Raw genomic sequence first — 114,024 nt, forward strand, 5'->3', positions numbered from 1 at the left:
CCACGTATGAGGCAGCGTATTGATCACGCACCACCGCCCACACTGACGCACACATGCCTCTTCACGGCCACCTGACGGCAGTACCGTGTCCCCCATGCGCCCCGACATGCCTGCCGACCTTGTCGACCACATCGCCGAAGCCGAGCGCATGGAGCGCACGGCCGGGCTCTACCCCGAGGACGCGGAGCACCTGCTGCTGCAGGCCGCGGCCCACCTCGAGCTGGCCGAGGACCGAGAACGAGCCACGACGCTCTACGACCGCCTGCTCTCGTCGTCCTCCCCCACCGCCCTGGAGAACCCCCAGTTGGTGAAGGCCCTGAAGGCCGCGAACCTCTGGGAGTACGGCCATGAGGCGGAGGCCAGGGCGATCATCGACGGCGTACGGGCCGCGGCCCCGAAGGACGCCGCGCCGTGGGTGATCGTGGCCGAGGCGCTCGAGGCGCACGACGAGCTCGAGGCGGCCCAGGAAACGTTCACTCAGGCGGTCGCCCTGCTGCTGGCCGACAAGCCGGACCCACCACAGGCCGCCCACCCGGTCCTGTTCGGCCGCCACCGGGTCCGCCGTATGCTCGGCGCCCCGCACGACGAGTGGGACACGCTGGCCGACAGCCTGCACACCTCGTCTTCCGGGGGGCAGTCCCCGGTGTCCCTGGACGAACTCCACGACCCCAAGCGCGTATGGTCCCTGGGCTCGGAGGACCCCGCGGAGCTGCGCGCGGAGATCTCGCGGCTGCGCGCGGAACTGGGCTCGTACCGCGAGGCTCTCTCGCGCCCCTTCCCGGTCGCGGTCCTCCACTGGCCGGCCCCCGAACTCACCGAACTCCTGACGGCCTACCCGGACCTGACCGCGGAGTACCCCTCCCACGAGGAACACCTCGCCACAGTCGAGTCCTCCCTCCGCGAACTCGCCGCCTCCGGCACCCCGAACCTCGGCATCGTCACAGCCACGGTCCCGTCGTACGAGGCCTTCGCCGCCTCGGAGGCGTCGTCCCCGTCGGACGCGTCGCTGCTCCCGCAGTACGCGACGACGCTGGCGGCCAGGGGGCGGGCGGTGGCTTGGCCGCCGCGGCGGGATGAGGGGTGTTGGTGTGGGTCGGGGCGGGTTTATGGGGAGTGCCACGGGATGGACGGGTAACCGGGGTTTTCCGATCCGCGGCGGATGGTCGACGCGCGTACGCACAATCCGTTCAGCGTGGGCGAGCTTCGCGGGTGGAACGGCCATCGGCCTGTTCGGAGTTCAGCTCGCGGCGTTGTCGTTGTTGTGCACCCGTCTCACTGTGCCGCGCTCAGTAGAACTCGCCTGGAATGACAGTGCCCCCTGATAGAACGTTGCCTCCACCAAGCGTTCACGGGAAGCGGGCCCATGCCTCAGATCGCCAGCGACACACCGACGCCGTCGGCCGGGCTGTACGAGGAGCTCATCACCGTTCGCCTTGAGCAGCAGCTGAAGGAGCTGGCCGGAAACGGATGGCGCCCGGTGAGTGGCTCAGTCGGGGACGAATCGGTTCCTCACGTCCTGGCACGGCATGTGGCCGGCACGGTACGGCGCGTGCTGCACGGCATTCCTGCCGAGGAGCGGGTATATGCCGCGAACCACATTCTGGATTCCATCAGCACTCTGGAGGGAGCCAGAGAATGGGTGGACCTGGTGGCCGACGGACCGCGTCAGCTCCTCGCGCTGACCCGCCAAGAGGCCCCTGGTGTCTACGCTGTTCGACCGGCGACGCCGCTCTCCGACACCGCTCTCATCACCAACTCCCCGGAAGATCCGAGCCTCGGCTTCGAGTTGCGGGCCGAGCTCGCCACAGCCGACCGCGTGGACCTGCTCTGTGCCTTTGTGAAGTGGCATGGCCTGCGCATCATCGAGCAGTCCCTCAAGGCGGCGCATGAGCGAGGGGTACCGATTCGAGTCATCACGACGACGTACATCGGGGCGACCGAGCGGCGCGCGCTCGACCGGCTCGTGAACGAGTTCAACGCCGAAGTGAAAGTGAACTACGAGACGCGGTCGACTCGACTCCACGCCAAAGCGTGGCTGTTCCGGCGAGACAGCGAATACGACACGGCATACGTCGGTAGCTCCAATCTCTCCAAGGCCGCTCTGCTGGACGGCCTGGAATGGAACGTGCGGCTGTCGTCCGTGGCAACGCCCGACGTTCTACGGAAGTTCGAAGCGACCTTCGACGCCTATTGGAACGATCCCGCCTTCGAGACATACGACCCCGATGCTGACGGGGAGCGTCTGCAAGAGGCTCTGGCCATCGCGGGCGGTACGTCCTCGGGGTCGCCCGGGGACCGCAGGATCTCGCTGTCCGGGCTGGAGGTACGGCCCTATCCCCATCAGCGCGACATGCTGGAGCGGCTTGAGGTCGAGCGGGACGTCCATGACCAGCACCGGAATCTGCTCGTAGCGGCGACCGGGACCGGAAAGACGGTAATGGCCGCGCTCGATTACAAGCAACTACGCAAGAAGCATGGTCGCGACCTGCGGTTGCTGTTCGTCGCACACCGCAGGGAGATTCTGCAGCAGTCGATGCGGACGTATCAGGACGTGTTGGTGGACGCGAACTTCGGCGAGCCACTGCATAGCGGGGAGATCCCGGAGCGCTGGACACATGTGTTCGCCAGCGTGCAGTCACTCAACGCACGAGCCCTCGACCGCCTTCACCCGGACCACTTCGACGTGATCGTGATCGACGAGTTCCACCACGGGACTTCACCGACGTATCGGAAGATCCTCGATCACTTCCATCCCACAGAACTGCTCGGGCTCACTGCGACACCCGAGCGTATGGACGGCAGGAACATCCAGGACGAATTCTTCGATGGCCGGATCGCCGCCGAGATGCGGCTGTGGGAGGCCTTGGAGAACGATCTCCTCAGCCCCTTCCACTACTTCGGCATCAGTGACAACACCGACCTGAGCGCGGTGGAGTGGAAGCGTGGGGCATACGACGCGACTGCTCTGAGCAATGTGCTGACCGGCAACGATGCACGGGCCCGGCTGGTAGTGAAGGCCGTGGAAGAGAAGATCGCCGAACCGGGCACGATGCGAGCACTGGGCTTCTGTGTTTCGGTCGCGCACGCCCACTTCATGGCCGAGTATTTCCGCGCCGCCGGACTGAACGCCGTGGCCCTGTCCGGGGAAACCCCGGCTGAACAGCGCAAGCAGGCCCTGCTCGATCTCAACAACGGCGGGCTGCAAGTGATCTTCTCTGTGGACCTCTTCAATGAGGGACTCGATATCCCAGACGTTGACACACTGCTCCTGCTACGCCCGACATCCAGCGCAACAGTATTTCTGCAACAGCTCGGCCGAGGCCTGCGCCGTAGCGAGAACAAGGCGGTTCTCACGGTGCTGGACTTCATCGGGCAACACCGCAAGGAGTTCCGTTTCGAGAACCAGTTCCGAGCTCTGACGAACCTCACGCGCAATCGGCTACTCGACAACATCAAGCATGATTTTCCGCAGCTTCCCTCGGGTTGCCAGATCATCCTCGAGGAGAAGGCCAAGAGCACGGTAATCGCCAACATCAAGGATCAGCTCGGCGTCAACGTCACCGCCCTGGCACGCGAAGTCGCGGCCTATGCCGAGCCGAAGCTCAGCAGATATCTTCACGAGAGCAGTCGGGAACTGAAAGAACTCTACCGGGGAAGCGGAAACTCGTGGACCGGACTGCTACGGCGCTCCGGCCTCTTGAAGGGCGAGGCGCCGGAGGGCGAAGCCGCGCTGCTCAAGCGCGTCCCCGCCTTCCTCCACGTGGACGACCCGCTGCGGGTTGCGGCGTACACCCGCATGCTGGAGGACGACGCTCCCGCATACGGCGAACTGGACGAACAGGGGCAGGCATACGCCCGGATGCTCTTCTTCCAGCTCTGGCCGCTCGGGGGCTCCGTCCGTAAAGGCTTCGGGGACTACGACGCCGGGTTTGCGACCTTGCGCAATCAACACGCTGTGCGGAGCGAACTGCGTCAGGTCCTGGAGTACAACCTCGCCCACACAGAACACGTCCCGATTCCTCTGCTCGGACTCGGAGGCGAGGCCGGCCTCCCGCTGACCGTGCATGCTTCCTACAGCCGCGAGGAGATTCTCCCGGCACTCGGCCAGTCGTACATCGGCGGCTTTATGCCGGGCGACTTCCGCGAGGGCGTGAAGTGGTGCGAGTCGATCCGGACCGACGCCCTGCTTATCACCCTGGACAAAGACGAGAAGGACTTCTCGCCACAGACCCGCTATCGCGACTACGCGTTGAGCGAGACGCTTTTCCACTGGGAGTCCCAGAACCAGACCTCGGACACCTCACCCACCGGACTGCGCTACCAGCGTCATGTCGCTCAGGACAGCCATGTCCTGCTCTTCGTACGACGCTACAAGAGCACCGATATCGGCGGAGCCCAGCCATGGATGCTGCTCGGCCCAGCCGAGTACGTCGAGCACAAGGGCAGCAAGCCGATGGCGATCACATGGAAGCTCAAGCACCAGATTCCGGCCGACGTGTGGACGTACTCGGCCATTGCCGCCGGCTAGTTCGATCGGCCACCGCACTCCGCCTCGAAGTGAATCTGCGCCCGATCCAATGCCTCGTCCGGATCACAGCCGTGCGCCCGTAGCCAGTGGAGTAGATCGGCGATTGCGTCGACCGCCGTCGCCTCTGCTACGACCACACTCAGCGGGCTCCGGTTGGGGCTCGCCGGGCGAGGCAGCTTTGCCGCTTCATAGAGGCTGAGCATCGCCTCGACCCGTGTCACGCGGGCGCCGCCGCTGTGGCCGTCGGGCGAGCACAGCCCGGTCGCCAGTTCGCACCAGGTCACCTTCCGGTCAGCGCGGAGTTGGACACCCCAGCGGTCGGCCACCGCGTCGACGAGCGCCATGCCTCGGCCTGACTCGGAGTCCAGGGTCGTATTGAGGAGCGTCGGCAGGGCTCGGGTGTCGGGGTCATGCACCTCGATCCGTACGTAGGTGCCGCTCATGGAGACGGCGAGGATCGCCGGGGTGCCGAGGCCGACGTGCGTGATGACGTTGGAGACTAGTTCGCTTACGCAGAGCTGGGCGGCGTCCACTGCCTCGTGGAGACCCCAGAGACCCAGGTGCGTGCGCATGATGCGGCGCAGGGCCGACACGGCCTCGGGTGCGGCCGTGAAGGCCAGTTCCCACGGCTTCCTCGACATGCACGCAGTGACGCGGTCCACGAGCCCTCCATCTACGCGACCTGTACGCCGGATTGCACTGTGCGACCGGCTCCATACTTAGAGTTGCATTGGAACTCTCGAAATGGAACTCTCATCGAGGGTCGACGGGTGCATGGTCAGGGCCCACGCGCCCCAGGCGTGCACCACCTTGCCGCGCCACCCCGGCACCCCTCACGATCTGATAGATCGCCACGAAGGGTCTTCGACATGACTGTTGGACCAACGACGCGCAGGCGCCAACTGGGCGCCGACCTGCGCCGCCTCCGGGAACGCAAAGGACTGACCCTGGAGGAGGCCGGCGCGCGCGTCGGCATCTCCAAAGCGACGCTGAGCCGCTACGAGACCAAGGAGGGATCCGTCAAGTGGCCCTCCGTCGACGCCCTTTGTCGTGAGTACGGCGCCTCGGACGAGGAGCGTGCCGCCCTCGTCGAGCTCGCGAAGGGCGCAAAGATCCAAGGGTGGTGGCGGTCACTGGCCGACCCCATCCCCGACTCCATGAACCTCATGCTCACGCTTGAGGACGAAGCCGTCCGAGAAGACCACTACGCCTCCATGTATGTCCCGGGCCTTCTTCAGACCCGTGCCTACGCGGAGGCGGTCCATCGCGCCTCCGAGATGCGCTGCCCGGAATCGGAGGTGCAGCACATGGTCGACATCCGCATGAAGCGCCAGGAACTCCTCCAGCGCGAAGGGCCTCCACACATCTGGGCTGTGATCGACGAAGCTGCACTGCGGCGGCTCGTTGGCGGGCGCGAGGTCATGCATGAGCAGCTGAGGCATCTGCTTGCTGTCGCCGAGCTGCCGCACGTCACTGTCCAGGTCCTCCCGTTCGCCACGGGTGCTCACGCGGCGGCCGTCGGAAGCTTCGTCATCCTTGGCGGCCCGGCCGCCGAACTGGACGTGGTGTACGTCGACGTTCTGGGCGGAGGCCTCTTCATGGAGAAGCCGAAGGAATTGGAGTGCTATAGGCTCGCGTTCCAGTACCTTCGCGCACAGGCCCTTGATCTTGAATCTTCCGCGGAGCTCATCCGCCGCATAGCCAAGGAGTTCTGATGCCCACGCAGCAGGAACGCGACTGGTTCAAGTCGTCATACAGCGGTGGCAGTGGTAACGAATGCGTCGAGTGCGCGCACACCGTGGACCGCACCCTCATACGCGACTCCAAGCAGGCGGCCGGCCCGGTCGTCGCCGTCCGGGCCCCGGCCTGGCGGGCCTTCCTTCAAGGCTTGGGCCAGGGCGCGCCCGGTCGCTGACCGTGCGGCGGCATGAGCCGCTGATTACCAGGGCTCCCCCGTGGAGGGGTCCAGGTCCGCATCCAACCACCGTTTTTGTTGGCGCCAGTTGATGAAGCGGTGTTCTTGCGGAAGGACGACGCTGATCGTCTCCTCCTGGAATTCCTCATCGGTGAGCAGTCTGCGCAGGAACTCCGCCATGCCGAAAGGGTGGATCTGGAAGGTCGGATCCGTGTGCCGCCCGTAGACCAGCACGGGCCATCGGTCGGGATCCTCGTCCGTGGTCAGCCAGCCGTAGATGTCGGCGCCGCTGGTGACGCCCCAGGCCAGGATGGAGTCGGGGTCCACGTCGAGGGCCGTGCCCGCTCTGCCGCCGAGCATCTTCCAGGAGCCGCGGGCGTTCAGGGTCTCGTTCCGTAGGCCGGTCCCGTCGGAATAGGCATCGGGGCGCGGAACCGGCAGCAGTATGACGATTTCCTCGCTGAGCTGCCCTGCCCCGTACGTCTCCATGAAGGCGACGTAGTCGGCCGGAAACCGGGTCCCCCAGATCTCCTTGAGCTCACTCCAATCGATCTGCTCGTCCACTCCTTGTGCCGTCGGCACGACCTGCGCCAGCGCCGCTGTCTCCACGTTTCCGCCCACTGCCACTCCTTCATGCACCGTCTGTTGCCGCTACGCCTTCAACACCGGCCAGGAATGCCGTAGCCGTCGCGTGCAGCCGCGCCGGCTGGTCCAGATGTACGTCGTGGCCCGCGTCCGGGATGACCGCGAGCTGCGTCGTTCCCGGGCGGCGCGCTCGCATTTCGGTCGTCTCCCCCTCCGGCATCGTGCCGTTCGCGCCCCGTACGACGAGGGTCGGGCAGCGGACCCGCGCCCACTGGTCCCAGTACGCGTGCGTGGCGAGCTCGGCGACCGCCGAGACCATGACGTCGCGGTCCACGCGCGCGTGCCAGCCGTCGGGGCGCTCGTCCAGGCCCCTGGCCCAGGCCTCGCTGCCGAAGAAGTTCTCAGCCCCGGCGAGGGACTTGAACGGGGTCGGCCAGCTGTCCAGCCAGCCGCCTATCTGCGCCGGGAGGTCCGGGTTCGGGCCGTCCGGGCCCGCCTCCACCAGGATCAGGGCGCGGACCAGCTCCGGGCGCGCGGCCGCGGTGAGCATGGCCGTATGGCCGCCCAGGGACTGGCCCAACAGGGTGACCGGGGCGAGGTCGAGTGCGCGGATCACGGCCACCGCGTCCCGTACGCATGCCGCGCGCGTAATGTCCGATGGGCGACGCGTGCTCGCTCCGTGGCCTCGGGCGTCGTACGCGACCACCCGGTGGCCGTCGGCGAGGAGCAGCTCCGTGAGCGCGTCCCACTCCCCCATGTGCCCGGCCAGGCCGTGCAGGAGGAGGACCGGCGGCGGGCTGCCGGTGCCGCCCCCGCTGCCCGGGCCGCTCAGGCATCCCTGGCCGCCGCGACCGTCACGGTCCCGGTACGCGAGCCGGACCCCCTCGTCTGTGACGTGCTCCATCGTCCGCGCCCCCCTTCCGAACAGCCCCCTCACCCCGCGTTAGCCTGCAGAAGCAGACCGACGAGCAGGGAGACAGGTCATGGCGAAGGTACAGAAGGTACCGTCCGCGGTCGTGGCGGCGAGTGGGCTCATCGGCGGCTACGGCGTCGCCCGGTGGACCAAGAAGCGTCAGCTCGGCGGGGCCGTGCTCGCCGTGGCCGGGGCTGCGGCCGCGCAGCAGTGGCGGCGGGAGGCCGGGGGCAAGGCCGCCGGGGCGCTCACCGCCACGTACGTCGCCGCCTTCGCCGGGTCGCATCCGCTTGCCAAGAAGATGGGCGCCTGGCCCGCCGTGTTCTCCGTCGCGGGTGGCGTGGCCCTCGCGTCGTGGGCGATCGCCGACCGGCGCGCCTCGTAGGCCGAAACACCCCGACGCACCTCGAACCTCGTACCTCGGCGCCCGCGGCGAGCACGGGAGGATCAAGACGCCCAAGCCCGCCCGCCTCATCGGTACCGGGGCTGCGCCCCAACGCCTACGCCCCGAACACCCGCGAAACCGTATAGATCAACAACCCCGCCAGCGAACCCACCACCGTGCCGTTGATCCGGATGAACTGCAGGTCACGGCCGATGTGGGCCTCGATCTTCTTCGTGGTCTGCTCGGCGTCCCAGCCGGCGACCGTGTCGGTGATGAGGGACGTGATCTCGTCGCGGTAGGTCGTGACCACGTACACCGCGGCGCCCTCGATCCAGCCGTCGACCTTGTTCTGCAGGCGGCCGTCGACCGCCAGCCGGGCGCCGAGCGAGAGCAGGGATGCCCGCACCCGCAGGCGCAGCTCGCTGCGCTCGTCCTCGGCCGCGGCCACGATCATGGAGCGGACGGCGGACCAGGCGGACGCGATGAGGTCCTGGACCTCGCCGCGACCGAGGACCTCCCGCTTGAGGTACTCCACGCGGGCCCGCGTGTCCGTGTCGGACTGCAGGTCGCCGGCGAAGTCGGCGAGGAAGCGGTCGACGGCGGCGCGCGCCGGGTGCTCGGGCATGTCGCGCATCTCGGCGACGAAGCGCACCAGCTCCTTGTAGACCCGCTCGCCGACCTTCTTGTCGACGAACCGCGGGGTCCAGCCGGGAGCCCCGCCCTGCACCGCGTCCATCACGGAGTCGGCGTGCTCCACGAGCCAGTCGTGGGCGCGTACGGTCACCAGGTCGACGACCCGTTTGTGGCCGCCGTCGGCGACGATCTTCTCCAGCATCTTGCCCAGGCCGGGCGCGATCTCCTGGACGTCGGCCCGCCGGTTGATCGCCTCGCCGACCACGGCCTGGACGTCGGAGTCGCGCAGAACGGTCAGGGCGCCGCGCAGCGCCGCGGCCATCTCCGCGGTGACGCGGTCCGCGTGCTCGGGCTCGGCGAGCCAGCTGCCGAGGCGGCTGCCGATGCCGACGGCGCGCAGCCGTTTTCGTACGACGTCCTTGGACAGGAAGTTGTCGCCGACGAACTCGCCGAGCGTGACGCCCAGCTGGTCCTTCTTGGTGGGGATGATCGCGGTGTGCGGGATGGGGATGCCCAGGGGGTGGCGGAAGAGTGCGGTGACCGCGAACCAGTCGGCCAGGGCACCGACCATGCCGGCCTCCGCGGCCGCGGCGACATAGCCGGTCCACGGGCCGGCGCCGGAGCTCTGCGCCCACTTGGCGAGGACGTAGATGACCGCGACGAGCAGCAGAAGGCCGCTCGCGGTGGCCTTCATACGGCGCACGCCGCGCTGCTTCTCCTCGTCGGCGGCACTGTAGGTGAACCCTTCGGGGGACACCTCGTGTGACGGTCCGCCGTCACGGGCATGCTGCCCCATGTCCACGCCTACGCCCGCTTCATCCGTTTTCGTATGTTCCATCCGATCCACCGGCCCGTTCGACCTCTCGCCGTCGTCGCCGTCCCCCGTACGCATTGTCCCTTCCTGCTCCCTCCTGCGCCCTTCTCCCCCTCGTGCCGGCCGTCCCCGCCCTGTCCTGCACGCCGTCGAGGCGCGAAAGACGCGCCCCTGTGACGCACGCCCCTTCACCTCACGCCTACTACTGACCGACTCCCGGAACGCTCCATGAGTTCCCGGCGTCTGAGAGGCCGGGGGGTGCCGTCTGCTTCCCTCAACCCCATGCCGCATCATGGGGACACCAAGATCGGAGCCTCGGGCTCCCTTTGCCCGAGGAGAAACGCACCGCATGACCAAGCGTCATGGTTATGCCTTGCTCGCCGCGATCGTCGCGGTGGTTGTGGTGGTCTCGGCCGCCATATATCTCGGCGTCTCGCGCGCCGGCACCGGCTCCCAGGACACCCTGGCGGGCCCCCGTAATCCCCAGAACTCCGCGGCTCCGGCCTCCGCCGGCACCTGGGTCGGCTCCTGGGCCACCTCGCCCGCGGCCGCCGAGCCCGGCACGGAGCAGGAGGGGCTCGCGGGCCACTCCGTCCGCAACGTCGTCCACACCAGCGTCGGCGGGACCAGTGCCCGCATCACGCTGTCGAACCTGTTCGGGCAGCAGCCCCTCACCATCACGCACGCCTCCATCGCCGTGGCGGCCGCGCCCAGCAACGCGACGGCCGCGGCCGGCACGCTGCGGCGGCTGACGTTCTCCGGCAGCACCTCGGTGGTGATCGCGGCGGGACAGCAGGTGGTCAGCGACGCGGTACGCATGGAGGTGCCGCACGACGCGGACATGCTCATCACGACGTACTCGCCGACGCCGTCAGGCCCGGTCACGTACCACCCGCAGGCCCGCCAGATCTCGTACGTCGCGAAGGGCGACCGTACCGAGGACGTGAGCGGCGCCGCGTACACCGAGCAGAGCCCGTACTGGCGGTACCTGACCGCGCTGGACGTGCTCAGCAACGAGTCGACGGGCACCGTCGTCGTGATCGGCGACTCGCTCACCGACGGGGTCACGTCCACGGTCGGGGCCAACCGCCGGTGGACCGACGTCCTCGCGGACCGGCTCCGTGACGAGTCGGGCGCGCCGCGCTACAGCGTCGTCAACGAGGGCATCAGCGGCAACCGCATCCTCACCGACGGACTGGGGCGGCCCAAGGGCACGCGGCCCGCCATCAACCCGAGCGGGCTGGCGCGGTTCGACCGCGACGTGCTCAGCCGCACGGGCGTCAAGGCCGTCGTCATCGCGCTCGGCGTCAACGACATCCTGCGCACCCCGCACCAGACCGACCCCGACAAGATCACGGACGGGCTGCGTGAGCTGACCCGGCAGGCGCACAGCCGGGGGCTGCGCGTCATCGGCGCGACGCTGATGCCGTTCCAGGGCCATCGCGGGTACCTGCCCGGCCTGGAGAACGTCCGCCAGGCCGTCAACGCGCAGATCCGCTCGGGCAATGTGTTCGATGAGGTCGTGGACTTCGACAAGGCACTGCGCGACCCGTACAACCCGCGCATGCTGCGGCCCGACTACGACTCGGGGGACCACCTCCACCCGAGCGACGCGGGGTACCGCCGGATGGCGGAGACGTTCAACCTGTCCCATCTGAAGGGCTCGGCCCCGGCAGAGCTTTAGAGCTCGCGCAGATTGGCGGCGGGCATGGTGGGCGTGCGGGGTGTTCGCCCCAGGGGTGCATGGTCCAGGCGCGTGGGGGCATCAAACGCGCCTACGTCTTCCACGGCACCGTCACTGTCGCCGCGATCGGCTTATGGCTCCGCCCATGATCCGCAGGACAGGCCTAGTGTGGAACACGGAGGCAACCGCATGAGCGCGTCGGAGCTCGCCGGTCTGAGGAGCCGCCCCGCGCCTGACGCTCCCGCGCGAAACCGTCCGCAAGGAGAACCAGCCGTGAAGACCAGACGCCTTGGATTTTCCTGTCTGGGCGTCGTCACCGCCCTCGCCGTCACCGCGCTCAGCGCCTGCGGCGGCTCCGGTGCCGACCCGATGACCGACGCGGACGGTGCCTTGGTGGTGGGCGTGGACTACCCCCGTTCCGACACCGACTTCTGGCAGTCGTACATCAAGTACACCCCGCAGTTCGCCAAGGAGCTCGGCCTGGAGCTCAAGACCACCAACTCGCAGAACGACGCCGCCAAACTCGCCGCCAACGCCCAGACGTTCATCAGCCACGGAGTGAAGGGCGTCGCGATGGCCCCGCAGGACACCGCCGCGATCGCGCCCACCCTCCAGCAGATGGCCGCGCTGAAGATCCCCGTGGTCACCGTGGACACCCGTCCCGACACCGGCAAGGTCTACATGGTCGTACGCGCCGACAACCGCGCCTTCGGCGAGAAGTCCTGCCGGTTCCTCGGTACGAAGCTCGGCGGTGAGGGCAAGGTCGTCATGCTCGAGGGCGACCTTGCCTCGATCAACGGCCGGGACCGCACCGAGGGGTTCAACGACTGCATGAAGAAGAACTATCCCAAGATCAAGGTCTTCGGCGAGGCGACCAACTGGGACAGGACGGTCGCGCGGCAGAAGCTGCAGGCGGCTCTCACCGCCCACCCGGACATCAAGGGCGTCTACATGCAGGCCAGCTTCGCCCTCTCCGGCACCCTGCAGGTGCTCAACCAGCAGGGTCTGCTGTTCGGCCCGGAGGACAAGAGGCATGTGTTCGTGGTCTCCAACGACGGCATCCCCCAAGAGCTCAAGGACATCGGCGAGGGCAAGATCGACGCCACGGTCTCCCAGCCCGTCGAGCTCTACGCCGAGTACGCCCTCTATTACCTGAAGGCGGCGATCGAAGGCAAGACGTTCAAGCCCGGCAAGACCGACCACGACAGCACGATCACCAAGGTCCGCGACGGTCTGCTGGAGGACCAGCTCTCCGCCCCGCTGGTGACCGCGGACGGCGGCACCTACGGCGGGGTCCCCAGCCTCAAGAGCGACGACGCGTCCCTTTGGGGCAACAACCTCACTGACGGGAAGGCGATGCATCCGAACCGGCGCACTGACGCCGCCCGGCACCGCTGAGCACCGCTTAGACCGACCGGCAAATGGGGGGTGGGAGAAGGAGCGGGGCTGGGTGCGTGCAGCTGCAAGGCGGAGGAGGGAGGCAACGCGGAGCGTTGTTGACTGACGACAACGCCGCAGATGTGCGTGCCCAGCCCCGCGACGCCGCCCCCCATTTGCCGGTCGGTCTTAGTCCCCCAACTCCTCCCGCCGCGCCGCCTTCCGCTCCAGCTTCTCGCGGCGGCGTTCCTCCTTGAGGCGCTGTTTCTCGGCGCGGGTGATCTTTCGTTCGACACCGACGCCGCCCCAGAAGGCGAGGCCCGTCACGATGACGCGCGGTGCGCCGGGCTCGCCCCGCACGCCCTCCTCGCGGTGGTCGAAGCCGCCCATGATGCCAATGCCGCGTACGACGACCTCGACCCCCGGCGGCACGATGACGTTCATACCGCCCATGATCGCGATGCAGTTGATCACGACCTCGCGCTCCGCGAACCGCGCCTCGCGCAGATCGATCTCGCCGCCGCCCCAGAACGCGAACGACGTGAAGCGCCGCGGCACGGTCCAGTGCCCCTTGCGCTGGAACCCCGCCATGATCGCCACGGCCCACGAGGACGTGCCCTCGCCGCCGATCCTCGAGGCCCAGTCACCCGTCTCCGCAGGCGTCTTGGTGAGGGGCACCGCCACCGCGCCCGTCGGAAGGTCGCGCGTGAGGGGCACCAACTCCCCGTACGTACGGGCGTTGTAGGTGGCCTCCAGCCGCTCCTCGAACTCCGCCATGTCGAGCCGGCCCTCGGCCAGCGCGTCCCTGAGGTGTTCGGCGACCCGCTCACGGTCGGCGTCAGAGGCTCGCAGGTCAGGGTCCTGAGGTCCTGGGGTAGCCCCCGGAGAAGGCACAGCGTCCGTCATATGGAGCAGCCTACGAGTTCCCTGCCTGCGGTTGCACGAGGTCGCCCCCAGTTGCGTACATCTTTGCGATGACCGTCTCGATGTCGGGCTCGCGCACGGACAGGTCCACCAGTGGATAATCCGCCGCGATCCGCGCCACCAGCGGAGCCGCCGACTCGGATGCGGGGAACGCCAGCCACTGCCGCGGGCCCTCGATCCTCACCACGCGCGCGGACGGGCCGATGTCGATCGGCGGCAGCTCGCGCTCCAGATCGACGACCAGCGTCCGCTCGCTCTCCCCCACCTCGTGCAGCCCGGTCAGCGCACCGTCGTACATCAGCCGCCCGTGGTCGATGACCATCACGCGCCGGCACAGCTGCTCGATGTCGGTCAGATCATGGGTGGTGAGGAGCACGGTCGTGCCCCGCTCGGCGTTCAACTCGCGTAGGAACTCCCGTACTTTCGCCTTGCTGACCACGTCCAGACCGATGGTCGGCTCGTCGAGGTAGAGCACGTCCGGGTCGTGGAGCAGGGCGGCCGCGATGTCGCCGCGCATGCGCTGCCCGAGTGACAGCTGCCGTACGGGGACCTCCAACAGCTCGCCCATCTCGAGGAGTTCGACGCAGCGGTCGAGGTTGGCGCGGTAGCGGGCATCGGGGATGCGGTACATGCGGTGCATCAGCCGGTACGAGTCGATGAGCGGCAGGTCCCACCACAACGTGGTGCGCTGCCCGAACACGACGCCGATCCGCTGCGCCAGCCTCGTGCGCTCCCGCGAGGGGTCGATGCCCGCGACGCGCAGGCGGCCGCCGCTGGGCGTGAGGATCCCGGTCAGCATCTTGATCGTCGTCGACTTTCCGGCGCCGTTCGGCCCGATGTAGCCGACCATCTCGCCGCGCGCCACCGTGAAGGAGATCGAGTCGACGGCGCGGACCTGGTGTTTCTCGCGGCGCAGGAAGCCGGTTCTGCGGCGCACGTCGAACACCTTCTCGACACCGTCGAGGCGGATGAACTCCTCGTCTCTCACGTCACTGCTGTCGTTCACGGCTCAACTCCCCGTGCTCCGGTACGAACGAAGTCCCACGCGCCATGCCGCCCCGGCCAGCGCGCAGCACGCGGCGGCCACCAGCGGCGACGCGAACGCCAGCCACTGCGGCAGATCCAGCGGATAGGGCCGCCCCAGCACATACAGCGCGGGCAGCCAGTTGACGAAGGCCAGCGGCATGACGAAGGTGACGCCGCGCAGCAGTTCCTTGGAGAAGACGGTCGGCGGGTACCGCAGGAGCGTGTTTCCGCCGTACGTGAAGGAGTTCTGCACCTGGGAGGCGTCCTGCGCGACGAACTGGAAGGCCGCACCCGCCACGAACACGGCCGCGAAGATGGCGGCCCCGCTCAGCACCATCAGCGGAATCAGCAGCACCTTCAGCGGCGTCCAGGCGATGTCGAGGACGACCAGCGCGTACCCGAGGACCAGCAGCCCCTGCGTGAGCCGGCCGAGGCGACGCAGCGCGAAGCGGTCCGCGGCGATCTGCGCGAGCACCGGCGCCGGACGCACCAGCAGCGTGTCCAGCGTGCCGTCCCGCACCCGCTCTCCCAGCTGCTCGATCGACCCCAGTGCCAGGTCGGCAAGGCCGAGGGCGATGCCCGCCGTGCCGTAGAGGAGGGCGACCTCGGGCAGCGTGTAGCCGCCGAGCACGTCGACCTGCGAGAACATCATCAGGATCGCGGCGAAGTCCAGCGCGGTCACCGCGAAGTCCGTGACCACCGTCATGGCGAACGACGCGCGGTACGCCATCGTGGAGCGGATCCACATCGCGGCGATCATCCGGTAGGCGCGCAGCCCGTCCATGAGCCGCGAACCGGCCTGGCCGCGGATTCCGCCCGTCACCGGACCCACGCCGTTCGTACGCAGCTCGTCCGCCCCGGCAGCAACCTCACCCACCCTGCACCACCACCCGCCTCGTCGCCGCCGACTGCACCAGACGCCCGGCAGCGAGCAGCGCCACCGCCCATGCCCCCTGGAACGCGTACGTCTCCAGCAGGCCGACGCCCGTGCGCTCGCCCAGGAAGACATCGGCGGGCATCTGCAGCAGCGCCGACCACGGAAGCGCACGCGCGATCTCGCCGAGCGCGCCCGGAAAGACGTTCAGCGGCAGCAGCAGCCCCGAGAAGAAGACCCCGGCCAGCGCCGACATCTGTGCCGCTCCCGCGCCGTCCATCAGCCAGAACGCGGACAGCGCCACCAGATAGCGGATCGCGAAACTGACGACCACTCCGAGCGCCACGGCGACCAGGAAGGCCAGCCACGTCAGCGGATCCGACGGAACCGCCAGTTCGAACAGGAGCGCACCGAACGCCATCGGCACGAAGCCCCGGCCGAGCAGATGGAACACGGCCCGCCCCACATCGCCCGCCAGCCACCACGTCTGCAGATCGGCCGGCCGGTACAGATCGACGGCGATGTCGCCCGTACGGATCCGCCCGATCAGCTCCACCTCCATGCCACGGCCCATCGCGGCCACCGTCGCATGCAGCCCCTGACACAGCCACACATAAGTGAGGGCCTGCGCCTGGTCGTACCCGCCGAGTCCCGGCCGCTCGTCCCAGAGCGCGATGTAGGTGTACGCCAGGATGAAACCGAAGACGGTATTGGTGAACACCCCTGCAGCCGTGGCCACTCGGTACGTCGCGTGCCGCCGGAAACCGCTCACCGCGACAGCCGCGTACAACCGCCCCTGCCCCACGAAGAACCTCCCCCGAGCGCCGTGCCCGTCCGGCGGTAGACCGGTCTCCGACCAGCCCGTTCCGGGTGTTCCGGGCCAAAGCGCAAGAGCCTAAGGGCAATACGCGCGTGTCTGCCACTTGATTACGGCGCGCGGTACGCGCCACACCTCGGCGTGGAACTCATGATGCGAAAGTGTGCAAAGGAGTATGCAAGGGGGCGTACGACGTGAAACGGGAGTACGGCAGAAAATGAGCGACGAGCCGCAGCAGAGCAAGGGAGGCTGGGCGCCGCGCGACGCCGGGCCGGCAACGCCCAAGGCCCCCGCCGCGGGCCCGGCCGCCGCGGGCAGCGGCGCGGCCCTGGTTCTGGGCGGCGCCACGGCCCGGATCGGACCCGCAACGGGCCACCCCGGCAAGCATCGCGAAGGCCCCCCGAAGCCCCACGGCCCCAAGCGGCCGCCGCGCACCGGCTGGCGCCGGGCCGTCCCCACCTGGCGCACGGTCCTCGGTGGCTTCCTCGGCCTGGCACTGCTCTGCATCGGCGGCTTCCTCGCCGGCTACCTGCTCGTCCACATCCCGCCCGCCAACGCCGCCGCGGTCGCGCAGAGCAACGTCTATCTGTACTCCGACGGCTCCCAGCTCGCCCGAGACGGCGAGGTCAACCGCGAGAACGTGACGCTCGCGAGCATCCCCAAGACCGTGCAGCACGCCGTTCTCGCCGCCGAGGACCGGGACTTCTACTCCGAGCCCGCGGTCGATCCCGCGGCGATGATCCGCGGTGCCTGGAACACCCTCATCGGCAAGGGCAAGCAGTCCGGCTCGACCATCACCCAGCAGTACGTCAAGAACTACTACCTGGGCCAGGAACAGACGGTCACCCGGAAGTTCAAGGAGTTCTTCATCTCGATCAAACTCGACAACGAGGCGAGCAAGGACCAGATCCTCGAGGGCTATCTGAACACCAGTTACTTCGGCCGCAACGCCTACGGCATCCAGGCCGCCGCCCAGGCCTACTACGGCGTCGACGTGGAGCACCTCGACACCGCGCAGGGCGCCTACCTCGCGACCCTCCTCAACGCGCCGAGCGCCTACGACGTCGTGGCCCACCCCCAGAACATGACCAGGGCCGTCGCCCGCTGGAACTACGTCCTGGACGGCATGGTCAAGGAGAACTGGCTCACCCCCGCCGAGCGCGCCGCCATGCGCTTCCCCGTCCCCCGCGAGGCCAAGCCCGCCGCCGGGATGTCCGGGCAGCGCGGCTACATCGTGCAGGCGGTCAAGGAGTACCTCATCAGCCACAAGGTCCTCGACGAGGAGGCCCTGGAGTCCGTCGGCGGCTTCCGGATCACCACCACGATCGAGAAGAAGGAGCAGCAGGCCTTCGTCAACGCCGTGGACGACCAGGTGATGTCCCAGGTGAAGAAGGACGCCCGGCCCGCGGACCGCAACGTCCGCGTGGGCGGCGCGTCCGTCGACCCCGACACCGGCAAGGTCATCGCGATGTACGGCGGCATCGACTACACCCAGCAGTACGTCAACAACGCGACGCGCCGCGACTACCAGGTCGGTTCGACGTTCAAGCCCTTCGTGTTCACGGCGGCCGTCGAGAACCAGTCCATGACGCAGGACGGCCGCACCATCACACCGAACACGATCTACGACGGCGACAGCGGGCGCCGTGTGGAGGGCTGGCCGGGCACCCCCTACGCGCCCCAGAACGAGGACAAGGAGGACTACGGCCCCATCACCGTGCGCGACGCCACCGACGACTCCGTCAACGCCGTCTACGCCCAGATGGCCGCCGACGTCGGTCCCGACCACGTGAAGTCGACCGCCATCCGCCTCGGCATCCCCGAGAACACCCCCGACCTGAGCGCCTCGCCGTCCATCGCGCTGGGCACTGCCACCGCCAGCGTCCTCGACATGGCACAGGCGTACGCGACCCTCGCCAACCACGGCAGATACGGCGGGGCCACACTGGTCGAGAAGGTCACCAGGCAGGGCGAGTCCATCAGCCTGCCCCGGCAGCAGACACGGCAGGCCGTCAGCCGCGCATCCGCCGACACGACGACGTGGATGCTGCAGAGCGTCGTCGAGGACGGCACCGGCTCCGCCGCCCAGGCCGCCGGACGCCCCGCCGCCGGCAAGACGGGCACCGCGGAGCACGACACCGCGGCATGGTTCGCGGGCTACACACCGGATCTCGCCACGGTCGTCGTCGTCATGGGCCAGAACCCGGTCACGGGCGAACACACGTCCCTGCACGGTGCGCTCGGCCTGCCGCGCGTCAGCGGCGGCGGCTATCCGGCGCGGGTCTGGGCCCAGTACACGGAGGCGGCGCTGGTCGGGAAGGACGTCCAGGACTTCGAGCTGGAACTGGCCGAGGGCGCCGACGAACCCGACCCGTTCGAGGAGTGGGCCGAGGAGGAGTGGTACCGGCGCCACGAGGGGCTCCCTGGCGCGCCGGGCCAGAAGCCGGGCGCCAAGCCGAGCAAGAAGCCGGGAGACAAACAGGGAGACAAGAAGGGCCAGAAGAAGGGCACCACCCCGCCGAAACCGGGCCAGACCGCGGGCCGCACCCAGGCACCGACCCAGGGCGCGCCGCAGGGTGCCCCGCAGGAACAGACCCCGGGGCTGACCGGAGGAGCCCGGCCCCAGAGCCCCCGCCAGCCCCAGGGCGGCACCGGAGAAATCCGGCCCCAGGCACCGACCGCAGGTGGCACACAGGGCGGACCGGGCGGTACGACGGACGGCGCCGACACTGGTGGCCCGCAGGTCCAGGCCACACCTCCGGGGCAGGACTGAGAGCTGACGAGCCGCCGACCGTGACACGGTCGGCGGCTCGCTACGTCGGAGTCAGAGCCAGGTCAGAGACAGAACCCGTGCTCCAGAGAGGGCACCCGGCCGAGTCCTGGAGACGGCGCCCGGCCGAGCCCTCGGAGACGGAACCCGGCCGAGCCCCCGGAGATGGAGCCCAGGCGAGCCCTCAGAGATAGCGCCCCGCCGAGTCCTCAGTGATGCCGAGCCCCAGAGATAGAGCCCCGGCAAGCCTCAGAGATGCCGAGCCCCAGAGATAGAGCCCCGGCAAGCCTCAGAGATAGAGCCCGGTCGAGTCCTCGGAGCCCTCGAAGCGGTCCGCGGCCACGGCGTGCAGATCGCGCTCGCGCATCAGGACGTACGCCACGCCCCGCACCTCGACCTCGGCCCGGTCCTCAGGGTCGTACAGCACCCGGTCGCCCGGCTCCACGGTCCGCACGTTCTGCCCGACCGCGACCACCTCGGCCCAGGCCAGCCGCCGCCCGACGGCCGCGGTCGCGGGGATCAGGATGCCGCCGCCGGAACGCCGCTCGCCCTCACTGGTGTCCTGCCGCACCAGCACGCGGTCGTGCAGCATCCGAATGGGCAACTTGTCGTGGTGGGTCTTCTCGCTCACGCTCCGAACCTACCTGTCTCCACCCCGCCCGCACCCCGGAGGGGTCAGCGCTTCCGCCTGCGCGAGCTCATGGCCAGCAGCCCCACGACCCCGACGACGACGAGCGCCACCGGCACGATCCGCTCCAGCCGCGGCGCCCCCTCCTCCGACACCAGCCGCGCCCGCACATCGCTCACGGCCCGGTTGACGCCGACATACGCCCGCCCAAGGGTGTGGTCGACACTGGAGACGACCTTCGCCTTGGCGTCCCCGACGATCGTCTTCGGGTGCACCCGCATCCCGATCTCGTCGAGCGTCTCGGCCAGCCGCTCACGTCGGCGCCTGATGTCCGCCTCGATCTGCGCAGGGGTCCTGGCATCCGACACCGCGCTGCCTCCGTGGTCGTATCCGATGGGTCTTCCGCTGGTCTTCCGCCGGCGTTCCGGTGTTATCCGGCCGGGTCGGGTCGACCTGCGTCTGTGGGCGACAGTCTGTCAGCTTCCGGCCCGCCTCACCCCACGGCACCCCTATTACCCTCGTTCCGTAACCGGCCACGGGGATCCGCCCCCTTGCCGCCCCACTGCCAGGAGACCGAAGAAGATGAGCGAGCGACTCCAGCCCGGCGACACCGCCCCCGCCTTCACCCTGCCCGACGCCGACGGCACCGAGGTCTCCCTCGCCGACCACAAGGGCCGCAAGGTCATCGTCTACTTCTACCCGGCCGCCCTCACCCCTGGCTGCACCAAGCAGGCCTGCGACTTCACGGACAACCTCGAGGTGCTCGCGGGCGCCGGCTACGACGTCATCGGCATCTCCCCCGACAAGCCGGAGAAGCTCGCGAAGTTCCGCGACAAGGAGGACCTGAAGGTCACCCTCCTGGCCGACCCCGACAAGTCGGTCCTCGAGTCCTACGGCGCCTTCGGCGAGAAGAAGCTCTACGGCAAGACGGTCGTCGGAGTCATCCGCTCCACGGTGATCGTCGACGAGGAGGGCAAGGTCGAGCGCGCCCTGTACAACGTGAAGGCCACGGGCCACGTCGCCAAGATCATCAAGGATCTGGGGATCTGAGGTCCGGCCCGGGCCGTCCGGCCAGTAGCATGACCGGACGGCAGGCGGCCGTGGTGGAACTGGCAGTCACGCTGGGTTTAGGTCCCAGTGGGGTAACACCCGTGAGGGTTCGAGTCCCTCCGGCCGCACGTACGCGAAGACCCCGTCCGGCACGACCGGCGGGGTCTTCGTGTTCAGCGGGCCATCTGTGCCACTGCTTGTTCAGCGGGCCATCTGTGCCACTGCTCAGGCCAGCAGTTCCCGCACCACCGGCACCAGCGCCCTGAACGCCTTCCCCCGGTGGCTGATCGCGTTCTTCTCCTCGGGGCTGAGCTCCGCGCACGTGCGCGTCTCGCCGTCCGGCTGGAGGATCGGGTCGTAGCCGAAGCCGTTCGTGCCGGCGGGGGTGTGGCGGAGGGTGCCCGTGAGGCGGCCCTCCACGACGCGCTCCGTGCCGTCCGGCAGGGCGAGGGCGGCGGCGCAGGCGAAGTGGGCGGCGCGGTGTTCGTCGGAGATGTCGGAGAGCTGGGCCAGGAGGAGCTCCAGGTTGGCCTGGTCGTCGCCGTGGCGTCCCGCCCAGCGGGCGGAGAAGATGCCGGGGGCGCCGCCGAGTACGTCGACGCAGAGGCCCGAGTCGTCGGCGACGGCGGGCAGGCCGGTGGCCTGTGCCAGCGCGTGGGCCTTGAGCAGGGCGTTCTCGGCGAAGGTGACGCCGGTCTCCTTGACGTCGGGGATCTCCGGGTAGGCGTCCGCGCCGACGAGGTCATGGGTGAGGCCTGCGTCGGCGAGGATCGCCTTGAGTTCGGTGATCTTTCCGGCGTTGCGGGTGGCGAGGATCAGGCGGGTCATGCCACCAGTATCGCGGGGGCGGAGGGGTGCGGAGTCCGACCCGCACCCGGCTCCCGTCCGTACCGGCGGCGGGGTGCGGGACTCCGACCCGCACCGGCCCCCGTCCGTACCGGCGGAGGCGGTGCCCTACGGCGTGCACACCTTCGTCAGTTCGCCCGCCGCGTCCGTGACCGGGGTGATGTCCGGCGTCTCGTCGCCGTTCTCGATGGCCTGGCGGACGTTGGCGACGGCCTGGCCGAGCTCGTCGACGGCCTTGCTGACGTCGGCGTTGTCGGTCTTGTCGCCGATCTCGTCCAGGTTCTTCTCGATGGAGTCCAGCGACTCCTGGGCCTGGGTGGGGTCGTTGGCGGCGTTGTCGACGGCCTGCTGGAGGTCGGTGACGCTGTCGGCTATGGAGTCGGCGGTCTGCACGCAGTCCAGTGCCGTGTCGACGGCGCTGCAGCCGACGGCGAGCGGCGCGGCGAGCGCCAGGCTCGCCAGGGCGACGGCGGTGCGATTACGTCGGCGGCGCGATGCCATGTGGGCGGTTCCTCCCGGAGGTTGCGGACGGGCGCACGGTGTGGCCCGTACGCCCGTATCTGTATGAACGCCGGAAGGTGCCTTCTTGGTTGCCTCTTTACCGATGCCACCGTCACCGATGCCACCGTCGCCCTTCCGGGGTGCGAGCTCTTACCGCTGCTGTTCGAGCGCGGCGCGCTGGATGGCCGTGAGTTCCGTGCAGCCGGAAACGGCCAGGTCGAGAAGGGAGTTGAGCTCCTCGCGGGCGAAGGGCTCGGCTTCGGCGGTGCCCTGGACCTCGACGAACCGGCCGTCGCCGGTGCAGACGACGTTCATGTCGGTCTCGGCACGGACGTCCTCCTCGTAGCAGAGGTCGAGGAGCGGTACGCCGCCGACGATGCCGACGGAGACGGCGGAGACGGTGCCGGTGAGCGGGTTGCGGCCGGCCTTGACGAGCTTCTTCTTCTGCGCCCAGGCGACGGCGTCGGCGAGGGCGACGTAGGCGCCGGTGATGGCGGCGGTGCGGGTGCCGCCGTCGGCCTGGAGGACGTCGCAGTCGAGGACGATGGTGTTCTCGCCGAGTGCCTTGTAGTCGATGACGGCGCGCAGGGAGCGGCCGATGAGCCGGCTGATCTCGTGGGTGCGGCCGCCGATCCTGCCCTTGACGGACTCGCGGTCGCCGCGGGTGTTGGTGGAGCGGGGCAGCATCGAGTACTCGGCAGTGACCCAGCCCTCGCCGCTGCCCTTGCGCCAGCGCGGGACGCCTTCGGTGACCGAGGCGGTGCAGAAGACCTTGGTGTCGCCGAAGGAGATGAGGACCGAGCCCTCGGCGTGCTTGCTCCAGCCGCGTTCGATGGTGACGGGACGGAGCTGTTCGGGCGTACGGCCGTCGATGCGAGACATGCTGATGAGCCTAGCCCGAATGGTGAAGACCCCGTTCCGGTCGGGTCGGAACGGGGCTTTCGGCCAGCGCCCTCGGACGGTCGCGTGCGGCGGGGCTCAGGGGCGGGCGGCTGCCCTCACCGGCTCAGCGGGTGCCCTCACCGGCTCAGATGGTGTTTTCGCTCACATCATGTCTTCGATGTCGGCCGCGATCGGGTCGGCGTCGGTGCCGATGACGACCTGGATCGCCGTGCCCATCTTGACCACGCCGTGCGCTCCGGCGGCTTTCAGGGCGGCCTCGTCGACCTTGCTGGGGTCGACGACCTCGGTCCGCAGGCGGGTGATGCAGCCCTCGACCTCTTCGATGTTGTCGATGCCGCCGAGCCCGGCAACGATCTTCTCAGCCTTGGTGGCCATTTCTTACTCCCTCTGTGATTCCTGCCGGGTCGGGGGCCCGTGGCGGCTGCCGCCGGTGGAGTGGCCCCGCGGAGTACGGCGAAGGACGCGGCCTCGACTCACCGCTGGTCCACTCGGCCCACCATGACCGCCTTGTCACGGTAACCCACAGTTGGCCCAACTTCGCGAGCGGTCACCTCACCCGTACCGAAGGATGACGAACACGGTGCAGCGCCTGCGCGACGCGCCACCGGCCGCCATCCACCACTGGTCTACACCAGTATTCAACCACCGCCAACCCCGGCCCCGTTCCGGTCCGGAGTTCCGGGTCCGGAGCTCCGGACCGATCCCGCCATGTCCCCCGGAGGACGCCGAATGAGTGCCGAGAGCGCGGCAGCCCCGGCGCGCAGCCGATGGAACAGCCTGTTCCAGGGATTGCAGAAGATGGGCCGTAGCCTTCAGCTGCCCATCGCCGTGCTCCCGGCCGCGGGCATCCTCAACCGGCTCGGCCAGCCGGACGTCTTCGGGGACGAGGGGCTGGGCTGGACGGACGTCGCCAAGGTCATCGCGGCCGCGGGCGGTGCGCTGCTCGACTCCGAGCTGGGGCTGCCGCTGCTGTTCTGTGTGGGCGTCGCGATCGGCATGGCGAAGAAGGCGGACGGGTCGACGGCGCTCGCCGCGGTCGCGGGGTTCCTCGTCTACTACGCGGTGCTGCAGGCGTTCCCGGTGGACTGCCCGGACGGCACCCAGGCGGTCGGCGGCGGCTGCGTGGACTACGAGAACCAGGGCTTCACGGCGGCCACGTACCAGAACCCGGGCGTCTTCGGCGGCATCGTCATGGGGCTGATCTCCGCGTATGTCTGGCAGCGGTACCACCGCACGAGGCTGGTCGACTGGCTCGGCTTCTTCAACGGCCGCCGGCTCGTCCCGATCATCATGGCCTTCATCGGGCTCCTCTTCGGCAGCCTGTGCGTCTGGGTGTGGCCGCCCATCGGCGCCGGGCTGACCGGTTTCGGCGAGTGGCTCTCGGACCTGAGCTCCTGGGGCGCGGGCGTCTTCGGCGTGGCCAACCGTGCGCTGCTGGTCTTCGGGCTGCACCAGTTCCTGAACACCTTCGTGTGGTTCCAGTTCGGCCAGTACACGAAGCCGGACGGCACGGTGGTGCACGGCGACATCAACCGGTTCCTGGCGGGCGATCCGACAGCCGGCCAGTTCCAGACCGGGTTCTTCCCGATCATGATGTTCGCCCTGCCCGCGGCGGCGCTGGCCATCTACCACTGCGCGAAGCCCCATCGCCGCAAGGACGTCGGCGGGATGATGCTGTCCGTCGCGCTGACCTCGTTCGTCACCGGCATCACCGAGCCGATCGAGTACTCGTTCCTGTTCATCGCGCCGGTGCTGTATGTGATCCACGCATTTCTGACCGGCGTTTCGATGGCGGTGTCCTGGGGGCTGGGCGCGAAGGACGGGTTCAGTTTCTCGGCCGGTCTGATCGACTACGTCATCAACTGGAGCCTGGCCACCAAGCCCTGGCTGCTGCTCATCATCGGCGCGGGCTTCGCCGTCCTCTATTACGCGATCTTCCGGTTCGCCATCACGCGGTTCGATCTGAAGACCCCGGGCCGCGAGCCCGAGGAAGAGGTCGAGGACATCACCAAGGCCTAGAGGACATCACCATGGCGTAGCCGCGCCGTTACGGAGACATCTCACCCTTATCCGGCCTTCACCATCGAGCCCCCACCGTGCTACAAACAGGTCTACACCACTGACTGGTGTAGACCACGTGGATGCTGCCCACCCCATCTTCCCATGTCCCCGGCAGCACCCTGGCACATGGAGGAAGCATGAGTACGGCCACCGCTACGGCCGCCCCCGCCAAGAAGTGGGGCTCGGGCCTGTTCCAGGGCCTGCAGAAGATCGGCCGCAGCCTGCAGCTGCCGATCGCCGTGCTGCCCGCCGCGGGCATCCTGCTGCGCCTCGGCCAGCCGGACGTCTTCGGCGCCGACGGGCTCGGCTGGGACAAGGTCGCTTCCGTCTTCGCCACCGCCGGCGGCGCTGTCTTCGACAATCTGCCGATGCTCTTCTGCATCGGTGTCGCCATCGGCTTCGCCAAGAAGTCCGACGGCTCCACCGCGCTCGCCGCGCTGGTCGGCTTCCTCGTCTACAGCAACGTGCTGAAGGCCTTCCCGGTCACCGAGGCGAAGGTCCAGGACGGCGCCGACATAGCCGCGACCTACAACAACCCGGGCGTCCTCGGCGGCATCGTCATGGGTCTGCTGGCCGCCGTGCTGTGGCAGAAGTTCCACCGCACCAAGCTGGTCGACTGGCTCGGCTTCTTCAACGGGCGCCGGCTCGTCCCGATCATCATGGCCTTCGTCGGCACCCTGGTCGGCGTCGTCTTCGGTCTGGTCTGGGAGCCCATCGGTGAGGGCATCAGCAGCTTCGGCGAGTGGATGACGGGTCTCGGTGCCGCTGGTGCCGGCCTCTTCGGCGCCATCAACCGTGCGCTGATCCCGGTGGGTATGCACCAGTTCGTGAACACCGTCGCCTGGTTCCAGCTCGGTGACTTCACCAACGCCGCAGGCGAGGTCGTGCACGGCGACCTGAACCGCTTCTTCGCGGGCGACCCGGACGCCGGTATGTTCATGTCCGGCTTCTTCCCGATCATGATGTTCGGTCTCCCGGCCGCCGCCCTCGCCATCGCACACTCCGCGCGCCCGGAGCGCCGCAAGGCCGTCCTGGGCATGATGATCTCCCTCGCCCTGACCTCCTTCGTCACGGGTGTCACCGAGCCGATCGAGTTCTCGTTCATGTTCATCGCGCCGGTGCTGTACGCGATCCACGCGGTGCTCACCGCGATCTCGCTGGCCGTGACATGGGCGCTCGGCGTCCACGCCGGATTCACCTTCTCCGCGGGCGCCATCGACTACCTGCTGAACTGGAACCTGGCCACCAAGCCGTGGCTGATCATCCCGATCGGCCTTGTCTTCGCCGCCGTCTACTACACGGTGTTCCGCTTCGCCATCACCAAGTTCAACCTGCCGACCCCGGGCCGCGAGCCCGAGGAGGAGGTCGAGGACCTCACCAAGGCGTGAGCCGGTCGGTGCCCGTCTGAAGTCCCTCGTACAAGCGGCCGAAGGCCCTCGGAACCCGGAGGTTCCGAGGGCCTTCGGCCGTATCAGTCGTGGGACGCGCCTCAGATCTCGTACGTCGCCGCCGGCACCGCCAGTTCCGCCGGACCGTCGAACACCGCGCGGGCGTCCGCCAGATTGACCTCGGGGTCCGTCCACGGCGGGATATGGGTCAGGACGAGACGCCGGACCCCGGCGCGCTGGGCGGTCTGACCCGCCTCGCGGCCGTTGAGATGGAGATGGGGGATGTTCTCCTTGCCGTGGGTGAAGGCGGCCTCGCACAGGAAGAGATCGGTGTCCACGGCGAGTTCGACCAGGGAGTCGCACACACCGGTGTCCCCGGAGTACGTCAGCGAGGAACCGCCGTGCTCGAGGCGGATGCCGTACGCCTCGACGGGGTGGCGCACTCTCTCCGTGTGCACGGAGAAGGGGCCGATCTCGAAGGTGCCCGGCTTGACGGTGTGGAAGTCGAAGACCTCGCTCATCGACGACGCGGAGGGCGTGTCGCCGTACGCGGTGGTCAGTCGCTGCTCCGTGCCCTCGGGTCCGTAGACGGGGATCGGAGCGGCGCGGCCGCCGTCGTGCCGGTAGTAGCGCGCCACGAAGTAGGCGCACATGTCGATGCAGTGGTCGGCGTGCAGATGGCTGAGGAAGATCGCGTCGAGGTCGTAGAGACCGCAGTGGCGCTGCAGCTCGCCCAGGGCGCCGTTGCCCATGTCGAGGAGCAGCCGGAAGCCGTCGGCCTCGACGAGGTAGCTCGAGCAGGCCGATTCCGCGGACGGGAACGACCCCGAGCAGCCGACGACGGTGAGCTTCATGGAGCAGAAACCTCCGCTGGCAGGATGAGAAAACGGGGGTCGTGCGGTGCGTCGAGCGTAAGGCGCAAAAGGCTCCGTCGCTTCTCCGTCACGGTCTGTTGTGGGCGAACTCACCTGCTGTGTCACCGGATCGGACGGCTGTGCGGTTACGCGCGCGGGAGGCGGGGCGCGCAGCGAACGGGGCCCGCCGGTACCGTCGGTACATGGACACGTCCTGGTGGCTCGCCCTGGCCGCCGTGGTGCTGCTCGCCCTGGTCGCAACGCTGGTCGACAGCTGGGGGCCGTACCGCGTGCGGCGCCGGCGCCGCAGGACCAGGCCGCCGGGACGGCCCGGTGAGCGGCCGGAGCAGCCGCGGCGACGCGTGGCCCCCAGGCCGAAGCCGGCGGAGATCTGGTGGGCGAACGTGCCGTACGAGCGAGCCGGGGGCGCCTCGGTCAGGCCGGACGGGGCGACGCGGGGTACCGGGCGGGCCAAGGACCGGCCGTGTCTGGTGCTGTCGGTGCACGGCGACACCGCGCTGGTGGCCAAGATCACCAGCAAGTACCGCGACGAGCGCCCGGGCGTGATCCCGCTGCCACCGGGATCCGTGGGCGATGCGCAGGGCCGCCCGAGCTTCCTGGAGACGGACGAGCTGCGGAACGTGGCCGTATGGGAATTCCGGCGACGGGCCGGCGTGGCGGACCCGGTCCTGTGGGACCAGGTCCGCCATCTCGCGCGTTAGCCGCCGCCCTGTGGGCCGTTCCGCAGGCGCGATGCACCGCCTGTGGACAAGGCGAAGCCGGCTCAGGCCCAGAGCTGCCCGTGCAGCGTCTCGATGGCCTCTTCCGTCGTGGCCGCGGTGTAGACGCCGGTCGACAGGTACTTCCAGCCGCCGTCGGCGACGATGAAGACGATGTCCGCGGACTCGCCCGCCTTGACCGCCTTCTTCCCCACGCCGATCGCGGCGTGCAGCGCGGCGCCCGTGGAGACGCCCGCGAAGATCCCCTCCTGCTGGAGGAGTTCCCGGGTGCGGGTCACGGCGTCGGCGGAGCCGACCGAGAAGCGGGTGGTCAGCACGGACGCGTCGTACAGTTCGGGTACGAAGCCCTCGTCGAGGTTCCGCAGCCCGTAGACGAGGTCGTCGTACCGCGGCTCGGCGGCGACGATCTTGACGTCCGGCTTGTGCTCGCGCAGGTAGCGGCCGACGCCCATGAGCGTCCCCGTCGTGCCGAGGCCCGCCACGAAGTGCGTGACGGACGGCAGGTCGGCGAGGATCTCCGGGCCGGTCGTCGCGTAGTGCGCGCCCGCGTTGTCCGGGTTGCCGTACTGGTAGAGCATCACCCAGTCCGGGTGCTGCCCGGCGAGCTCCTTGGCGATGCGTACGGCGGTGTTGGAGCCGCCCGCGGCGGGGCTGGGGATGATCTCCGCGCCCCACATGCCGAGCAGGTCGCGGCGCTCCTGCGAGGTGTTCTCCGGCATGACGCACACCATGCGGTAGCCCTTGAGCCGGGCGGCCATGGCGAGCGAGATGCCGGTGTTGCCGGAGGTGGGCTCGAGGATGGTGCAGCCGGGGGTGAGCCGGCCGTCCTTCTCGGCCTGCTCGATCATGAACAGCGCGGGGCGGTCCTTGACCGAGCCGGTCGGGTTGCGGTCCTCGAGCTTCGCCCAGATCCGGACGTCCTCGGACGGCGAGAGCCGGGGCAGCCGGACGAGCGGCGTGTTGCCGACGGCTGCGAGGGGGGAGTCGTACCGCATGCCGATCAGGCCATACCGCCGGCCACGGCCGGCAGGATCGTCACGCTGTCGCCGTCGGCCACCTTGGTGTTGATGCCGTCGAGGAAGCGGACGTCCTCGTCGTTCAGGTAGACGTTGACGAAGCGGCGCAGCTCGCCGCCGTCCACGATCCGGGCCTGGATTCCGGCGTGCCGGGTCTCGAGGTCGGCGAAGAGCGCGGCGAGGGTGTCCCCGCTGCCCTCGACGGCCTTCGCACCGTCGGTGTACTGGCGGAGGATGGTCGGGATGCGGACCTCGATGGCCATGGAGTGGGCTCCTGTCGGAAGAATTCTGGTCGGTGGGCGCGCGGCTGCGCTGCGTACGTGCGGTGCTACGTGAGGGCGCCGCGGCTCACTGCCGTACGGCGGGACGGCTCAGCGCGGACAGATGGCGCTGGCCAGCCTGCACAGGTCGACGTGCAGCCGCGCCACGAGCAGCATGCCCGGCGTCTTGTCGCTCACGTCGTCGATAACCATGGGGTCATCGTATCGATTCCCGGTCCGGTCTCCGGAATGGGATCTCACGTGCTGGACGATTCCGGTTCGCCAGCCGGACGGGCTCCGCCAAGGGCCGCGCCCTTTCGCCGGTTTCCGGTCAGCAGCCGCTCAGCCGTAGGCCTCGACGATCTTCACTTCCTCCTCCGTGATCTCGCCGTCGACGATGCGGAAGGAGCGGAACTGGAAGGGCCCGGCGTCGTCGGTGTCCGCCGTGGACACCAGCACGTAGTGGGCGCCCGGCTCGTTGGCGTACGAGATGTCGGTGCGCGAGGGATAGGCCTCGGTGGCCGTGTGCGAGTGGTAGATGACCACGGGCTCCTCGTCGCGGTCGTCCATCTCGCGGTAGAGCTTGAGCAGATCGCCGGAGTCGAACTCGTAGAACGTCGGCGAGCGGGCGGCGTTCAGCATCGGGATGAACCGCTCGGGGCGGCCGGAGCCCACGGGGCCCGCGACGACGCCGCACGCCTCGTCGGGGTGGTCCTGGCGCGCGTGCGCGACGATCTGGTCGTGAAGGGCCTGGGTGATGGTGAGCATGCCGCTCAGGATATGCGGGCGGGCCGCCCGTACCGAAGGGTGGTACGGGCGGCCCGCATGCTGGACGCTGCCGCATGCTGCACACGGCTCGCGTCCTGGACGCTGCGCGTCGGGCCGGAGCTCAGCCGACTTTCTCGAGCGAGCGCTCGTGGCGCTCCGCGACCTGCGGGTTCCGGGCCTTCAGCACGTACCAGCCGATGGCCAGCGCGGCGGCCCAGCCGGCCATGACGTACAGGCAGATCCGGGAGTCGGCGTCGTACGCGATCAGGCCGGTGACGAACAGCAGGAACAGGACCGCGATCCAGCTGCACACCGCGCCGCCCGGTGCGGGGAAGGAGGACGCGGGCAGGCGCCCGGCGTCGACCGCGCGGCGGTACAGGATGTGGCTGACGAGGATCATCAGCCAGGTCCAGATGCCGGCCGCGGTCGCCACCGAGGTGACGTAGCCGAAGGCCTTCTCCGGGACGATGTAGTTGAGGACCACGCCGATGCCCATGAAGAGCACGGAGACCGTGATGCCGAACGCGGGCGTCTTGGAAGCGGACAGCTTGTTGAAGACCTTGGGCGCCTCGCCGTTGTCGGCCAGGGTGCGCAGCATGCGGCCGGTGGAGTACATGCCGGAGTTGCACGACGACAGGGCCGCGGTGAGCACCACGAAGTTCACGATGGCGGCGCCGGCCGGAATGCCGATCTTGGCGAAGGCGGCGACGAACGGGCTCACGCCGGGCGCGAACTCGGTCCACTTCACGACGCAGAGGATGACCGTGAGGGCACCGACGTAGAAGAGCGCGATACGCCAGGGCAGGGTGTTGATCGCCTTGGGGAGCGTCTTCTCGGGGTTCTCGGACTCACCGGCCGTGACGCCGACGAGCTCGACGGCGAGGTAGGCGAACATGACGCCCTGCAGGGTCATCAGCGAGGAGCCGACGCCCTTCGGGAAGAAGCCGTCGAAGGCCCAGAGGTTGGAGACGGCGGCAGTGTCGCCCGCGGAGCTGAATCCGAAGGTGAGGACGCCGAGGCCGATCACGATCATGCCGATGAGCGCGGTGACCTTGACCATCGAGAACCAGAACTCGATCTCGCCGAAGAGCCTCACCGAGATCAGGTTGGCCGCGAAGAGGACCACCAGGAAGACCAGGGCCGTGACCCACCGCGGGATCGACGGGAACCAGTAGTTGACGTAGATCGCGGCGGCGGTGAGCTCCGCCATGCCGGTGACGACCCACATCAGCCAGTACGTCCAGCCGGTGAAGTAGCCGAAGAACGGGCCGAGGAACTCGCGGGAGTACTCCGCGAAGGAGCCCGAGACCGGGCGGTAGAGCAGGAGCTCGCCGAGCGCCCGCATGATGAAGAAGATGATCACGCCCGCGAGGGCGTACATCAGGATGAGGCTGGGGCCCGCCTTGGCGATGTTGGCACCCGCGCCGAGGAAGAGTCCGACGCCGATGGCGCCGCCGATGGCGATCATCTGGACCTGACGGCTGCCGAGCCCGCGCTCGTACCCCTCTTCGGGGGCGTCGCCGCCCACGGCCTCATTGCCGTCGCGATGCTTATCGACCTGCGCTGAGGTCATGCTGGTGTGCGCCTTTCTCCATGCCGATCCGAGCCGTCCCGGCTTCGGATCGGGTCTCGATCCCCCTGGATGTGATGGAGCTGTGCCGACCGGCGGTCTGCCGGCGTGGGCGCCCCCGGCCGGGGCATGGGTGGCCCCGTCGGGTGGTCGTGAAGATCTATCACGGCCGCAGGGGTGATCGGTTGAGGCGGATATGGCACACACCACAGGAAGAAGCGGACAAAAGAGCCCTCAACCCGCCATAAGCCATCGCTTTGGTGACAGGATCGTTATCCGGATTTGAGTGTTCGCTGAGCGAACACCCTCCAGGGCCCCCTGACTTGGCAAGTCCCCCATATCGGGAGACGGGAGGCAGATCCGGCGGTACGTCAGGGCATCAAGGTGTCGACCAGCGTCTCCTGCAGTCCGCCGAGCCACAGATACGCCATCACCATCGGCTTGCGCGGATCCTCGTCCGGCAGCCGGTAGAGCACATCGGTGTCCTCCTCGTCCGCGATGTCGAGGCGGGAGCCGATGGCCAGGCGCAGGTCGTTGAGCGCGCCGAGCCACTGCCGTGACTCATCGGGCGTCAGCTCGAGAACGGCGCCGCCATGGCCCGCGACCGTCAATGCGTCCAGGGAACGGATCACCGCGAGGGCGTCGTCGCGCTTCCTCGCCCGCAGGTCGTTCTCGGTGAAGCGGCGGAACTCTGCGGAGTGCGCCCGCAGCTCGTCGTCGTCGCCGGGCGTGGCCTCCTCGCCGCCGGGCCCGCTGTACGCGTCCGGGAAGAGCCGCTGCAGCACGGGGTCGGAGGGCGGCTCGCTCGGGCCCTCCGCGAAGAGTTCGGCAAGGGGGTCGTCGGAGGCGTCCCCGCCCGGCCCCGGTCCGACGAGCTCCAGAAGCTGGACCGCCAGCGACCGGATGATGGAGATCTCGACCTCGTCGAGCGCGACGGCCGCGCCGCCCCCGGAGATCGGTTCGAAGTGTCCTGGCATAAGGGAGAGTCGCTGCTTCCGGTCCTGAGGGAGAGTCGCTGCTTCGGGTCCTGAGGGTGAGCCGCTACTTCCGGTCCTGCTGAAGGGTGGCCCACAGGCCGTAGCCGTGCATGGCCTGTACGTCGCGTTCCATCTCTTCGCGCGTCCCGCTGGACACCACCGCCCTGCCCTTGTGGTGGACGTCGAGCATCAGTTTGGTGGCCTTGTCCTTGGAGTACCCGAAGTAGGCCTGGAAGACGTACGTCACGTAGCTCATCAGATTGACCGGGTCGTTGTGGACGATCGTGACCCAGGGGACGTCGGGCTCGGGTACGGCGAAGGACTCCTCCGCGGACTCTGGGCGTTCGACTTCTAGGGGTGCTGGGGCCGTCACACGGCCCATGCTGCCACTTGGGGTGGGCGACCGCACAAACGCCCCGGCGGTGTCCGGCGCAAATCAGCCCATGGAAATCGTCAGAGTGACGAGATTTGGGGGTAGCATCGCTCGTATGCCGCAACTCCGGGGCGAGAAGCCCCGGGCCCCGGACGCGACCGGGGTGCCCACGAGTCATCTCGAGGAGATCCACAGTGAATGCCCCGGATCTGCGCCTGCCGGTGGATGTTCCCTCCACGGCGCTCTTCACGGACCACTACGAGCTGACGATGCTGCAGGCCGCCCTGCGCGCGGGCACGGCCGGCCGGCGGTCGGTCTTCGAGGTCTTCACGCGCAGACTGCCCGAGGGCCGCCGCTACGGCGTCGTGGCTGGCACCGGCCGGGTGCTTGACGCCGTGGAGAACTTCCGGTTCGACGAGGGCGTCCTCGGCTTCCTGCGCGAGCGCGGCGTCGTGGACGAGCCCACGCTCGCATGGCTCTCCGAGTACCGCTTCACCGGCGACATCTGGGGCTATCCCGAGGGCGAGGTCTACTTCCCCGGCTCCCCGATCCTGCGGGTCGAGGGCTCCTTCGCGGAGTGCGTGCTCCTTGAGACCGTGATCCTTTCGATCCTCAACCACGACTCGGCGATCGCCGCCGCCGCGTCGCGCATGTCGTCGGCGGCCGGGGACCGCCCGCTGATCGAGATGGGCGCCCGCCGCACCCACGAGCTGGCGGCCGTCGCCGCCTCGCGGGCCGCCTACGTCGGCGGCTTCACGAGCACCTCCGACCTGGCCGCCGGCTTCCGCTACGGCATCCCGACGGTCGGCACGTCCGCACACGCCTTCACGCTGCTGCACGACACCGAACGCGACGCGTTCGAGGCCCAGGTGGCCTGCCTCGGCACCGGTACGACGCTGCTGGTCGACACGTACGACGTGGCCGAGGCCGTGCGCACCGCCGTCGAGGTCGCGGGCCCCGAGCTCGGCGCCGTGCGCATCGACTCCGGCGATCTGCTGCTGGTCGCGCACCGGGTGCGCCAGCAGCTGGACGAGCTGGGCGCCAAGAAGACGAGGATCGTCGTGACGTCGGACCTGGACGAGTACGCGATCGCATCGCTGCGGGCCGCGCCCGTGGACGCGTACGGGGTCGGCACTCAGCTGGTCACTGGCTCCGGGCACCCCACGTGCTCGATGGTCTACAAGCTGGTGGCGCGCGCCGAGAGCACCGACCCGGCGGCTCCGCTCATCCCCGTCGCGAAGAAGGCGACGGGCGGCAAGACGTCGATCGGCGGCCGCAAGTGGGCCGCGCGGCGGCTCGACGAGGAGGGAGTGGCCGAGGCGGAGGTGATCGGTACCGGCCCGGTCCCGGCCGCACTCCAGGACCGGCAGCTGCTGGTCGAGCTGGTCAAGGGCGGCTCGGTTGTCGCCCGCGAGCCGCTCGACGTGGTCCGCGACAGGCACTTCGAGGCCCGCGACCGGCTGCCGCTGTCGGCGATCCAGCTGTCCCGGGGCGAGCCGGTGATCCCGACCGAGTACGTCTGACACCGCCGGCACCACCCGGACCGGACGGCGCCTGTGATCCCTCTGGTGCTGCCGGTGCGGAACGGCGCGCGTGGGATCGTCCGCGCATGAACGCCGGGTGAGCGGGAATGCAACGACAGCGCACATTCGAATCCACAGGCGGGCAAGGACCCCCTCCCGCAACGCATTTGAAGTCTCTAGGCTCGGTTCCACAGGCCGAGCCGCAGCCCATCCGAGACCCCCGCAGCGGGGGCCCGGGGAGCCCTCCTCGGGACGTCACAGCCAGCCGAAGGACAGCCACCATGCGCCGCGCCTTGATCGTCGTAGACGTGCAGAACGACTTCTGCGAGGGCGGCAGCCTCGCGGTCGCAGGGGGTGCCGATGTCGCTGCCGCCATCACCGAGCTGATCGGCCAGGCCCCCGCCGGCTATCGCCATGTCGTCGCCACCCGCGACCACCACATCGCCCCCGGTGACCACTTCTCGGACCGGCCGGACTTCCGCCACTCGTGGCCCGCGCACTGCGTGGCGGGCACGGAGGGCGTCGGCTTCCACCCCAACTTCGCCCCGGCGGTCGCCTCCGGAGCGATCGACGCGGTCTTCGACAAGGGCGCGTACGCGGCGGCGTACAGCGGCTTCGAGGGCGTCGACGAGAACGGGACGCCGCTGGTCGAGTGGCTGCGGGCCCGCCAGATCACCGAGGTCGACGTGGTGGGCATAGCCACGGACCACTGTGTGCGCGCGACCGCGCTGGACGCGGCCCGCGAGGGGTTCCGCACCCAGGTCCTGCTGGACCTCACCGCCGGGGTCTCGGAGGAGACGACGGAGCACGCGCTCGAGGAGATGCGCGAGGCGGGAGTGGAGCTGACGGGCAAACCCGTCGTGTAGCCGGTCGGCACCTCGCGCGAGTCCGCCCGCGCCTCGCTCACGACCTCTGGGCCACCGGGCCGCGGAAGAGCGCCTTTATCGGGTGGTAGAGCTCCCTGACGTCGTCCGGCGCCGTGCGCCACACCAGGTTCTCGGGGTGGTGCAGGACCGCCGTTATCTCATCCGGCGTGGGCGGCGCGAGGTTCCCGCGGAGGTAGACCGCGCGCAGGCCGAGGTTGCGCAGCCGCGTCAGGGCGCGGGCCCGGTTGCCCGCCTGCACGACCACCCGGACGTATCGCCCGTCCGCGCACGCGGCGGGGTTCGGCAGCGTCAGTGCGACGACCACGCTTCCGTCCGGCAGCTTGCAAAAGCCTCCTGCGGCCATACCGCACATACCCCCGTAAGAAGTCGTGTCAATAACGGACCCACAGGAGGCACCTAAACACGATCGGCCGCCACCCGCCAGAGGGCAACGGCCGATCATGCTCTGACCTGCTCAAACGCGTCCTACTTCGTGGCCTCCGAGACCTTGAGCGTGATCGTCGAGCCGCTCGAGGACTCCTTCACGATCGCGATCTTGGTGTTGGTGTCAGTGATCTTGACGCCACCGAAGGGGTTGCTCTCGTCGTAGTACGTGTTCACGTGGTCGTTGAAGATCCGGTTGCCCGGCAGCGACGGGACCACCGTGGGGACGTCTGCCCTGTGCAGCGTGAACCCGTCCGTCCGGTACTCGGTGAACGGCGCGTCGTACGTCTGGATGCGGTTGCGCATCAGCGTGCCGTCGGACCACCGCAGCGCCTTCGGGTGGGCGTCGACCGGCAGCAGCAGGCCGGTGCCCGGGTGCTCGCTCGTGTTGTTGTCCATCTGGGAGGTGTCCCACTTCCAGATGAGCAGGCCGTTCTGGTACGGGAAGTGCTCCACCCAGGAGGGACGCGTGGCCGCGAAGCCGAAGTTGTACGGGCCGGCCTTCAGCGTCTTGTCGTACGACACGTACTGGCGGTTCTCCGCGATGTAGTACTGCGCGTAGTCCTTGGTGAAGGAAGCCCCGATGCGGGAGAAGCCAGTCGCCGTCCAGGCGGCGTCCGCGCTCTCCGCGTCGTCGGAGAAGACCGCCGAGCCGTCCGCGGTGACCGTGATCGAGTCGGCCGCGAAGCCCTTCTTGGCGAGGCCGCCGTCGGTCGCGTAGCGGAAGCGGAGATCGATTTTCTTGCCCGCATACGCGTCGAGCGGGTAGACGAGCTTCTGGTACGCGTCGGCCGTGCCGTCCAGCGCGGGCTTGTCGCTGCCGTCGCGGCTGATCGGATTGCCGCCCGCCGTGCCGTCGATCGCCGTCCAGTTGGCGCCGCCGTCGGTGGACACCTCGGTGTAGAGGTAGTCGTAGCCCGCCTCGATGTCCCACCAGCCGTCGAGGGTGAGGGCGGCGGAGGACTTGCCGGTGAGGTCCACGGACCGGCTGAGGGTGTTCTTCAGGTCGTTGCCGCTGCCGCTCCACCACTGCGTGGCGCCCTGCGCCGGGGTCACGATCTCGGTGGTCACCGCCTTCTGGGGCAGTTCCACCACCAGGGCCTGGGCGTCTTCGGTGTTGTACTCGGCCACGCCCAGCCTGTGCGTGGAGCGCGTCGCCGCCTTGGCCGTCTCGTAGTCCAGCCAGCCGAGCTGCAACTTGTCCCAGGCGGTCATGTCGCCGGGCAGATCGCCGATGGTCCCCTCACCGGTGCCGAGCCAGGAACCGGAGGACATCAGGGTCCAGAAGCCGGTGGAGTTCTCGCCGCCGCCGGAGGTGTCGTAGTGGTCCGGCAGGCCGAGATCGTGACCGTACTCGTGGGCGAAGACGCCGAGTCCGCCGTTCTCCGGCTGGATGGTGTAGTCGCCGACCCAGATGCCGGTGTCGCCGATCTGGGCACCGCCCAGCTTGTTGCCGTCCGGGCCCGTGGCGCCGGCGTCGGTGCCGAACGCGTACCAGCGGTGCGCCCAGATGGCATCTTCGCCCTGGGCGCCGCCGCCCGCGGACTCGTCCTCGCCGGCGTGCACGATCTGGAAGTGGTCGATGTAGCCGTCGGCCTCGTTGAAGTCGCCGTCGGCGTCGTGGTCGTAGCGGTCCCACAGGTCGTACTTCGCCAGGTCGGCCTTGATGTCCGCGTCGGACTCGCCCGCCGCCTTCTGCTGGTCGACCCAGGCCTTCACGCCGTCGGCCACCGCGTACCAGGCGCAGTTGCCGCATTTGTTGGAGCCGTAACGGGCCTCGTTGTAGGGCACCTTGACCCAGTCCGTGACCTCGCCGTCGACCGAGTAGCGGCCCGAGGACTGCTTCTCGTAGTACTTCTTCATCGACTCGACACCATCCCCGGTGCCGAAGTAGAGCTCCTGGAAGTGCTCCCGGTTGTAATCCGCCTGCCAGGCCGTGCTGTTGTCCTGGGTGCGGTCCGGCTCGGCTATCTCGTTGTGGGCCGGGCCCGCCGTGCCGCCGTATCTGCTGTCGATCTCGTCGCCGAACTCGACGAGGATCGTGAAGATCTGGTCGGTCTTCTCACGGCCGAGCTCGACGTACTTGTCGTCGTCGAGCTTCACGACCTTCGAGCCCTCGCGGTCCTTCACCTCGGCGTCGCCGGATATGACCTGCTGCAGGGCCTCTTCCCGCTGCTCCTCCTGGCGCTCCGTCAGCGGACCCTTGAGGTCGTGGTCCACATGAGCCTTGGCGGGCGCCGGATCGCGGCGTTCGATGGCCGCCGCTCCCGGGGCCTGGCCCTCCTCGGCCTGCGCTGTGGCGCCGGCCGAGAACGCCGCGGTGGCCGTGGCCAACGCCACGGCCACCGCAGTGGCTCTGAACGTACGTCTTCTGCTGGTCACTTGACCGTCCGTCCTTCCCCCGCGTCGGTCCCGCTGCCCACTGGGCGCGGCAACGTCACGCTCCCGGTCATGGAGGGCCGCGCGGCACGGATATACGCGCGTCAACAGTGCCGTTATTGGACCGGAGTCACGGGAGAAAAGACAGATCTTGACTTGCGCACGCCAACTGCACTATGCAGCAGGCGGAGTTCGGTAACCGGACGGTCGGCGAGGAATGGCGCACCCTTCAATGGGCGCGTCGGTCCGTCCACTTGGTGGACTCGATGACTCCGTGCGCCCCCTGTGCACCGGCACCGTGGGTAAGGTCACGCTTACCGGCGTTCCACTCGGGCATGCAGCCGATTAGAGTCATTTGACGGCGCGTTACAGACAAGTCGACATAGTTACGCACCCTCGTTGATTTCCGCATCCTCCCCCATGGCACGAGGGCATGGGGGAACCCCATCCCGAGGACGGATACGTCATGCCTCGTCCGACCGCCGCACAGCTCGCCTACGGTTCCGCAACCGTTGTCCTCTGCACCCTGGCCATGCTGCTGTTGTCACAGACGAGTTCGGGCGTGGGAGTGACGGTCATCGCCCTTGCCGCGCTCGGCCTCGGCCTTCTGGTCGCCATGACCGTGTCCCAGCCGAAGACGGTGCGTTCCGCCGTGAACGCGAAGTCGGGCGGGGCTCCGGCCCGCACGCCCGCTTCGACCTCTGCTTCCTCCCCTGCCACCGCTCCCGCCCGATCCGCGCCCGTGGAGCGGGTGCCCGTGCGGCACGCCGCCGCGCACGCGAGCGCCGAGCGCGTACACCAGCGCTGACTGCCGCTCCGGCCGGCCGGGTGCCGGCGAATCTCAAGGGGTGGTGCTGACCACCACCGTCTTGGCCGCCTTGTCGTGCAGACCCTGCTTGTACGGCTTGTCGAAGTAGCTCCAGCCGCCGCAGATCACCGTCCAGATGCAGTAGCAGCAGAAGGCGAACGGCAGCCACAGCACGGCCGCCCGGACGAGCGACGTCTGCACACTGGGCGTCGAGCCGTCGCTGAGATTCGCCACCCGCATCTTCATCCACTGCTTGCCGAGGGTCTGACCCGACCTGGCGATCATGAACGTGTCGTACGCGATGTAGAGCACGGCTGCCAGCACCGCCCGGCCGTACAGAGGGCCGGCGTCGACCTCGTTCTCGGTCACGTAGACCTCGTTCAGCCCGAACCCCCACGAGATCAGCCCCACCACGATGCCGACGATGATCATGTCGATGATGCGGGCCAGCGTGCGCCGGGCGCTGTCGGCCAGCGGGGGCATGCCCGCCAGCGGATCCTCGCCGCCGTAGGGGCCACCGCCTCCATAGGGCGGCGGGGGCTGCTGCCCACCGCCGTACGGGGAGCCGCCACCGGGCGGCGGCGGAGCGCCGTAGGGGCCGCCACCCCCCTGCGGGGTGTCATACGGAGAGCCACCCTGCGGAGTGTCGTACGGGGAACCGCCTTGCGGGGTTTCGTCCCCCGAAGGCGGCTGCTTCTTCCTGAACGGGTCGTCTTCCGGCGGCTGGCCGGAACCGGAGGGCGGCGGTTCGGTGCTCATGGCCCGAGTCGACCGCGAACCCATCGGGTCCGCAATGGGCGGGCCGCCGTCCGGAGTATCCGGACGGCGGCCCGCCCTGTCAGCGGACTTCTCAGCGGTGCCGGGGGCGTGCCTGAACTTCCCCTGGGCCGCTTAGCCGGCCACGAACGTACGCGCCGCCTTGTCGTGCCAGCACTGGCGCCACGGCCGGTCGAACAGGCCCCACAGGACGCCCACGACACCGATCACCAGCACGCCCGGGACGCAGTACACCAGCCAGCGGCGCAGCGCGGCGCCGAACGAGGGCGGCTCGTGCGCCTCGATGTCCCGCACCTCCAGTCCGCACAGCTTCTTGCCGAGCGTGCGGCCCCACTTGGCGGTCGGCAGCGCCTCGTAGGCGACGCCGAAGAGGAGGAGGAGGCCCAGGACGATGCCGAGGTAGCCCGCGGTGGTGCCGTCGATCAGCCAGACCGTGACCGTCTCACCGGAGAGCTTCGCGGCGTCGATCTTGGCGTCGATGTGGTCGATCGCCTTGCCGACGAGCGGCACGGCGACCGCGGCGGTCACGGCTCCCGTCACGACGGTGTCGATCAGCCGTGCCGCGAACCGCTTGCCGAGGCCCGCGGGACGCGCCGAAGCCTGGGCCTGCGCCGCGGCCAGGAACGGATCCTCGACCGGCGGCTTCCACGGCGCGACCGGCTGCTCGCCCCCGGCCGCGGACGCCGCCGGACCGGACTCGGGCTGCGCAAGCCGGTGCACCTGCTGGGCCCAGGACGGCTGTCCGCCGCCGGGCCCGGAGGTCACCGGGGAGGGCCCGGGCGGGCCCGGCTGCGGCTGCACGGCGGGGGTACCGGTCGCAGCGCCCTGCCGCGGAACGGAGTGCTGGCTGGCCGGGGCGGACGCCTGCTGGGAGGCGGACGGCTGGGGAGTGGCCGGCCGAGGAGCGGACGGCTGGGGAGCGGATGGCTGCGGAGAGGCGGGGGCAGGGGAGGAGGCCGCCTGGGCCGCGCCCCGTTCTCCGGCCGGACCGGTGAGCGCCCGGATGGCCATGGTGCCGTCGGTGCCCGGTGCGGCGGCCCCCGTGTTCTGGCCGGATCCCGCACCGGACGCGCCGTCCGCGGGCTTGGCGGCACTCCCTGCTCCGGCGCCGACGGGCCGTCCCGGAACGGCGGGGCGGCGGAACTTCACGGTGCCGTCCGTCGGCGGCTCGGGTGTGCCGCCCGGGCCCGCGTCACCGCCTGCGGCCGGGGCGGAGCCCGCCGCCGGGCCGGGCTTCAGGGCGCGCATCCGCATGGTGCCGGGGGTGCCTCCCGTGCCCTCCGCGCTCTGCTGCTCCTGAGAGGGGCGCGGCGTGTGGGGGCCTGCCGGCTGCTGGGAGCCCCAGGAGATGCGGCGGTCCTGGTCACCGCCGAAGCCGGTCTGCTGGGACGTGTCGGCGCCCCATGCCGAGGCCGGCTCCGGCCTGGTGCCGTGCTGTGCGTCTCCCGGCGTCGCCCTCGGGGCGCCCGGCTCCTCGTCGAGGAAGAACGGACCGGTCTCCTCCGCGCTCGGCAGCGCCGGGGAGGAGGCGGGCGCCGGGATCTGAGCAGGCGCCGGGGCCCGGGTCACCCCCGGGGGCGGGGGCAGCGGCTCGCCGTCGCTGGGCGCCGGACGGCTCGTACCGGGCACCCAGGCAGCGCCGTTCCAGTACCGGACATAGCCGGGGATGGACGGGTCCGGGTAGTAGCCTTCGCGGGGCCTGTCGTCGCCGGGGGCCGGAGTTGGGGCGCTCATGCCGTCGTCCCGTATCTGCTCGAGGGCTGGAGTTGGGGTCCACATCTATCAGACCGGCGCACGCTCCTGGGCGGGTCCCGCGGGAAGCACCCCTTTTCGGGCACACCGCGGGACGCCGGCAGGGGCCTCAGAAGAGCTTGCCCGGGTTGAGGATGCCGAGCGGATCGAAGGTCTGCTTGATCGCGCGCTGCATCTCCACCCCCACGGGGCCGATCTCGCGCGCCAGCCACTCCTTCTTGAGGATCCCGACGCCGTGCTCACCGGTGATGGTGCCGCCCAGTTCCAGGCCGAGCGCCATGATCTCGTCGAAGGACTCGCGGGCGCGCCGGGACTCGTCGGCGTCGGCGGAGTCGAAACAGACCGTGGGATGGGTGTTGCCGTCCCCTGCGTGGGCGCAGACACCGATGGTCAGGCCGTACTTCTCCGCGATGCGCTCGACGCCTTCGAGCATCTCGCCGAGGCGGGAGCGCGGCACGCAGACGTCGTCGATCATCGTGGTGCCCTTGACGGCCTCCAGGGCGGTGAGCGACAAACGGCGGGCCTGGAGCAGGAGTTCGGACTCGGCGTGGTCCTCGGCCGGTACGACCTGGGTGGCGCCGGCGGCCTCGCACAGCAAGCCGAGCGCGGCCAGGTCGGCGGCCGGGTCGGGGGTGTCGAACGCGGCGAGCAACAGGGCCTCGGTGGTGTCGGGCAGGCCCATGTTCGCGAAGGCGTTGACGGCCTGGATGGTCGTACGGTCCATCAGCTCGAGCAGGGACGGGACATGGCCGCCCTCCATGATCTTGCACACCGCGTCGCAGGCGGCGGCCGCGGAGGCGAACTCGGCGGCCAGCACGAGCTGCTGGGGCGGCTTCGGCCTGAGGCCCAGGACGGCTCGTACGACGATGCCGAGGCTGCCCTCGGAGCCGACGAACAGCCGGGTCAGGTCGTATCCGGCGACGCCCTTGGCGGTGCGGCGGCCGGTGTGCATGAGCCGGCCGTCGGCGAGGACGACGTCGAGCCCGAGGACGTACTCGGCGGTCACCCCGTACTTCACGCAGCACAGGCCGCCCGACGCGGTGCCGATGTTGCCGCCGATGGTGCACATCTCCCAGCTGGAGGGGTCCGGCGGGTAGTACAGCCCGTGTTCGCCGACGGCGCGGGAGAGGGCTGCGTTGACGACGCCCGGCTCGACGACCGCGATCCGGTCGACCGGGCTGATCTCCAGGATGCGGTCCATTTTGACCAGGGACAGCACGATGCAGCCGTCGGTGGCGTTGGCGCCGCCGGACAGGCCGGTGCGGGCGCCCTGGGGCACGACGGGGACGCGCAGCTCGGTGGCGGTGCGCATGACGTGCTGCACTTCCTCGACGGTGCGCGGCAGCACCACGACGGCGGGCTCGCCCGCCTCGCAGAAGCTGGCCATGTCGTGGGCGTAGGAGGCCGTGATGTCGGGATCGGTGAGGATCGCCTCGGCCGGCAGACCTGCGCTGAGGTGTTCGACGAGAGTACGGCTCATGATCACAGCGTGACACTCGCAGCCATCGGTGTGAACCCGTCGGCGAGGCCGTTCGTGTGGCGGGGATGTGATCTTCATATTGGCGCACAGTTGCGCCATGGAGATCGAAAACGGACAGCAGGTTCCGCCGTCCGGGGCCGGGCGGCAGCAGGTTCCGGCGGCGGCTGAGACCGCACCGGGGTCAGCGCCCGGGATCATGCCTGAGGGCCCGGCGAAGCCGTCGCGGCGCCGGCGCCTCTCCCGCATCGTGAAACGCGCGCTGGCCGTCGCGGTCGTCGGCGGCGTGGTGACCGGCGGTGTGGTGATGCTGGTCCCGTGGCTCCCGGGGCAGCGGGACGAGGCTCCGCTGCCCGCGCCGGGACCCGGCCCCGTCACGCGGGCGGCGACCGCCCTGGGCGCGGGGGTGCCCGCCTCCACGGCCGATCTGACCGCCCTCATCGACGACCGCGTGACGCATCTGCGCACGAACCCGAAGGACGAGGAGTCCTGGGCGGTGCTCGGCGCCGCGTACGTCGAGCAAGGGCGGCAGACCGCCGACGCGGCGTACTTCCCGAAGGCCGAGAAAGCGCTGTACACGTCGCTGAAGACGAAGCCGGAGAAGAACGTCCAGGCACTGGCCGGGCTGGCGACCCTCGCCTACGCCCGCCATGACTTCCGTGCGGCGAAGGAGTGGGGCGAGCAGGCGGTCGAGCTGGCTCCCAAGCGGTGGACGACGTATCCCGTGCTGATCGACGCGTACAGGCGGCTCGGCGACATCGAGGCCGCGGGCAAGGCGCTGGAGACCATGAGCGGACTGAGCACCTCAGGGTCGTCCGGGGCGGCGGTGAAGATCGCTGCCGGGCAGGTGTACCGGGACCGGGGGTGGCGCGAGGACGCGGCTGCGGCGCTGGCGGACGCGACGGTGCTCGCCAGGACGCCGGCCCAGGAGGCCGTGAGCATGCACCGGTCCGGGGAGCTCGCGTGGGAGCGCGGATATCCGGCCCAGGCGCTGCGCTACTACGAAGCCGCGCTGCGCGCCGACCCCGGGCACCATGCGTCCCTCGCCGGGAAGGGCCGCGCGCTGGCGGCACTGGGCCGGACATCGGCGGCACTGAGCGCGTACAGGAGCGCGATCGCGAAGCAGCCCGCGCCCGAATACGCCCTGGAGCTGGGCGAGTTGTACGAGTCGCTGAACGACGAAGAGTCCGCCGGGGCGCAGTACGAGGCGCTGGACGCCCGTGTGCGGCACGACGGCGAGGGCGGCGTCAACGACGAGCTGACCCTCGGCCTCTTCGAGGCCGACCACGGGGACCCGGCGGAGGCGGTCCGGCGGCTGCAGGCGGAGTGGGAACGGCACGGGAGCGCGCAGGCCGAGGATGCGCTGGGGTGGGCGCTGCACCGGGCCGGTGACGACGAGGAGGCCCTGAAACACGCGGTCAAGGCGATGGACCAGGGGCAGATCAGTGCGTTGTTCGCCTATCACCGCGGGGAGATCGAGCGGGCTCTGGGGCGGTACGGGGCGGCGCGGCGGCATCTGCAGCAGGCGTTGCGGATCAATCCGTACTTCTCGCCGCTGCTGGTGCCTCGGGCCGAGGCGGCGTTGGCGGAGTTGGGGGAGCCGGCGTTGACGGCTCCCCCGAAGTGAGACCCGGGCTACAGGTTGCCCCTCCGTGCCTGTTCCCTCTCGATCGCTTCGAACAGCGCCTTGAAGTTGCCCTTGCCGAAGCCCATCGAGCCGTGGCGTTCGATGAGTTCGAAGAAGACCGTCGGGCGGTCCTGGACCGGCTTGGTGAAGATCTGCAGCAGGTAGCCGTCCTCGTCGCGGTCGGCGAGGATCTTCAGTTCCCGCAGGGTCTCGACGGGCACGCGGGTGTCGCCGACCCACTCGCCGAGCGTGTCGTAGTACGAGTCGGGGGTGTCCAGGAACTGGACGCCCGCGGCCCGCATCGTGCGTACCGTCTCGACGATGTCGTTCGTGGCGAGCGCGATGTGCTGGACGCCGGGGCCGCCGTAGAACTCCAGGTACTCGTCGATCTGCGACTTCTTCTTGCCGACGGCCGGTTCGTTGATCGGGAACTTGACCTTCAGCGTGCCGTCGGCGACGACCTTCGACATCAGCGCCGAGTACTCGGTGGCGATGTCGTCGCCCACGAACTCCTTCATGTTCGTGAAGCCCATGACCTTGTTATAGAAGGCCACCCACTCGTTCATCCGGCCGAGTTCGACGTTGCCGACGCAGTGGTCGATGGCCTGGAAGGTGCGGCGGGCCGGGGGCTCGACCAGGGGTTCGGCGGCGACGAAGCCCGGCAGGTACGGGCCGTCGTAGCCGGAGCGGTCCACGAGGGTGTGGCGGGTGTTGCCGTAGGTGGCGATGGCGGCGAGTACGACCGTGCCGTACTCGTCCTTGACGTCGTGCGGCTCGACGATGCCGCGGGCGCCGTGCTCGATCGCGTACGCGTAGGCGGCGCGCGCGTCCGGCACCTCGAGGGCGAGGTCGATCACGCCGTCGCCGTGCTCGGCGACATGCCCGGCGAGGAAGCGGCCCCAGTCGGTCGTGGCCTTGATGACCGAGGTGAGGACGAACCGGGCGGAGCCGTTCTCCAGGACGTAGCTCGCCGTTTCGCGGCTGCCGTTCTCCGGTCCTGAGTACGCCACGAGCCTCATGCCGAAGGCCGTGGAGTAGTAGTGGGCCGCCTGCTTGGCGTTGCCGACGGCGAAGACGACTGCGTCCATGCCCTTCACCGGGAACGGGTCGGCGTCGCGCGCGGTGGTCGGGGTGGAGTGGAGAGGTGCAGAAGTGGCTGCCATGGCAGCAGGCTCCACCCGCTCCACAAGGTGCGCAATAGTTCGCAGTTCTGCTGGTCAATGTGCCCACCGTGACGCCAAGATGGCCGGGCGTTCTGTACAGGATGACCATCCTCGGAGGCCGGCATGGCGATCGATCATCTGGACGGCAGGCTCATCGTGCTCCTCGCCCGGGAACCCCGGATCGGAGTTCTGGAGGCCTCGCGACGGCTCGGGGTGGCGCGCGGCACCGTACAGGCCCGTTTGGACCGCCTTCAGGCGAATGGCGTCATCCGCGGATTCGGCCCCCAGGTGGACCCGGCGGCGCTCGGCTATCCGGTGACGGCGTTCGCGACGCTGCAGATCCGGCAGGGGCAGGGCCCCGAGGTCAGGGCGCATCTGGCGACCGTCCCGGAGGTGCTGGAGCTGCACACGACGACGGGCAGCGGGGACATGCTGTGCCGGCTGGTCGCCCGGTCGAACGCGGACCTCCAACGTGTGATCGACCGGGTTGTGGGTTTTGATGGCATTGGCCGGGCTTCCACGGCGATCGTCATGGAAAACCCCGTTCCATTGCGGATCATCCCGCTTGTGGAGCAGGCGTCGGGAGACTCCTGACGCGGGCACCCTCCGGTGCCAGGGCAAGGTGAGACTGGGTGAACTTCTGGGAATTCCTGAGCAGCACCCATCAGCAGCTGCTCACGGACGCTTACCAGCACGCTTCCGCGGTCTTCCAGTGCATGGTCGTCGCGACCGTCCTGGGAGTGCTGATCGGCGTCGCCACGTACCGCAGCGAGTGGGCGGGCAATCTGGCCACGCTCACGACCTCCACGATTCTGACCATCCCGTCTCTCGCCATGATCGGTCTGCTGATCCCGGTCGTGGGCCTGGGCGTTCCGCCGACGGTGATCGCGCTGACGCTGTACGGGCTGCTGCCGGTCGTACGCAACTCCATCGTCGGGCTGCGCGGCGTCGATCCGACGCTGGTCGACGCGGCGAAGGGCATCGGGATGTCGCGGGCGGCGAGGCTGCTGCGGATCGAGCTGCCGCTGGCGTGGCCGCCGATCCTGACGGGCATCCGGGTCTCCACGCAGATGCTGATGGGCATCGCCGCCATCGCCGCGTACGCCTCCGGGCCGGGTCTCGGCAACGAGATCTTCCGCGGCATCGCGTCCCTGGGCAGCGCGAACGCGCTCAACCAGGTGCTCGCGGGCACGCTCGGGATCATCGTCCTCGCGTTGCTGTTCGACGCCGCATACGTCCTCATCGGACGGCTGACCATCCCGAGGGGGATCCGTGCCTGAGACTCCCGACATCTCTGGAACTCCGAGAACCGCGCAGGGATCCGAGGCGGCGGCCGGCGGACCGGGCCGGTCCGGTGCCGCGACGGACAGCGGAGGGGCCGACGCCTCCTCCGCCCACGGCAAGACGGGCGCCACCATCGAGCTGGAGAACCTGACCAAGCAGTACCCCGGCAGCGCCGCCCCGGCCGTGGACAGCGTCAACATGGAGATCAAGGCGGGCGAGATCGTCATCTTCGTCGGCCCGTCGGGCTGCGGGAAGTCCACGACGCTCAAGATGATCAACCGGCTGATCGAGCCGACCGGCGGGCGCATCAGGATCGCCGGCGAGGACGTCACCGACATGGACCCGGTGAAGCTGCGCCGCAAGATCGGCTATGCCATCCAGGCCTCCGGGCTCTTCCCGCACATGACGGTCGCCCAGAACATCGCGCTCGTACCGAAGATGACCGGCTGGTCGAAATCGAAGATCGACGCCCGGGTCGAGGAGATGCTGGACCTCGTCGGTCTCGATCCCGGCGAGTTCCACGGCCGCTATCCGCGCCAGCTCTCCGGCGGCCAGCAGCAGCGCGTGGGCGTGGCCCGGGCGCTGGCCGCCGACCCGCCCGTGCTGCTGATGGACGAGCCGTTCGGCGCGGTCGACCCGATCACCCGCGACCACCTCCAGGACGAGCTGATCCGGCTCCAGCGCGAGCTGCACAAGACGATCGTCTTCGTCACCCACGACTTCGACGAGGCCATCAAGCTCGGCGACCGGATCGCGGTGCTGCGCGAGCGCTCGCGGATCGCGCAGTTCGACACCCCTGAGGCGATCCTGACCAATCCGGCGGACGACTTCGTGTCCGGTTTCGTGGGCGCCGGTGCGGCGTTGAAGCGGCTCAACCTGACGCGCGTACGGGATGTGGAGATCACCGAGTATCCGACGGTGAAGATCGACGACCCGCTGCAGGACGTCTTCGACAAGCTCCGTTCGGGGAGTACGAACGAGATCCTGCTCCTCGACAGGCGCGGCCGCCCGTACAAGTGGCTGCGCCGCGGCGACCTGATGCGGGCCAAGGGGTCGCTGGCCCGGGCGGGGACGCTCGTGGCCGACACGGTGACGCGGGACGCGACGCTGCGGGACGCGCTGGAGGCCGTCCTCACGGACAACACCGGGCGGGTCGCCGTCACCGGGCGGCGCGGCGAGTACACCGGCGTCGTCGACATGGAGACGCTGATGAACTCCGTCCACGAACTCCTCGAGGCCGACCGGCTCGACGCCATCGAGCACCAGCACCACCTGGAGGAGGTACGCGCCCACCAGACGCATGCGGACCAGGAGGGCGACGGCGGAGGGGCGAGGGCGTGAGGCGCGTTCCCGGCGACCGTGACACGAGGCCCCCCAAGGAGCGCGGGACGCGGCTTCCGAAGGACCGCGACACGAAGCTGCCCCAGGACGAGCTGCCCGGCACCGGGCTTCCCGACGGCGAGCGGGACTATGAGGAACTCCTGGCGCGGGAGGAGCGCGCGGCTGAGCAGCAGACGCTGGGCGCGGCGGCGGTACGCGCCCGCGAACCGGCCCGGGTGACCTGGCAGAAGCTCACCTACCTGCCCGCGGTGGTCGCGGCCGTGCTGCTCGCCACCTGGATCTGGTTCGCCACCGCCGACCTGGACCCGATCTCCAGGAACGCGCTGGCGGAGGGCGTGGTGTGGCTGCGCCTGCGCCAGCACGTGGCGCTGACGGTGATCTCCACCTTCTTCGTACTGATCATCGCGATCCCGCTGGGCATCCTGCTGACCCGCGGAAGGATGCGCAAAGCGGCGCCCTTCGCCGTCGCGCTGGCCAACATCGGCCAGGCGACCCCGGCGATCGGCCTGCTGGCGCTGCTGGTGATCTGGCTGGGAATCGGCCAGAAGGCGGCGCTGATCGGCATCATCATCTACGCCGTGCTGCCGGTGCTGTCCAACACCATCGCGGGCCTGAAGGCCAACGACCCCACGCTCATCGAGGCGGCACGCGGCATCGGCATGTCGCCGCTCGGCGTGCTGGGGAAGGTCGAACTGCCGCTGGCGGTCCCGCTGATCCTCGCGGGTGTACGCACAGCGCTGGTGCTGAACGTGGGCACGGCGACGCTCGCCACGTTCGGCGGGGGCGGGGGGCTCGGCGACCTGATCAGCACCGGCATCACCAGCCAGCGGATGCCGGTGCTGATGCTCGGCTCGGTCCTGACGGTCGCGCTGGCGCTGCTCGTCGACTGGCTGGCGTCGCTGGCCGAACTGGGACTGCGGCCGCGAGGTCTGGAGGTGCGGCGGTGAGGCGGCGACGGATGCGTGTGGGGATGCGTGGGCGGATGCGCGGGGTGGCAGCCGTCCTGGTGACCGGTGCGCTGCTGGCGGGGTGCGGCCTGGCGAGCGGCTCCCCCATGACCGACGACGTGGAGCCCGGCTCGATCGGGCAGGGCAAGCCGCTCCAGGGCGCGGATCTGACCGTGACCTCCAAGGAGTTCACGGAGCAGCTGATCCTCGGCGCCATCACGGGCATCGCCTTCCAGGCGGCCGGCGCGAACGTCCTGGACCGTACCGGCATCCAGGGCTCGATCGGCGCCCGCGAGGCCGTCAGGAACGGCGACGCGGACGCGATGTACGAGTACACGGGAACGGCCTGGATCACGCACCAGGGCAATGCAGAGCCGATCCCTGATCCCCAGGAGCAGTGGCAGGCCGTACGGGACGCCGACCTGAAGAACGGCCTGACCTGGCTGCCGCCTGCCGAGCTCAACAACACCTATGCGCTGGCGACCAACCCGGCCAACCTCAAGAAGTACGGCACGCGGACGCTCTCGGACGTGGCGGAGCTGTCGAAGAAGGACCCGGACGCGGTCACGTTGTGCGTGGAGGGCGAGTTCGCCTCCCGCGAGGACGGCCTGCCGGGCATGCAGAAGGCGTACGGGATGGACATCCCCTCGTCCAACATCACCAAGATGGACACCGGGATCATCTACACCCAGATCGCCAAGGGAACGTGCACCTTCGGCGAGGTCTTCACCACCGACGGCCGCATCAAGGCGATGAACCTGACGGTGATGGAGGACGACAAGCACTTCTTCCCCAACTACAACGCGGCACCGTCGATCAACACGAGGACGCTGGAGAAGTACCCGGCGATCGCCGGGATCCTCGACCCGATCACCAAGAAGCTCAACAACACGGTGGCGCAGGAGCTCAACGCGAAGGTGGACGTGGAGGGGCAGGACCCGCATCTCGTCGCGTTGGAGTGGATGGTGCAGGAGGGGTTCGTGAAGGAGCGGTGAGGCGGGGCGGGCGGCCCTGACCAGCGCGGGCCAGCTCCCCTGACCCAGCGCGGGCCGGACCCGGCAGCTCGGGACCGGGGTCAGCTCGGGACCGGGGTCAGCAGCTCGGGACCGAGCCGCCCTTCTCCAGGGCGCGCAGCGACTCGACGGTGCTCTCCAGGGTCGTCACCGGGATCAGCCGCAAGCCCTTCGGCAGTTCGGCCCGCGCGTCCGCGCACTCGGCCTTCGGCACCAGGAAGACCGTGGCGCCGTCGCGCTTGGCCGCCTGGGTCTTGAGGGCGACGCCGCCGACCGGGCCGACCGCGCCCTGGGCGTTGATCGTGCCGGTACCCGCGATGGTGCGGCCACCCGTCAGGTCGCCTCCGCTGCCGTCGCCGTCCAGCTTGTCGATGATGCCCAGCGAGAAGAGCAGCCCCGCGCTGGGGCCGCCGACGTCGGCGAGCTCCAGCTTCACCCGCACCTTGTCCGAATCCTCGTCGAGATACGACAGGGCGGCGTCGGTCGCCGCGTCCTGGGACTTCCGCATCTGCTCCGCGTTGTACTGCTCGATCTCCTCGGTGCTCTCCCCGCTCGGATAGACCGCGTCGACCGGCATCACGGCCTGGTCCGTGCGGAACCAGCCGTCGAGCACGTTGCCCAGCCTCACGTCCGCGTCCGGGCCGGTCGCCGCGATGGTCGTCATACGCAGCTGCCCGGTGGTGTCGCGCGTGGGCGCGCCCGTGATGGTGATCACCGGCCGGCCCTTGTTCTCGCCGAGTACGTCGGCCGTCATCCCGGGCTGCGCCACGGCGAACGGCAGCGGCGCGAGGACCGCGGTCGCGAGCAGGGCCACGACGGGGGCGGCACAGACGGCGACAGCCTTGGGGCGTGAGAGGCGAGAGAGCACAGAGCCAATCTAACGCGGGGGTCGTGGCCGCACCGCTGTGGGCAGTCGTTCCTCCCCCAGCTAACGCTGGGAGGTGCCCCCAGGGCGATGGGGGTCCCCCCATGCCCTTAAGGCAATGGGGGCGGCGGGCACCGTCAAAACATGGGCTCAGCGCCCGGCCACGTACAGCTCACGCCGCGCCGTCGTGAAGCGGCGCAGGGCGTCCGGGAGCGGGTCGATGCCGATGCCGGGCGTACGCGGCACCGGCAGATGGCCGTCCTCCAGTACGAACGGCTCGGTGATGTCCTCGGCGAAATACCGGCTGGAGGCGGACGTATCGCCCGGCAGAGTGAAGCCGGGCAGTGCGGCGAGGGCCAGATTGGGGGCCCGCCCGATGCCGGTCTCCAGCATGCCGCCGCACCACACGGGAACACCGTGCGCCGCCGCGACGTCGTGGATGCGCCGCGCCTCGAGATAGCCGCCGACCCTCGCGGGCTTGACGTTCACGACGCGGCACGCGTCCATGGCGATCGCCGACGCGGTGTCGCGGGCCGAGTGCAGCGACTCGTCGAGGCAGACGGGCGTGGCGATCCGCCGCTGCAGCTGGGCGTGCCCGTGGAGGTTGTTCTCCTCCAGCGGCTCCTCGATGAGCAGCAGTCCGTACTCGTCGAGCCTGCGCAGATGCTCGGCGTCGGCCAGGGTGTACGCCGTGTTGGCGTCGACCTGCAGCGGCAGCCCGTCGCCGAAGCGGTCGCGCACGGCCCGCACCGGCTCCAGGTCCCAGCCTGGTTCGATCTTGAGCTTGATCCGTACGTAGCCCTCGGCGAGGTAGCGCTCCACGTCATCGAGCAGCTCCGGCAGCGAGTTCTTGATGCCGACCGAGACACCGGCGGGCACCCGGTCGTGGACGGCGCCGAGGAAGGTCGCCAGCGGCATGCCGTGGGCCCGCAGCTCGGCGTCCAGCACGGCGGTCTCCACGGCCGCCTTCGCCAGCTCATGCCCCTTGATCTTGGCCATGGCGGGAGTGAGGGCGGCGGCGGTGAGCTCGGCGAGCGCGGCGACGCGCGGCAGCAGGAAGTCGCGGATCACGATCTCGGCGCCCGCCACGAATTCCGAGCAGTACAGCGGCTCGGGGTCGGCCGCGAACTCGGACCAGCCCTCGGCCTCGTCCGTGACGACATGCAGCAGGAACGTGTCCTTGCTGGTCATGGTCCCGAAGGAGGTACGGAAGGGGGTGACGAGCGGGATCGCCACATGGAGCAGTTCGACGCGTTCGAGCTTCATGCCTGACCGGCCTCCCAGGTGGCATCCGGGGTGGCCTCCGGGTTGGCGCGGTGAGGGCCCTCGGGGCCCTCGGCGTCGGGACGGGTGAGCGTGTACCAGCCGTCGCGGGACATCCCCGTCGCCGTGAAGCCCTCGGCGAAGGCCTCCGTGAAGACCTCGCGCACGGCGTGGCGCCAGCGCAGCGCCAGTGCGGGGTCGGCGGCGCGCAGGGCCACGATGTCGTGCGGCACCCGGCAGCGGATCTGTCGACCGTCCGCGGCGCGGGTGGCAAGCGGGCCGCCGTCCGGGGCGCTGTGGGTGACCTCGGCCTGGAGTTCGTCTGTGTCCTGACCGGTCGGGGCATGGCCGGGCGAGACCAGGTCCCACGTCACGGTGAGCCGGTCGCTCTCGTCGCCGTCGTTCACGCCGTCGGCCATGGGCCCGTAGAAGTCGACGAGGTACTCGGTGCCGGTGGCGCCCAGTTTGATCAGGTTGAAGCGGGCGTTGCGGGCCACCAGCGGGTCGAACGTCCAGCGCATCGTGCGGGCACCGCGCTCCAGCCCCCACACCCGCTGCGCCTGCTTCACCGCGTAGCCGACCCCGCGGTCGGAGGCGGCGGCAGCGGCCACGAACGAGTACACGTCCTGCGCGTCGGGCGGCCCGAAGACGGCGACCGACGCCCCGGCCGGCCGCTCCCCGTCGTACGCGGCGTGCACCGCGCCCCCGGCGTGGACCAGGCTGTGCAGCACCTCGGCGGGGTAGGGCGGGGTGCTGCGCGGCGTCTTCCATACGTCGCAGAAGAAGTCGGCCACGGCGGCGATGCCGGTCACGTCGTCGACGGTGCGCACGGTGACTCCGGCCGTGCGTGCGGCGGTGGCCGCCAGGTCGCGTACCGCGGGCATGACCGCCTCGGGGGAGGCGAAGGTCGTCACTCCTGTCATGCCTCCGAGTCTGGAAGGCTCCAGGGGCGGCCGCGTTGTACGCCTGCACAAGATGTACGTAAGGTCCTGTTGCAATCAGCCAAAGCATCGACGTAGGGGTCAACCGCCGTGGACGTCTGCACGCTCGGGGATCTGCTGGACACGCTCGGCGGGTCCACCGTGCGGCTGCTGACCGCGCCCGCGGGCGGGCTGACCGTTCCGGTCACCGAGGTCCTGCTGTACGACGCCCACACGCCGCTGCCCCGCCGCGCGCCGGGTGCGTTGCTGTTGGCCGTCGGGGTGCGCGCTCCCGAGGCCGGACCGCTGGCGGGTGCGGCCGCCGACGCGGGCATGACGGGAGTCGTCGTACGCGGCGACGACGGCCCGGTCGCGGAAGCGGAGACCCATGGCGTCGCGCTGTTGTCCGTGGCCGATGACATGGCCTGGCACCAGGCCCACCTGCTGCTCGCCGCCGCCGTCGGCGCCCGGCCGTCGCCCGCCGGCAGCGGCGCCCCGGCCGGTGATCTCTTCTCGCTCGCCGACGCGGTGGCCGCGGCCGTGGGCGGCGCCACCGCCATCGAGGACCCGCGTCAGCGCATCCTCGCCTACTCGACGGTGGTCGGGCAGACCGTCGACGAGGACCGCCGCCAGGGCATCCTGGGCCTGCAGGTGCCGGGCAGCCCGGAGAACACCGAGCAGTACCGCACCCTCTTCGCCGCCGACGGGCCCGTACGCCTGCCCGCGCTCAACGCCGACAGCCTGCCCCGGCTCGCCGTCGCCGTGCGCGCGGGCGGCGAGACGCTCGGCTCGCTGTGGGTCGTCGACGACGGCACGCTCGCGCCCGACGCCGAGGAGGCCCTCGTCCGGGGCGCGTCCACGGCGGCCCTGCTCCTGCTCCGCGCACGGGTCGCGCAGGAACTCGCCCGCCACCAGCACGGCGAGCTGCTGCGCCGCCTGCTCGACGGCACCGCCGACCCCGCCACCGCGGCGCACCGGCTGGGTTTCGGCCCGGACCCGGACAGCCCGGTGCGCGTGGCCGCGTTCGTCCTCGAGGGTGCCGCCACCGTGCCCGACAGCGAGCAGACGGCGCTGCGGCTGCTGGATCTCGTACGCCTCCAGTACGAGGCGCGCTACGGGCGGCGCGCGTGCGTGCTCGTCGACGGTGTCGTGTACGCGCTGCTGCCGGCGGGCGGGGAGCGGGGAGCGAAGCCGGGCGGAACGGGTGGGGTCCGGGCCGGAGAGCGCGGAGAAGGCCAAGGCGGAGGCCAGGCCGGAGGACGGCACAAGCGGCTCGTCGAGGACATCGTGCGGCAGGCCGGGCAGGCGCTGCGGGTGCCGGTGCGGGCCGGGCTCGGCGAGGTGGTGCCGGGCCTCGCGGAGGTCGCGGCGTCACGGGACGACGCGGACCTGGTGCTACGGGTCCTCGGCCCCGGCCTCCCCGTCGCCACCGTCGACGAGGTGCGGCCCCGCGTCACCCTGCTGCGGCTGGCCGACGTCATGGGCGAGCGGCGGGAGCTGGCCGCGGGCGCGTGGCGCCGCGTGACCGCGTACGACGCCGCGCACGGCACCGACTACGCGCGCACCCTGATCTGCTGGCTCGACGCCGGGTGCGACACGGCGGGCGCGGCCCGGCTCCTCGCCGTGCACCCCAACACCTGCCGCTACCGGCTCAGGCAGGCCCAGCAACACCTGGGGATCGACCTGGACGACCCGGACGAACGGCTGGTGCTGTGGCTGCAGTTGCGGACGCTGGGCGGGCTCAGGGCGTCGGAGCAGTAGGCCGCGTCGGAGCAGTAGGTGGCGTCGGAGCAGTTGGTGGCGCCGGAGCCGGAAGCGAGGCCACGGCGTCCTGCTCTAGGCCCGGCAGGGCGCCGGTGGGCGCGTCCCCGCACCATGGGGGCGCGATGTACGGCCCCCGGGCAGCGAAGCCAGACCCCGCTCCAGGGGCGCGGGCGTCACCGAAGGGCGTCCGCGACCTCCCGGGCCGCGTCGAGGACACGCGGCCCGACCCGCTCCGGCACACAGTCGGACAGCATGACCACCCCCACGCTGCCCTCGATCCCGGTGACCCCGGTAAGCGGCGCAGCCGCTCCGCTCGCCCCGGCCTCCAGCTCGCCATGGGCAAGCGTGTACCCGGGCCCGATCAAAGACCCCTGACGCGCGGCGAGGATCGCCCGGCCCGCCGCGCCCCGGTCCAGCGGGTGCCGGATCCCTGCGCGGTACGCCACGTGGTAGTCGGTCCACGTCGGCTCGACGACCGCGACGGCGAGCGCCTCGGCTCCGTCCACCAGCGTCAGATGCGCGGTCGCGCCTATGTCCTCGGCGAGCGAGCGCAACGCGGGCAGCGCCGCCTCGCGCACCAGCGGGTGGACCTGGCGCCCCAGGCCCAGCACGCCGAGGCCGACGCGGGCCCGTCCGCCCAGGTCACGGCGTACGAGCGCATGCTGTTCGAGCGTGGCGAGCAGCCGGTACACGACCGTGCGGTTCACGCCGAGCTTGGTGGAGAGCTCGGTGACGGTAAGGCCGTGATCGGTGTCGGCGAGCAGTTTGAGGACACGTAGTCCCCGGTCGAGCGTCTGAGAGGTTTCCGCGGTCACGACGCCCACTCCTTAGTGGTGAGGGTCGACGGCCCCTGCGCGGCGGATACATCACCGGTCCCTCGGCAATGCAGTCAGAGGCCGCCGGTCTGCAGCGCCACGGGAGCTCCCCCCGGGCTGGGCACCGGCTGCGCTGCGCGGCGGCGCTGCCACGAAGCGTGTGCGTTGCCGGGAATGTAGCGACCCAGTCCGGTCAGCGGAAGACACCGTCCAGAATCCGGTCAGTAACTGCACATCAGGGCCAGATTTGCCCGAAATGCCCGACTGTCCGCCGCAGTGTTGTGGGCAGTCGTTCCGCTGGGGCGGAACGGGTGGGCACAACACCACGACGGCAGGCACCCTCGAAACGTCGGAGTGCCCCAACTACTGCCGAGCCAGCGGCAGCGTCACCGCATACGCGTAGCCCACTCCTGAACCTTCGCGATCCGCTGCCGCAGCTGCCCCGCCGTGGCCTCCGCACTGGGCGGCCCCCCGCACACCCGGCGCAGCTCCGTGTGGATCACCCCGTGCGGCTTGCCGCTCTGATGGACATACGCCCCGACCATCGTGTTGAGCTGCTTGCGCAGCTCCAGCAGTTCCTTGTGCGTGACCACGGGCCGTCGCTCGGCGGGCAGTTCGATGAGGTCGGCCTCTTCGGCGGGCTTCTTGCGGCTGTGCGCGATCTGCCGCGACTGCCGCTTCTGGAGCAGCAGCTGGACCTGGTCGGGCTCGAGGAGCCCCGGAATCCCGAGGTAGTCCTGCTCCTCCTCACTCCCGGGGTGGGCCTGCATACCGAACTCGGCACCGTCGTACAGCACGCGGTCGAACACGGCGTCGGACTCCAGCGCCTCGAACGGGAGCATGTCCTGCTCCCCCGTGTCCTCGTCCTGCTGCTTGTTCGCCTCGTCCATCTCCTTCTCGGACTCGGCGTACGGGTCCTCCTCGCCCTCCTTCTTCGGCTTGTCCAGGACGTGGTCGCGCTCGACCTCCATCTCGTTGGCGAAGCCGAGGAGGTCCGGGATGGTGGGCAGGAAGACGGACGCGGTCTCGCCGCGGCGGCGGGAACGCACGAAGCGTCCGACGGCCTGGGCGAAGAACAGCGGCGTCGAGATGGTCGTCGCATACACGCCGACGGCCAGCCGCGGCACGTCGACGCCCTCCGACACCATGCGGACGGCGACCATCCAGCGGTCCTGGTTGTTGCTGAACTCGTCGATCCGGTCCGAGGCGCCCGCGTCGTCGGAGAGGACCAGCGTGGCCTTGGTGCCGGTGATCTCGCGGATCAGCTTGGCGTACGCGCGGGCCGAGTCCTGGTCGGAGGCGATGACGAGCCCGCCCGCGTCCGGTATGCCCTTGCGGACCTCGGTGAGGCGCTGGTCGGCGGCGCGCAGCACGCTGGGCATCCACTCACCGCGGGGGTCGAGGGCCGTCCGCCAGGCCTGGGAGACCGCGTCCTTGGTCATCGGCTCGCCGAGCCGCGCGGCGATCTCGTCACCGGCCTTGGTGCGCCAGCGCATGTTGCCGCTGTAGGAGAGGAAGATGACGGGCCGGACGACGCCGTCGCCGAGGGCACTCCCGTATCCGTACGTGTAGTCGGCGGCCGACCGCCGGATGCCGTCGTTCCCCTCCTCGTACGCCACGAAGGGGATCGGGTTGGTGTCGGACCGGAACGGCGTACCGGTGAGCGCGAGGCGCCGGGTCGCCGGCTCGAAGGCCTCGAGGCATGCTTCGCCCCAGGACTTGGAGTCGCCGGCGTGGTGGATCTCGTCGAGGATGACGAGGGTTTTGCGCTGCTCGACGCGGTTGCGGTGCAGCATGGGGCGCACGCCGACGCCCGCGTAGGTGACGGCGACGCCGTGGTACTCACGGCCGAGCGGGCCCGCGCTGTACTCCGGGTCGAGCTTGATGCCGATCCGCGCGGCCGCCTCCGCCCACTGCTTCTTCAGATGCTCGGTCGGCGCGACCACCGTGACCTGCTGCACGACATGGTGGTGCAGCAGCCATGACGCCAGGGTCAGCGCGAACGTCGTCTTGCCGGCGCCGGGCGTGGCGACGGCGAGGAAGTCGCGCGGCTGCTCCTGGATGTACTTCTCCATCGCCCCCTGCTGCCAGGCACGCAGCTTGTTGGCCGTGCCCCAGGGAGCACGGCCGGGGAAGGCGGGAGAGAGGTGGTGGGAGGAGGAGCTGGTGGCGGCGGTGGTAGTCACGGTCTCCGGTTGGGGGTTGGGCGGCTCGGCTACGTATGACGGCCGGGCCACCCTACCGGTGGGCTCACCGGCCCCACGGGTCAAGTGGGCCGCTTTTGGCTCTATTGCGACAGGGGTCACAGCGCTCTCAGCCGGGCCGCGATCAGCCCGGGGTCCCGGACCGCGCCGGACGCCACGTCGACGACCAAGTCGTATGCGGCGTCCTGATCGGCGGACGCCAGGTCGATGCCGTTGACTCCGAGGAACGTGGCGGCCGACAGCCATGCGGTGCGCTTGTTGCCGTCGACCAGCGGATGGTTTGTGGCGATGGCGTGGAGCAGCGCGGCCGCCTGCTCGTACCGGTCCTGAAAGGCGGACCGGCCGTACATGCGCGCACGTGGCCGGTGCACCGCGGACTCCAGCAGTCCTGGCGCGCGTACCTCAGGGGAACGACCGCCGAAGGCGAGGCGGGCGATCTCTGACACCTCGGCGACGGTCAGATGACGGGTCCCGCTCACTCGCCGAGCCTTCGCAGCAGCTCGCGATGGCTGTCGGCGATGCGCTCCGCGATGTGCCGCACCAGATCGCCTTCCCGGTGGAGGTGCTGGATCAGGGCCTCGCGCGCGGCTTCCTCCGGGGTGCGCGCCGATGCGTCGGCGTAGTCCTGGAGCGCCGCCCACTCGGGGCCGGTCAGGGCGAGGGTCAGCTCGTGCATGGCGCGAACCTAGCGAGCGGTCGGCGCTGACTCACGCCTTTTTCTGGCGGTTCACTCCTGCGGGAGCTTTACCGACGCAGGCGCGCCCAGCCGCGTAGCCACCCACGCCCCCGCCAGCGCCACCACCGCCATCGGCAGGAACACCGCCGCGAACGCCGCCGGGTGCGAACCCTGTGCCGCGTCGGCCGCCCCGTGCCCGAGCGTCGCCGCCGCGCCCACCGCCCCGCCGCCCAGCGCGGCGAAGGCCGCGCCACCCGCCGCGAGCAGCAGGACATTGGACAGGCCGTCCGAGATCTGCAGCGCGGCCGAGTTCGCGCCCGCCTCCTCCGGCGGCGAGAGCTTCAGCAGGAGCACGCTGGTGGAGGAGATCACCAGCCCCATGCCGAAGCAGCCGAAGGTCCAGGCGACGGCGACGGTCCAGGCCGGCACCGCGGGTATCAGCACGCTCGGGGCCATCGCGATCCCCGCCGCGACCAGCACCATGCCGAACACCGTCAGCCGCTCCCGGTAGGGCTCCACGCGCGGCCGGGCCTGGACCCAGCTGCCCAGCGCCCACGTACCACCGCCCGCCGCGAGCGACATCCCGGCCATCGTCGGCGACAGGCCGCGCTGGGTCACCAGCATCAGCGGTACGAAGGACTCCGCCGCGATGAAGGACCCGGCCGCTACGCCGCGCAGCAGCACCACGGACGGCAGGCCGCGCGCCGCCCGGCAGGTGCCACGCGGCAGGAGGCCGAGAACAGCCGGGACCAGCAGTGCCGTGCCTGCCACGGCAGGGGCGAGCGAGAGCCACCTCAGGTCCTGGGCCGCGTACTGGAGCAGTCCGGCGCCGAGCGAGATACCGAGCGCCAGCCGTATGCGCCGTCCGTCGAAAGGCGCCGGGACCGCCCCTTCCGGGGGCCCGGACGCCCTGAGCCGTATCTGCGGCAGGGCGAGGGCCAGCGGCAACACGACGAGTACCGGGATGCCGATGAACACCCACCGCCAGCCGAGGTGTTCGGTCACCGCGCCCGCGGCCAGCGGGCCGACCACGGACGGAATCACCCAGCTCGCCGCGACCGCCGCCATGATCGCCGGCCGCAGCCGCTCCGGGTAGGCGCGGCTCACGACCACATACAGCGCGACGATCACCAGCCCGCCACCGAGCCCCTGAACCGCCCTGCCCAGGATGAACAGCCACATCGCACCCGCCGTGCCGGACAGCAGCAACCCGGCGGCGAAACCCGCTATACCGGCCGTCAGCGGCGCCAGCGGCCCGCGCCGGTCCGCCCACTGGCCGGCCAGCACCATCCCGAACAGGCTCGTCGTGAAGTACCCCGAGAACGCGAACGCGTAGAGCGAGACGCCGTCCAGGTCACCCGCGGCCACGGGCATCGCGGTGCCGACCGCGGTCGCCTCGAAGGCGATCAGCAGGACGACCGAGACGATGCCGATACTGAGGGCGCGGTAGGGGCGGCCGAGGACACCCTCACGCTCGCCCGCACCACCGCGGCCGCCGCTGCGGGCTCCGCGGCCCCCGCCCTCGCCGTCTCCCTCTTTCCGGCCACCCCCGCTGTCACCAACGGCAGGGTCGGCCTCGGCAGCGGCTGTGGCAGCGTCGGCGACATCGGTGTCGCGCGGTTCCCGGGCGGTCATGCTCGCAACAGTAAGGGCCATGGCTCCCCATGGCCCCTGTCGGGAGGCCGTGACCGGCTGGTCCGTTGGTCCTACGACCTCGCGCCCGACCTCCCGCCCGGCCTCGTCCACCGATGTCCTCCCTTCGCCAATGTGTCCTTCCATGAACGGCGTATGGCAGCTCCATTGCAGCCCGCGCGCATCTCTTGAGCCCCTCGGAACCCGCCGCCTACCGTCGAGACATCGAGTTCGAGACGTCGGACCCGAGACCTGAAGTTCCAGGTTCTGGAAGTTCGGCAAGGCCGTGTGCCCGAGTGGATTAGGGGCTCGCCTGCAAAGCGAGTTACGTCGGTTCGATTCCGATCACGGCTTCTACCGCCTTGAACACGCAGAACGAAGGGGCGGCACCCTCGCAGGGTGCCGCCCCTTCGTTCGTCCGTCTCAGTTCCCGTCTCAGTTGGCCGGTACGAGCGTCCCGGCGGCTCCCGTCGCCATCCGGCGTGTACGAGGTTCAGCTGATGCGGTGCACCCGCTGGGTGGTCAGCTCATAGCGGGCGCCGACGATGGCCAGCGCACCCGAGTCCACCTTGGCGGCGAGGTCGGGCTCCGCCGAGAGCTGCGACCGGATGAGCCGTATGTTGGCGTCGATCGTCGCGTCGATGCGCGCGTCGCCCTCCTTGCCGCGGTCGATGGCCGGGCTGATCCGGTCGGCCAGGTACTGGATGTGGGCGGGCAGTTCCTCGCCCGACTCGTCCGCCTGGACCGTGGCCTTCACGGCCCCGCACGACTGGTGTCCGAGCACCATGAGCAGCGGGATCCCCAGTTCGAGCACGCCGTACGCGAGGCTGCCGAGCACGGCCTCGTCGAGGACCTGGCCCGCGCTGCGTACGGTCATCAGGTCGCCGAGGCCCTGGTCGAAGACCAGCTCCGGAGGCACCCGGGAGTCGATGCAGCCGAGCACGAGGGCGAAGGGATGCTGACCGGTCGTCAGCGACTGCCGGACGGCGGGCGTCTCGTCGGGATGCTGCTCGCGGAAGGTGCGCCAGCGGCGGTTGCCCGCCGCCAGCTCCCGCAGGGCCTCCTCGGCAGTGGCGGGCCGCTTGCGCGGAGCGGCGGTGAGGGGCGCGGCGGCCGCGGGCGAGGCGCCGGCGGCGAGGCCGGCTCCGAGGACCGCGGTCCCGGTGAGCGCGGCGCGGAGGAGGGAGCGCCGGGCGCGGGGCGTCGCACCGGAGAGCGGGGCGACGGATGCCGTCCGCTCCGGGCGGACGGCTCTGTGAGGTACTGGGTCAGAGTTCACGAAGGGGAACGTACGTCCGACTCCGCGCCCGTTTGTTCAGGTTGCTGAATCATGGACGAGTGTTGGTGAATCATGGTCAAGTGTTGAACCGGCCTTGGCGGCTTCGAGGGAAGTCCTTGGCCGGAGTTCGGGTGCTGTGATGAGCTGGTCGCCTTACGCCCGGGGGGCCGCCGGCATCGGGCGGATCCCAGAGCCTTCGGCCTCCTCAGGGAACCCGCTAGGCAGGAGCACGCTGGGCAGGAGCCACGTCGGCGGCCCTCTCGCGGTGTATCAGCCACAGGGCGAAGACGAGCGTGGATATGTCGGCGTCGACCGGGCGAAGAGTGGCCTCCGGGACGCTCCATATGAGGATCTCGCCGGTCGCTCCGTCCACGACGAGGTCCGCGTCGTCGATGAGGCTCCCGAGACGGATCAGCTCCGACGCCCGCTCCGGCAGGGCGTCCTCCGCGGGACCAGGGGGTACAGGGGCGCCGAGCCCGTCGTCCGCGTAGTACTCGGCGAGCGTCGGCAGCGGTACGTCCGTGTCCAGCTGGAGCACGAACCCGTCCTCGGGCAGTCCGACGTCCCTCAGGAAGCGGCGGGTCGGCTCATGCGTGAGGGCCCGCGGAAAGTCGACGTCCTCGAAGCGCATCACCGCGCCATGCCCGAACTCCTCGTCCAGCAGCCGCGCCGGCAAGTCCAGCGCGAGGTCCGCGCCCGGACCCCCGATCCTGACCGGCGGGCGGACGAGCGGCCCGATCTTCCACAGCAGTGGAATCCCGTCGCCCTCGCCGACCCCGAAGGCGCCGCAGAGCTGACGCAGCTCTCCCCCGGCCCCTCTACTCGCTCTGCTCACGTCGGTCGTAACGGTCTTGCTCATGACTCCCCCATGCCCCCGTGCAAACGAATCCCGGGCCTCGGCCACGGCGCCACCGCACGGCCGATCCCCACTGCTCAAGACCCTACGGGCCGCCACTGACAACGGCCCTGCGACCTCACGCGACCCGGGCCTCGTCCAGTCCCGACAGGATCGCGTCCACCGTCTCGGACACCGTCAGGTCGGAGGTGTCCAGCCACAGCCCGATGGGCGGGGTCTCGGCCCGCAGGACCCGGTCGAGGTCGGCCACGGTCCACGCGCCGTAGCCGGTCTTCGGCCGGGCGGCCTCCCGCGCGGCCACGGCCTCAGGGCGCGGGGCGAGCACCACGACGTGCAGCGGGAGGGTGCGGACGGACGCGACGTACGACCTCAGGTCCTCCCCCAGGACCACGTCCTGGACGACCGCCGTGAATCCTGCCTTCGCGTACTCGTCGGCCGTCAGCGCCGACAGCCGGTAGCGGAGCCGGAGCTGGGCCTCGGACTCTGTTCCCGCGCCGGGCTCGTACTCTGCGCGGCCTGACACGATCATGCGGCGGAACACGTCCCCGCGTACATGCACGGCCCGCGGCAGCCTCTCCGCCAGCGCCTGCGCGACCGTCGACTTGCCGGCCGCCATGATGCCCGTGATGAGGACGACCCCCGGCGTGACGCCTTCCGGCATCAAGAAGTCACCACAGCCGCCTGCGGCCGGATCGGAAGCCGGTTCACCGGGCGGCCCGTCGCCGCGCGGACCGCGGAGGCGATGGCAGCCGGGGACGCCACCACCGGTACCGCGCTGACCGACTTGGCGCCGAAGGGCGCCACCACGTCGCGCTCCTCGACCAGCTTCACGATGCGGATGTCCGGCGCGTCGAGCGCCGTCGGCAGCGCATAGCCCGTGAGGTCCGGGTGGCGGACCAGGCCGCGCGGGGTGCGCAGGTTCTCCGTGAGCGCCGCGCCCACGCCTTGGGTGACGCCCGCCTCGATCCGGGTCCTCAGCTGGGCCGGGTTGAGGACGCGTCCCACGTCCTGAGCGACGGCGAGTTCGACGACACGTACCGAGCCCAGTTCGATGTCCACGTCCACCACCGCGCGGATCGCGCAGAACGCGAGGCCGACGAACGCGTCGCCCTGGCCCGTGTCGTCGAGCGGCTCGGTCGGATGCGGGCGGCACTGGGCGGTCGCCCACAGCTCCTTGCCGTCCATGGCCTCGGTGACGGTCGTGGAGAGCACCCCGTCGTACGAGGTGATCTTGCCGTCGGTGATCTGGAGGAGCTCCGCCGACATCCCGAACTGGTGCGCGAGGGGCTGCAGAAGCTGCGTACGGACCATCTTGGCGGCGCGTTCCACCGCACCACCCGACACCCAGGTGTGGCGGCCGCGGCAGCCGGGCCCGGCCGGCGGCTGGTCGGTGTCGACGGACGCCACGTGCACCTCGTCGATGCCGAGCGTCTCCTGGACGATCTGCCGGGCGAGCGTCGAGAAGCCCTGGCCGGTCTCGACGGCGGCGCACAGGACCGTCGCAACCCCGTCCTGGACCCGCACGGTGGCCGTGGAGACCTCGTCGGCGCCCTCGGCTCCCAGCATGTGCACCATGCCCACGCCGTAGCCCACCCCGCGGCGTACCGCGCCCGGTTCGCCCGCGCCCTCCGGGCCGCCCGGCAGGACCCACTCGTCCTCGGGGCTGTCCTTGGGGAGCGGCGGCAGCGGAAAGTCCCGTACGGCGGAGAGGAGTTCGGCCACGGGCGCAGGGCAGGTGACCGTCTGGCCGGTGGGCAGGACGTCGCCGGTCCCCATGACGTTGCGCAGCCGCAGCTCCGCAGGGTCGATGCCGAGCTTCTTCGCGAGCTTGTCCATCTGCGCCTCGTAGGCGGCGCACACCTGCATGGCGCCCTCACCGCGCACATGGCCGGACGGCGGGTTGTTCGTACGGACGGCCCAGCCCTCGATGAACGCGTTGGGGACGACGTACGGCCCGCAGGCGAAGGAGACCGCGGCGGCGAGCGCCTGCGACGAGGTGTCCGCGTACGCGCCCGCGTCCAGCAGGATCTGCGCCTCGACCTTGACGAGGCGGCCCTCGGCGTCCGCGTGGTGGCGGTAGCGCAGCAGGGTGGGGTGGCGGTGGGCGTGGCCGAGGAAGGACTCCTCGCGCGTGGCGGTGAGCTTCACCGGGCAGCCGGTCTTCAGGGCCAGCAGGCCGAGCGGCAGTTGGAAGCCGGGGTCCTCGCGGTCGGCGGTCGCGCCGGGCACGCCGGTGACGACGACCTTCACGCGCTCGGGCTCCAGGCCGTATACGGCGGCCGCCGTGTCGCGGTCGGCGTGCGGGTCGGTGGACGCCACGTACAGCTCGACGCCGCCGTCCGGGCGGGGCACGGCGAGTCCGGCCTCCGCGCCGATGGGCGCCGGGTCCTGGCGGCCGATGCGGTACAGGCCGTCGACGACGATCTCGCCCGTCGCCTCCGGGTCGCCGTGGCGCAGCGGGATGTGCCGGATCAGGTTGCCGTCGGGGTGCAGGGGTTCGGCCTCGAAGGCCTTCTCCGGGTCGGTCACCGGGTCGAGTACTTCGTACTCGACGATGACGGCGGCCGCAGCCATCCGGGCCGTGTCCGGGTGGTCGGCGGCGACTGCGGCGATGGGCTCGCCGTGGTGCCGTACGACCTCGGAGGCGAAGACGGGACGGTCCGCGCTGCCGCGGCCGTGCACCGCGGCGCCCGGCACGTCCTCATGCGTGACGACGGCGCGGACACCGGCCATCTCGCGCGCGTGAGTGGTGTCGATCGAGACGATACGGGCGTGGGGGTGCGGCGACCGCAGGATGCCGGCCCAGAGCAGGCCCTCGGCCCACAGGTCCGCCGCGTACGGGAAGGTGCCCTCCGTCTTGGCGGGGGCGTGCGTGGAGGCGAGCGAGGCACCGAGGCCGTGCGGCGACGCCTCGGGGCCGGCGGCGGGCTTCGCGGTCGTGGACGTGGGGGTGGTCGCGGTGGCGGCTGCGGCGTCGTTGGTCATGCCGTGCCTCCGTCCTGGTCGTCGGGCGCCCCTTGCGCCTGGTCGTCGTACCGGCCATGCGCCTGGTCGCCGTACGGCCCCTGCGCCTCGTGAGCCGCCGGGTTGACGCCGCCGGCGCCGGGGCCCGCCTGATGCGGGATACGCACCTCCGCGGAGCCGGCCGCGGCTTCCGCGTCTGCTGCCGCGTCCGCTTCCGCCTTGGCCTCCGCCTCCGTTTCCGCGGCCTTGGCGGACGCCTCGCGCTCGGCGACGACCTCGCGCACGGCGTCCAGGACACCCCGGTAGCCGGAGCAGCGGCACAGGTTGCCGCAGAGCGCCTGCCGGGTCTCGCGCTCGGACGGTGCGTGGTTGCCTTCGAGCAGGTCGTGGATGGTCATCGCCATGCCCGGTACGCAGAACCCGCACTGCACGGCGCCGCAGCGGGCCAGCGCCCGCTGGACGTCGGAGGGCCGCCCGTCGGCGGCCAGACCCTCCACGGTGCGCACCTCGCTTCCGGCGGCGGTGGCCGCGGGCACCAGGCAGGAGGCGACGAGCCGGCCGTCCACCTTGACGTTGCAGGCACCGCACTCGCCCTGTGCGCAGCCGTCCTTTGCACCGGCGAGACCGAGGCGCTCGCGCAGCACGTAGAGCAACGACTCACCGATCCAGGCGTCGGCGACCGGGCGGTCCATCCCGTTCACACGCAGGACGTAGGAGGCGAGGGGGTGCTCGTCGTGGAAGGCGGGGGCGTCGGCGGCCTCGTCGTGGGGGGCGGGGCCGGACTGCCCGGCGTCCTCGGCGGTGTCCGTCTCCGAGGGTTCGGCGGCAGGCTCGTGCTCCGGCGAGGCGTCCGCGGACTCCGGCGAGTCGCCGGGAGCCACGGAGTCGCCGGGAGCCACGGAGTCGCCGCGCGGCCGGCCGTCGGCGTGCCCGTCGAACGTGGTGCGCTCGGCAGAGGCGGCGGGCCGGGCGGAGGCCCCGTCCTCGGCCAAGAGAGCGTGCTCGGCCGACATCGCGTTCTCGGCCGAAGCCCTGTGCTCAGCCGAAGCCCTGTGCTCAACCGAGGACGTGTGCTCGGCCGCAGGAGCATGCTGCGAAAGAGCTGCCTCTGAGGCGAAGGGTTCCCGGGACGAGGAGTCTGCCGATGCTGATGCCTGAGGGGTCTCCTCCTGGGAGGCGACCGGTGACTCACCGCCGGTGGGCTCCGCCGCCGCGGCGGGCATCCCTGGCTCCGGGTGACCCGCACCGGGGTCCCCGAAGTCGCCGCCTCGGAACCCCTGTTCGGGCTCGGCGGAGTGCCCCTCGGTGGAGTGCCCCATGTGCAGGCCCGCCTGGGTGTGCTGCCCGGCCCCCGGCCCAAACCCGTGCCCGTGTCCGTGCCCCTGCTCGGGCCGGGCCTCGGCCTCCGGCCGGTCACTCCACGACTGCCCCGCGCCGGCCCCCGTCGCCCATGGCGCGGACGCACCGCCCGGCAGGGTCGAAGGGGGCGTGGCGCCCCACTGGGAAGCGAGCGCAGAGGTGGTGAACTCGCCCGATTCGTCCGGAAGATCGCCTTCGGCGACAGGAATCGACCACTGTCCGGTCACATCGGACGAGCCCCTGTGCGTCTCCTCCGGACCGGCGAAGGACCACTGCCCGGTCATGCCCTGGTCGTACGAGAACGGCTCCTGTACGGGGTTCAGTTCCTGTCCGCCGTACGGGTCGTGCGCCGTCTGCGGCGCGTGGTCCGCAGCCGCGGCGGCACCCGTGCCCACACCGGCCCCGGCGTCCGGGTCCGGCCACTGCACCGTCTGCACATGCCCGGTACCGACGCCCGTCTGCGCGTGTCCGGCACCGCCGTGCAGCGCGCCCGGCATGACCCATGTGCCCGTGGCCGCCGGATCGGTCGCTCCGCCCGCGGCCGGAGCGACCGTTATCGGCGGCGGCACATAGCCGTGTCCGGGCGCCGCGAGAGGGGTGCCGGTGTAACCGTCGATGCCCCCTTCGGGGAGCGTCACGAACGCCGTGGCGTCCGAGTCGTACTCGCCCTGGGGAAGCGGCTCCCAGGCACCCGGCGTGCCTGCAGGGCCGCCGTTTCCGTGGTCGTCGTGGTGGTCGGTCACGACAGCGCCCTCCCCAGTGCTCGTCGGGCCAGCACGGCAACGGTACGCCGCAGGTGCAGTACGGCGGGCGGCAGCTGCTGCGGGGAGCCGTCCTCGGCCGGTCCCGGGTCGGGGATGCACGCCGCGGCGACGTACTCGCCGAACGCGGTCACCGCCTCGGGCACGATCGCCCGCTCCCCGTCCCAGTCGATGAGCGAAGCGACCCACTGCTCGGCCTCGAGCGGCCGCAGCGGCATCGGCGCGACGGCGCCCACGGCGCACCGTACGCCGCGCCTGGCCGGGTCGAGGACCAGGGCAACGGACGCGGTCGCGCGCCCGGGTCCGGTCCGTCCGGTCGCCTTCAGGAAGACCTGCGGGGCGTGCAGCAGCGGCACGCGCACGTACCCGATGAGTTCGCCCGCGCGGAGCATCTCCATACCGGCGAGCAGGTGCGAGACGGGCAGCTCGCGGCGGGCGCCGTCCGGGCCCGCGATGATCAGTGTGGCTTCCAGGGCGGCGAGCACGGGCAGCGCGTCGCCGGTCGGGGCTGCGGTCGCGATGTTGCCGCCGAGCGTGCCGGCGTTGCGGATCTGGGGCGGGCCCGCGGCGCGCGCGGCGGCGGCGAGGGCGGGGATGAGGGCCGCGAAGTCGGGGCGGCCCATGCGCGCGTGGGTGAGGCCCGCGCCGAGCAGCGCGTGCCCGTCCTGGTACTGCCAGCCGCGGATCTCGCTGATCCGGCCGAGTCCGACGAGCGCGGCGGGCCGCAGAAGACCGGAGTTGACGGAGGCCATGAGGTCGGTGCCGCCCGCCACGGGCACCGCGGCGGGCATGGCGGTCAGGGCCGCCACGGCCTCGTCCAGCGAGCCCGGCAGCGTCACGGACTGCGCCGCCTGCGGTGCGTGCGTGGTCAAACCGGCTGCCCCTTCCCGCTGTCCACCTGGTCCACCTGTGTTGCCGTACGGTACGTGCTCACAGGCCGGACGTGGCAACTCTGGCACATCTTTCCGCAGGCCCGACGCGGGGGTCCGCTAGGAGTCATTCCTCCACGCCCAGGGCGATGGTCCCGGTTTCGTACGACCTCGCCGGTCAGCTCGAATTGCCACTTTTCGACGCTTCTTGTGCGGCTTTCTCACCGAGGACCCACGCTCCCAGCCGCGGCCGCCTGACGTCACGCCGCCCAGGCCACCTCACACGTTCGGGGGCGCCCCCTCGATCGGGCGTCCGAGACCGCCCGGGGCCATTCCCTCGGGGACCGGGCGCCGCTGCCACGGGAGTGGACCGGTGGGCGGGCGGTAGCCGACGCCGAGGGCGTCAAGTCGCCGGTAGTGGCCGGTCATCCGCCGCTCGAAGTCCGCGAAGTCACGCTCGGCCGGGGCAGGCAGGCGGGACCACACGGCCTCGGCGAAGGCGGCCAGGCGCGGGAAGGTCTGGTAGTCCACGCGCGCGTGGTTCTCCATCACCTCGGTCCAGACGTTGGCCTGGGCGCCGAGGACGTGCCGTGCCTCGTCGGGTCCGAGCTGCGGCGGTACGGGTTCGAAGCGGTAGACGTCCTCCAGGGTGCGTACGTATCCGATGGGCATCGGTTCGTCGTCGCCGCCGTGCTGGCGGTGGTCCAGGTAGACCTGCTGCTCGGGGCACATGACGACGTCGTGGCCCGCGCGCGCGGCCGTGATGCCGCCCTGGTAGCCGCGCCACGACGACACGGCGGCCCCGGGCGCCAGGCCCAATTTCGTCGTCTCGCCTCCGGGCGCTCGTGACCCCTGTCGACTCCCCCAGCCTCCGGCCGGGGGTGCCCCCACCTCGTCGAGCGGTCGCTTCGCTCCCTCCTCCTCGTCGCTTTCGACAGGGGCGCGCCCTTCGGCTCGACTCCCACCCTCGAGGATCTCGTCCCAGCCGATGAGGCGTCTCCCGCGCGCGGCGAGCCAGCTGTCGAAGTGCCGGATGAACCACGACTGCAGGTCCTCCTCGTCGGCGAGCCCCAGCTCCTTGATGCGGGCCTGCGCGACCGGCGACCGCTTCCACTGGTCCTTGAGGCACTCGTCGCCGCCGACGTGGACGAACGTCGACGGGAAGAGATCCAGGACCTCCTCGAAGACCCCCTCGTAGAAGCGGAGGGTGGTGTCAGTGGGGGCCAGTACGTTGGCGGAGATGCCCCAGGTGTCCCAGACGGAGAGGGAGGCGGTGTCGATGACGTCGGAGTTGCCGAGTTCTGGATACGCGGCGATGGCGGCCTGCGAGTGGCCCGGGATGTCGATTTCGGGGACGACGGTGATATGCCGCTCGGCGGCGTACGCGACGATCTCCCGGATGTCGTCCTGCGTGTAGTAGCCGCCGTGCGGCTTCTCCTCCCACAGCGGTGAGGCGCGGTGACCGATCTTCGTGCGCGCGCGCCACGATCCGATCTCGGTCAGCCTCGGGTGGCGCTTGATCTCGATGCGCCAGCCCTGGTCGTCGGTGAGGTGGAAGTGGAAGACGTTCAGCTTGTGTGCGGCGAGCAGGTCGAGATAGCGCAGGACGCCGTCCTTGGGCATGAAGTGCCGCGCGACATCGAGCATGAGTCCGCGCCAGGCGAAGCGCGGGCTGTCCTCGATGCGGGTCACCGGCAGCCGCCACTCGCGTCCGGGAAGCGGGGCACGGCGGTACGCGTCGGGCCCGAGCAGCTGCCTGAGCGTCTGGGCACCCCAGAAGAGCCCGGCGGGACCGCCGCCCACCAGGTCCACGGTTTCGGGCAGGATCGTCAGGCGGTAGCCCTCCTCGCCGAGTTCCTCGGTGACCGCCGGGTCGACGGACAGCCAGATGCCGTTGTCGACCGAGCCCTGGGCCAGCGGGAATCCGGTGGCGGCCCCGAGCGTGGAGCGCAGCCACCGCTCGGTGAGTTCCGTCCCCTCGCCCGCGGCCAGCCGGGTTTCGGGGCCGAGCACGAAGAAGTCCTCGCCGTGGCCGGACACATGGCTGGGCGCGGGAATCAGATCCATTGCGGATGCTCCTGAATCCATGCGGATGCTCCTGTGGGATGTCATCAGTCCTTCACCGCTCCGCCGAGGCCCGACACGAGCCGCCGCTGCACGAGTACGAAGAAGACGAGTACCGGAATGGTCATCACCGTGGACGCCGCCATGATCCCGCCCCAGTCGTTCTCGTCGGGCTTGAAGAAGACGAGCAGGGCCATGGGCAGCGTCGACTGCGAAGTGTCGCTGATGATGAAGGACTTGGCGAAGAGGAAGTCGTTCCAGGTCGAGATGAACGAGAAGACGCTGGTCGCGACGAGCCCGGGGAAGACAAGCGGGAAAAGGATCTGCCAGAGGAATCGGGTGCGGCTCGCTCCGTCGATGTACGCCGCTTCCTCGAGCGCTTCCGGAACGGCCTTCACAAAACCGCGCAGCATCCAGATCGCGAACGGCAGCGAGAAGGCGATGTGCGGCAGGATCAGCGAGCCCAGCGTGTTGAGCTGCCCGAAGTCCCGCATGAGGAAGAACAGAGGGATCGTCAGCGCCTCGACGGGCACCATCTGGGCGATCAGAAACATGATCAGCAGTGTGGTGCGGAAACGGAAGCGGAATCGCGTGACCGCCGTCGCCGCGAGAAAGGCGATCAGCGCGGAGACGATGACCACGGTCACCGCGACGACCACGCTGTTGAGGAAGTACCGGCCGAATTCCTGCTGTCCGAAGACGCGCCGGAAGGAATCCAGCGACGGGTCCAGCGTCCACGGCCGGGGCCGGGTCGACTCGATCTCACCAGCCGGTTTGAAGGCGCTGAGCACCATCCAGTACAGCGGAAAGGCCACGACCACGGCGATGAGCAGCGCCGACGCCTCGGCCGCAAGCCTCCAGGGCCGCCGCACCGCGCCCCGTACGAAACCCGTCATGCTCACAGCTCCTCCCCCTGCCGCCGCAGCAGCCGCAGATAGACCAGCGTGATCGCGAGCAGGATCAGCAGCATCACGACGCCGATCGCCGAGCCGAGGCTGTACTGCGAGGACGCGAACGCCTTCTGGTACGCGTACACGTTCAGGACCAGGTTCTGGCCGGCGATTCCGCCGCCGTTCGTCATCACGTAGATCTGCGTGAAGACCTTGAAGTCCCAGATGACCGACTGGATGGTGACGACCGTGAGTATCGGCCGCAGCATGGGCGCGAGGACCGAGCGCCAGATGCGCCACTGCGATGCGCCGTCCAGCGCGGCAGCCTCGAGGACCTCCTCCGGTACGGCCTTGATGCCGGCGTAGACGGTCACCATCACGAACGGGAAGGAGCACCACACCACTTCGAGCAGGACGAGGGCGAAGGCGCTGTAGCGGCCGTACGTCCACGAGAAGTCGCCGAGCCCGAACACCTTGTTGACGGGGCCGAAGTCCGGGTCGAAGAGGAACATCCACACCGTCGAACCGGTGATCGCGGGGGTCGCCCAGGCGCCCAGCGCGGCCAGCATCAGGGCGAGCCGCGGCACGGCCCGTACCCGCGTGAGCAGCACGGCGAGGGCGCAGCCGACGGCCAGCGTCGAGACGAGGCAGGCGGCGGCGAACAGCACCGTGGCGAGCAGCACCTGCCAGAACTGGTCGTCCGCGAACAGCGTCGCGTAGTTGCCGAAGCCCTGGAAGGTCGTCGGCTCACCGCCGCTGACCTGGGCCTGCGTGTACTCCAGGAAGGAGATCAGGCCTAGCTGGTAGACCGGGTAGACCAGCAGCCCGGCGAGGACGACGAGGGCAGGGGCGAGATAGAGCCAGGGAGTCCAGCGGCCGCCACGGCGGGCGGACTTGCGGGGTGCGGCCGGGGCGGCCGCCGTGGTCACGGGGACCACGGCGGCCGGCTCGGCAGTAGCGTTCTGCGTCATCGGCTCAGCCCACGGACGCGAACGCGTCGTCCATCTTCTTCGCCGCGTCGCCCGAGGCCGTCGCGACGTCCTTACGGCCGGTGATGACCTCCTGGAACAGGTTCGGCAGCACCAGGGACGCGTCGATCTGCGCCCAGGCGGGCGAGGCGGGGACGAACTTGGTCCCTGCGTCGAGTGTCTTGATGAAGGGTGCGACGAAAGGTTCCTTCTGGGCAACGGCGTCGCGCACGTCGGTGTAGGTCGGCAGGAAACCCATGGCGTCGAAGAGCTTCTCCTGCGTCTCCTTGCCCGCCAGCTGCTCCATCAGATCGACCGCGAGCGTGCGGTGCGACGTGCTCTTCATGACACCGAGGTTGTTGCCGCCCGCGAAGGCCGGCGCGGTCTCGCCCGCCTTGACGCCCGGCAGCGGCACGACCGCGTACTTGCCCTTGACCTTGCCGGCCTCGACGGCCTGGTAGTTGAAGTCACCGCCGATGGCCATCGCCGCCTTCCCGGACGCGAAAGCGGTCACGACGTCGTTTCCGGTCATGGCCGCGCACTTGGCGGCCGGACAGTTGTCATCGCCGAAGAGCGAGGCGTAGGCCTTGATGCCCTTCTGGGATGCGGCGCTGTCGATGGCGGACTCGTAGGTGCCGCCCTTCTCCACGGCCAACTCGCCGCCGTTCGCCCAGACGAAGGGCATCGCGGCGTACGTGGACGTGCCGCCCACCGCCATCCCGTACAGGTCGGGCTTCGCCTTGTGGATCTTCTTGGCGGTCGCCGCCAACTCGTCCTGGGTCTTCGGGACGTCGAGCCCCATCTCCTTGAAGATGTCGGTCCGGTAGTAGAGGGCCCGGACGCCGACGAAGAACGGCGCTCCATAGACCTTGCCGTCGACCGTCACGGACTCCTTGGCGGTCGGGTCGGTGTCCTTCGCCTCCGCCCAGGCGCCGAACTCCTTGGTGATATCGGCGAGTCCGCCGTCGTGGACGTAGCCGGCGGTGTCCGTGTTGCCGTACTCGACGACATCGGGGGCGCTCTTCGGGTCGTTGAAGGCGGCCTTCATCTTCTGCGCGCGGGTCTCGACGGGGATGTACTCGACGGTGACCTCAGTGCCCTCGTGGGCCTTTTCGAAGGCGTCGACGGCGGCGTCGACGACCTTCTGCTTGGGCGCGTTGTTGACCTCCTGGAAGAGCCAGACGCGCAGCGTGCCGCTCTTCTCGTCCTTGGTCGAGCTGCTGGCGGAGGTCCCCGGGGCGCAGGCGGTGGCGGTGAGCCCGGCGAGGACAAGTGCCGCCACGGAGGCGGTCATTCGGGCAGAGGCAGGGAGCTTCATCGGACATCCTCCGAAGGCGTTGCAGCATATGCAATAGCGGTTTCGCTATGCACAACACAATGGAGGCTAGAAGTTCAATGAACATGACCACAAGTGGTCTCAACCACTCTGTGACCACCGGAAGCACTCCGTGCAACGCCCGGGCAGCACAAAGGCCCCGGAGGCGCAGAGAGCACGCATCCGGGGCCTGCCTGCGGCCGGACCGGCGCAGCGGTGGGGGTCGGGCGTCGGCTACACCCCCACGTACGACAAAGCCGTGGCGCCCCGCACCGGGGAGCCACGGCCATGCTCGGTCGACGCGCCGCACCGCAGTGGAGACGGCTCGCGCGTCACGCGGACCACAGGGACGTTACTTGTCGCCGCCCTTGCCCTTGTCCTTGTCCCCGCCGCCGGCGCCCATGGATTCGTAGATCTCCTTGCACATGGGGCACACGGGGTACTTCTTCGGGTCACGCCCTGGCACCCACACCTTGCCGCAGAGCGCGACGACGGGCGTGCCGTCGAGGGCGCTCGCCATGATCTTGTCCTTCTGGACGTAATGGGCGAAGCGCTCGTGGTCACCGTCCCCGTGCGACGTCTGTGGCGTCGGCTCTACGAGGGTCCCCGTACCTGTTCCGCGCTCGCGCTCGGGCTCAAGAGTGCTCATAAACGCCAAGGGTACTGAAGCCCGCCCGGATCAGTTGAGCGACGGGTCGTCCGGATAGGTGGCCACCATGGCGAGCTCGTTGCGCTGGCGCCGCAGCACCTCGCGCCAGAGCCGCTCCGGCGCCGGGGACGACACGTCGCCGGGCTCCGACTCGACCACGTACCACGCGCCCTCCGTCAGCTCGGCCTCCAGCTGACCGGGGCCCCATCCGGCGTAGCCCGCGAAGATACGGAGCGAGCCGAGCACGGACGCGAGCAGCTCCGGCGGTGCCTCCAGGTCCACCAGTCCGATCGCGCCGTGCACCCTCCGCCAGCCCAGCGGCGCCCGATCCCCCGTCGCGCCGCCGGGGATCACCGCGATGCCGAGCGCCGAGTCGAGCGAGACCGGGCCGCCCTGGAACACGACGCCCGGCTCCCCCGCGAGATCGCCCCAGCCCTCGAGGATGTCGCCGACGTCCACCGGGGTCGGCCGGTTGAGGACGACGCCGAGCGAGCCCTCCTCGTCGTGGTCGAGGAGGAGCACCACCGCGCGGTCGAAGTTCGGGTCCGCCAGGGCGGGGGTGGCCACGAGCAGCCGCCCTGTGAGCGAGGACACCTCGGTCATGGCAGACATGATCCCGCATCTTCCCCGCATGGGGACACCCAATGCCCTTACCCGAGTGAATACGGCAACGAAGGGAAGGTGTGGCCTGGTGGGGCCCCATCGAGGGCGGCGGCGGGAGACGGACGGGCAGACCGAAGGAGCGTGAGGGCACACGTGTGAGGCGGTGACCGGGTGTCCACGATCGGGCACGTTTCGTGTTGTGGCGAACTCATGACCTCTCTGTGGCCCCCTTGGGCTTACGGAAGGGGGGTAGGCGGCCATTACGCTTGCTCCTCGGCCCTGCCCCCTTCACTCGGAACGCGAGATTCATGACGGTCACTGACGATGTCCTGCTTGTTCACGGCGGCACCCCGCTGGAGGGCGAGATCCGTGTCCGCGGCGCGAAGAACCTCGTGCCGAAGGCCATGGTCGCCGCACTGCTCGGCAGCGCTCCGAGCCGACTGCGCAACGTCCCCGACATCCGCGACGTCCGCGTCGTACGCGGTCTGCTGCAGCTGCACGGTGTGACCGTCCGCCCTGGCGAGGAGCCGGGCGAACTGGTGATGGACCCGTCGCACGTCGAGAGCGCGAACGTCGCGGACATCGACGCGCACGCGGGCTCCTCGCGCATCCCGATCCTGTTCTGCGGTCCGCTGCTGCACCGGCTCGGGCACGCGTTCATCCCGGGCCTGGGCGGCTGCGACATCGGCGGCCGGCCGATCGACTTCCACTTCGAGGTGCTGCGGCAGTTCGGCGCGCGGATCGAGAAGCGTGCGGACGGGCAGTACCTGGAGGCGCCGCAGCGGCTGCGCGGCACCAAGATCCGGCTGCCGTACCCGTCCGTGGGCGCGACCGAGCAGGTGCTGCTGACCGCCGTCCTCGCCGAGGGCGTCACCGAGCTGTCCAACGCCGCGGTGGAGCCGGAGATCGAGGACCTGATCTGCGTCCTGCAGAAAATGGGCGCGATCATCGCGATGGACACCGACCGGACGATCCGTATCACCGGCGTCGACAAGCTCGGCGGCTACACGCACCGCGCGCTCCCCGACCGCCTGGAGGCCGCCTCCTGGGCGTCCGCCGCGCTCGCGACCGAGGGCAACATCTACGTCCACGGCGCCCAGCAGCGCTCGATGATGACGTTCCTGAACACCTACCGGAAGGTGGGCGGCGCCTTCGAGATCGACGACGAGGGCATCCGCTTCTGGCACCCGGGCGGCACGCTGAACGCCATCGCGCTGGAGACGGACGTGCACCCCGGCTTCCAGACCGACTGGCAGCAGCCGCTGGTCGTCGCGCTCACGCAGGCCACCGGCCTGTCGATCATCCATGAGACGGTGTACGAGTCCCGTCTCGGCTTCACGTCCGCGCTGAACCAGATGGGCGCGCACATCCAGCTCTACCGCGAGTGCCTGGGCGGCTCCGACTGCCGTTTCGGCCAGCGCAACTTCCTGCACTCCGCGGTCGTTTCGGGCCCCACGAAGCTGCAGGGCGCCGACCTGGTCATCCCGGACCTGCGCGGCGGCTTCTCGTACCTGATCGCCGCCCTGGCGGCCCAGGGCACGTCCCGCGTCCACGGCATCGGCCTGATCAACCGCGGCTACGAGAACTTCATGGAGAAGCTGGTGGAGCTGGGCGCGAAGGTGGAGCTCCCGGGCAGCACGCTCTAGAAGCCGGCGCCGCGTCGCTGTGGGCGATCGCGACCCGCGCCGCTGTGGGCGGCACGGGTCGGCGCCCCGCGCCGCTGTGGGCGATCGCGACCCGCGCCGCTGTGGGCGGCACGGGTCGGCGCCCCGCGCCGCTGTGGGCAGTCGTGCCTCCCCAGTGCCTCAAGGGCCTGGGAGGTACCCCCAGGGCGATGGGGGTACCCCCTGCTCTGGGGGCACCTCCCAGCGTTAGCTGGGGGAGAAGCCGAGAGCTTGGGGGAGGGTGGGCACAGCGGCGCCCCCACGCGGCGGGCCACCCGGCTTGTGCGGCGCGCGGCGGCCGCAGCCGCCCGCACCGCAGGAGCGCAAGCGAGAGGGCGGCCACCCCGAGGGGGTGGCCGCCCTTTCGCATGGGCTCACTGGCCCTTGGCGGCTTCCTTGAGCTTGGAGCCCGCGGACACCTTCACGCTGTAGCCGGCCGGGATGTTGATCGGCTCGCCGGTCTGCGGGTTGCGCGCGGTGCGAGCGGCACGGTGCGTGCGCTCGAAGGTGAGGAAGCCGGGGATGGTGACCTTCTCGTCGCCCTTGGCAACAACCTCGCCGACCGTCTCGGCGAACGCGGCCAGCACCGCGTCGGCGTCCTTGCGAGTCACCTCGGCGCGGTCGGCCAGCGCGGCCACCAGCTCACTGCGGTTCATTTTTGTACTCCCGTGTTCTTCTTGCCGTTGAGGCGTGCCACGCGGCGGAGCCGCATGTTGATGCGACGAAGCCGATGCTGCCAGGGTCCTCGGTCGGTCCCCGGACCCGGGTCCGTAGCCAGACCCTCGCGCCCAGAGACGCATCCTGCCCCCACCTGCGGCGGGAAAGCCAATCCGGCACCCCTGGGAGTCACACGAAAAGCGCCACTGCCTCGAATTGATGACGCTCCGTCCACTCCCGACAGCGGACCGCAGGGCTCAGGCTGGCTGCCCGCCACCCTAGAGGGAGGCCTCAAGCCCCGCGTTCCACGACGCGCCGACTCTAATACCCCGGACTGACAACGCCCGGCCACCGGCCCGTCAGGCGGTGGTGTTACCCGTCACAGCAACCCCGGCGGCCTTCGCGGCGTCCCGCACCGCTCCGGCGACCGCGCCCGCGACCTTGTCGTTGAAGACGCTCGGGATGATGTAGTTCGGGTTGAGCTCGTCCTCGGTGACGACGTTCGCGAGTGCGGTGGCGGCGGCCAGCATCATCTCCGTGTTGACCGTACGCGACTGCGCGTCGAGCAGACCGCGGAAGACACCCGGGAACACCAGCACGTTGTTGATCTGGTTCGGGAAGTCCGAGCGCCCGGTGGCCACAACTGCCGCCGTCTGACGGGCGATTGCGGGCTCGACCTCCGGGTCCGGGTTCGCGAGCGCGAACACGATGGCGTCGTCGGCCATGGCGGCCACGTCGTCGCCGTCGAGCACGTTCGGCGCCGAGACACCGATGAACACGTCGGCTTCGCGCACCGCTTCCTTCAGCGTGCCGGTGACGCCCTCGGGGTTGGTGTTGTCCGCGATCCAGCGCAGCGGCGAGTCCGCGGCCGCGTCGACGAGGTCCGGGCGCCCGGCGTGCACCACGCCGTGGATGTCGGCCACGACGGCGTGCTTGACGCCCGCGGCGATCAACAGCTTGAGGATGGCCGTGCCGGCCGCGCCGGCGCCTGACATGACCACGCGCACGTCCTCGATCGCCTTGCCGACCACGCGAAGTGCGTTGGTCAGCGCGGCGAGTACGACGATCGCGGTGCCGTGCTGGTCGTCATGGAAGACGGGGATGTCGAGGGCCTCGCGCAGGCGCGCCTCGATCTCGAAGCAGCGGGGTGCGGAGATGTCCTCGAGGTTGATGCCGGCGAAGCCGGGGGCGATGGCCTTGACGATCTCGACGATGGCGTCGGTGTCCTGGGTGTCGAGGCAGAGCGGCCAGGCGTCGATGCCGGCGAAGCGCTTGAAGAGGGCCGCCTTGCCCTCCATCACGGGCAGCGCTGCCTTGGGTCCGATGTTGCCGAGGCCCAGCACGGCGGAGCCGTCCGTCACGACCGCAACGGAGTTTCGTTTGATGGTGAGGCGGCGGGCGTCCTCGGGGTTCTCGGCGATCGCCATGCACACACGGGCCACGCCGGGCGTGTAGACCATGGAGAGGTCGTCACGGTTACGGATGGGGTGCTTGGACGCCATCTCGATCTTGCCGCCGAGGTGCATCAGGAACGTACGGTCGGAGACCTTGCCCAGGACGACGCCCTCGATGGTGCGCAGCTTGCCGACGATCTCGTCGGCGTGCGCGGTGGAGGTCGCGGCGATGGTGACGTCGATACGGAGCTTCTCGTGCCCGGAAGCGGTGACGTCGAGGCCGGTGACCGAGCCTCCGGAGGACTCCACGGCCGTGGTGAGCTGGGACACCGCGGTTCCGCTCGCGGGCACCTCCAGCCGGACCGTCATCGAGTAGGAGACGCTGGGCGCCGTTGCCATGGCCGACTTCCTCTGCTTTCCCTTTGTGTCGCGTGTGTCGCGTGCGCCCGCCGCGAGTCCACGGCCAGCGTCATCCGATGGTGTCACCTACCGCCGAGTACGCGGTAGCCGCCCCGGATTGCGAACGTTTTGTTCTCGCACCGCTCGTTCCGACGGCGCAATGAAAAAGGGCAAAGCCAGACAAAGAGGTCCGCGCCCTCTGATGGCGCGGACCTCTCCGACGTTCAGTGACACCGACCCGCCATGCTCGCCTCGCGGCAAGTGGTCGCTCGAAGCGACGAAGGTTGGGCCCGGGGGCTTGGATCGAGCCGGTGCCACGTCAACGGTAACAAACGATCCCCCTAAGGCAATTCCCGTACCCCTATCAGTCCCGACAACATGTCCGGATCAGTCCCCGAGCAGGTGCCGATCAGTCCCTGAGCAGTTCCCGATCAGTCCCTGAGCAGGTCCGGCATCCCGGCCGCGTCCGGCTCGTCCCGTTCCACCGAGACGATGGTGAGCTGCTGCGTCGCGCGGGTCAGAGCGACGTAGAGCACGCGCAGTCCGGCGGGCGACTCGTCGGCGATCTCCGCGGGTGAGACGACCACCGTCGCGTCGTATTCCAGGCCCTTCGCCTCCAGGCTGCCGAGCGCCACCACGCGCTCGCCGAGCCCGGCGAGCCAGCGGGCGGCCTCCTCGCGGCGGTTCATCGCGACGACGACGCCGACGGTGCCGTCGACCTGTTCCAGCAGGCGGCGGGCCTCCTCCCGCACCGTCTCCGCCATCCCCTCGCCGTGTACGACGGCGAAGCGGGGCTGTACGCCCGTCGAGCGGACCGCGGACGGTGACGGGGAACCCGGCATGGCGAGAGCCAGGACGCGGGCCGCCAGCTCGGCGATCTCGGACGGGTTGCGGTAGTTCACGGTGAGCGTGAAGCGGCGGCGGGGCCGCGTGCCGAGGGCCTCGTCGCGGGCCTCGGCGGCCTCGTCCGGGTCGGACCAGGAGGACTGGGCCGGGTCGCCGACGATCGTCCAGGTGGCGTGCCGTCCGCGGCGGCCGATCATGCGCCACTGCATGGGGGTGAGGTCCTGGGCCTCGTCGACGATGACGTGGGCGTACTCGGTGCGTTCCTGGGCCAGCCGCTCCGCGCGCTCGCGCGAGGACTCCTCGCGGACCGGCATGAGCTCCTCCAGGCCCGTGAGCTGCTCGAGCGGGTCGAGCTCGCGCTTCTTGCGGGGCCTGAAGGGGGTGCCGAGGATCGCCTGGAGCTCGTCGAGCATGGCCACGTCGTGGACGGAGAGCGCGTCGCGCCGCAGTGAGCGGGCGACCCTGCGCACCTCGCCCGGGTTCAGCTCGCGGCGCGCCCACCGGCCGAGGAGCTTCTCGTCGCCCATCGCAGAGAGGACACCGCGCGGGGTGAGCTCGGGCCACCAGGCGTCCAGGAACGCGATGAAGTCGTCCTCGGAGGTGATGTCCTCGTCGAAGGAGGAGCGCAGCTCGGCGGCGAGCTCCGGGTCGGTGTGCCGGGATCCGGCCCCCGACTGCTGCCACAGGGCGTCGAGCAGCAGCTTGCGGGCGCGGGGGCGGAGCAGGTTGACGGGCGCCGTGCCGCCGAGAGCCGTCCGGCGGATCCGCTGGAGCGCCTCGCCCTCCAGCTCGAGCCTGCGTCCGAAGGCGACGACCCGCAGCCGGTTGGGCGGACCGACGGGCGCCGCGGGACGACCCCGGGTCTGGGCCGGGGCGTGGCCGGCCGGACCGAGCTCCAGTGCGCCCCGCGCCGCCTTCCGCAGCACCCGCAGCATGCGCGAGGAGCCCTTCACACGGGCCACCGACGGGGAGTCGTAGACCGTGGCCTCGGCGCCGTCGACCAGCGAGCCGACCGCGCGGATCGCCACCTGGCCCTCCTCGCCGAGGGACGGCAGGACGCCTTCCGTGTACGCCACGAGCAGCGGCGTCGGCGAGACGATCAGGATGCCGCCCGCGTACCGGCGCCGGTCCTGGTAGAGCAGATAGGCGGCGCGGTGCAGGGCCACCGCAGTCTTGCCGGTGCCCGGGCCGCCCTCGACGTACGTCACGGAGGCGGCGGGCGCCCGGATCACCAGGTCCTGCTCGGCCTGGATGGAGGCCACGATGTCCCGCATCGTGTGGGTGCGGGCCTGGCCGAGCGCGGCCATCAGCGCGCCGTCGCCGACCACCGGCAGTTGCCGGCCGTCCAGGTAGGCCGTGAGCTCGGGGCGCATGAGGTCGTCCTCGACGCCGAGGACCTTGCGGCCCTTGGAGCGGATGACACGACGGCGGACGACCCGGCCGGGGTCGACGGGCGTGGAGCGGTAGAAGGGCGCGGCGGCCGGGGCGCGCCAGTCGATGACCAGCGGCGAGTAGTCGGCGTCGAGCACACCGATACGGCCGATGTGCAGCGTCTCGGCGATGTCTGCCGTGTTGTCGGTCCGCACGGCGCCCTCGGCCGGCTCGACAGCTGTGTACGCGCCGTCGGCACCCTTCTTGCCGTCCTTGCCGGTCAGCAGATCGATACGGCCGAAGAGGAAGTCCTCGAACTCGTTGTTGAGCCGGTTGAGGTGGACTCCGGCACGGAAGACCTGCGCGTCCCGCTCGGCGAGCGCGCCCGGCGTGCCGACGTGACCGCGCTTGGCGGCGTCGTGCATCAGGAACTCGGCCTCGTGGATCTTCTCTTCGAGACGCTGGTACACGCGATCCAGATGGTCCTGTTCGACGCTGATCTCGCGGTCGCGTACGGAATCGACAGCGGTATCTGCAGCCGAATCGACGGCTTCCTGCGCGGCCACCGGAGGCCCCCTTCTGACGTGCTGGGCAGCCGTCCACCGTACGCGAAAGGGGGCCTCCATGTGCACCTGCGTGCGCACATTCCTGCACAAACGCCCTGCGTAGACCGCCGGTGCGGCCGTCCGGCGCATCCGGTCCTGTGCGCTGCGTGACGGGTCGGATGCGCTGCGCGCACGCGTGACGCGGACGCGACACGCACGCGTCACGCGGACGCGGCGCGCACCCCTCCTACACGTCCACCTCCACCAGACGCTTGCCGTCGAACGTCTCGACCTCGAAGTGGTCGATGTCGTTGCGATCGAGGGCGGCGCCCCCGTGCACATACAGGGGGTGTTTGGCGGTCTCGTGCGTGCTGCCCGGAATGCCGTATCCCCACGTGGGGACCGACCAGGTGGTCACCGTCTCGCGCTCGCCGTTCTTGCCGACCGCGATGAGGGAGCACTTCTCGGGGCCCTTGACGTTCTGCAGCTCCAGGACGGTGTGCGTGCCCCAGGCCTTCTTCTCCATGCCGATGGTGGCGGTAACCTTGGTCGACGCGTCCGTGGCCTGCACCTTCTCCGGCATGTCGTTGAAGAACGCGTGCTCCGCCGGGCTGGTCGGATGCGGATCGGCCAGCGTTTTCGTGTCGTCGCCGTCCACCGCCATGACCGTCAGCGGGCCGCCGATGATCAGCGCGGCCGCGGCCGCCACCAGATACAGACCGCGCCTGCGCTTGGCCGCGCGCCGGGCCGCGACCTCGTCGACGAGCCGCTCCGTGAGCCTCGGGCTCGGCTTGACCACGAGCTGTGCGCCGAACTGCTCCCTGACGGGATCGCCCTGGGTGCCGGGAAGATCGGCGAGCGCCGCGAGCATCGGCTCCATGCCGGCGAGCTCTTCGAGCTGCTGCGCGCACCAGTCGCAGCCCGCCAGATGGGCTTCGAACGCGGTCGCCTCGGCATCGTCCAGGATGCCGAGGGCGTAGGCGCCGACCGTCTCGTGCACGTCATCGGGACCCTGAGGCCCCTGCTGCCCGGACGTAGGAGACCCAGGGAATCCGTACCCGGATCCGTACGCGTCGTACGTGCTCATGCCGTCACCCCCCGCTCCTCCAGTGCCAGCTTCATCGAGCGCAGCGCGTAGAACACCCGCGAGCGCACCGTGCCGCTGGGTATGCCGAGCGTCGCGGCAGCCTCATTGACCGTACGCCCTTTGAAATACGTCTCGACGAGCACCTCTCGGTGCGCGGGGGTCAGGTCCTCGAGCGCGTCCGAGAGTGTCATCAGCCACAGCGCCTTGTCGATCTCGTCCTCCGCGGGGATGACCTCCAGCGGCGACGGGTCGACCTCCTGCGGCCGGGCCTGCCGGCTGCGATGACCGTCGATGACGATGCGGCGGGCAACCGTCACCAGCCAGGGGCGTACCGAACCGGTCGCACGATTGAGCTGACCGGCGTTCTTCCAGGCACGGATGAGCGTTTCCTGCACGACGTCCTCGGCGCGCTGCCGGTCCCCCGCGACCAGCCGGAGCACGTACGCGAGCAGCGGACCGGCGTGCTCTCGGTAGAGGGCGCGCATCAGCTCCTCGTCGGGTTCCGCGGGCTGGGACATGCGATGTCGTGCCCTGGGCGTACGTTCATCGGCCACGGCGGAATCCTTGCGCACGCCTACCTCCGGTGTCCCCGATTCGACTGGGGCTGCCCAGCCGGTGCTTCCCAGCCGGTCGCTCACCATCGGGGTACGTAGTCGGACGGCGCTGTGTTCAAGGCTCCGTCAAAGCATTTTCAAAGGCAGGGATTTGACCGACATACGCCACTTCACCGCCGTTCAAGGGGACTTTGCTCGCCTTTTCCTCCTCGGCTCGCGTGCTGCTCAAGTCCGCGCAAGTGCCGCGCGGCGGCGGTGCCGGGCCACCCGTTCCCGGTTGCCGCACACCTCGCTCGAACACCAGCGCCGACGCCTCCCGCGTGAGGTGTCCAGATAGATGAGGGGGCAGTTGTCGCCCTCGCACTGGCGCAGCCGGGCGCGGGCGACCGGATCGGTCAGCAGCTCGACGGCGTCGCACGCGACTGCGGCGAGCAGCGCGACACAGTCGGGGTCGGCATGCAGGGCCCGGACGAGAGTGCCGTCGGCGGTGCGTACGGCCCTGAGGGCGGGCGGGGCCTGGCGGGCAAGTGAGTTGACGCGCTCCAGGGCACTGTCGGCTGGCCGTCGCGCGAGTTCCCCGCGTACCAACTGGCGTAGGTGGTAGCGGAGTTCGTGGAACGCCGCGAGCCAGGAGGGCTCCGCCTCGGCCAGGGGCGTCCCGATGGGGACGAGCCCCGCGCCCGTGCACCAGGCGCGCAGCCGGTCCACCGAATCGAGCCGCTCGTCGGGATACGCCGTCGCCACCAGGTCGAGACAGATCCGCCCGGCGTCGAACCGCGGCTCGTGCGGGGGCGGAGCCGCGGCCTGCGCCGGGGACGCATGGGCGACTGCCGGGGACGTACGGGTGGCTGCGGCCGCGCTGGTCGCGCCTGATGCCATGAGCCTGTCACCGCCTCGGGGATACCGGTGAGTGCCGTATCCCTACAGTGCCTGCCCCGGCGCGCCGCCGGAACCCCTGCTACCGGTCCGAGTGGCTCGGGAACCCATGGGGGTCCCCCCGCTCGAGCGAAGCCGAGAGTGGGGGAGGGTGCTCGTCGTGCAGGATGCGCTGGAAGAGGTGGTGGTCGCGCCAGGCACCGTTGATGTGAAGGTAGTTGGGAGCAGTGCCGATGCGTTCGAAACCGCACTTCGCGAGGACGCGCTGCGAGGCGGTGTTGTCGGTCAGCGTGCCGGCCTGGATGCGGTGCAGACCCAGCTCGTCACGGGCCGCCCGGCATATCTCCTCAACGGCCCGGGAGATCAGGCCCCGACCGGCGTACCGCGCGTCGATCCAGTAGCCGAGGGAGGCACTGCGGAACGGCCCGAGCGCTATGCCGCTCAGATCGGCCCGCCCGACGACAAGCGGCCCGTCGGTGACGACCCACCGCGCACTCCCCGCCTCCGCAAGCCGCGCGGCCTGCCCCTCGGCGGTGTAGAACTCCTCGCCGCGATACGGCTCCGTGGGCCGGAGATGCTCCCGATTGCGCACCTGCGCGTCGGCGAGCGCCTGGGCGTCTTCGGCGGTGGCACGGCGTATCCGTATTCCGTCGCTGAGCATCCCCATACGGTACGACGGCCTCGTTGTGTTGCCGCTCTGCTCACGTGCGGGCGGGCCACCGCCATAATGTGGGCTGCTGCCGGGCCGACGAGGCCCCCGGTCCGGCTTCATAAGGCGGCCGGGATCGGCGGCCGAGACCCCTACGCGTCCGCGTACTTCGAATCCGCCGCCGGGTCCAGGGCCAGCCGGTATCCCCGCTTGACCACCGTCTGGATCAGCTTCGGGGTGCCGAGGGCCGTGCGCAGGCGGGCCATCGCCGTTTCCACCGCGTGTTCGTCGCGGCCCGCGCCGGGCAGTGCGCGCAGCAGGTCGGCGCGGGGCACCACCCAGCCCGGGCGGCGCGAGAGGGCACGCAGGAGCGACATCCCGGCGGGCGGCACGGGGCGCAGACAGCCGTCCACCATCACCGCGTGGCCGCGAATCTCCACACGGTGCCCCGCGATGGGCAACGTACGGGCGCGGGTGGGCAGTTCCTGGCAGAGCAGCTGTACGAGGGGGCCGAGCCGGAAGCGTTCCGGCTGGACGGTGTCGATGCCGTGGGCCTGCAGCGGCAGCGCCGTGACGGGGCCGACGCAGGCGGGGAGAACGTCGTGGTGCAGGGCCGCGAGCAGTTCGGGGAGCCGACCGCGGGTCTCGGCGCGGGAGAGCAGGGACGCGGCGGCCGGGGCGCTGGTGAAGGTGAGCGCGTCCACGCCCCGCGAGACGGCGAGGTCGAGGAGCCGGTCGACGGGCGCGATGTCCTCCGGCGGCATCCACCGGTAGACCGGTACGCCGACGACCTCCGCGCCCCCTTCCCGCAGCGCCTCGACGAATCCTGGCAGCGGTTCGCCGTGCAGCTGCACCGCGATCCGGCGTCCCTCGACTCCCTCGCCCAGCAGCCGGTCCAGCACCTCGGCCATCGACTCGGACGAAGGCGACCACTCCTCGGTGAGCCCGGCGGCCCGGATGGCGCCCTTGACCTTGGGGCCGCGGGCGAGCAGCTCGACGCCGCGCAGCCGGTCGAGCAGCGCCTCGCCGAGGCCCCACCCGTCGGCGGCCTCGACCCAGCCGCGGAAACCGATGGCGGTGGTGGCCACCACCACGTCGGGCCGCTGGTCGATCACGTCCTTGGTCGCGGCGAGCAGTTCGCTGTCGTCGGCCAGGGGCACGATACGCAGCGCGGGCGCGTGCACGACGGAGGCTCCGCGCCGCTGCAGCAGGGCGCCGAGCTCATCGGCACGGCGTGCGGCCGTCACCGCGACGGTGAACCCCGCGAGGGGTCCTTCCTTGTGGTCGAACATTGGCTCTCGTCCCGAGCTCTCGTGGTTCTCCGACGGCTGTCAGGTAGTCCTCCGGATTCACCGAGCCTGCCAACAGCCCGTGACAGGCTCGGATCATTGCGATGTCGTCCGTGTTACGTCACCGCGCATCCCGTACAGACCGGCAGCGGGGCACCCGGTCCGGCCGCCGGTGCGGCCGGACCGGGTGCCCGCGGCAATCAGCCGCCGATGTAGACGTCCCGTCCGTCACACTTCCGCGTAGCTGAGCTGCGGCTTTGTCTCGGAGGTCGCCGCGGCCGACGAGGCGGCGGCGGCCGGACGGCGAAGGTATACGGCCCAGGTCACCGCGATGCACACCGCGTAGAAGGCGAGAAACGCTACGAAGGCGCCGGTGCCGGTGCCCGCCGTCATGAAGGACTGCCGGAAGGCGAGGTTGATGCCGAGGCCGCCGAGCGCGCCCACCGCACCGATCAGGCCCATCGAGGCACCGGACAGCCGGCGCCCGTATGCCGCGGCCTCCTCCCCGGTGAGCCCCTTCTGCACGGCCTTGGCAGCGAAGATGCCCGGGATCATCTTGTACGTGGAGCCGTTGCCCAGGCCCGTCAGGACGAAGAGCGCGATGAAGGCGGTGGTGAACAGCGGCAGCGACTTCTCCATCGAGGCCATCACGATGACGCTGGTGGCCGCGGCCATGGCGACGAAGTTCCACAGCGTGATGCGGGCGCCGCCGTACTTGTCGGCGAGCCAGCCGCCGAAGGGCCGGATCAGTGAACCGAGCAGCGGGCCGATGAAGGTGACCGACGCGGCCTGCAGCGGCGTACGGCCGAACTGGGTCTGCAGCACGAGACCGAAGGCGAAGCTGTAGCCGATGAAGGAGCCGAAGGTCCCGATGTAGAGGAAGGACATGATCCAGGTGTGCGCGTCACGGACGGCTTCCTTCGCCGCGCCGGTGTCGTTCTTGACCGAGGCGATGCTGTCCATGAAGAGCGCGGCGCACACCGCGGAGACCAGGATGAACGGGATGTAGATCCCGAGCAGCACCCGCGGACCGCCCGACGCACCGATGACGCCCAGGGCCACGAGCTGCACGACCGGCACGCCGATGTTGCCGCCGCCGGCGTTCAGACCGAGCGCCCACCCCTTCTTGCGCAGCGGGAAGAAGGAGTTGATGTTGGTCATGGAGGAGGCGAAGTTACCGCCGCCGACGCCGGTGAGGACCGCGCACAGCATGAAGGTGGTGTACGAGGTGCCGGGCTCCATCACCACGAACGCGGCGACGGTCGGCAGGAGCAGCAGCGACGCCGCGATGACCGTCCAGTTCCGGCCGCCGAAGCGGGCGACGGCGAAGGTGTACGGAACGCGAACGAACGCCCCGACGAAGGTGGCCATGGCCACGAGGAAGAACTTGCCGGCCGGGTCGATCCCGTACTCGGGCCCCATGAAGAGGACCATGACGGACCACAGGGTCCAGATCGAGAATCCGATGTGCTCGGACAGGACGGAGAAGATGAGGTTGCGCCGTGCGACGCGCTCACCGGTCTCCTTCCAGAACTCCTCGTTCTCCGGGTCCCACTGCTCGATCCAGCGGCCCCCCTTACGCGATGCGGTGGTGGTGCTCGGGGCTGTCATCTCACGCCTCCACGTATCTCGGCTGATGAGCCGAAGGTAGGGAGGGCGCGTTTCCGCGCTGTGGCTGCGGGTGACCTCCGGGGAACTTTGCTCTCACCCCGGGCAGAAAGGGACGGTGAGGGTTCGGCCGTGGATCATGACGGGTTGGCCGTGGGGCCATGCCCCTGGAACAGAGCCGGGCGAGGCGATGGGTGCTCTCGGAGGTCGTTTCTCAGGCACCCTGCGCCGTCTCAGCAATGCTTACGGATCGTCTGGCAACACCCGGAACGCCTTGTGCTCGGTCAGCGGCAGGACCGCACGGAAGTCCCTCCGGTCGAGGGTGAGGATCGCATCGGTCTCGTACTCCTCTGCGAGCGCCACATTCACAGCGTCTGCGAGGTCCAGCGACAACGAGGCGTACCGCGCCTGCACCTGTTGCGCACGAAGCAGAATCGAGGGGCCGGTCTCCGCGATGGCGAAGTCACCCCGCTCCGCAGCATTGACGATGTCCTCGAGCATGTCCCGCGCCCGCGCCTCGCCGAGCTCACGCCGCCCCACATGATCCAGCTCGGCCAGTACGAGCGGCGAGAACACGGTGAGTCCGGCCTCTTCCAGCACTTGGTACGCCAGATCGCTGCTCGGATGCGCCGTGTCGAACGCAGCGAGCGTTCCGGACGTGTCGGCGATGACGATCAATCCTCGGTCCTCGCCGACCCCATCGATTCGCGCACGATCGCATCGGCCCGGTCCGCGAGTGTGGGATCGCCACTGTTGAAGCGGCGCAGACCCAGCGGCTTCTCACGTCGGCGGTAGCGCAGAGCCGCGAGATGCAGTGCCTCACGGATGATCTCGGCCTCGCTTATCCCTTGCCGGGCAGCGGCCTGCTTGATCACGGCCATGTCATCTGCGTCGGCATAGACCATCGTCCGCTTCATCGTCATGACCATATGCTACACCCGGCATATGTTGCGCAGCTCCCTCGACGGAAACAGGGGCGGCAGCGGCCCGCCGCTGCCCGCCTGGGGATACTGCGCCCAGTTCTGCGCGGCACGCTGCTGCGCCGCCGGGCTGGGGTCGGGGAGGGCGACCATCTTCAGCGAGCCGTTCCACCCACCCCCCTGCCGGACTTCCGCGTACTGGTACCCGAACTGCTCGGCGATGAAGTCCCCTTGGTTTACGGGATCTTGGCGCACCTGACTGACTCCGCCGCCTGCAGGGGTTGCCTCACGTCGCCCCGCCACTTATCGTTTCTCGATAACATCGATAAACGATAAGCAAGGCGGGGTCGTGACCGAAGACCGGAAGATGCTGGAACCCATGGCCACGATCGTGTCCATCGTCCTGCGCACCCTGTTGGCCTTGCTGGCGACAGGACTCGTCTACTCGACCATCCATGGCAGTTGGGGGGACGTCTTCGTCTGCATCGCCGACGATTCGACCACCAGCTCCGTCACCGCCGACGACTTCGCCCCCGAGAACGGGGCGCAGGTCGACTCGATTCCCCGCTACTGCGCCGAGAGCCCCGACGCCCACCTGCGTCTGCTCAACGAACTCGGCGAACTGCCATCGACGTTGCTGCTGATCAGCGGACTCTTCCTGCTGCACCGACTCCTTCAGGGAGCGGCGCGGGACGGTGTCTACACCGTGCAGACGGCATCCAGGCTTCGCCTGCTCGGCTGGTGGCTGCTCGTCGGCAGCCTGGTCGTCGAGATCATCGAGGCGAACGCCAGAGCGGCTCTGCTCGCCGAACTGGCCGAAACCGCGGACTTCTCGGCCGGGACCTGGCTGAGCATGTGGACAGCTCCCTACCTGGCCGTACTGACCGGTCTCGGCCTGCTGACCTTCGCACGGATCACCCGCGCAGGCACGTCCATGCGCGAGGACCTCGAAGGAGTCGTCTGATGGCCGCCGACGACCACGAGGGCCATGACATCGAGGTACATCTCGACAAGCTCCTCAACGAGCGCGGCATGACCCTCACCGAACTCGCCAACCGCGTCGGCGTGACCAACGTCAACCTGTCCGTGCTCAAGAACGGACGCGCCAAGGCGATCCGGTTCACCACCCTGACCCGGATCTGCGAAGTCCTGCAGTGCCAACCGGGCGACCTGCTCAGCTACCGCCCCGGATCGTCCTCCGGAAACCCTCAGAAGTCCTGACCCGCACGACCAATTCGACACATTGCCCCTGAAAAGGAGACCCAAATGTTCAGCACCATGGATACGGGTACGAAGATCGCGATCGCGGCCGTCCTGGTCCTGCTGCTCACCGTGGTGGTCGGCGTGGGCCGGTGGCTCACCCGCCGCTGAGACCCCTTCCGTCGGCGTACGCAGTTCGCGCGTACGCCGACATCCACCTTGCGCGGCATCAGGAGGCTCGCCGAGGCGGCTCACCCCTGACGCGCGGATCCTCGGCAGCGCGTCACCGGACGGCTGCCCGGCGCCGGCTCCCGTTCGGCCACAGCCGCGGACTGCGCTTGGCCGCCAGGTCCTCGAGCCAGCCCACGACCAGGATCATCAGGCCTATCAGGGGCCAGACGAGCGCGAACATCCACAGGGAGTAGGTCGTGTCGAGGGCGGAGGAGAGGCGCTCGTTCATGAACGGGAGGTCGTAGGCCAGGTCGATGAGCGGGACCGTGGCCATGATCAGCACGTTGTGCCAGAGGTAGATCGTCACTGCGCGGTTGTTCGACAAGGTCACCAGCTTGTCCCAGCGCGCGAGGCGGCCCGGCAGCTGCTGCCACGACGGTGAGTAGACGAGCAGGATGACGACGAACCCGAACGACCAGGTGGCCTGGGCGAGCGGGATGTCGTTCAGATCCCAGCCGTCCGGGCCGAGGTGGCCGGACGCCCACCACAAGCCGAACGCCATGACGAGCGCGGAGCAGGAGACCGCCATGTAGCGGGGGATCTTCTGCAGGTGGCCCTCGTGGTGGGCGAAGCCGAGGACCCAGCAGCTGCCGTACACCGCGAAGTCCGTGACCGCGTTGCCCGTCTCGCCCGGGATCTTCACCAGGCCGGTCCCGACCACCGCCGTCAGCGCCAGCGGGGCGAGCAGCGTCGCCCACGGCACGCGGCGGAACGCCCACAGCAGCAGCGGAGACGCGATGACGAACCACAGGTACGCGCGCAGGTACCAGAGAGGGCCCGCCGCCTGGGCCGGCCAGGTGTCCTCGAGGAGGCCCGCCTTGTCGCCGAGGTGCCACGGGAAGGGCGGGGCGCCGATCGGGACCAGGTAGTTGAACAGGCTCACCCAGCCCCAGGTGCCTCCGTTGTCCGGTTCGGAGCCCGGGTTCCAGCCGCCCGCGAACAGCAGCACGAGCACCGCCGCGCTGAACGCCCACATGGGCGGCAGCAGTCGGCGGACGCGGCCCCGGATCACGCCCAGCGCCGGGCGGTTCAGCGAGCGAGCCATGAGCGAGCCCGCCAGCGCGAACATCACGCCCATGGAGGGGAACAGCACCGTCAGCCAGGCCCAGCCGAAGAGGTGGTACACGACGACGCGCACCAGCGCGATGGAGCGCAGCAGGTCCAGATAGCGGTCGCGGCCCGGCTTCTTGGGCGCCGCCTGCGCGGCAGGCTCCTGTTCGGTGGGTGGCGACAACGGTTCAGGGGTGCTGAACGGACGCGTCGCGTCGTCCAGGACGTCATCCAGGCCGGTCGGCCCGTACGACGCGCCGGCCGACGGGTAGAGCGCCCCGCCCCCGCGCTGCTGCGGAAACCCGAACGACGGCGTGGCCTCCGGCGGCGTTGCCCCGGGGGTGGCCCCCGTCCCGTAGGGAGAGGCACCCCCGGTCCCGTACGGATACGTCATGCCACCGGCCTCCGATCACCGGTGCTGCCCGTCCTCTGCTGAGGCACGGACACGGCGCCGGGCGCCGCCTCCACCACTCCCGTGCGCCGGAGTTTCTGCCAGCGCAGCCGGCCTCCGGTGAGGGCGGTGATCCAGGACTGGAGCAGCACCACGTACATGAGCTGCCGGTACAGCAGCTGCTGAAGCGGCAGGGATATCAGATGGGTCATGCGCTCGCGGTCGAGGCGGAAGGCGTAGGCCGCGCAGACGGCCTGGATCGCGAGGACGCCGAGCCAGGCGCCGACGGTCTTCTGCGTGGGGCCGAAGACCAGCCCGTACAGCAGGAACACGTCGATCAGCGGGGCCAGCAGCGGGGCGACCACCATGAACAGGGACACCAGGGGCAGTCCGATCCGCCCGAAGCGGCCGGACGGGCCGCGCTCGATGATCGCCCTGCGGTGCTTCCAGATCGCCTGCATCGTGCCGTACGACCAGCGGTAGCGCTGGGACCACAGCTGCTGGACGGACTCGGGGGCCTCTGTCCAGGCGCGGGCGTTCTCCGCGTAGACGACGCGCCAGCCGTCGCGGTGCATCGCCATGGTGATGTCGGTGTCCTCGGCGAGCGTGTCGTCGCTCATGCCGCCGACCCGCTCAAGGGCCGTGCGGCGGAAGGCGCCCACCGCTCCGGGGATGGTGGGCATGCAGCGCAGCATGTCGTACATCCGGCGGTCGAGGTTGAAGCCCATCACGTACTCGATGTGCTGCCAGGCGCCGATGAGCGAGTCCTTGTTGCCCACCTTGGCGTTGCCCGCGACGGCGCCGACGCTCGGGTCGCCGAAAGGCTGCACCAGCTCACGGACGGTGGACGGCTCGAAGACCGTGTCGCCGTCCATCATCACGACGATGTCGTGACGGGCGTTGGCGAGGCCGCGGTTGAGCGCCGCGGGCTTGCCGGCGTTGAGCTGGCGCACCACGCGGACATTCGGTATGCGCATGTCCTCGACGATGCGGGCCGTGCCGTCGCTGGAGCCGTCGTCGATGACGATCACTTCGATGGGGTGGTCGCTCTGCGCCAGCGAGTTCACCGTGTGGGTGATGCACTTTGCCTCGTTGTACGCGGGGACCAGCACCGACACCGGTCCGGTGACCGGCGGGCCCCAGCTGAAGCCGCGCCGCCTCACGCGCCGGGCGTGCACGGCGGACAGGACGAGCATGAGTCCGAAGCGGGCGAAGACCAGGACGCCGATCACCGCGAGGCCGACGACGAGGACGCCGGTCACGTTCTCGGAGGCCTTGACCAGATACACCCACGCCTTGCCCTTCCACAGGTCGAGGCCGGTCACGGGCGTGTGGGCGCTCGATGCGTCCAGGGCTTCGGTGAGGTTGTCGAACTCGTACCCCTTCGCCTTCAGTTCGGGCAGGAAGCGGTCGAGCGCGGCCACGGTCTGCGAGCGGTCGCCGCCGGAGTCGTGCATCAGCACGATGGCGCCCCGGTCGCCCTTCGGCGTGGCCCGGCGGATGATCTCGTCGGCACCCGGCCTCCGCCAGTCCTCACTGTCGGTGTTGTTGACGACGGTGATGTAGCCGCGGCCGCCGATGTACTCGGTGACGGGCCACGACGCGTTGTCCATGGCGGCGGAGAACGACGAGTACGGCGGGCGGAAGAGCGACGTGCGGATACCGGCGGCGCCCGCGAGAGCGAGCTGGTTCTGCGACAGCTCCCAGTCGATGCGGCGCTTGGACTGGTACGACAGGTCGGGGTGGTTGAACGTGTGCAGCCCGATCTCGTGGCCCTCCGCCACCATGCGCCGCACGAGCTCCGGGTAGCGGGAGGCCATGGTGCCGGTGACGAAGAAGACGGCGTGCGCGTCGTGTTCGGCCAGCACGTCGAGGACCTTGGGGGTCCACTCCGGGTCGGGGCCGTCGTCGAAGGTGAGCACGAGGCGGCGGTCCGGCATGGTCAGCGTGGTTTCCCGGCCGCTGCGGGTGTCGATGACCGGGCCGCCCTTGAGGATCTCGTCCGGCACCTTGTCGGCGGCCACCGGCGGGCGGACGCGGTGGTCGGCGAGGATCTCGCTGTGCACGTAGCCGCGGAGCATCAGCATCGCGAGCAGGGCGACCAGGAGCAGCGAGGGCAGCAGGTAGCGCATGGGCAGCCTGCGGCGCTGCGGACTACGTGGGCGGGAGGTCATTTACAGGGTGCTTTCCGAGGACGGGGACGACGGAGCGGTCGGTTCGGACGGGCTGCCGGGGTCCAGCTCGACGGGGACCTCCGCGATCGGGCTCTCCGCCACGGTGTCGGTGCCGTCGCCGCCCTCACCGGTGGACGGAGTCGGTTCGGGGGACGGCTCACCGGTGTCCGTCGGCTCGGGGTCGACCGGCGTCGAGGGTTCTTCACCGCTCGGGTCGGGGTCGGGACCGGGGTCCGCGGAGCTGCTCTCCTCGGGGTCCGGCTTGCTGCTCGTCGTGGGGTCGGGGTCGGCGGACTCGCCGGGCTTGCTCGCGCTGGCGCTGGGATCGGGCGAGGCGCCGGCCCCCGGGGAGGCCGTGATGCCGTCGGTGCCCGAAGGGCTCACGCCGGGTGTGGTGCCCACCGAGGCGGAAGGGCTGACGGGCTCGGCGGGCCGCGGTGACGTCTCCACCTTGCCCGCCGGTTTGTCGTCGTCGTTCTGGCCGGTGATCGGCAGCCAGGGTGCGCTCGAGTTGCCCGAGAGCAGGGTGGCCACGATGATCACCGCGTAGACCGCGCAGACCATGCCGACGGCCATGCCGATACGGCGCAGTGTGCGGCTGCGGCGGCCCGAGTCGTCCACGAACACCGGGACTTCGTGACCGCCCTGTTTTTTCTTCTCCTGAACGGTCAGCCGGCCCTCTTCGTACCCGACGGCATCGAGCTGGACCGTGACCTCGTTCGGGTCATGAGCGTGGTCGAAGCCGAGGTCGTCTTCATGGCCGCCGCGGTACGGCTGCGCGGGCACGGCGCCCAGGAGGCCACCGACGTCCTGTTGCTCCCGGCCGCGTCCAAACCAGCTTTCGGACGCCGGCTCGGCATCGTCCGACCCGCCGCTGTCGCGCGAGGGTGCGGCACCGTCGGCACCGTCCGCCGAGCCCTCGTCGTCCGGCCGCTCCGGCTTGTCCGAGCGTTCCGGCTCGTCCGGCCGTTCCGGCTCGTCCGGCCGTTCCGGCTCGTCCGATTCTTCGGTGTCCTCCGACACTTGGGTGTCTTCCCGCCACTTTTCCACGCGCACGCACTTCCCCCCTGGGACCGAACCGGGTGCGCGTACGACTCCGGGCACCTGCCGTCGGATCGGGCCCCCACCCGATCCGAGCGCCCCCCTATCACACTGCGCCCGGACCATGAATGTAGCGCACCGGACTGACAGTCGTACCGCCGCGTCACTCCCGGCACAGCATGACGTGGGCGTCCGCGGCTGGAATCCATCCGTTCGTGGGCCGCCGGAGCCATCCGTACTCGCTCGCCAGCGTTGCCGCGGCCTCACGCAGCGCGTCAAGTCCCGGATGCACCAGTCCCTTTGGCCACACCAGTGACACGGGTGACAGGGGGACGGGGTCCACGAGGGGCCGGAGGACACAGCCGGGCATAGGCGGAAAATCCACCACGGCCAGCACCGGGTTCCGGTACTTCGCCATGATCCGCCGGAACTCCTCGGTGCCCACCGCCAGCGGGGCGGGCGACGCGACCTCGATACCGCGGCCCTCGAAGAGTCGGTGAGCCAGGTCGGTCCACTCGGGTGTGCGGGGGTTGCCGGCGCCCGCGTACACGGTCTCGCCCGCGAGTTCGTCGAGCGGTACCGCCTCGCGCTCCGCCAGCCGGTGGTCCTGCGGCAGGATGACCGCCATCGGTTCGTATCTGACCGGCTGTTGCGCGAGGCGGTCGCGTAGCGCGAGATCCAGACCGGCGTACCGTCCGAAGGACGCGTCGAGGCGCCCGGCGAGCATCTCGGCCGCGGCGCCGGTGAGGCCGCTCTCGAAGCGGGCCATCAGCTCGGAGTCGGGAGCGAGTTCACGGGCGCGGTCGAGGATCCTGTCGAAGACCAGTCCCGGGCTGTTGACGTCCACAAGCAGCGGCCGCGCCCGGTCTGCCGCCCCGCGGCCGAAGGCGGCCAGCAGGGCGTCCTGCGCCTCCTGCACGCGCCGTGCGTACGGAACGAGCCGCTCGCCATGGGCGGTCAGGGCCACCTGGCGCGTCGTCCGTACGAAGAGTTCGGCACCCAACTCGCGCTCCAGACGACGGATGTCGCGGCTCAGGGCCTGCTGCGCGACGTACAGCCGGGCGGCGGCGCGGGTGAAGTGCAGCTCCTCGGCGACGACGAGGAAGGCGCGGAGGAGACGGGGGTCCAGGGCGGCGGGCACTGGGCGAACTTACAACGCAGGTGCGTTAATCGGCATCGAGAAGGTGTTGGACCACCCGGAACGGCCGCGGGCACCGTTTGATGCATGCCGCAACAACCATCCTCACTGTTCCTGGCCGTCACCGGAGATTCCCTGATAGCGGCCGCGGTGCCGCGCGCCCGGGCCCTCGCGGACGACGAGCCACCGCGGGCCTTGGCGGACGACGAACCGCCGCGGGCACGGACGGACGACGAGCCGCCGCGGGCCTTGGCGGACGACGAACCGCCGCGGGCACGGACGGACGACGAGCCGCCGCGGGCCTTGGGGGACGACGAACCTCCACTGACCCTGACAGCGAAGGGGCCCTCACGCGCCCTGGCGGACAAGGCGCCCCCGCATCCCCTGGCACCGTACGCCCGTCTCTTCGCCATCCCCGGCGCCCGTGCGTTCACGATCGGGAATCTCATCGCCCGGCTGCCCATGGGCATGTTCAGCGTGAGCGCCGTGATCATGATCGCCGGGTCGCGCGGCTCGTACGCCCTTGCGGGTGCGGTGACGGCGACTGGGCTGGCGGTGACGGCCGTGGTCGCCCCCTGGACGGCACGGCTCGTTGACCGCTGCGGACAGGCGCGGATCGCGGTTCCCGCCACGGCCTTCGCGATGCTCGGCAGCATCGCGCTGCTGCTGTGCGTGCACTACGGAGCCCCCGACTGGACGCTGTTCGCCGCGTACGCCGCGACGGCCACGACACCCAACACCGGCGGCATGTCACGGGCCCGCTGGTCCCACCTGCTCAACGGCGAGGCCAAGGCGCTGCACACCGCGAACTCCTTCGAACAGGCAGCGGACGAACTGTGCTTCATGCTCGGCCCGGTGTGTGCCGCCTTCCTGTGCGGGACCTTCTTCCCGGAGGCGGGCACCCTGGTCGGCGCGGCGCTCCTGATGACCGGGATTCTCGTCTTCGCCGCCCAGCGCTCGACCGAGCCCCCGCCACGTCCGCGTACCGCCGCGAAGACCGCGTCGCCTCTCCGCGCGCGCGGGATGCCGCATCTTCTCGTCTCGTTCCTCGCCACCGGTGCGGTCTTCGGCTCGATGGAGGTCGTGACGATCGCGTTCGCGGATGCACAGGGGCAGAAAGCGGCCGCGGGTGTGGTGCTCGCGCTGCAGGCGGCCGGTTCGTGCGCGGCCGGGCTGCTGTACGGGGCCGTGAAGCCGGCCGGCCCTGCGGAGCGCCGCTACCCGCTGTGCGTGGCGGCGATGACGGTCCTCATGTGCCTGCCGATGCTGGCAGCCTCGCTCACCGGCTCCCTCGTCGCACTCGCCGGTTCGCTGCTGCTCGCCGGGATGGCGACGGCCCCGACGATGATCACCGGGATGACGCTGGTGCAGCGCCGCACCTCCGATGACCGGCTGAACGAGGGCATGACCCTCGCGGTGACCGCCCTGCTCGGAGGCATCGCCTGCGGCTCGGCCCTGGGCGGGTGGACAGCGGAGCACGTGTCGGCCGCGGCGGGATACGGCGTGCCGGTCGCCGCGGCCGCAATCGCGCTCCTGATCTCATCTTCCGCCGCTCGCGCATCCGCCAGAAATTCCCGTCCAGCCCATTGACGCACCAGCAGCGCGCACATAAGTTCCCCATCGAAGCGCTTCGACGATGATCATCGAAACGATTCGACGGGATTCGACTGCATTCGACAGCGCGGCGTCACGCGATCCACCCGCAAGTGATCTCTCCACTCCCTTCGGAGGCACTGGATGTTGACGGCACGAAGGCGTGCGGCGGCAGCGGCGGCGGTTCTTTCGGGAACCCTGCTCCTGGCCTCCTGCGGCGACTCGGACAGCGGTTCGTCCGATGCGAAGACCCTCAAGCTCTGGCATTACGAGGGCCCGGACAGCGCAATGGCCCAGGCCTGGAACGAGGCGATCAAGGAATTCGAGAAGACGCACCCCGGTGTGAAGGTGAAGTTCGAGGAGAAAGGCTTCGAGCAGATCCAGAAGACCGCGCCGATGGTGCTGAACTCGGACGACGCGCCCGATCTCATGGAGTACAACAAGGGCAACGCGACGGCCGGTCTGCTCTCGAAGCAGGGGCTGCTCACCGATATGACGGCCGAGGTCGAGAAGCGCGGGTGGGACAAGCTGATCGCGCCGAGCGTCCGCACCACCAGCCAGTACGACGCCAAGGGCGTGATGGGGTCCGGCAACTGGTACGGCATCCCGAACTACGCCGAGTACACGATGGTGTACTACAACAAGGACCTCTTCAAGAAGTACGACATCGCCGAGCCGAAGACCCTCGCCGACCTCACCAACGCCATGGACACCTTCGTGAAGAACGGCGTCACGCCGCTCGCGAATGCCGGTGCCGAGTACATGGCTCAGCAGTACCTTTACCAGCTGGCGCTCTCCAAGGCGGACCGCCCCTGGGTGGATTCGTACGAGCTCTACAAGGGCAAGACGGACTTCCACGACGCCGCCTGGACCTATGGTGCCGAGACCTTCGCGGACTGGGTGAAGAAGGGCTACATAGCGAAGAGTTCGAGCGGCACCAAGGCCGAGGACGCGGGTGTCGCATTCATTGCCGGCAAGAATCCCATTCTGTTCTCCGGCAGTTGGTGGTTCGGCCGGTTCAAGGCCGAGATCAAGTACGACTGGGGCACCTTCCTGTGGCCCGATTCGAAGATGACGCTCGGTTCCGGCGGAAATCTGTGGGTGGTGCCGAAGGGCGCCAAGAACAAGGAACTCGCCTACGACTTCATCGACATCACGATGAAGAAGAAGTACCAGAACCTGCTCGGCAACAAGGGCGGTGTCCCGGTCGCGGCCGACGCGTCCGCCATCACCGACGAGCAGTCCAAGGCCCTCATCGAGAACTTCAACACGCTGTCCGCCAATGACGGCCTCGCCTTCTATCCGGACTGGCCCGTCCCCGGCTTCTACGACGTCCTCGTCTCCGAGACGCAGAAGCTCATCACGGGCAAGGCCACGTCGGACGCGTATCTCGACGCGCTGCAGAAGGCCTACGACGACGGTGTGCCGCAGTAATGACCGTGCTCGCCGAACGGAGCGGCGGGGGCCGGGCGACCGGTAAGTCCCGGACTGCCGGGCGGCCCCCGCACCGTCCCCGCCGCAACTCGTACGCGCTCTTCCTGCTCCCCGGCGCCCTCGCGTTCCTCGCGATCGTCGTCCTGCCGTTCCTGATGAACACCGGCGTGAGCTTCACGGACTGGCAGGGCGTGGGGTCCCCGAAGTGGACGGGGCTCGACAACTACCGCAGGCTCCTCGAGGACGAGGCGTTCTGGGATTCGTTCCGGCACAGCCTCGCGATGGTCGTGGCGATGGCGGTCGTGCCGACCGCCATCGGCCTGGTCGTCGCGGCGGCCCTCTTCGACTTCGTCGCCAAGCACTTCGGCTCGAAGACGGCGGCCGTCCTGCGGGCCTGCTTCTATCTGCCGCAGGTGCTGCCGATCGCGGTCGCCGGCATCGTGTGGAGCTGGATCCTCGCGCCCGAGAACGGCTCGCTGAACGAGCTGCTGAAGACGGTCGGACTCGGCTCGCTCCAGCAGGACTGGCTCGGCGATCCCGACATCGCGCTCTACAGCGTCATGGGCGTGATGGTCTGGGTGCAGATCGGCTTCCCGCTGGTGGTCTTCATGGCGGGGCTGCAGCGCGTCGACCCCCAGCTGTACGAGGCCGCGGAGCTGGACGGCGCCGGCTGGTGGCAGCGGTTCTGGCACGTCACGCTGCCGCAGATCCGCCCGGAGATCTATGTCGTCATGCTGTGGTGCACGATCGCCGCGCTCAAGGTGTTCGGCGCGGTGTACGTGCTCACCAAGGGCGGTCCCGGCGGGGCGACCAACGTCCCCTCGTACTTCTCGTTCCAGAACTTCTTCGAGAAGACGCAGGTCGGCTACGGCTCGGCGGTCGCCACCGTGCTGACCGTGATCATCCTGGCGCTGGCCCTGGTGGCCCTGCGTCTGCAGACCCGCGCTGAGGACGCCGAGGAGGGAGCCCGATGAGCGGGGTCACGATGAGCGGTCACACCTCGGCCAAGGCCACGAGCTCCAGGGGCCCGATGGCCGCCGTCCGCAGATATCCCGTCCTGGCCGCTCTCGTCATCGCGGCCGTCTTCATGATCCTGCCGTTCCTGATCGTCACGATCAACGCGGTCAAATCGCCCGCCGAGTACTCCGCGAACGGCCCCCTCAGCCTGCCCGACGGTCTCTATCTCGACGGCCTGAAGGACTTCTGGGAGCGCGTCGACTTCGGGCAGAAGCTCGTCAACTCCCTGCTGATCAGCGGCTCTGTGGCGGTCGGCGCGGTCGTCCTGTCGGTCCTCAACGCGTACGCGATCGGCATCGGCCGGATCAAGGGCCGCCCCTGGGTGCTCGCCTTCTTCGTCCTGGCGAACATGCTGCCGCAGGAGGCCCTGGTCTACCCCGTGTACTACCTGTCCAAGGAAGTCGGCCTCTACGACACCCGGCTGAGCGTCATCATCGTGTTCGTCGTCATCCAGTCGGCCTTCGGGACGTATCTGCTGTCGTCCATCCTCGGCCAGTTCCCGCGCGAGATCATCGAGGCGGCCCAGATCGACGGCGCGAACAAGTGGCAGGTCCTGTGGCGGATCGTCGTCCCGGTCAGCCGCCCCACCATGGGGGTGCTGATGGTCCTGTTCTTCATCTGGACCTGGAACGAGTTCCTGCTGCCGCTGGTCATGCTGATCTCCAACGACAACCAGACGGTGTCGGTGGCGCTCGGCGTCCTCCAGGGCCAGCGCCTGATGGACGCCACGATGACGAACGCGGCCGCTCTGCTCGGCGTACTGCCCGCCATTGTCTTCTTCCTCGTCTTCCAACGGACGCTCACCCGCGGCATCGCCGTGGGCGCGGTCAAGTAAGGGGTGTACGAAGCCCATGAAGTTCACTGACGGCTACTGGCTGCTGCGCGAAGGGGTCACCGCCGCCTACCCGGTCCAGGTGCTCGACGTCACCTCCGAAGAGCCCGGCACCCTGCAGATCCACGCCCCGACCCAGCCCATCCGCCACCGCGGTGACCTGCTGAAGGGACCGGTCGTGACCATCAGTGCACACGCCCCGATGCCCGACGTCATCGGCGTCACCCTCACCCACTTCCAGGGCGAGGAGGAGCGCGGCCCCCGCTTCCAGATCAGCGAGGAGTCCGAAAGCGGGTTCAGTCCGCAGGTGTCGTACGACGAGGAGCACGCCCTTCTGACGGCGGGCGCTCTGTCCGTACGCGTGGCCCGCACCGGACCCTGGCACGTCGACTTCCTGGCGGGCGACCGGACGCTGACCACGAGCGGCACCAAGGCCATGGGCATCATGCGGGACGCGGACGGCGGGCACTACCTGCGCGAGCAGCTCAACCTCGGCGTGGGCACCTCGGTGTTCGGGCTCGGCGAGCGCTTCGGGCCGCTGGTCAAGAACGGCCAGGTCGTCGACATGTGGAACGCGGACGGCGGCACGGCCACCGAACAGGCCTACAAGAACGTGCCGTTCTACATCACCGACGCGGGCTACGGCGTGTTCGTCGACCACCCCGGAAAGGTGTCCTTCGAGGTCGGCTCGGAGGTGGTGTCCCGCGTCCAGTTCAGCGCCGAGACGCAAGCGCTGACGTACTACGTGATCTACGGCCCGACGCCGAAGGAGATCCTGCGCAAGTACACGGCGCTCACCGGCCGGCCCGCACTGCCGCCCGCCTGGTCGTTCGGGCTGTGGCTGTCGACGTCCTTCACCACCTCCTACGACGAGCAGACGGTGTCGTCGTTCATCGACGGCATGCGCGAGCGGGACCTGCCGCTGTCGGTGTTCCACTTCGACTGCTTCTGGATGCGCGAGTTCAACTGGTGCGATTTCGAGTGGGATCCGCGCGTGTTCCCGGACCCGGAGGGCATGCTGTCCCGGCTGAAGGACCGGGGCCTGCACATCTGCGTCTGGATCAACCCCTACATCGCGCAGCGGTCGCCGCTGTTCGCGGAGGGCAAGGCGCTCGGGCATCTGCTGAGGAAGCCCGACGGCAGCGTGTGGCAGTGGGATCTGTGGCAGCCGGGCATGGCGCTGGTCGACTTCACCAGCCCGGCGGCGCGCGAGTGGTACGCGGCGAAGCTGGAGGCGCTGCTCGCACAGGGCGTCGACTGCTTCAAGACGGACTTCGGCGAGCGCATCCCCGTCGACGTCGCCTACGCGGACGGCTCGGACCCCGAGCGGATGCACAACTACTACACGTACCTCTACAACAAGACCGTCTTCGATGTGCTCCGCAAACACAGGGGCGAGGGCGAGGCCGTCGTCTTCGCGCGCTCGGCGACCGCGGGCAGCCAGCAGTTCCCGGTGCACTGGGGCGGCGACTGTGAGGCGACGTACGAGTCGATGGCCGAGTCGCTGCGCGGCGGGCTCTCGCTCGGCCTGTCGGGCTTCGGCTACTGGAGCCACGACATCGGCGGCTTCGAGGGCACCCCGTCACCCGCCCTGTTCAAGCGGTGGATCGCCTTCGGCCTGCTGTCCTCGCACAGCAGGCTGCACGGCTCCTCGTCGTACCGCGTGCCGTGGCTCTTCGACGAGGAGGCCGTGGACGTCCTGCGGCTGTTCACCAAGCTCAAGCTGCGGCTCATGCCGTATCTGTACGAGGCCGCGCGCACCGCGCACGCCGAGGGCGTCCCGATGATGCGGGCGATGGTGCTGGAGTTCCCGGACGATCCGGGGTGCGCGCATCTGGAGCGGCAGTACATGCTCGGCCAGGACCTGCTGGTCGCGCCCGTCTTCTCCGACGAGGGCGACGTGTCGTACTACGTGCCCGAGGGCACCTGGACGCACTTCCTCACCGGCGAGGCCGTCACCGGTCCGCGCTGGGTGCGCGAGCGGCACGGCTTCCTGAGCGCGCCCGTGCTGGTCCGGCCGGGTGCGGTGATCCCGGTGGGCGCGGTGGACGACCGGCCCGACTACGCGTACGCGGACGGGGTGACGCTGCAGGCGTACGGCCTGGAGCCCGGCGCCCAGGTGACGGTGCCCGTCGGCGACGTCACCTTCACCGTCGTACGCGAGGGCGACACGCTGCGCGCCTCGGCGAGCGACCCGGTCGCGCCCTGGCAGCTGGCGGCCGAAGGGCGGACGGTCCGGGCGGAGGCCGGCACCGGATTCCTCACCCTGGAGCTGGGCCAGGGCCCCTCCGGCGCATCCGACACAAATGGCACATTCGGTACACGCGGCAACCCTGAGACGCTCGGCGCCAACTGACAGGTACTGGACCGCTGAGGGGGAAGTCTTGGTCAAGATCACAGACGTGGCGCGGCACGCCGGGGTGTCCGCCAGCACGGTCAGCTACGCGCTGAGCGGCAAGCGCCCCATATCCGAGGAGACCCGCCGGCGTATCGAGGCCTCCATCCGCGAGCTGGGCTACCGGCCGCACGCCGGTGCACGGGCGCTCGCCAGCAGCCGGTCCAACGTGCTGGCGCTGGTGATCCCGCTGCGTACGGGCATCCATGTGCCGGTCGTCATGCAGTTCGCGGTCTCCGTGGTGACGAGCGCGCGGCAGCACGACCACGACGTGCTGCTGCTCACGCAGGAGGAGGGCGACGACGGGCTGCGGCGGGTCGCGGACTCGGCGCTCGTGGACGCGCTCATCGTCATGGACGTCCAACTGCACGATTCCCGGCTGCCGTTGCTGCGTACGCTCGACCGTCCCTCGGTGCTCATCGGCTTCCCGGCCGAGCCCGCCGGGCTGACCTGCATCGACCTGGACTTCGAGGCGGCGGGCCGGGCCTGTGTGGAGCATCTGGCGCTGCTCGGGCACCGCTGCGTGGGGCTCGTGGGGTCGCCTCCCGAGGTGTACGCACGGGAGACGGGCTTCGCCCAGCGTGTCGTCCAGGGCTTCACCGCGACCGCCGCCCGGCACGGTCTGACCTCGTCCTTCCACCCGTGCGAGGCGACCCCGGCCGCCGCCCGGCAGGTCGCGGAGCAGTTGCTGCGCGAGCAGCCCGCGCTCACCGGGGTCGTCGTGCACAACGAGCCCGTCGTGGAGCCGCTCATCGAGGCGTTCGAACAGCTGGGGCTGCGCGTGCCCCGCGATCTGTCCGTCACCGCCATCTGCCCCGACGAGCTCGCCGAGCAGTTCCGTATCCCCGTGACCTCGATCGCCATTCCGTCCGCCGAGGTGGGGGCGCGGGCCGTGGAGCTGCTGATGAAGAAGCTCGACCGCGTTCCCGTACCGGAGGCCACGCTGCTCGCGCCGCGGCTGACGGCGCGCGCGAGCTCGGCGCCGAGGCCCGCCCACTGAGCCCGTCTGTACGTCCGCGGAGGCGCCCCCACGTCGATACGGCCGCCCACTCCCCCCACGTAGTCGCATCACTTCGCCAGTTGCAACGACGCACACCGAAGGAGCCGTGAACGTGAGAGGCACGAGACCGCGCAGAGCGGGAGCAAGAGCAAGACGCAGGGCCATACCGGTCCTGGCCCTGACCCTGATGGCCGGACTCGGGGCGACCACCAGCCCCGCGGCTGCCGACGACCCGGTCTACCCCTTCCGTGATCCGCGGCTTTCCGTCGACCAACGGGTCGACGACCTGCTCTCCCGCCTCACCCTCGACGAGAAGATCTCCCTTCTCCACCAGTACCAGCCCGCGATCCCCCGCCTCGGCATCCAGTCGTTCCGCACCGGCACCGAGGCCCTGCACGGCGTCGCCTGGCTCGGCAAGACCACCGTCTTCCCGCAGGCCGTCGGGCTCGCCTCCACCTGGGACCCCGCGCTGATCAAGAAGGTCGGCTCGGCCGTCGGCGACGAGACCCGCGGCTTCCAGCAGGAGCGCCCGGCCGGCTGGGGTCTCAACGTGTGGGCGCCGGTGGCCAATCCGCTGCGCGACCCGCGCTGGGGCCGCAACGAGGAGGGCTACTCCGAGGACCCGTATCTGACGGGCAGCATGGCCACGGCCTACGGCACGGGCCTGACCGGCGGCGACCCCGACCACCTCAAGACGGCCCCCACCATCAAGCACTTCCTCGCCAACAACAACGAGATCCGCCGCGACCGCACCTCGTCCGACCTGCGCCCGCGGGTCCTCAAGGAGTACGAGGAGCAGGCGTTCAAGCCCGCGATCGAGGCGGACGCGGTGACCGGCGTGATGACGTCGTACAACCTGGTCAACGGCCGCCCGGCGACGGTGACACCGCTGCTGAACGACACGGTGCGCGGCTGGACGGACCGGGAGCTGCTGAACGTCACGGACGCCTGGGCACCGGGCAACCTCGTGAACAGCCAGAAGTACTACGACACGCAGGCCGAGGCCGACGCCGCCGCACTGAAGGCGGGCATCGACAGCTTCACCGGGGACGACACCAACTCCGCACCCACGACCACAGCCGTCAAGGACGCCCTCTCGACCGGCCTTCTCGAGGAGTCGGACGTCGACGAGGCCGCCGGGCACATCCTGAACATCCGGGTCCGGCTGGGCGAGTTCGACCCGGACGGCGGCCGCTACGGCAAGATCGACAAGTCCGTCATCAACAGCCCGGCCCACCAGAAGCTCGCCCGCGAGGCCGCGGCCGACGCGATGGTGCTGCTCAAGAACGACAACAGCGCAGGCAAGGCCCTGCCGCTGAAGGCGTCGGAGACGAAGGAAGTCGCGGTCGTCGGCCCGCTCGCCGACACCCTCTACACCGACTGGTACTCGGGCACCCTGCCGTACGCGGTGACGCCCAAGGACGGCATCGCGAACAAGCTCGGCGCCTCCGGTGACGTCACGAGCAGCGAGGCCGTCGACCGCATCGCGCTGAAGAACACGGAGACCGGCAAGTACGTCACGGCGGGTTCGGACGCCGACGGGGAGCCGCTGAAGGAGAGCGCGACGACCGCCTCGGCGGACACGCAGTTCGACGCCTTCGACTGGGGCCAGGGCGTGCTGACACTGCGCTCGGCCGCCAACGGCAAGTACATCGGCTACAACTGGTCGAACTTCGTCAACGACCAGGCACAGCCGGGCGGCTGGTTCGTACAGCAGCAGTTCAAGCTGGAGAAGCAGGACGATGGGACGTATCTGCTGCGCTATGTCGGCTACGAGACCGAGGAACCGTGGTGGTCGAACCCCACCTACCTCGGCCCGACGGGCGAGGACGGCACGCTCGGCCTCGTCGCCAAGGAGAACGCCGCGCACTACACGAAGGACGTGGTCCGCAGCGGAGTCGACGAGGCCGTGGCTGCGGTGAAGGGCAAGGACACGGCCGTCGTGGTCGTCGGCTCGATGCCCGCGATCAACGGCCGCGAGACCCGCGACCGCACCGACATGGGCCTGGCGGACTCGCAGGAAGCCCTGGTCAAGGCGGTGAAGGCGGCCAACCCGAACACGGTCGTGGTCGTCGAGAACAGCTACCCGACCACCCTCGGCAATCTCCAGAAGGAGATCCCGGCCCTGCTGTGGACGACCCACGCGGGCCAGGAGACGGGCAACGCCCTCGCCGACGTCCTCTTCGGCGACGTCAACCCGGCTGGCCGCCTCACCCAGACCTGGTACCGGTCCGAGTCCGACCTCCCGTCGATCCTCGAGTACGACAACATCAAGTACGACCGCACCTACCAGTACTTCAAGGGCGATCCGCTGTACCCCTTCGGATACGGGCTGTCGTACACGAGCTTCGCGTACGGCCAGGTGAAGCCGGTCAGCGGCGGCTACGAGGTGGCCGTCACGAACACCGGCAAGCGGGCGGGCGACGAGGTCGTGCAGCTCTACACCCACCAGCGGGTCTCCCGCGACAAGCAGCCGCTGAAGCAGCTGAAGGCGTTCCAGCGGGTGTCGCTGAAGCCGGGCGAGACGAAGACGGTGAAGCTCAAGGTCGGGGCGTTGGACCTGGCGCACTGGGACGTGACGCGCTCCAAGTGGGTCGTGGAGACCGGCACGTACGACGTGCTGGTCGGGGCCTCGGCCGAGGACATCCGCACCCGTACGTCAGTGCAGGTGAAGGGCGAGACGATCCCGGCCCGGGACCTCACGAAGACGACGCGCGCGGAGAACTTCGACGACTACGAGGGCATCCGCCTCGTCGACGAGTCGAAGGCACGGGGCACCGCGGTGGGGGCCACGGACCCCGGCGCATGGCTGAAGTTCGCCGATGCGCAGCTGGGTCGGGGCGCGGCTGAGTTCACGGCGCGCGTGGCGGGGGCGGTCCCCGGGACGGTCGAGATCCGCCTCGGCTCCCCGACCGGCACGCTCGTGGGTACGGCGAAGACGGCCGACACGGGCTCGGCGTACACGTACGAGACGGTGACCGCGAACCTCTCGGCCGCCGCGAAGGGCCGCCAGGACGTGTACCTGGTGCTCAGCGAGGGCCTGCGGCTGGCCACGTTCTCCTTGCGCTGACATGAGCCGGGACCAGCTCGGCGGACGGAGCTCCACTGCTTCACGGCAGTTCTCCCACCCGACCCGCCCCGCGGGCCACCGAGCGGGTCCCGGCCCCCTTCTCCCTCCACTCCGGCGCGGCCCAGATCGCTCCGGCGCCGCCCAGAGGGTCTGGTTCTGCCAGGACGAATTGAATCTGCAAAATGCATGCATCGCTGATAGAGTGCAGATATGACTGCGCTCACCATCCGTGATGTCCCGGAAGAACAGGTCCAGACGCTCAAGATCCGGGCCGCTGAGGCCGGGCAGTCCCTCCAGGTGTTTCTGCTCGACCTCATCGCACGCGAGACCTCCAAGCCCACCATGGCGCAGATGATGGAGCGCCTGAATCGGGAGACCACCGCAGAGATCAGCAACGCCGACATCCTCGCCGCCATCGACGAGGGCAGGGCCGGACGTTGATCGTCATCGACTGCTCCGCCCTCATCACCGCCCTCACAGCGCACACTCCCGAGGGCGACAAGGCTCGCACCCACATCGCCCGGGCCAACGAGGTCTACTCCCCCACCCTGCTGGACTACGAGGTCATGTCCGCGCTCCTTGGAATGCGACGCGGTGGCAAGATCACCGAGAAGGAGACCGAGAAGGCGATCGACGCCTACGGGCTCCTCCCCATCATCAAGCGCGAGACGCTGCCGTTCTGGAGCCGGGTGCAGAAGCTGCACGCCAATCTTTCGGCCTACGACGCCCAGTACGTCTCTCTCGCCGAGGCTCTGGGCGTGCCGCTGGTCACGGCCGATGCCCGCATCAAGAAAGGCATGGGCAACCAAGCCCGCTGCGCCATCGAGGTCATCGCGGCCAACAGCCATTAGCCCACCCTCCGCGCTGCCCTCGCGCCGGTCCGTGCTCGCCGCACTCGACCAGCGCGCCGGGGAACACCTCGACGACGTCCGGCCGAAGAAGACCCGCGACGGCTATATGTGCCTCGCGCGCACTGCCCGGCTCGGTCCACAACATGCGCGCCGCCCGCACCCACCACGTCATCGACGCCCCGACCGGCGCTGAGCAAGCTCCGCTGAAGTACCCGCATCACCGACCTTGTCAATCGAACCACGCGAAGATCACGAAGCAGGGCTTCGGCAAGGACCTCGGCTACGACGTCAACGCCGGGGACATGTGGTCCAAGAGCGACTCCACGGCCCCGGTCAGCGCCGAGATCGAGAACGGCAGCATCTCCGACATCGCCGAAGCTCGCATCAAGCAGGTCAAGCGCTGCGAGGGCGAAGAGTTCCGCGTCTGACGACCGAGCCACGACTCGGCGCCTAGACCACAGCCCAGATCAGCCTCTGAGGCGCCGCCACAGGAGCAGTACGCCGCCGACGGTGGTGGCCAGCAGCGCTGTCGCCGCGGCCAGGTGTACTGGTGCGCTCCCTGAACCGGTGTGCGCCAGCTGCGGGGGGCACGTCGGTTTGGGAGTGGTCGACGCGCGCGGTGGGGCGGTACCGGGTGGCGTGGCTCCAGGCGGGGTGGCACTCGGTGTGGGCCCGGGCTCGGTGGCACCCGGTGTGGTGGCCCCCGGTGTGGTGGCCCCAGGGGTGCTGGGCGTGGTTGTGCTCACTGCCGGCTCGGACGTGGTCGGCACCGGCGGGCAGGTGCGCGTGGGCTCCGGTGTCGGCGTGACTGTACCCGTGGTGCACTCCAGGTCCGCGGCGAAGGGGAACTCGTGGATCTCGCCGGCGTTCCCGCCGACCGGCGGACCGGCGGTGAACGCGTTCGCGATCACGTCCCCCTCGATGTTGGACGCGACCACGTCCGCCAGATGCGCACGCGGTGCGTAGATGGTGCCCTCGAGCGAGTCCCCGCTGGCGAGGGTGACCGACGTGGCGTCCGGATAGTTCCACATGATGTACGGGGCGTCGCTGCCGCTGACCCCGGCCATGGTGGGGGTGTTCCACGTGAACGAGCCGCTCTGGTCCGTGGTGTCCACGACGATGACCAGCGGCCCGGAGGCCGTCGGGTGGTTCAGGAACGTGAGAGTCGAGATGTTGTTCAGCATCGCCCCGGTCAGATGGAGCACGTTCGTACGGTCGGTGGCCAGCGAGATGTTGATGTTCGAGCCGGGCGGTACGGTGCTCTGGTCCGCCAGCGGATCGCCGCCCGCGTCCAGCAGTTGCACGGTGTTGTTGCACCTCGCGAGGGTCGCGGAGCGTTCGCGGTAGCGGGCGAAGAGGGAGGCGAAGTCCATCAGGCCGGACACGGGACCGACGGATGCCGCGGGCTGGCGGGTGGTCAGTTCGATGCGCGGCGCCGAGTCGTATGCCGCACCCGCGGCGACGACCCGTGTGTTGACGGAAGCGCCGTTGCTGTCCTGCGTCAGGACGTCGCTTCCGGACAGGTCGCCGATCTTGACGTAGCCGTTGTTGAGGACCCTCAGCACGCCTGACGGGTTGCCGTCGGGGTAATCGACCGCCCCCTCGACGAGGAGTGCCGTGGGCTGAGCGTCGCCGGGAGCGGTGAACGAGCCCGTGCTGTGCAGGGAGACGTTGTAATTGGCGCCGTAGCTCAGGTCTCCGCCGACGGCGACGTTGCCTTCCGTCTCGGTACTGCCCAGCACGATGTCGCCTTCGGTGATCACTCCGAAGCCGTTGTTGCCGTCCACCGGGTTGCCGATGGAGAGAGTCTGCTGCATGACCGTTTCTGCTGCGGCGACTCCGGGGTGGGGCATGGCCGCGCCGGTCAGGGCCAGGATGGCCGCACAGGCGCCGCCCACCGCACAGGCGAAACGCCTCGTGATCTCCTTCATGTTGCCGAGGGTCCTCGTTCCGCCGTCGCCAGCAACGAAACACGCTCGGTGGCGCCACAAGGATGACCCCGGGAGTCGAACATTCACACGCCAGTGCGGATGTGCAGGCAAGGTCGGGCCGGTTACCGGTCAGAAGAATCCAGAAGCGGTCCGGAGCGGCCAGGGGGTGCGGCTCGGCGAGCTGTTCGTCCAGCGATGTCGGTCACCTGGACGAACTACGCCCGGCCCCACATGACTTGAGGCGGATGTGGGTCCGGCACGCCGCCGATGCGGGCTGCCCGTTCGTTTCCGTAGGCCCAGTCGGTGGCCCTCCCGAGGGGAATGTCCCCGTGTGGGCGCTGCTGGCCGCACAGGCGTACGCACGCGGGCTCACGGTGGCCAACTGCGGCTGCTTCCGTACTACCTGCCCCAGCGCCCGAGCTGGTTCGTGCTCGTCCAGGACGCCCTGCTGCTGCTCTACGCGGGGCTGCTGCGCACGGCGCGCAGGCTCCCGCATCGCGTGTCGATGCAGGCGATGCCCGAGGGACCGGTGACCGGCAGCAAACGACCGGTCAGGGTTTCGTGACCGCGGTCTTCTTGGGCTGGCGGGGCACGGTCTTGGTCTTGTCGAGGTGCCCATACATCATCGATCTCGGCACGCCGAACATGTCAGTCAAGCCCTTTTCGCCTATCGCAGCGTGACCAGGGCGGATTCCCTCAGGTGCCGGGCGCAGCCCACCTATGCCTGCCCGCTCAGATGCCGATGAGCCGGACGCGGTCACCGCACAACCGGGCCATGTCATCGACATCGGACGTCAGCATGGCCACCGGACCCGGCTGGCGCAGTGCCACCTCGGCGACAGTCGCGTCGATCGCGTACTTGTGGCCGTGCAGACCCGCGGACTTGAGCAGTTCCGCGGACGCTTTCGCCGCGCCCTCGCTCACGGGCTCGACCTTGACGCGGGACAGCGCCCACCGCAGCCGAGGCATGTTCACTTGCGCGTGGCTGACTTCCACGATGGTGTTGGCTCCGATGACGAAATCGGCGCCCATGGCATGGAACACCTGGAACATCGCAAGGATCTTGCGATCCTGCGCGACCCAGGCGGAGAGACCCTGAGAGTCCAGGACGACGGTCTCGACGTGCTCGGTCACGCCGCGCTCGCCGACCCGCCGGCATCCGTCGTCCCGAAGATCCTGGAACGAGCCTCCGCAAGCTCCTCCTCGGTGAAGACCCCGTGTTCCTCCTGGTGGCGCAGCAGGTCGGCACCGAGCAGCTGGTGCCGCAGCTGACGCGCCACCGCCTCGGCGACATAACCGGAGACGTTGTCTGTGAGCTTCCTCAGTTCGGCGACCTGCTCGGTCGGGAGCGTCACCGTGATACGTGTCGTGTCCGCCATGACCAGAGCATACTGCGATATGCGCCCCGTGGTCGTCTCACTCGGCATGCGTCCACATTTGAGTCCTGGAGGACGGCGTACAGGCTCGAAGGTCTCTTGCGTCGTGCGGGGTCACACCTGGAGATAGCCCACCAGCAGGTCCGCCAGCTCTTTCGGCCTGCTGAGCGCGACGCAGTGGCCTCCCCCGATCTCGTCGGGCACGATGCCGAGGCGCGCTCGCGCAAGGTCGCGGAAGAACTCGGGCGGGAAGAAGCGGTCGTCCTTGCACACGATGAACTTCGTGGGCACGTCCGGCCAGGCCGCCAGCGGCCAGGGCTCGCTGCCGGCCCGGGAGGATTCCTCCCGCTCCCTGCGCATGGATTCCTCGGCCAGGTCGCGCGGAACATCGTGGTAGAAGCTCTCGAAGGGGTCCTCGATGGCGGACAGGCCCGCGGCGTCCCTGGCCTGGTTGCAGCCGGTCGTCTCCCACCAGTCGTCCGGCCGCTCGCCCGGGGCCGGGATCATCCCGGCCAGCAGGACCAGCATGCCGACCGGGAGCCGGCCGGCCACCAGCGGTGCGGTGAAGGCGCCGTGGGAGTGGCCGACGACCACGAGATCCCGCCGCTCGCCGATGGCCTCGACGACGGCATCGACGTAATCGCCGAGCCCCACGGAAGGCTGGTCCAACGGCAGGTCCGGCGCGACTGTCTCATGCCCCCGCGAGCGCAGCTCGGCTTCGAGCAGATGCCACGCCCAGCCGCTGTCACCGCCGCCGTGGACGAGTACGAAGGTTGCCGTTGCCATTCCCCATGTATACCTGGGGAGTTGATGTGCGCCGCAGGGACGTCGCGGAGGGGGAGTGGCGGCGGAGGAGCCCGTACAACCGCGGCCGAGGTCCCGCCGGAAACCGCGCACCTCTGCCGCGTCCGAGGCGCAAAAGCGTGCCCGCACAGCCGAGGCCACCGCCCGGCGGAACGCGGTCCGTGCCGACCTCTGCAAGCGGATAGAAGCGGGGGGAGGCGGTCTCACCGGCGGAGTACGCCAGGGCGCACCCGGACCCCAAGGTCAGCCGCAAGTGGGTCACGGACCAGGTGATTTGGGTCCGACAGCAGATGACCAAGACCTCAGATACGCCCTCGCATGCACGCATGCCCCCGCGGTAGGCCGTGTTTTGAAAGATCGCCGACCTTGTTGATGATCTTCGCGTGGGGCGGGATCTGTCATCTGATCATTGAGCCGTGCTGGGGGTGGCCCGCTCGATGCGTCAGAACGCACCCAGAGCGGTCGGGCCCGCGCAGCCTCACATCCGGGATCTCAACACGTCGACCTCACAGCCCGGCGCGAACGGGTCGAAGCCATGCTCGACCAGCCAGCGAACCCCCAGCAGGCTTCGCAACGACCACCACGCGCGGATCACGTCGAGGTCGACGTCGGTGCCGTAGCCGGCGATGACGTCGCCGAGGTGCTCTTCGTGTCCGAGCGTCAAAGTGGCGAGGTCGAACAGGGCATCACCCCGGCCCGCCTCGGACCAGTCGATGACGCCGGTGACCTCGTCGCCGTTGACAAAGACGTGCTCGATCTGCAGGTCGCCGTGCGTGAACACCGGAGTCCACGGCCGGATCGCGGCCTCGGCGACCTGGCGGTTGCGGGTGACCAGGTCGGCGGGCAGGACGCCGTTCGTCACGAGCAACTCGCACTCGCCGTCGAGTTCCGCCGCCAACTCGTCGGGACCCCGGCGGCGCCGACCGGGCCAGGGCGGCAACGGCGCCTCGTGCAACTTCCGGATGGCGGCACCCGCCGCGGCCCACGCCGCCGGCGACGCGGTCGACGGCTCACCGAGCCGGCCCAGCACCGTCCCCGAGACCGCGGCGATCGCGAGCACGGGCGGCTTGCGCCACAGGACCTCCGGGGTAGGGACCGGCGCCAGGGCCATCGCCTCGACCTCGACATCGATGCGCGCCTGATCGGCGTCCACCTTCAGGAACACGTCGCCGACGCGCAGGGTCGCCCGCTCGGAATGGGCGACGACGACCTCGACCTCATCCATGGGCGACCAGTATCCCGGGGATGATCGTCGACGTCGCCGGGTTTATCGCATGCGATTGCGCGGCTGACCGCGTCCCGCTACCCGGCGGCCTCGTGCGCGACACCGATCGCTGACC

The 114,024-nt window shown here is 69.9% G+C and carries 104 protein-coding genes, 2 tRNA genes and 1 pseudogene; 38 read left to right on the top strand and 69 right to left on the bottom strand.

Annotated features, from left to right (window positions below; genetic code table 11):
• Positions 1-94: 94 nt before the first annotated feature.
• Positions 95-1,135, top strand: coding sequence for an SEC-C metal-binding domain-containing protein (locus ACSMXV_RS16850; RefSeq protein ID WP_473178418.1), 1,041 nt, complete (start codon positions 95-97; stop codon positions 1,133-1,135).
• A gap of 228 nt (positions 1,136-1,363) precedes the next feature.
• Entirely contained in the window at positions 1,364-4,528 is a 3,165-nt protein-coding gene (locus tag ACSMXV_RS16855; RefSeq protein ID WP_473178419.1) for a DEAD/DEAH box helicase, read from the top strand.
• Here the strand turns inward: ACSMXV_RS16855 and ACSMXV_RS16860 are convergent.
• Positions 4,525-5,169, bottom strand: a complete 645-nt coding sequence (locus ACSMXV_RS16860; RefSeq protein ID WP_473178970.1) for an ATP-binding protein — start codon at positions 5,167-5,169, stop codon at positions 4,525-4,527. The two genes, ACSMXV_RS16855 and ACSMXV_RS16860, sit on opposite strands and share 4 nt — an antisense overlap.
• A 228-nt stretch (positions 5,170-5,397) precedes the next feature.
• Here ACSMXV_RS16860 and ACSMXV_RS16865 point away from each other — a divergent pair, with 228 nt between their 5' ends.
• On the top strand, positions 5,398-6,243 hold the full coding sequence (locus ACSMXV_RS16865; RefSeq protein ID WP_473178420.1) for a helix-turn-helix domain-containing protein: 846 nt from the start codon (positions 5,398-5,400) through the stop codon (positions 6,241-6,243).
• Positions 6,243-6,443 (top strand): DUF397 domain-containing protein, encoded by a 201-nt coding sequence (locus ACSMXV_RS16870; RefSeq protein WP_473178421.1) that lies wholly within the window; start codon positions 6,243-6,245, stop codon positions 6,441-6,443. Before ACSMXV_RS16865 ends, ACSMXV_RS16870 begins: the two co-directional genes overlap by 1 nt.
• Positions 6,444-6,467: 24 nt before the next feature.
• On the opposite strand, the gene ACSMXV_RS16875 is transcribed toward ACSMXV_RS16870, so the two are convergent.
• Entirely contained in the window at positions 6,468-7,064 is a 597-nt protein-coding gene (locus tag ACSMXV_RS16875) for an SMI1/KNR4 family protein (protein ID WP_473178422.1), read from the bottom strand.
• Positions 7,065-7,074: 10 nt separating this feature from the next.
• Positions 7,075-7,932: an alpha/beta fold hydrolase gene (locus ACSMXV_RS16880; RefSeq protein WP_473178423.1), complete on the bottom strand. Its 858-nt coding sequence runs from the start codon at positions 7,930-7,932 to the stop codon at positions 7,075-7,077.
• A 79-nt stretch (positions 7,933-8,011) separates the two neighbouring features.
• Here ACSMXV_RS16880 and ACSMXV_RS16885 point away from each other — a divergent pair, with 79 nt between their 5' ends.
• A complete protein-coding gene (locus ACSMXV_RS16885) occupies positions 8,012-8,326 on the top strand; it encodes a hypothetical protein (protein ID WP_473178424.1) in 315 nt (104 codons plus the stop codon).
• A gap of 115 nt (positions 8,327-8,441) precedes the next feature.
• Here the strand turns inward: ACSMXV_RS16885 and ACSMXV_RS16890 are convergent, their stop codons facing one another.
• A complete protein-coding gene (locus ACSMXV_RS16890) occupies positions 8,442-9,755 on the bottom strand; it encodes a DUF445 domain-containing protein (RefSeq protein WP_473178425.1) in 1,314 nt (437 codons plus the stop codon).
• 367 nt (positions 9,756-10,122) lie between these two features.
• On the opposite strand from ACSMXV_RS16890, the gene ACSMXV_RS16895 reads away from it, so the two are divergent.
• Together ACSMXV_RS16895 and ACSMXV_RS16900 are read left to right on the top strand one after the other, a co-directional pair.
• Positions 10,123-11,457, top strand: a complete 1,335-nt coding sequence (locus tag ACSMXV_RS16895; protein WP_473178426.1) for an SGNH/GDSL hydrolase family protein — start codon at positions 10,123-10,125, stop codon at positions 11,455-11,457.
• Between the two features lie 273 nt (positions 11,458-11,730).
• Positions 11,731-12,855 (top strand): sugar ABC transporter substrate-binding protein, encoded by a 1,125-nt coding sequence (locus tag ACSMXV_RS16900; RefSeq protein ID WP_473178427.1) that lies wholly within the window; start codon positions 11,731-11,733, stop codon positions 12,853-12,855.
• A 168-nt stretch (positions 12,856-13,023) separates the two neighbouring features.
• Here the strand turns inward: ACSMXV_RS16900 and ACSMXV_RS16905 are convergent, their stop codons facing one another.
• Genes ACSMXV_RS16905 through ACSMXV_RS16920 form a run of 4 tightly spaced genes read right to left on the bottom strand, consistent with a single transcriptional unit; the run spans position 13,024 to position 16,463 of the window.
• Positions 13,024-13,740, bottom strand: coding sequence for a DUF1707 SHOCT-like domain-containing protein (locus ACSMXV_RS16905; protein WP_473178428.1), 717 nt, complete (start codon positions 13,738-13,740; stop codon positions 13,024-13,026).
• Positions 13,741-13,750: 10 nt separating this feature from the next.
• Positions 13,751-14,746, bottom strand: coding sequence for an ABC transporter ATP-binding protein (locus ACSMXV_RS16910; RefSeq protein ID WP_473178971.1), 996 nt, complete (start codon positions 14,744-14,746; stop codon positions 13,751-13,753).
• Positions 14,747-14,767: 21 nt separating this feature from the next.
• Positions 14,768-15,661 carry an ABC transporter permease gene (locus ACSMXV_RS16915; protein ID WP_473178429.1) on the bottom strand — a complete coding sequence of 298 codons (894 nt, stop codon included), beginning with the start codon at positions 15,659-15,661 and terminating at the stop codon, positions 14,768-14,770.
• Positions 15,654-16,463: an ABC transporter permease gene (locus ACSMXV_RS16920; RefSeq protein WP_473178430.1), complete on the bottom strand. Its 810-nt coding sequence runs from the start codon at positions 16,461-16,463 to the stop codon at positions 15,654-15,656. Before ACSMXV_RS16920 ends, ACSMXV_RS16915 begins: the two co-directional genes overlap by 8 nt.
• 229 nt (positions 16,464-16,692) lie before the next feature.
• Between ACSMXV_RS16920 and ACSMXV_RS16925 the strand changes: the two genes are divergently transcribed.
• On the top strand, positions 16,693-19,248 hold the full coding sequence (locus tag ACSMXV_RS16925; protein ID WP_473178431.1) for a transglycosylase domain-containing protein: 2,556 nt from the start codon (positions 16,693-16,695) through the stop codon (positions 19,246-19,248).
• Between the two features lie 286 nt (positions 19,249-19,534).
• On the opposite strand, the gene ACSMXV_RS16930 is transcribed toward ACSMXV_RS16925, so the two are convergent.
• Together ACSMXV_RS16930 and ACSMXV_RS16935 are read right to left on the bottom strand one after the other, a co-directional pair.
• Positions 19,535-19,876, bottom strand: a complete 342-nt coding sequence (locus tag ACSMXV_RS16930; protein WP_473178432.1) for a GroES family chaperonin — start codon at positions 19,874-19,876, stop codon at positions 19,535-19,537.
• Positions 19,877-19,920: 44 nt separating this feature from the next.
• Positions 19,921-20,241 carry a DUF3618 domain-containing protein gene (locus tag ACSMXV_RS16935; protein WP_181862534.1) on the bottom strand — a complete coding sequence of 107 codons (321 nt, stop codon included), beginning with the start codon at positions 20,239-20,241 and terminating at the stop codon, positions 19,921-19,923.
• A 214-nt stretch (positions 20,242-20,455) separates the two neighbouring features.
• Here ACSMXV_RS16935 and bcp point away from each other — a divergent pair, with 214 nt between their 5' ends.
• Both bcp and ACSMXV_RS16945 read left to right on the top strand, forming a co-directional pair.
• Positions 20,456-20,923 (top strand): thioredoxin-dependent thiol peroxidase, encoded by a 468-nt coding sequence (gene bcp, locus ACSMXV_RS16940; protein WP_473178433.1) that lies wholly within the window; start codon positions 20,456-20,458, stop codon positions 20,921-20,923.
• A gap of 44 nt (positions 20,924-20,967) precedes the next feature.
• Positions 20,968-21,051, top strand: a tRNA-Leu gene (locus ACSMXV_RS16945).
• A gap of 97 nt (positions 21,052-21,148) precedes the next feature.
• Here the strand turns inward: ACSMXV_RS16945 and rdgB are convergent.
• From rdgB to ACSMXV_RS16965, 4 genes are all read right to left on the bottom strand, one after another.
• Positions 21,149-21,751, bottom strand: a complete 603-nt coding sequence (gene rdgB / locus ACSMXV_RS16950) for an RdgB/HAM1 family non-canonical purine NTP pyrophosphatase (protein WP_473178434.1) — start codon at positions 21,749-21,751, stop codon at positions 21,149-21,151.
• 126 nt (positions 21,752-21,877) lie between these two features.
• Complete coding sequence (locus ACSMXV_RS16955; protein WP_473178435.1) at positions 21,878-22,270, bottom strand: hypothetical protein; 393 nt, start codon at positions 22,268-22,270, stop codon at positions 21,878-21,880.
• Positions 22,271-22,420: 150 nt separating this feature from the next.
• On the bottom strand, positions 22,421-23,152 hold the full coding sequence (rph, locus tag ACSMXV_RS16960) for a ribonuclease PH (RefSeq protein WP_181660644.1): 732 nt from the start codon (positions 23,150-23,152) through the stop codon (positions 22,421-22,423).
• 162 nt (positions 23,153-23,314) lie between these two features.
• Positions 23,315-23,548: a PTS sugar transporter subunit IIB gene (locus ACSMXV_RS16965; protein ID WP_030569190.1), complete on the bottom strand. Its 234-nt coding sequence runs from the start codon at positions 23,546-23,548 to the stop codon at positions 23,315-23,317.
• Between the two features lie 354 nt (positions 23,549-23,902).
• Here ACSMXV_RS16965 and ACSMXV_RS16970 point away from each other — a divergent pair, with 354 nt between their 5' ends.
• Entirely contained in the window at positions 23,903-25,192 is a 1,290-nt protein-coding gene (locus ACSMXV_RS16970; protein ID WP_181660643.1) for a PTS transporter subunit EIIC, read from the top strand.
• A 179-nt stretch (positions 25,193-25,371) separates the two neighbouring features.
• The gene (locus ACSMXV_RS16975; RefSeq protein WP_181660642.1) at positions 25,372-26,622 is read left to right on the top strand and encodes a PTS transporter subunit EIIC; all 1,251 of its coding nucleotides are present in this window, start codon (positions 25,372-25,374) and stop codon (positions 26,620-26,622) included.
• Positions 26,623-26,723: 101 nt separating this feature from the next.
• Here the strand turns inward: ACSMXV_RS16975 and ACSMXV_RS16980 are convergent, their stop codons facing one another.
• Positions 26,724-27,476 (bottom strand): MBL fold metallo-hydrolase, encoded by a 753-nt coding sequence (locus ACSMXV_RS16980; protein WP_473178436.1) that lies wholly within the window; start codon positions 27,474-27,476, stop codon positions 26,724-26,726.
• A gap of 203 nt (positions 27,477-27,679) precedes the next feature.
• Between ACSMXV_RS16980 and ACSMXV_RS16985 the strand changes: the two genes are divergently transcribed.
• Positions 27,680-28,198 (top strand): type II toxin-antitoxin system PemK/MazF family toxin, encoded by a 519-nt coding sequence (locus tag ACSMXV_RS16985; protein ID WP_473178437.1) that lies wholly within the window; start codon positions 27,680-27,682, stop codon positions 28,196-28,198.
• Between the two features lie 62 nt (positions 28,199-28,260).
• Here ACSMXV_RS16985 and ACSMXV_RS16990 read toward each other — a convergent pair whose 3' ends face one another.
• The 7 genes from ACSMXV_RS16990 to clpS form a co-directional block, all read right to left on the bottom strand.
• Positions 28,261-29,211, bottom strand: coding sequence for a PLP-dependent cysteine synthase family protein (locus ACSMXV_RS16990; protein ID WP_181660638.1), 951 nt, complete (start codon positions 29,209-29,211; stop codon positions 28,261-28,263).
• A 5-nt stretch (positions 29,212-29,216) separates the two neighbouring features.
• Complete coding sequence (locus ACSMXV_RS16995; RefSeq protein WP_181660636.1) at positions 29,217-29,495, bottom strand: MoaD/ThiS family protein; 279 nt, start codon at positions 29,493-29,495, stop codon at positions 29,217-29,219.
• A 108-nt stretch (positions 29,496-29,603) separates the two neighbouring features.
• Positions 29,604-29,705 (bottom strand): putative leader peptide, encoded by a 102-nt coding sequence (locus ACSMXV_RS17000; RefSeq protein WP_309484478.1) that lies wholly within the window; start codon positions 29,703-29,705, stop codon positions 29,604-29,606.
• 129 nt (positions 29,706-29,834) lie between these two features.
• Positions 29,835-30,260: a M67 family metallopeptidase gene (locus ACSMXV_RS17005; protein ID WP_473178438.1), complete on the bottom strand. Its 426-nt coding sequence runs from the start codon at positions 30,258-30,260 to the stop codon at positions 29,835-29,837.
• Positions 30,261-30,381: 121 nt separating this feature from the next.
• Positions 30,382-31,833, bottom strand: a complete 1,452-nt coding sequence (locus ACSMXV_RS17010; RefSeq protein ID WP_473178439.1) for an amino acid permease — start codon at positions 31,831-31,833, stop codon at positions 30,382-30,384.
• A 368-nt stretch (positions 31,834-32,201) separates the two neighbouring features.
• Entirely contained in the window at positions 32,202-32,807 is a 606-nt protein-coding gene (locus tag ACSMXV_RS17015) for a DUF2017 domain-containing protein (RefSeq protein ID WP_473178440.1), read from the bottom strand.
• 64 nt (positions 32,808-32,871) lie between these two features.
• A complete protein-coding gene (gene clpS, locus ACSMXV_RS17020) occupies positions 32,872-33,189 on the bottom strand; it encodes an ATP-dependent Clp protease adapter ClpS (protein ID WP_181660632.1) in 318 nt (105 codons plus the stop codon).
• Between the two features lie 185 nt (positions 33,190-33,374).
• Here clpS and ACSMXV_RS17025 point away from each other — a divergent pair, with 185 nt between their 5' ends.
• Positions 33,375-34,703 carry a nicotinate phosphoribosyltransferase gene (locus tag ACSMXV_RS17025; RefSeq protein WP_473178441.1) on the top strand — a complete coding sequence of 443 codons (1,329 nt, stop codon included), beginning with the start codon at positions 33,375-33,377 and terminating at the stop codon, positions 34,701-34,703.
• Positions 34,704-34,984: 281 nt separating this feature from the next.
• Complete coding sequence (locus ACSMXV_RS17030) at positions 34,985-35,569, top strand: isochorismatase family protein (RefSeq protein ID WP_473178442.1); 585 nt, start codon at positions 34,985-34,987, stop codon at positions 35,567-35,569.
• Positions 35,570-35,606: 37 nt separating this feature from the next.
• Here the strand turns inward: ACSMXV_RS17030 and ACSMXV_RS17035 are convergent, their stop codons facing one another.
• Both ACSMXV_RS17035 and ACSMXV_RS17040 read right to left on the bottom strand, forming a co-directional pair.
• Positions 35,607-35,933: a hypothetical protein gene (locus ACSMXV_RS17035; protein WP_181660629.1), complete on the bottom strand. Its 327-nt coding sequence runs from the start codon at positions 35,931-35,933 to the stop codon at positions 35,607-35,609.
• Positions 35,934-36,055: 122 nt separating this feature from the next.
• Positions 36,056-38,395 (bottom strand): immune inhibitor A domain-containing protein, encoded by a 2,340-nt coding sequence (locus ACSMXV_RS17040; RefSeq protein ID WP_473178443.1) that lies wholly within the window; start codon positions 38,393-38,395, stop codon positions 36,056-36,058.
• 463 nt (positions 38,396-38,858) lie between these two features.
• Here ACSMXV_RS17040 and ACSMXV_RS17045 point away from each other — a divergent pair, with 463 nt between their 5' ends.
• The gene (locus ACSMXV_RS17045) at positions 38,859-39,200 is read left to right on the top strand and encodes a hypothetical protein (RefSeq protein ID WP_473178444.1); all 342 of its coding nucleotides are present in this window, start codon (positions 38,859-38,861) and stop codon (positions 39,198-39,200) included.
• 33 nt (positions 39,201-39,233) lie between these two features.
• Here the strand turns inward: ACSMXV_RS17045 and ACSMXV_RS17050 are convergent, their stop codons facing one another.
• The 3 genes from ACSMXV_RS17050 to ACSMXV_RS17060 form a co-directional block, all read right to left on the bottom strand.
• On the bottom strand, positions 39,234-39,959 hold the full coding sequence (locus ACSMXV_RS17050; protein ID WP_473178445.1) for an RDD family protein: 726 nt from the start codon (positions 39,957-39,959) through the stop codon (positions 39,234-39,236).
• Positions 39,960-40,091: 132 nt separating this feature from the next.
• Positions 40,092-41,711: an RDD family protein gene (locus ACSMXV_RS17055; RefSeq protein WP_473178446.1), complete on the bottom strand. Its 1,620-nt coding sequence runs from the start codon at positions 41,709-41,711 to the stop codon at positions 40,092-40,094.
• A gap of 127 nt (positions 41,712-41,838) precedes the next feature.
• Positions 41,839-43,209 carry an FAD-binding oxidoreductase gene (locus ACSMXV_RS17060; RefSeq protein ID WP_473178447.1) on the bottom strand — a complete coding sequence of 457 codons (1,371 nt, stop codon included), beginning with the start codon at positions 43,207-43,209 and terminating at the stop codon, positions 41,839-41,841.
• A 97-nt stretch (positions 43,210-43,306) separates the two neighbouring features.
• Between ACSMXV_RS17060 and ACSMXV_RS17065 the strand changes: the two genes are divergently transcribed.
• Positions 43,307-44,833, top strand: a complete 1,527-nt coding sequence (locus ACSMXV_RS17065; protein ID WP_473178448.1) for a tetratricopeptide repeat protein — start codon at positions 43,307-43,309, stop codon at positions 44,831-44,833.
• Positions 44,834-44,841: 8 nt separating this feature from the next.
• Here the strand turns inward: ACSMXV_RS17065 and hppD are convergent, their stop codons facing one another.
• Positions 44,842-45,996 (bottom strand): 4-hydroxyphenylpyruvate dioxygenase, encoded by a 1,155-nt coding sequence (hppD, locus tag ACSMXV_RS17070; protein WP_473178449.1) that lies wholly within the window; start codon positions 45,994-45,996, stop codon positions 44,842-44,844.
• A gap of 123 nt (positions 45,997-46,119) precedes the next feature.
• Here hppD and ACSMXV_RS17075 point away from each other — a divergent pair, with 123 nt between their 5' ends.
• The 5 genes from ACSMXV_RS17075 (at position 46,120) to ACSMXV_RS17095 (ending at position 50,563) form a co-directional block, all read left to right on the top strand.
• A complete protein-coding gene (locus ACSMXV_RS17075) occupies positions 46,120-46,590 on the top strand; it encodes an Lrp/AsnC family transcriptional regulator (protein ID WP_473178450.1) in 471 nt (156 codons plus the stop codon).
• 38 nt (positions 46,591-46,628) lie between these two features.
• Positions 46,629-47,276: an ABC transporter permease gene (locus ACSMXV_RS17080; protein WP_473178451.1), complete on the top strand. Its 648-nt coding sequence runs from the start codon at positions 46,629-46,631 to the stop codon at positions 47,274-47,276.
• Positions 47,269-48,621, top strand: coding sequence for a betaine/proline/choline family ABC transporter ATP-binding protein (locus ACSMXV_RS17085; RefSeq protein WP_473178452.1), 1,353 nt, complete (start codon positions 47,269-47,271; stop codon positions 48,619-48,621). The genes ACSMXV_RS17080 and ACSMXV_RS17085 overlap by 8 nt, the downstream gene beginning before the upstream one ends.
• A 176-nt stretch (positions 48,622-48,797) precedes the next feature.
• Positions 48,798-49,568 (top strand): ABC transporter permease, encoded by a 771-nt coding sequence (locus tag ACSMXV_RS17090; protein WP_374064401.1) that lies wholly within the window; start codon positions 48,798-48,800, stop codon positions 49,566-49,568.
• A 35-nt stretch (positions 49,569-49,603) separates the two neighbouring features.
• On the top strand, positions 49,604-50,563 hold the full coding sequence (locus ACSMXV_RS17095) for a glycine betaine ABC transporter substrate-binding protein (protein WP_473178453.1): 960 nt from the start codon (positions 49,604-49,606) through the stop codon (positions 50,561-50,563).
• A 97-nt stretch (positions 50,564-50,660) separates the two neighbouring features.
• Here the strand turns inward: ACSMXV_RS17095 and ACSMXV_RS17100 are convergent, their stop codons facing one another.
• From ACSMXV_RS17100 to ACSMXV_RS17110, 3 genes are all read right to left on the bottom strand, one after another.
• Complete coding sequence (locus tag ACSMXV_RS17100; RefSeq protein ID WP_473178454.1) at positions 50,661-51,449, bottom strand: S16 family serine protease; 789 nt, start codon at positions 51,447-51,449, stop codon at positions 50,661-50,663.
• Between the two features lie 147 nt (positions 51,450-51,596).
• Complete coding sequence (gene menC, locus ACSMXV_RS17105; RefSeq protein WP_473178455.1) at positions 51,597-52,712, bottom strand: o-succinylbenzoate synthase; 1,116 nt, start codon at positions 52,710-52,712, stop codon at positions 51,597-51,599.
• On the bottom strand, positions 52,709-53,632 hold the full coding sequence (locus tag ACSMXV_RS17110; protein ID WP_473178456.1) for a chorismate synthase: 924 nt from the start codon (positions 53,630-53,632) through the stop codon (positions 52,709-52,711). The genes menC and ACSMXV_RS17110 overlap by 4 nt, the downstream gene beginning before the upstream one ends.
• Positions 53,633-53,740: 108 nt before the next feature.
• Here ACSMXV_RS17110 and ACSMXV_RS17115 point away from each other — a divergent pair, with 108 nt between their 5' ends.
• Positions 53,741-55,390 carry a PucR family transcriptional regulator gene (locus tag ACSMXV_RS17115; protein WP_473178457.1) on the top strand — a complete coding sequence of 550 codons (1,650 nt, stop codon included), beginning with the start codon at positions 53,741-53,743 and terminating at the stop codon, positions 55,388-55,390.
• Positions 55,391-55,566: 176 nt separating this feature from the next.
• On the opposite strand, the gene ACSMXV_RS17120 is transcribed toward ACSMXV_RS17115, so the two are convergent.
• The 5 genes from ACSMXV_RS17120 to ACSMXV_RS17140 all read right to left on the bottom strand — a co-directional run bounded on the left by ACSMXV_RS17120 (position 55,567) and on the right by ACSMXV_RS17140 (position 60,723).
• Entirely contained in the window at positions 55,567-56,208 is a 642-nt protein-coding gene (locus ACSMXV_RS17120; protein ID WP_473178458.1) for an IclR family transcriptional regulator, read from the bottom strand.
• Positions 56,209-56,594: 386 nt separating this feature from the next.
• Entirely contained in the window at positions 56,595-58,394 is a 1,800-nt protein-coding gene (locus tag ACSMXV_RS17125; RefSeq protein ID WP_473178459.1) for a DEAD/DEAH box helicase, read from the bottom strand.
• A gap of 116 nt (positions 58,395-58,510) precedes the next feature.
• Positions 58,511-58,891 carry a type II toxin-antitoxin system death-on-curing family toxin gene (locus ACSMXV_RS17130; protein WP_473178460.1) on the bottom strand — a complete coding sequence of 127 codons (381 nt, stop codon included), beginning with the start codon at positions 58,889-58,891 and terminating at the stop codon, positions 58,511-58,513.
• The gene (locus tag ACSMXV_RS17135; protein WP_473178461.1) at positions 58,888-59,088 is read right to left on the bottom strand and encodes a hypothetical protein; all 201 of its coding nucleotides are present in this window, start codon (positions 59,086-59,088) and stop codon (positions 58,888-58,890) included. Before ACSMXV_RS17135 ends, ACSMXV_RS17130 begins: the two co-directional genes overlap by 4 nt.
• 51 nt (positions 59,089-59,139) lie before the next feature.
• Positions 59,140-60,723 (bottom strand): MFS transporter, encoded by a 1,584-nt coding sequence (locus tag ACSMXV_RS17140; protein WP_473178462.1) that lies wholly within the window; start codon positions 60,721-60,723, stop codon positions 59,140-59,142.
• A gap of 279 nt (positions 60,724-61,002) precedes the next feature.
• On the opposite strand from ACSMXV_RS17140, the gene ACSMXV_RS17145 reads away from it, so the two are divergent.
• Positions 61,003-61,074: transfer RNA gene (locus ACSMXV_RS17145), tRNA-Cys, on the top strand.
• A gap of 139 nt (positions 61,075-61,213) precedes the next feature.
• Here the strand turns inward: ACSMXV_RS17145 and ACSMXV_RS17150 are convergent.
• The 12 genes from ACSMXV_RS17150 to ACSMXV_RS17205 all read right to left on the bottom strand — a co-directional run bounded on the left by ACSMXV_RS17150 (position 61,214) and on the right by ACSMXV_RS17205 (position 75,297).
• Positions 61,214-61,999, bottom strand: a complete 786-nt coding sequence (locus ACSMXV_RS17150; RefSeq protein WP_473178463.1) for a carbonic anhydrase — start codon at positions 61,997-61,999, stop codon at positions 61,214-61,216.
• Between the two features lie 217 nt (positions 62,000-62,216).
• Positions 62,217-62,858, bottom strand: coding sequence for an SUKH-4 family immunity protein (locus ACSMXV_RS17155; protein WP_473178464.1), 642 nt, complete (start codon positions 62,856-62,858; stop codon positions 62,217-62,219).
• Between the two features lie 115 nt (positions 62,859-62,973).
• Entirely contained in the window at positions 62,974-63,516 is a 543-nt protein-coding gene (locus tag ACSMXV_RS17160; RefSeq protein ID WP_473178465.1) for an AAA family ATPase, read from the bottom strand.
• On the bottom strand, positions 63,516-65,840 hold the full coding sequence (locus tag ACSMXV_RS17165; RefSeq protein WP_473178466.1) for a xanthine dehydrogenase family protein molybdopterin-binding subunit: 2,325 nt from the start codon (positions 65,838-65,840) through the stop codon (positions 63,516-63,518). The genes ACSMXV_RS17160 and ACSMXV_RS17165 overlap by 1 nt, the downstream gene beginning before the upstream one ends.
• Positions 65,837-67,921 (bottom strand): (2Fe-2S)-binding protein, encoded by a 2,085-nt coding sequence (locus ACSMXV_RS17170; RefSeq protein WP_473178467.1) that lies wholly within the window; start codon positions 67,919-67,921, stop codon positions 65,837-65,839. Before ACSMXV_RS17170 ends, ACSMXV_RS17165 begins: the two co-directional genes overlap by 4 nt.
• The gene (locus ACSMXV_RS17175) at positions 67,918-68,811 is read right to left on the bottom strand and encodes an FAD binding domain-containing protein (RefSeq protein WP_473178468.1); all 894 of its coding nucleotides are present in this window, start codon (positions 68,809-68,811) and stop codon (positions 67,918-67,920) included. Before ACSMXV_RS17175 ends, ACSMXV_RS17170 begins: the two co-directional genes overlap by 4 nt.
• Before the next feature lie 276 nt (positions 68,812-69,087).
• Positions 69,088-70,875 carry a beta-N-acetylhexosaminidase gene (locus ACSMXV_RS17180; protein WP_473178469.1) on the bottom strand — a complete coding sequence of 596 codons (1,788 nt, stop codon included), beginning with the start codon at positions 70,873-70,875 and terminating at the stop codon, positions 69,088-69,090.
• Positions 70,876-70,919: 44 nt separating this feature from the next.
• A complete protein-coding gene (locus tag ACSMXV_RS17185; RefSeq protein ID WP_181660401.1) occupies positions 70,920-71,768 on the bottom strand; it encodes a carbohydrate ABC transporter permease in 849 nt (282 codons plus the stop codon).
• A gap of 2 nt (positions 71,769-71,770) precedes the next feature.
• On the bottom strand, positions 71,771-72,733 hold the full coding sequence (locus tag ACSMXV_RS17190; RefSeq protein ID WP_473178470.1) for a carbohydrate ABC transporter permease: 963 nt from the start codon (positions 72,731-72,733) through the stop codon (positions 71,771-71,773).
• Positions 72,734-72,737: 4 nt separating this feature from the next.
• Positions 72,738-74,048: an extracellular solute-binding protein gene (locus ACSMXV_RS17195; RefSeq protein WP_473178471.1), complete on the bottom strand. Its 1,311-nt coding sequence runs from the start codon at positions 74,046-74,048 to the stop codon at positions 72,738-72,740.
• A 349-nt stretch (positions 74,049-74,397) separates the two neighbouring features.
• A complete protein-coding gene (locus ACSMXV_RS17200; protein WP_181660404.1) occupies positions 74,398-74,694 on the bottom strand; it encodes a DUF3039 domain-containing protein in 297 nt (98 codons plus the stop codon).
• Between the two features lie 30 nt (positions 74,695-74,724).
• Positions 74,725-75,297: a YqgE/AlgH family protein gene (locus ACSMXV_RS17205; protein ID WP_473178972.1), complete on the bottom strand. Its 573-nt coding sequence runs from the start codon at positions 75,295-75,297 to the stop codon at positions 74,725-74,727.
• A gap of 308 nt (positions 75,298-75,605) precedes the next feature.
• Between ACSMXV_RS17205 and murA the strand changes: the two genes are divergently transcribed.
• Positions 75,606-76,943 (top strand): UDP-N-acetylglucosamine 1-carboxyvinyltransferase, encoded by a 1,338-nt coding sequence (murA, locus tag ACSMXV_RS17210; protein ID WP_181660405.1) that lies wholly within the window; start codon positions 75,606-75,608, stop codon positions 76,941-76,943.
• 392 nt (positions 76,944-77,335) lie between these two features.
• Here the strand turns inward: murA and ACSMXV_RS17215 are convergent, their stop codons facing one another.
• From ACSMXV_RS17215 to ACSMXV_RS17270, 12 genes and pseudogenes are all read right to left on the bottom strand, one after another.
• Positions 77,336-77,617: an HU family DNA-binding protein gene (locus ACSMXV_RS17215; protein ID WP_067273695.1), complete on the bottom strand. Its 282-nt coding sequence runs from the start codon at positions 77,615-77,617 to the stop codon at positions 77,336-77,338.
• Positions 77,618-77,977: 360 nt separating this feature from the next.
• On the bottom strand, positions 77,978-79,411 hold the full coding sequence (locus ACSMXV_RS17220) for an NAD-dependent malic enzyme (RefSeq protein WP_181660406.1): 1,434 nt from the start codon (positions 79,409-79,411) through the stop codon (positions 77,978-77,980).
• A 431-nt stretch (positions 79,412-79,842) separates the two neighbouring features.
• Positions 79,843-82,194 carry a HelD family protein gene (locus tag ACSMXV_RS17225; protein WP_473178472.1) on the bottom strand — a complete coding sequence of 784 codons (2,352 nt, stop codon included), beginning with the start codon at positions 82,192-82,194 and terminating at the stop codon, positions 79,843-79,845.
• A 226-nt stretch (positions 82,195-82,420) separates the two neighbouring features.
• Complete coding sequence (locus tag ACSMXV_RS17230; protein WP_473178473.1) at positions 82,421-83,260, bottom strand: anti-sigma factor family protein; 840 nt, start codon at positions 83,258-83,260, stop codon at positions 82,421-82,423.
• Positions 83,257-83,778: a sigma-70 family RNA polymerase sigma factor gene (locus ACSMXV_RS17235; RefSeq protein ID WP_067273687.1), complete on the bottom strand. Its 522-nt coding sequence runs from the start codon at positions 83,776-83,778 to the stop codon at positions 83,257-83,259. The genes ACSMXV_RS17230 and ACSMXV_RS17235 overlap by 4 nt, the downstream gene beginning before the upstream one ends.
• 261 nt (positions 83,779-84,039) lie before the next feature.
• Positions 84,040-84,693, bottom strand: coding sequence for a CGNR zinc finger domain-containing protein (locus tag ACSMXV_RS17240; protein WP_473178474.1), 654 nt, complete (start codon positions 84,691-84,693; stop codon positions 84,040-84,042).
• A 79-nt stretch (positions 84,694-84,772) separates the two neighbouring features.
• The gene (locus ACSMXV_RS17245) at positions 84,773-85,351 is read right to left on the bottom strand and encodes a GNAT family N-acetyltransferase (protein ID WP_473178475.1); all 579 of its coding nucleotides are present in this window, start codon (positions 85,349-85,351) and stop codon (positions 84,773-84,775) included.
• 140 nt (positions 85,352-85,491) lie between these two features.
• On the bottom strand, positions 85,492-86,631 hold the full coding sequence (locus ACSMXV_RS17250; RefSeq protein WP_473178476.1) for a uroporphyrinogen-III synthase: 1,140 nt from the start codon (positions 86,629-86,631) through the stop codon (positions 85,492-85,494).
• Between the two features lie 225 nt (positions 86,632-86,856).
• Positions 86,857-88,239 (bottom strand): nitrate/nitrite transporter, encoded by a 1,383-nt coding sequence (locus ACSMXV_RS17255; RefSeq protein ID WP_473178477.1) that lies wholly within the window; start codon positions 88,237-88,239, stop codon positions 86,857-86,859.
• A 240-nt stretch (positions 88,240-88,479) separates the two neighbouring features.
• Complete coding sequence (locus ACSMXV_RS17260) at positions 88,480-88,914, bottom strand: PIN domain-containing protein (protein ID WP_473178478.1); 435 nt, start codon at positions 88,912-88,914, stop codon at positions 88,480-88,482.
• Positions 88,911-89,159, bottom strand: a complete 249-nt coding sequence (locus ACSMXV_RS17265; RefSeq protein WP_473178479.1) for a ribbon-helix-helix protein, CopG family — start codon at positions 89,157-89,159, stop codon at positions 88,911-88,913. The genes ACSMXV_RS17260 and ACSMXV_RS17265 overlap by 4 nt, the downstream gene beginning before the upstream one ends.
• Positions 89,160-89,201: 42 nt before the next feature.
• Positions 89,202-89,381 (bottom strand): annotated as a pseudogene (locus ACSMXV_RS17270) (hypothetical protein); the annotation flags it as partial.
• 124 nt (positions 89,382-89,505) lie between these two features.
• On the opposite strand from ACSMXV_RS17270, the gene ACSMXV_RS17275 reads away from it, so the two are divergent.
• Both ACSMXV_RS17275 and ACSMXV_RS17280 read left to right on the top strand, forming a co-directional pair.
• On the top strand, positions 89,506-90,120 hold the full coding sequence (locus ACSMXV_RS17275) for a DUF2975 domain-containing protein (RefSeq protein ID WP_473178480.1): 615 nt from the start codon (positions 89,506-89,508) through the stop codon (positions 90,118-90,120).
• Positions 90,120-90,377 carry a helix-turn-helix domain-containing protein gene (locus ACSMXV_RS17280; RefSeq protein ID WP_181660416.1) on the top strand — a complete coding sequence of 86 codons (258 nt, stop codon included), beginning with the start codon at positions 90,120-90,122 and terminating at the stop codon, positions 90,375-90,377. The genes ACSMXV_RS17275 and ACSMXV_RS17280 overlap by 1 nt, the downstream gene beginning before the upstream one ends.
• A gap of 262 nt (positions 90,378-90,639) precedes the next feature.
• Here the strand turns inward: ACSMXV_RS17280 and ACSMXV_RS17285 are convergent, their stop codons facing one another.
• The 4 genes from ACSMXV_RS17285 to ACSMXV_RS17300 all read right to left on the bottom strand — a co-directional run bounded on the left by ACSMXV_RS17285 (position 90,640) and on the right by ACSMXV_RS17300 (position 96,384).
• Positions 90,640-92,031: an acyltransferase family protein gene (locus tag ACSMXV_RS17285; RefSeq protein WP_473178481.1), complete on the bottom strand. Its 1,392-nt coding sequence runs from the start codon at positions 92,029-92,031 to the stop codon at positions 90,640-90,642.
• Complete coding sequence (locus ACSMXV_RS17290; RefSeq protein WP_473178482.1) at positions 92,028-94,202, bottom strand: bifunctional polysaccharide deacetylase/glycosyltransferase family 2 protein; 2,175 nt, start codon at positions 94,200-94,202, stop codon at positions 92,028-92,030. The genes ACSMXV_RS17285 and ACSMXV_RS17290 overlap by 4 nt, the downstream gene beginning before the upstream one ends.
• On the bottom strand, positions 94,203-95,225 hold the full coding sequence (locus tag ACSMXV_RS17295) for a hypothetical protein (RefSeq protein WP_473178483.1): 1,023 nt from the start codon (positions 95,223-95,225) through the stop codon (positions 94,203-94,205).
• 181 nt (positions 95,226-95,406) lie between these two features.
• The gene (locus ACSMXV_RS17300) at positions 95,407-96,384 is read right to left on the bottom strand and encodes a LysR family transcriptional regulator (protein ID WP_473178484.1); all 978 of its coding nucleotides are present in this window, start codon (positions 96,382-96,384) and stop codon (positions 95,407-95,409) included.
• Between the two features lie 84 nt (positions 96,385-96,468).
• Between ACSMXV_RS17300 and ACSMXV_RS17305 the strand changes: the two genes are divergently transcribed.
• From ACSMXV_RS17305 to ACSMXV_RS17350, 10 genes are all read left to right on the top strand, one after another.
• Entirely contained in the window at positions 96,469-97,971 is a 1,503-nt protein-coding gene (locus tag ACSMXV_RS17305) for an MFS transporter (RefSeq protein WP_473178485.1), read from the top strand.
• A 147-nt stretch (positions 97,972-98,118) separates the two neighbouring features.
• Positions 98,119-99,408 (top strand): ABC transporter substrate-binding protein, encoded by a 1,290-nt coding sequence (locus ACSMXV_RS17310; RefSeq protein WP_473178486.1) that lies wholly within the window; start codon positions 98,119-98,121, stop codon positions 99,406-99,408.
• A complete protein-coding gene (locus tag ACSMXV_RS17315; RefSeq protein WP_473178487.1) occupies positions 99,408-100,382 on the top strand; it encodes a carbohydrate ABC transporter permease in 975 nt (324 codons plus the stop codon). The genes ACSMXV_RS17310 and ACSMXV_RS17315 overlap by 1 nt, the downstream gene beginning before the upstream one ends.
• 56 nt (positions 100,383-100,438) lie before the next feature.
• The gene (locus tag ACSMXV_RS17320) at positions 100,439-101,260 is read left to right on the top strand and encodes a carbohydrate ABC transporter permease (RefSeq protein WP_181862668.1); all 822 of its coding nucleotides are present in this window, start codon (positions 100,439-100,441) and stop codon (positions 101,258-101,260) included.
• A 16-nt stretch (positions 101,261-101,276) separates the two neighbouring features.
• Positions 101,277-103,613 carry an alpha-xylosidase gene (gene yicI, locus ACSMXV_RS17325; RefSeq protein WP_473178488.1) on the top strand — a complete coding sequence of 779 codons (2,337 nt, stop codon included), beginning with the start codon at positions 101,277-101,279 and terminating at the stop codon, positions 103,611-103,613.
• Positions 103,614-103,641: 28 nt separating this feature from the next.
• Complete coding sequence (locus tag ACSMXV_RS17330; protein ID WP_473178489.1) at positions 103,642-104,652, top strand: LacI family DNA-binding transcriptional regulator; 1,011 nt, start codon at positions 103,642-103,644, stop codon at positions 104,650-104,652.
• Positions 104,653-104,839: 187 nt separating this feature from the next.
• Positions 104,840-107,722, top strand: coding sequence for a glycoside hydrolase family 3 protein (locus tag ACSMXV_RS17335; protein ID WP_473178490.1), 2,883 nt, complete (start codon positions 104,840-104,842; stop codon positions 107,720-107,722).
• Between the two features lie 210 nt (positions 107,723-107,932).
• A complete protein-coding gene (locus ACSMXV_RS17340; RefSeq protein ID WP_181660424.1) occupies positions 107,933-108,163 on the top strand; it encodes a FitA-like ribbon-helix-helix domain-containing protein in 231 nt (76 codons plus the stop codon).
• Positions 108,160-108,573 (top strand): type II toxin-antitoxin system VapC family toxin, encoded by a 414-nt coding sequence (locus ACSMXV_RS17345; RefSeq protein ID WP_473178491.1) that lies wholly within the window; start codon positions 108,160-108,162, stop codon positions 108,571-108,573. Before ACSMXV_RS17340 ends, ACSMXV_RS17345 begins: the two co-directional genes overlap by 4 nt.
• 143 nt (positions 108,574-108,716) lie before the next feature.
• Complete coding sequence (locus ACSMXV_RS17350) at positions 108,717-109,001, top strand: hypothetical protein (RefSeq protein WP_473178492.1); 285 nt, start codon at positions 108,717-108,719, stop codon at positions 108,999-109,001.
• A 39-nt stretch (positions 109,002-109,040) separates the two neighbouring features.
• On the opposite strand, the gene ACSMXV_RS17355 is transcribed toward ACSMXV_RS17350, so the two are convergent.
• Positions 109,041-110,504 carry a collagen-binding domain-containing protein gene (locus ACSMXV_RS17355; protein WP_473178493.1) on the bottom strand — a complete coding sequence of 488 codons (1,464 nt, stop codon included), beginning with the start codon at positions 110,502-110,504 and terminating at the stop codon, positions 109,041-109,043.
• Positions 110,505-110,835: 331 nt separating this feature from the next.
• Between ACSMXV_RS17355 and ACSMXV_RS17360 the strand changes: the two genes are divergently transcribed.
• Positions 110,836-111,069 (top strand): hypothetical protein, encoded by a 234-nt coding sequence (locus ACSMXV_RS17360; protein ID WP_473178494.1) that lies wholly within the window; start codon positions 110,836-110,838, stop codon positions 111,067-111,069.
• A 167-nt stretch (positions 111,070-111,236) separates the two neighbouring features.
• Here the strand turns inward: ACSMXV_RS17360 and ACSMXV_RS17365 are convergent, their stop codons facing one another.
• The 4 genes from ACSMXV_RS17365 to ACSMXV_RS17380 form a co-directional block, all read right to left on the bottom strand.
• Positions 111,237-111,638, bottom strand: coding sequence for a DNA-binding protein (locus ACSMXV_RS17365; protein WP_473178495.1), 402 nt, complete (start codon positions 111,636-111,638; stop codon positions 111,237-111,239).
• Entirely contained in the window at positions 111,635-111,883 is a 249-nt protein-coding gene (locus ACSMXV_RS17370) for a hypothetical protein (RefSeq protein ID WP_473178496.1), read from the bottom strand. The genes ACSMXV_RS17365 and ACSMXV_RS17370 overlap by 4 nt, the downstream gene beginning before the upstream one ends.
• A 111-nt stretch (positions 111,884-111,994) precedes the next feature.
• Positions 111,995-112,666 carry an alpha/beta hydrolase gene (locus ACSMXV_RS17375; protein ID WP_473178497.1) on the bottom strand — a complete coding sequence of 224 codons (672 nt, stop codon included), beginning with the start codon at positions 112,664-112,666 and terminating at the stop codon, positions 111,995-111,997.
• A 496-nt stretch (positions 112,667-113,162) separates the two neighbouring features.
• Positions 113,163-113,909 (bottom strand): phosphotransferase family protein, encoded by a 747-nt coding sequence (locus ACSMXV_RS17380; protein WP_473178498.1) that lies wholly within the window; start codon positions 113,907-113,909, stop codon positions 113,163-113,165.
• Positions 113,910-114,024 lie beyond the last annotated feature (115 nt).

The sequence above is a fragment of the Streptomyces sp. DSM 42067 genome (genome assembly GCF_055792885.1).

Coding starts and splice junctions, on each gene's coding strand:
- ACSMXV_RS17135 (WP_473178461.1), bottom strand. CDS start 59,088: ATGCACGAGCTGACCCTCGCCCTGACCGGCCCCGAGTGGGCGGCGCTC.
- ACSMXV_RS17230 (WP_473178473.1), bottom strand. CDS start 83,260: ATGAGCACGTACGACGCGTACGGATCCGGGTACGGATTCCCTGGGTCT.
- ACSMXV_RS17060 (WP_473178447.1), bottom strand. CDS start 43,209: ATGAGCCGTACTCTCGTCGAACACCTCAGCGCAGGTCTGCCGGCCGAG.
- ACSMXV_RS17005 (WP_473178438.1), bottom strand. CDS start 30,260: ATGCTCACCATCACCCAGGCCCTTCACGACCAGATCGTCGCGCACGCG.
- clpS (WP_181660632.1), bottom strand. CDS start 33,189: ATGGGCCGTGTGACGGCCCCAGCACCCCTAGAAGTCGAACGCCCAGAG.
- ACSMXV_RS17140 (WP_473178462.1), bottom strand. CDS start 60,723: ATGACCGCCCGGGAACCGCGCGACACCGATGTCGCCGACGCTGCCACA.
- ACSMXV_RS17375 (WP_473178497.1), bottom strand. CDS start 112,666: ATGGCAACGGCAACCTTCGTACTCGTCCACGGCGGCGGTGACAGCGGC.
- ACSMXV_RS16995 (WP_181660636.1), bottom strand. CDS start 29,495: ATGGCCATCGAGGTCCGCATCCCGACCATCCTCCGCCAGTACACCGAC.
- ACSMXV_RS16975 (WP_181660642.1), top strand. CDS start 25,372: ATGAGTACGGCCACCGCTACGGCCGCCCCCGCCAAGAAGTGGGGCTCG.
- ACSMXV_RS17155 (WP_473178464.1), bottom strand. CDS start 62,858: ATGAGCAAGACCGTTACGACCGACGTGAGCAGAGCGAGTAGAGGGGCC.
- ACSMXV_RS17045 (WP_473178444.1), top strand. CDS start 38,859: ATGCCTCGTCCGACCGCCGCACAGCTCGCCTACGGTTCCGCAACCGTT.
- rph (WP_181660644.1), bottom strand. CDS start 23,152: ATGTCTCGCATCGACGGCCGTACGCCCGAACAGCTCCGTCCCGTCACC.
- ACSMXV_RS17050 (WP_473178445.1), bottom strand. CDS start 39,959: ATGAGCACCGAACCGCCGCCCTCCGGTTCCGGCCAGCCGCCGGAAGAC.
- ACSMXV_RS16990 (WP_181660638.1), bottom strand. CDS start 29,211: ATGCGGTACGACTCCCCCCTCGCAGCCGTCGGCAACACGCCGCTCGTC.
- ACSMXV_RS17255 (WP_473178477.1), bottom strand. CDS start 88,239: ATGACAGCCCCGAGCACCACCACCGCATCGCGTAAGGGGGGCCGCTGG.
- ACSMXV_RS17015 (WP_473178440.1), bottom strand. CDS start 32,807: ATGCCAGGACACTTCGAACCGATCTCCGGGGGCGGCGCGGCCGTCGCG.
- ACSMXV_RS17110 (WP_473178456.1), bottom strand. CDS start 53,632: ATGACAGGAGTGACGACCTTCGCCTCCCCCGAGGCGGTCATGCCCGCG.
- ACSMXV_RS17055 (WP_473178446.1), bottom strand. CDS start 41,711: ATGAGCGCCCCAACTCCGGCCCCCGGCGACGACAGGCCCCGCGAAGGC.
- ACSMXV_RS17165 (WP_473178466.1), bottom strand. CDS start 65,840: ATGACCAACGACGCCGCAGCCGCCACCGCGACCACCCCCACGTCCACG.
- murA (WP_181660405.1), top strand. CDS start 75,606: ATGACGGTCACTGACGATGTCCTGCTTGTTCACGGCGGCACCCCGCTG.
- bcp (WP_473178433.1), top strand. CDS start 20,456: ATGAGCGAGCGACTCCAGCCCGGCGACACCGCCCCCGCCTTCACCCTG.
- ACSMXV_RS17310 (WP_473178486.1), top strand. CDS start 98,119: ATGTTGACGGCACGAAGGCGTGCGGCGGCAGCGGCGGCGGTTCTTTCG.
- rdgB (WP_473178434.1), bottom strand. CDS start 21,751: ATGACCCGCCTGATCCTCGCCACCCGCAACGCCGGAAAGATCACCGAA.
- ACSMXV_RS17065 (WP_473178448.1), top strand. CDS start 43,307: ATGGAGATCGAAAACGGACAGCAGGTTCCGCCGTCCGGGGCCGGGCGG.
- ACSMXV_RS16865 (WP_473178420.1), top strand. CDS start 5,398: ATGACTGTTGGACCAACGACGCGCAGGCGCCAACTGGGCGCCGACCTG.
- ACSMXV_RS17340 (WP_181660424.1), top strand. CDS start 107,933: ATGACTGCGCTCACCATCCGTGATGTCCCGGAAGAACAGGTCCAGACG.
- ACSMXV_RS16855 (WP_473178419.1), top strand. CDS start 1,364: ATGCCTCAGATCGCCAGCGACACACCGACGCCGTCGGCCGGGCTGTAC.
- ACSMXV_RS16895 (WP_473178426.1), top strand. CDS start 10,123: ATGACCAAGCGTCATGGTTATGCCTTGCTCGCCGCGATCGTCGCGGTG.
- ACSMXV_RS16980 (WP_473178436.1), bottom strand. CDS start 27,476: ATGAAGCTCACCGTCGTCGGCTGCTCGGGGTCGTTCCCGTCCGCGGAA.
- ACSMXV_RS17200 (WP_181660404.1), bottom strand. CDS start 74,694: ATGAGCACTCTTGAGCCCGAGCGCGAGCGCGGAACAGGTACGGGGACC.
- ACSMXV_RS17305 (WP_473178485.1), top strand. CDS start 96,469: ATGCCGCAACAACCATCCTCACTGTTCCTGGCCGTCACCGGAGATTCC.
- ACSMXV_RS16890 (WP_473178425.1), bottom strand. CDS start 9,755: ATGGGGCAGCATGCCCGTGACGGCGGACCGTCACACGAGGTGTCCCCC.
- ACSMXV_RS17240 (WP_473178474.1), bottom strand. CDS start 84,693: ATGGCATCAGGCGCGACCAGCGCGGCCGCAGCCACCCGTACGTCCCCG.
- ACSMXV_RS17000 (WP_309484478.1), bottom strand. CDS start 29,705: ATGGTTATCGACGACGTGAGCGACAAGACGCCGGGCATGCTGCTCGTG.
- ACSMXV_RS17315 (WP_473178487.1), top strand. CDS start 99,408: ATGACCGTGCTCGCCGAACGGAGCGGCGGGGGCCGGGCGACCGGTAAG.
- ACSMXV_RS17350 (WP_473178492.1), top strand. CDS start 108,717: ATGCGCGCCGCCCGCACCCACCACGTCATCGACGCCCCGACCGGCGCT.
- ACSMXV_RS17220 (WP_181660406.1), bottom strand. CDS start 79,411: ATGGCAACGGCGCCCAGCGTCTCCTACTCGATGACGGTCCGGCTGGAG.
- ACSMXV_RS16965 (WP_030569190.1), bottom strand. CDS start 23,548: ATGGCCACCAAGGCTGAGAAGATCGTTGCCGGGCTCGGCGGCATCGAC.
- ACSMXV_RS17030 (WP_473178442.1), top strand. CDS start 34,985: ATGCGCCGCGCCTTGATCGTCGTAGACGTGCAGAACGACTTCTGCGAG.
- ACSMXV_RS16970 (WP_181660643.1), top strand. CDS start 23,903: ATGAGTGCCGAGAGCGCGGCAGCCCCGGCGCGCAGCCGATGGAACAGC.
- ACSMXV_RS17235 (WP_067273687.1), bottom strand. CDS start 83,778: ATGTCCCAGCCCGCGGAACCCGACGAGGAGCTGATGCGCGCCCTCTAC.
- ACSMXV_RS17185 (WP_181660401.1), bottom strand. CDS start 71,768: ATGACGGGTTTCGTACGGGGCGCGGTGCGGCGGCCCTGGAGGCTTGCG.
- ACSMXV_RS17215 (WP_067273695.1), bottom strand. CDS start 77,617: ATGAACCGCAGTGAGCTGGTGGCCGCGCTGGCCGACCGCGCCGAGGTG.
- ACSMXV_RS17265 (WP_473178479.1), bottom strand. CDS start 89,159: ATGACGATGAAGCGGACGATGGTCTATGCCGACGCAGATGACATGGCC.
- ACSMXV_RS17355 (WP_473178493.1), bottom strand. CDS start 110,504: ATGAAGGAGATCACGAGGCGTTTCGCCTGTGCGGTGGGCGGCGCCTGT.
- ACSMXV_RS16955 (WP_473178435.1), bottom strand. CDS start 22,270: ATGGCATCGCGCCGCCGACGTAATCGCACCGCCGTCGCCCTGGCGAGC.
- ACSMXV_RS16885 (WP_473178424.1), top strand. CDS start 8,012: ATGGCGAAGGTACAGAAGGTACCGTCCGCGGTCGTGGCGGCGAGTGGG.
- ACSMXV_RS17290 (WP_473178482.1), bottom strand. CDS start 94,202: ATGACCTCCCGCCCACGTAGTCCGCAGCGCCGCAGGCTGCCCATGCGC.
- ACSMXV_RS17320 (WP_181862668.1), top strand. CDS start 100,439: ATGGCCGCCGTCCGCAGATATCCCGTCCTGGCCGCTCTCGTCATCGCG.
- ACSMXV_RS17205 (WP_473178972.1), bottom strand. CDS start 75,297: ATGACCGAGGTGTCCTCGCTCACAGGGCGGCTGCTCGTGGCCACCCCC.
- ACSMXV_RS17250 (WP_473178476.1), bottom strand. CDS start 86,631: ATGTTCGACCACAAGGAAGGACCCCTCGCGGGGTTCACCGTCGCGGTG.
- ACSMXV_RS17335 (WP_473178490.1), top strand. CDS start 104,840: ATGGCCGGACTCGGGGCGACCACCAGCCCCGCGGCTGCCGACGACCCG.
- ACSMXV_RS16860 (WP_473178970.1), bottom strand. CDS start 5,169: ATGTCGAGGAAGCCGTGGGAACTGGCCTTCACGGCCGCACCCGAGGCC.
- ACSMXV_RS17035 (WP_181660629.1), bottom strand. CDS start 35,933: ATGGCCGCAGGAGGCTTTTGCAAGCTGCCGGACGGAAGCGTGGTCGTC.
- ACSMXV_RS16870 (WP_473178421.1), top strand. CDS start 6,243: ATGCCCACGCAGCAGGAACGCGACTGGTTCAAGTCGTCATACAGCGGT.
- ACSMXV_RS17285 (WP_473178481.1), bottom strand. CDS start 92,031: ATGACGTATCCGTACGGGACCGGGGGTGCCTCTCCCTACGGGACGGGG.
- hppD (WP_473178449.1), bottom strand. CDS start 45,996: ATGGCAGCCACTTCTGCACCTCTCCACTCCACCCCGACCACCGCGCGC.
- menC (WP_473178455.1), bottom strand. CDS start 52,712: ATGAAGCTCGAACGCGTCGAACTGCTCCATGTGGCGATCCCGCTCGTC.
- ACSMXV_RS16880 (WP_473178423.1), bottom strand. CDS start 7,932: ATGGAGCACGTCACAGACGAGGGGGTCCGGCTCGCGTACCGGGACCGT.
- yicI (WP_473178488.1), top strand. CDS start 101,277: ATGAAGTTCACTGACGGCTACTGGCTGCTGCGCGAAGGGGTCACCGCC.
- ACSMXV_RS16850 (WP_473178418.1), top strand. CDS start 95: ATGCGCCCCGACATGCCTGCCGACCTTGTCGACCACATCGCCGAAGCC.
- ACSMXV_RS17010 (WP_473178439.1), bottom strand. CDS start 31,833: ATGACCTCAGCGCAGGTCGATAAGCATCGCGACGGCAATGAGGCCGTG.
- ACSMXV_RS16985 (WP_473178437.1), top strand. CDS start 27,680: ATGGACACGTCCTGGTGGCTCGCCCTGGCCGCCGTGGTGCTGCTCGCC.
- ACSMXV_RS17370 (WP_473178496.1), bottom strand. CDS start 111,883: ATGGCGGACACGACACGTATCACGGTGACGCTCCCGACCGAGCAGGTC.
- ACSMXV_RS17280 (WP_181660416.1), top strand. CDS start 90,120: ATGGCCGCCGACGACCACGAGGGCCATGACATCGAGGTACATCTCGAC.
- ACSMXV_RS17075 (WP_473178450.1), top strand. CDS start 46,120: ATGGCGATCGATCATCTGGACGGCAGGCTCATCGTGCTCCTCGCCCGG.
- ACSMXV_RS17180 (WP_473178469.1), bottom strand. CDS start 70,875: ATGGATCTGATTCCCGCGCCCAGCCATGTGTCCGGCCACGGCGAGGAC.
- ACSMXV_RS17095 (WP_473178453.1), top strand. CDS start 49,604: ATGCGCGGGGTGGCAGCCGTCCTGGTGACCGGTGCGCTGCTGGCGGGG.
- ACSMXV_RS17245 (WP_473178475.1), bottom strand. CDS start 85,351: ATGCTCAGCGACGGAATACGGATACGCCGTGCCACCGCCGAAGACGCC.
- ACSMXV_RS17195 (WP_473178471.1), bottom strand. CDS start 74,048: ATGAAGCTCCCTGCCTCTGCCCGAATGACCGCCTCCGTGGCGGCACTT.
- ACSMXV_RS16925 (WP_473178431.1), top strand. CDS start 16,693: ATGAGCGACGAGCCGCAGCAGAGCAAGGGAGGCTGGGCGCCGCGCGAC.
- ACSMXV_RS17160 (WP_473178465.1), bottom strand. CDS start 63,516: ATGCCGGAAGGCGTCACGCCGGGGGTCGTCCTCATCACGGGCATCATG.
- ACSMXV_RS17380 (WP_473178498.1), bottom strand. CDS start 113,909: ATGGATGAGGTCGAGGTCGTCGTCGCCCATTCCGAGCGGGCGACCCTG.
- ACSMXV_RS16905 (WP_473178428.1), bottom strand. CDS start 13,740: ATGACGGACGCTGTGCCTTCTCCGGGGGCTACCCCAGGACCTCAGGAC.
- ACSMXV_RS17190 (WP_473178470.1), bottom strand. CDS start 72,733: ATGACGCAGAACGCTACTGCCGAGCCGGCCGCCGTGGTCCCCGTGACC.